Annotated in this window: 80 protein-coding genes (1 of these 80 cut by a window edge); 46 read left to right on the top strand and 34 right to left on the bottom strand. The window is 67.2% G+C overall.

What is annotated here, in order from left to right; all coding sequences use genetic code 11:
• The 5 genes from Q0044_RS16245 to Q0044_RS16225 form a co-directional block, all read right to left on the bottom strand.
• On the bottom strand, positions 1-356 hold a 356-nt coding region (locus Q0044_RS16245; RefSeq protein WP_298163531.1), incomplete at its 3' end, for an Hpt domain-containing protein.
• A gap of 3 nt (positions 357-359) precedes the next feature.
• Positions 360-725: a response regulator gene (locus tag Q0044_RS16240; RefSeq protein WP_298163530.1), complete on the bottom strand. Its 366-nt coding sequence runs from the start codon at positions 723-725 to the stop codon at positions 360-362.
• A complete protein-coding gene (locus Q0044_RS16235; protein WP_298163528.1) occupies positions 722-1,000 on the bottom strand; it encodes an STAS domain-containing protein in 279 nt (92 codons plus the stop codon). Before Q0044_RS16235 ends, Q0044_RS16240 begins: the two co-directional genes overlap by 4 nt.
• Positions 1,000-2,523 (bottom strand): methyl-accepting chemotaxis protein, encoded by a 1,524-nt coding sequence (locus tag Q0044_RS16230; RefSeq protein ID WP_298163527.1) that lies wholly within the window; start codon positions 2,521-2,523, stop codon positions 1,000-1,002. The genes Q0044_RS16235 and Q0044_RS16230 overlap by 1 nt, the downstream gene beginning before the upstream one ends.
• Before the next feature lie 228 nt (positions 2,524-2,751).
• Positions 2,752-4,599 (bottom strand): AMP-binding protein, encoded by a 1,848-nt coding sequence (locus Q0044_RS16225; RefSeq protein ID WP_298163526.1) that lies wholly within the window; start codon positions 4,597-4,599, stop codon positions 2,752-2,754.
• A gap of 130 nt (positions 4,600-4,729) precedes the next feature.
• On the opposite strand from Q0044_RS16225, the gene Q0044_RS16220 reads away from it, so the two are divergent.
• The gene (locus tag Q0044_RS16220; protein ID WP_298163525.1) at positions 4,730-5,686 is read left to right on the top strand and encodes a winged helix-turn-helix transcriptional regulator; all 957 of its coding nucleotides are present in this window, start codon (positions 4,730-4,732) and stop codon (positions 5,684-5,686) included.
• Between the two features lie 6 nt (positions 5,687-5,692).
• Here Q0044_RS16220 and Q0044_RS16215 read toward each other — a convergent pair whose 3' ends face one another.
• Positions 5,693-7,906 carry a TonB-dependent receptor gene (locus tag Q0044_RS16215; protein WP_298163524.1) on the bottom strand — a complete coding sequence of 738 codons (2,214 nt, stop codon included), beginning with the start codon at positions 7,904-7,906 and terminating at the stop codon, positions 5,693-5,695.
• Between the two features lie 117 nt (positions 7,907-8,023).
• Between Q0044_RS16215 and Q0044_RS16210 the strand changes: the two genes are divergently transcribed.
• From Q0044_RS16210 to Q0044_RS16170, 9 genes are read left to right on the top strand one after another with little or no spacing between them, the layout of a single operon-like run.
• Positions 8,024-8,935, top strand: a complete 912-nt coding sequence (locus Q0044_RS16210; protein WP_298163523.1) for an SDR family NAD(P)-dependent oxidoreductase — start codon at positions 8,024-8,026, stop codon at positions 8,933-8,935.
• A gap of 58 nt (positions 8,936-8,993) precedes the next feature.
• Entirely contained in the window at positions 8,994-10,460 is a 1,467-nt protein-coding gene (locus Q0044_RS16205; RefSeq protein ID WP_298163522.1) for a carotenoid oxygenase family protein, read from the top strand.
• A gap of 22 nt (positions 10,461-10,482) precedes the next feature.
• The gene (locus tag Q0044_RS16200) at positions 10,483-11,631 is read left to right on the top strand and encodes an acetyl-CoA C-acyltransferase (RefSeq protein WP_298163521.1); all 1,149 of its coding nucleotides are present in this window, start codon (positions 10,483-10,485) and stop codon (positions 11,629-11,631) included.
• Positions 11,632-11,633: 2 nt separating this feature from the next.
• Positions 11,634-13,322, top strand: coding sequence for an aldehyde dehydrogenase family protein (locus tag Q0044_RS16195; RefSeq protein ID WP_298163520.1), 1,689 nt, complete (start codon positions 11,634-11,636; stop codon positions 13,320-13,322).
• The gene (locus Q0044_RS16190) at positions 13,319-14,545 is read left to right on the top strand and encodes a thiolase family protein (RefSeq protein WP_298163519.1); all 1,227 of its coding nucleotides are present in this window, start codon (positions 13,319-13,321) and stop codon (positions 14,543-14,545) included. Before Q0044_RS16195 ends, Q0044_RS16190 begins: the two co-directional genes overlap by 4 nt.
• A complete protein-coding gene (locus tag Q0044_RS16185) occupies positions 14,542-16,029 on the top strand; it encodes a class I adenylate-forming enzyme family protein (RefSeq protein ID WP_298163518.1) in 1,488 nt (495 codons plus the stop codon). The genes Q0044_RS16190 and Q0044_RS16185 overlap by 4 nt, the downstream gene beginning before the upstream one ends.
• Positions 16,026-17,741, top strand: a complete 1,716-nt coding sequence (locus Q0044_RS16180; RefSeq protein ID WP_298163517.1) for a class I adenylate-forming enzyme family protein — start codon at positions 16,026-16,028, stop codon at positions 17,739-17,741. The genes Q0044_RS16185 and Q0044_RS16180 overlap by 4 nt, the downstream gene beginning before the upstream one ends.
• Positions 17,738-18,691 (top strand): NAD(P)H-dependent flavin oxidoreductase, encoded by a 954-nt coding sequence (locus Q0044_RS16175; RefSeq protein WP_298163516.1) that lies wholly within the window; start codon positions 17,738-17,740, stop codon positions 18,689-18,691. The genes Q0044_RS16180 and Q0044_RS16175 overlap by 4 nt, the downstream gene beginning before the upstream one ends.
• A complete protein-coding gene (locus Q0044_RS16170; protein WP_298163515.1) occupies positions 18,688-19,149 on the top strand; it encodes a PaaI family thioesterase in 462 nt (153 codons plus the stop codon). Before Q0044_RS16175 ends, Q0044_RS16170 begins: the two co-directional genes overlap by 4 nt.
• A 9-nt stretch (positions 19,150-19,158) precedes the next feature.
• On the opposite strand, the gene Q0044_RS16165 is transcribed toward Q0044_RS16170, so the two are convergent.
• The gene (locus Q0044_RS16165) at positions 19,159-20,376 is read right to left on the bottom strand and encodes an acetyl-CoA acetyltransferase (protein ID WP_298163514.1); all 1,218 of its coding nucleotides are present in this window, start codon (positions 20,374-20,376) and stop codon (positions 19,159-19,161) included.
• 12 nt (positions 20,377-20,388) lie between these two features.
• Positions 20,389-21,909, bottom strand: a complete 1,521-nt coding sequence (locus tag Q0044_RS16160; RefSeq protein WP_298163513.1) for a carotenoid oxygenase family protein — start codon at positions 21,907-21,909, stop codon at positions 20,389-20,391.
• 134 nt (positions 21,910-22,043) lie between these two features.
• Between Q0044_RS16160 and Q0044_RS16155 the strand changes: the two genes are divergently transcribed.
• Positions 22,044-23,231, top strand: coding sequence for an acyl-CoA dehydrogenase family protein (locus Q0044_RS16155; protein WP_298163512.1), 1,188 nt, complete (start codon positions 22,044-22,046; stop codon positions 23,229-23,231).
• A gap of 79 nt (positions 23,232-23,310) precedes the next feature.
• Here Q0044_RS16155 and Q0044_RS16150 read toward each other — a convergent pair whose 3' ends face one another.
• Positions 23,311-25,638, bottom strand: coding sequence for a TonB-dependent receptor (locus tag Q0044_RS16150; RefSeq protein ID WP_298163511.1), 2,328 nt, complete (start codon positions 25,636-25,638; stop codon positions 23,311-23,313).
• A 357-nt stretch (positions 25,639-25,995) separates the two neighbouring features.
• Between Q0044_RS16150 and Q0044_RS16145 the strand changes: the two genes are divergently transcribed.
• The 5 genes from Q0044_RS16145 to Q0044_RS16125 all read left to right on the top strand — a co-directional run bounded on the left by Q0044_RS16145 (position 25,996) and on the right by Q0044_RS16125 (position 30,813).
• Entirely contained in the window at positions 25,996-27,354 is a 1,359-nt protein-coding gene (locus tag Q0044_RS16145; RefSeq protein WP_298163510.1) for a spinster family MFS transporter, read from the top strand.
• A complete protein-coding gene (locus tag Q0044_RS16140; protein ID WP_298163509.1) occupies positions 27,351-28,982 on the top strand; it encodes an AMP-binding protein in 1,632 nt (543 codons plus the stop codon). The genes Q0044_RS16145 and Q0044_RS16140 overlap by 4 nt, the downstream gene beginning before the upstream one ends.
• Before the next feature lie 31 nt (positions 28,983-29,013).
• Entirely contained in the window at positions 29,014-29,952 is a 939-nt protein-coding gene (locus tag Q0044_RS16135; protein WP_298163508.1) for a winged helix-turn-helix transcriptional regulator, read from the top strand.
• Between the two features lie 94 nt (positions 29,953-30,046).
• Complete coding sequence (locus Q0044_RS16130; protein WP_298163506.1) at positions 30,047-30,448, top strand: nuclear transport factor 2 family protein; 402 nt, start codon at positions 30,047-30,049, stop codon at positions 30,446-30,448.
• On the top strand, positions 30,445-30,813 hold the full coding sequence (locus Q0044_RS16125) for a nuclear transport factor 2 family protein (RefSeq protein ID WP_298163505.1): 369 nt from the start codon (positions 30,445-30,447) through the stop codon (positions 30,811-30,813). The genes Q0044_RS16130 and Q0044_RS16125 overlap by 4 nt, the downstream gene beginning before the upstream one ends.
• Positions 30,814-30,928: 115 nt before the next feature.
• Here the strand turns inward: Q0044_RS16125 and Q0044_RS16120 are convergent, their stop codons facing one another.
• The 5 genes from Q0044_RS16120 to Q0044_RS16100 all read right to left on the bottom strand — a co-directional run bounded on the left by Q0044_RS16120 (position 30,929) and on the right by Q0044_RS16100 (position 35,703).
• Positions 30,929-32,434 (bottom strand): AMP-binding protein, encoded by a 1,506-nt coding sequence (locus Q0044_RS16120; protein WP_298163503.1) that lies wholly within the window; start codon positions 32,432-32,434, stop codon positions 30,929-30,931.
• The gene (locus Q0044_RS16115) at positions 32,431-33,267 is read right to left on the bottom strand and encodes a DUF1295 domain-containing protein (protein WP_298163501.1); all 837 of its coding nucleotides are present in this window, start codon (positions 33,265-33,267) and stop codon (positions 32,431-32,433) included. Before Q0044_RS16115 ends, Q0044_RS16120 begins: the two co-directional genes overlap by 4 nt.
• A 31-nt stretch (positions 33,268-33,298) precedes the next feature.
• Positions 33,299-34,057 (bottom strand): SDR family oxidoreductase, encoded by a 759-nt coding sequence (locus Q0044_RS16110; protein ID WP_298163499.1) that lies wholly within the window; start codon positions 34,055-34,057, stop codon positions 33,299-33,301.
• Between the two features lie 9 nt (positions 34,058-34,066).
• Complete coding sequence (locus tag Q0044_RS16105; RefSeq protein WP_298163497.1) at positions 34,067-34,597, bottom strand: nuclear transport factor 2 family protein; 531 nt, start codon at positions 34,595-34,597, stop codon at positions 34,067-34,069.
• An 83-nt stretch (positions 34,598-34,680) separates the two neighbouring features.
• On the bottom strand, positions 34,681-35,703 hold the full coding sequence (locus Q0044_RS16100) for an NAD(P)H-dependent amine dehydrogenase family protein (RefSeq protein WP_298163495.1): 1,023 nt from the start codon (positions 35,701-35,703) through the stop codon (positions 34,681-34,683).
• Between the two features lie 139 nt (positions 35,704-35,842).
• On the opposite strand from Q0044_RS16100, the gene Q0044_RS16095 reads away from it, so the two are divergent.
• The 3 genes from Q0044_RS16095 to Q0044_RS16085 all read left to right on the top strand — a co-directional run bounded on the left by Q0044_RS16095 (position 35,843) and on the right by Q0044_RS16085 (position 40,124).
• The gene (locus Q0044_RS16095; RefSeq protein ID WP_298163492.1) at positions 35,843-36,805 is read left to right on the top strand and encodes an SDR family NAD(P)-dependent oxidoreductase; all 963 of its coding nucleotides are present in this window, start codon (positions 35,843-35,845) and stop codon (positions 36,803-36,805) included.
• A 112-nt stretch (positions 36,806-36,917) separates the two neighbouring features.
• The gene (locus tag Q0044_RS16090) at positions 36,918-37,307 is read left to right on the top strand and encodes a nuclear transport factor 2 family protein (RefSeq protein ID WP_298163490.1); all 390 of its coding nucleotides are present in this window, start codon (positions 36,918-36,920) and stop codon (positions 37,305-37,307) included.
• A 660-nt stretch (positions 37,308-37,967) separates the two neighbouring features.
• Complete coding sequence (locus Q0044_RS16085; RefSeq protein WP_298163539.1) at positions 37,968-40,124, top strand: TonB-dependent receptor; 2,157 nt, start codon at positions 37,968-37,970, stop codon at positions 40,122-40,124.
• Positions 40,125-40,397: 273 nt separating this feature from the next.
• On the opposite strand, the gene Q0044_RS16080 is transcribed toward Q0044_RS16085, so the two are convergent.
• Entirely contained in the window at positions 40,398-41,750 is a 1,353-nt protein-coding gene (locus Q0044_RS16080; protein ID WP_298163488.1) for a spinster family MFS transporter, read from the bottom strand.
• A 167-nt stretch (positions 41,751-41,917) separates the two neighbouring features.
• Between Q0044_RS16080 and Q0044_RS16075 the strand changes: the two genes are divergently transcribed.
• The 7 genes from Q0044_RS16075 (at position 41,918) to Q0044_RS16045 (ending at position 49,014) form a co-directional block, all read left to right on the top strand.
• Positions 41,918-43,237 (top strand): serine hydrolase domain-containing protein, encoded by a 1,320-nt coding sequence (locus Q0044_RS16075; protein WP_298163484.1) that lies wholly within the window; start codon positions 41,918-41,920, stop codon positions 43,235-43,237.
• A 377-nt stretch (positions 43,238-43,614) separates the two neighbouring features.
• Positions 43,615-44,853 (top strand): SAM-dependent methyltransferase, encoded by a 1,239-nt coding sequence (locus Q0044_RS16070; protein ID WP_298163483.1) that lies wholly within the window; start codon positions 43,615-43,617, stop codon positions 44,851-44,853.
• Between the two features lie 35 nt (positions 44,854-44,888).
• Complete coding sequence (locus tag Q0044_RS16065; protein ID WP_298163481.1) at positions 44,889-46,247, top strand: NAD(P)/FAD-dependent oxidoreductase; 1,359 nt, start codon at positions 44,889-44,891, stop codon at positions 46,245-46,247.
• Positions 46,247-47,059 carry a DUF1365 domain-containing protein gene (locus Q0044_RS16060; RefSeq protein ID WP_298163479.1) on the top strand — a complete coding sequence of 271 codons (813 nt, stop codon included), beginning with the start codon at positions 46,247-46,249 and terminating at the stop codon, positions 47,057-47,059. The genes Q0044_RS16065 and Q0044_RS16060 overlap by 1 nt, the downstream gene beginning before the upstream one ends.
• Positions 47,052-47,567, top strand: coding sequence for a lipocalin family protein (locus tag Q0044_RS16055; protein ID WP_298163478.1), 516 nt, complete (start codon positions 47,052-47,054; stop codon positions 47,565-47,567). Before Q0044_RS16060 ends, Q0044_RS16055 begins: the two co-directional genes overlap by 8 nt.
• Before the next feature lie 18 nt (positions 47,568-47,585).
• Positions 47,586-48,608, top strand: coding sequence for an SAM-dependent methyltransferase (locus tag Q0044_RS16050; protein ID WP_298163477.1), 1,023 nt, complete (start codon positions 47,586-47,588; stop codon positions 48,606-48,608).
• Between the two features lie 4 nt (positions 48,609-48,612).
• Positions 48,613-49,014 (top strand): DUF2177 family protein, encoded by a 402-nt coding sequence (locus Q0044_RS16045; protein ID WP_298163476.1) that lies wholly within the window; start codon positions 48,613-48,615, stop codon positions 49,012-49,014.
• 70 nt (positions 49,015-49,084) lie between these two features.
• Here Q0044_RS16045 and Q0044_RS16040 read toward each other — a convergent pair whose 3' ends face one another.
• On the bottom strand, positions 49,085-50,848 hold the full coding sequence (locus tag Q0044_RS16040; protein ID WP_298163475.1) for a class I adenylate-forming enzyme family protein: 1,764 nt from the start codon (positions 50,846-50,848) through the stop codon (positions 49,085-49,087).
• Between the two features lie 276 nt (positions 50,849-51,124).
• Between Q0044_RS16040 and Q0044_RS16035 the strand changes: the two genes are divergently transcribed.
• The 4 genes from Q0044_RS16035 to Q0044_RS16020 are packed head-to-tail and all read left to right on the top strand — an operon-like array spanning position 51,125 to position 56,020.
• On the top strand, positions 51,125-52,699 hold the full coding sequence (locus Q0044_RS16035; protein ID WP_298163473.1) for an exopolysaccharide biosynthesis polyprenyl glycosylphosphotransferase: 1,575 nt from the start codon (positions 51,125-51,127) through the stop codon (positions 52,697-52,699).
• Complete coding sequence (locus Q0044_RS16030; RefSeq protein WP_298163472.1) at positions 52,699-54,147, top strand: oligosaccharide flippase family protein; 1,449 nt, start codon at positions 52,699-52,701, stop codon at positions 54,145-54,147. Before Q0044_RS16035 ends, Q0044_RS16030 begins: the two co-directional genes overlap by 1 nt.
• Complete coding sequence (locus Q0044_RS16025) at positions 54,144-55,079, top strand: glycosyltransferase family 2 protein (protein WP_298163471.1); 936 nt, start codon at positions 54,144-54,146, stop codon at positions 55,077-55,079. The genes Q0044_RS16030 and Q0044_RS16025 overlap by 4 nt, the downstream gene beginning before the upstream one ends.
• Positions 55,079-56,020 carry a glycosyltransferase family 2 protein gene (locus tag Q0044_RS16020; RefSeq protein ID WP_298163470.1) on the top strand — a complete coding sequence of 314 codons (942 nt, stop codon included), beginning with the start codon at positions 55,079-55,081 and terminating at the stop codon, positions 56,018-56,020. Before Q0044_RS16025 ends, Q0044_RS16020 begins: the two co-directional genes overlap by 1 nt.
• Here the strand turns inward: Q0044_RS16020 and Q0044_RS16015 are convergent.
• Complete coding sequence (locus tag Q0044_RS16015) at positions 56,001-56,681, bottom strand: P-loop NTPase family protein (protein ID WP_298163468.1); 681 nt, start codon at positions 56,679-56,681, stop codon at positions 56,001-56,003. The genes Q0044_RS16020 and Q0044_RS16015 overlap by 20 nt on opposite strands.
• 70 nt (positions 56,682-56,751) lie before the next feature.
• Positions 56,752-58,215 carry a GumC family protein gene (locus Q0044_RS16010; RefSeq protein ID WP_298163467.1) on the bottom strand — a complete coding sequence of 488 codons (1,464 nt, stop codon included), beginning with the start codon at positions 58,213-58,215 and terminating at the stop codon, positions 56,752-56,754.
• Positions 58,216-58,309: 94 nt separating this feature from the next.
• On the opposite strand from Q0044_RS16010, the gene Q0044_RS16005 reads away from it, so the two are divergent.
• On the top strand, positions 58,310-59,035 hold the full coding sequence (locus Q0044_RS16005; protein WP_298163466.1) for a polysaccharide biosynthesis/export family protein: 726 nt from the start codon (positions 58,310-58,312) through the stop codon (positions 59,033-59,035).
• A gap of 282 nt (positions 59,036-59,317) precedes the next feature.
• On the opposite strand, the gene Q0044_RS16000 is transcribed toward Q0044_RS16005, so the two are convergent.
• Positions 59,318-59,629, bottom strand: coding sequence for a sel1 repeat family protein (locus Q0044_RS16000; protein WP_298163465.1), 312 nt, complete (start codon positions 59,627-59,629; stop codon positions 59,318-59,320).
• Between the two features lie 199 nt (positions 59,630-59,828).
• A complete protein-coding gene (locus tag Q0044_RS15995) occupies positions 59,829-60,548 on the bottom strand; it encodes a glutathione S-transferase N-terminal domain-containing protein (RefSeq protein WP_298163464.1) in 720 nt (239 codons plus the stop codon).
• 173 nt (positions 60,549-60,721) lie between these two features.
• Between Q0044_RS15995 and Q0044_RS15990 the strand changes: the two genes are divergently transcribed.
• Complete coding sequence (locus Q0044_RS15990) at positions 60,722-61,933, top strand: RcnB family protein (protein WP_298163463.1); 1,212 nt, start codon at positions 60,722-60,724, stop codon at positions 61,931-61,933.
• A gap of 18 nt (positions 61,934-61,951) precedes the next feature.
• Here Q0044_RS15990 and Q0044_RS15985 read toward each other — a convergent pair whose 3' ends face one another.
• From Q0044_RS15985 to Q0044_RS15970, 4 genes are read right to left on the bottom strand one after another with little or no spacing between them, the layout of a single operon-like run.
• The gene (locus tag Q0044_RS15985) at positions 61,952-62,224 is read right to left on the bottom strand and encodes a hemolysin (protein ID WP_298163462.1); all 273 of its coding nucleotides are present in this window, start codon (positions 62,222-62,224) and stop codon (positions 61,952-61,954) included.
• Positions 62,215-62,526, bottom strand: a complete 312-nt coding sequence (locus tag Q0044_RS15980; RefSeq protein ID WP_298163461.1) for a hypothetical protein — start codon at positions 62,524-62,526, stop codon at positions 62,215-62,217. The genes Q0044_RS15985 and Q0044_RS15980 overlap by 10 nt, the downstream gene beginning before the upstream one ends.
• A gap of 8 nt (positions 62,527-62,534) precedes the next feature.
• The gene (locus tag Q0044_RS15975) at positions 62,535-62,996 is read right to left on the bottom strand and encodes a DNA polymerase III subunit chi (protein ID WP_298163459.1); all 462 of its coding nucleotides are present in this window, start codon (positions 62,994-62,996) and stop codon (positions 62,535-62,537) included.
• A gap of 2 nt (positions 62,997-62,998) precedes the next feature.
• Positions 62,999-64,471: a leucyl aminopeptidase gene (locus Q0044_RS15970; RefSeq protein ID WP_298163458.1), complete on the bottom strand. Its 1,473-nt coding sequence runs from the start codon at positions 64,469-64,471 to the stop codon at positions 62,999-63,001.
• Between Q0044_RS15970 and Q0044_RS15965 the strand changes: the two genes are divergently transcribed.
• From Q0044_RS15965 to Q0044_RS15930, 8 genes are all read left to right on the top strand, one after another.
• Entirely contained in the window at positions 64,470-65,747 is a 1,278-nt protein-coding gene (locus tag Q0044_RS15965) for an LptF/LptG family permease (RefSeq protein WP_298163457.1), read from the top strand. The genes Q0044_RS15970 and Q0044_RS15965 overlap by 2 nt on opposite strands.
• Positions 65,744-66,892, top strand: a complete 1,149-nt coding sequence (gene lptG / locus Q0044_RS15960; protein WP_298163456.1) for an LPS export ABC transporter permease LptG — start codon at positions 65,744-65,746, stop codon at positions 66,890-66,892. The genes Q0044_RS15965 and lptG overlap by 4 nt, the downstream gene beginning before the upstream one ends.
• Before the next feature lie 39 nt (positions 66,893-66,931).
• Positions 66,932-69,379 (top strand): LPS-assembly protein LptD, encoded by a 2,448-nt coding sequence (gene lptD / locus Q0044_RS15955; protein WP_298163455.1) that lies wholly within the window; start codon positions 66,932-66,934, stop codon positions 69,377-69,379.
• Between the two features lie 73 nt (positions 69,380-69,452).
• On the top strand, positions 69,453-70,787 hold the full coding sequence (locus tag Q0044_RS15950; protein ID WP_298163454.1) for a peptidylprolyl isomerase: 1,335 nt from the start codon (positions 69,453-69,455) through the stop codon (positions 70,785-70,787).
• Between the two features lie 16 nt (positions 70,788-70,803).
• On the top strand, positions 70,804-71,802 hold the full coding sequence (gene pdxA / locus Q0044_RS15945) for a 4-hydroxythreonine-4-phosphate dehydrogenase PdxA (RefSeq protein ID WP_298163537.1): 999 nt from the start codon (positions 70,804-70,806) through the stop codon (positions 71,800-71,802).
• A gap of 140 nt (positions 71,803-71,942) precedes the next feature.
• Entirely contained in the window at positions 71,943-72,761 is an 819-nt protein-coding gene (gene rsmA, locus Q0044_RS15940) for a 16S rRNA (adenine(1518)-N(6)/adenine(1519)-N(6))-dimethyltransferase RsmA (RefSeq protein ID WP_298163453.1), read from the top strand.
• A gap of 75 nt (positions 72,762-72,836) precedes the next feature.
• The gene (locus tag Q0044_RS15935; protein WP_298163452.1) at positions 72,837-73,760 is read left to right on the top strand and encodes a dienelactone hydrolase family protein; all 924 of its coding nucleotides are present in this window, start codon (positions 72,837-72,839) and stop codon (positions 73,758-73,760) included.
• A gap of 63 nt (positions 73,761-73,823) precedes the next feature.
• Positions 73,824-74,957, top strand: coding sequence for a pyridoxal phosphate-dependent aminotransferase (locus tag Q0044_RS15930; RefSeq protein ID WP_298163451.1), 1,134 nt, complete (start codon positions 73,824-73,826; stop codon positions 74,955-74,957).
• Between the two features lie 233 nt (positions 74,958-75,190).
• Here the strand turns inward: Q0044_RS15930 and gmk are convergent, their stop codons facing one another.
• The 8 genes from gmk to fabD form a co-directional block, all read right to left on the bottom strand.
• Positions 75,191-75,832 carry a guanylate kinase gene (gmk, locus tag Q0044_RS15925; protein WP_298163450.1) on the bottom strand — a complete coding sequence of 214 codons (642 nt, stop codon included), beginning with the start codon at positions 75,830-75,832 and terminating at the stop codon, positions 75,191-75,193.
• On the bottom strand, positions 75,822-76,688 hold the full coding sequence (locus tag Q0044_RS15920; RefSeq protein ID WP_298163536.1) for a YicC/YloC family endoribonuclease: 867 nt from the start codon (positions 76,686-76,688) through the stop codon (positions 75,822-75,824). The genes gmk and Q0044_RS15920 overlap by 11 nt, the downstream gene beginning before the upstream one ends.
• A 14-nt stretch (positions 76,689-76,702) precedes the next feature.
• Positions 76,703-77,914, bottom strand: a complete 1,212-nt coding sequence (mltG, locus tag Q0044_RS15915) for an endolytic transglycosylase MltG (RefSeq protein ID WP_298163449.1) — start codon at positions 77,912-77,914, stop codon at positions 76,703-76,705.
• Positions 77,915-77,916: 2 nt separating this feature from the next.
• The gene (fabF, locus tag Q0044_RS15910) at positions 77,917-79,197 is read right to left on the bottom strand and encodes a beta-ketoacyl-ACP synthase II (RefSeq protein ID WP_298163448.1); all 1,281 of its coding nucleotides are present in this window, start codon (positions 79,195-79,197) and stop codon (positions 77,917-77,919) included.
• Positions 79,198-79,302: 105 nt separating this feature from the next.
• Positions 79,303-79,542 (bottom strand): acyl carrier protein, encoded by a 240-nt coding sequence (locus Q0044_RS15905; RefSeq protein WP_013270001.1) that lies wholly within the window; start codon positions 79,540-79,542, stop codon positions 79,303-79,305.
• Between the two features lie 202 nt (positions 79,543-79,744).
• Positions 79,745-79,936, bottom strand: a complete 192-nt coding sequence (locus Q0044_RS15900) for a hypothetical protein (protein WP_298163446.1) — start codon at positions 79,934-79,936, stop codon at positions 79,745-79,747.
• A 19-nt stretch (positions 79,937-79,955) separates the two neighbouring features.
• Entirely contained in the window at positions 79,956-80,696 is a 741-nt protein-coding gene (gene fabG / locus Q0044_RS15895; RefSeq protein WP_298163445.1) for a 3-oxoacyl-[acyl-carrier-protein] reductase, read from the bottom strand.
• 142 nt (positions 80,697-80,838) lie between these two features.
• Positions 80,839-81,783: an ACP S-malonyltransferase gene (gene fabD, locus Q0044_RS15890; RefSeq protein ID WP_298163444.1), complete on the bottom strand. Its 945-nt coding sequence runs from the start codon at positions 81,781-81,783 to the stop codon at positions 80,839-80,841.
• 248 nt (positions 81,784-82,031) lie between these two features.
• Between fabD and rpsF the strand changes: the two genes are divergently transcribed.
• The 6 genes from rpsF (at position 82,032) to Q0044_RS15860 (ending at position 88,179) form a co-directional block, all read left to right on the top strand.
• Positions 82,032-82,415 carry a 30S ribosomal protein S6 gene (rpsF, locus tag Q0044_RS15885; protein WP_298163443.1) on the top strand — a complete coding sequence of 128 codons (384 nt, stop codon included), beginning with the start codon at positions 82,032-82,034 and terminating at the stop codon, positions 82,413-82,415.
• 14 nt (positions 82,416-82,429) lie between these two features.
• On the top strand, positions 82,430-82,714 hold the full coding sequence (gene rpsR, locus Q0044_RS15880; protein WP_298163442.1) for a 30S ribosomal protein S18: 285 nt from the start codon (positions 82,430-82,432) through the stop codon (positions 82,712-82,714).
• Between the two features lies 1 nt (position 82,715).
• Positions 82,716-83,300, top strand: coding sequence for a 50S ribosomal protein L9 (gene rplI / locus Q0044_RS15875; RefSeq protein WP_298163441.1), 585 nt, complete (start codon positions 82,716-82,718; stop codon positions 83,298-83,300).
• Between the two features lie 313 nt (positions 83,301-83,613).
• The gene (locus Q0044_RS15870) at positions 83,614-86,079 is read left to right on the top strand and encodes a TonB-dependent receptor plug domain-containing protein (protein ID WP_298163439.1); all 2,466 of its coding nucleotides are present in this window, start codon (positions 83,614-83,616) and stop codon (positions 86,077-86,079) included.
• A 120-nt stretch (positions 86,080-86,199) separates the two neighbouring features.
• On the top strand, positions 86,200-86,574 hold the full coding sequence (locus Q0044_RS15865; protein ID WP_298163438.1) for a hypothetical protein: 375 nt from the start codon (positions 86,200-86,202) through the stop codon (positions 86,572-86,574).
• 123 nt (positions 86,575-86,697) lie between these two features.
• On the top strand, positions 86,698-88,179 hold the full coding sequence (locus Q0044_RS15860; RefSeq protein WP_298163437.1) for a replicative DNA helicase: 1,482 nt from the start codon (positions 86,698-86,700) through the stop codon (positions 88,177-88,179).
• A 194-nt stretch (positions 88,180-88,373) separates the two neighbouring features.
• Here the strand turns inward: Q0044_RS15860 and dksA are convergent, their stop codons facing one another.
• Together dksA and Q0044_RS15850 are read right to left on the bottom strand one after the other, a co-directional pair.
• Positions 88,374-88,808 (bottom strand): RNA polymerase-binding protein DksA, encoded by a 435-nt coding sequence (dksA, locus tag Q0044_RS15855; protein WP_298163436.1) that lies wholly within the window; start codon positions 88,806-88,808, stop codon positions 88,374-88,376.
• Positions 88,809-88,988: 180 nt separating this feature from the next.
• Positions 88,989-89,182, bottom strand: partial view of a flagellar assembly protein FliX gene (locus Q0044_RS15850; RefSeq protein ID WP_298163435.1) — the 3' portion only. It continues 232 nt past the right edge of the window; 194 of the gene's 426 nt are visible here — the last part of the coding sequence; its start codon lies off the right edge, out of view; its stop codon occupies positions 88,989-88,991.

The raw sequence follows: 89,182 nt of genomic DNA, 5'->3' as shown, positions 1-89,182 counted from the left end.
CGGGCCTCGTCGACCGGCGCCCCCTGGCCGCGCGCGGCGGCGATGTGGTCGGCCAGGACGTCGGAGGCGCGCAGCAGGGTCTTGACCGTGACGTCGTCGCACGGCTTCCGCTCCGAACGGATCTCGTCCAGCAGGGTCTCGAACACGTGGGCGAACCGCACCAGATCTTCCAGGCCGAAGGCCCCTGCCCCGCCCTTGACCGAATGCACGGCGCGGAAGACCGCGTTCACCGTCTCGCTGTCGGCGTCACCCTGTTCGATCGCGAGCAGGCCCGTCTCCAGGTCGCCGAGCAGCTCGTCGCACTCCTGGAAGAAGACGACCTTGATCGCCTCGAAGGGATCGACCGCGTCACTCATGGGTCAGGCCGCCACGCGACGCACGGCCTCGACCAGCCGGGCCGGGTCGAACGGCTTGACGATCCAGCCCGTGGCCCCGGCGTCGCGGGCGCGCTGCTTCTTGGCCGCGTCGCTCTCCGTGGTCAGGACCAGGACCGGCGTCGCCCGGTGGAGCGGATCGGCCCGCACGCCCTCGATCACCCCGAACCCGTCCATGCGCGGCATGTTGATGTCGGTGATGATGACGTCGGCGCCCTCGGCCGCCAGGGTCTCCAGCCCGTCCACGCCGTCCACGGCCTGGATCACGCGGTAGCCCGCGTCCACCAGGGCCATCAGCAGCATGTCGCGCATGGTGCGGCTGTCGTCGATGGTCAGAACAGTCTTGATCACGAGCGGGCTCCCAGCGGGCGATCGGCAGAGGCCGCCCCGAATGCGTTCCATTGGTCGGCGAACTCTCGCGAGACATCGTCGATGTTCAGCACATGGCCGTCACGGGCCCAGGTCTGCTGGGCCGAGATCAGGACCTGAAGACACAGGCCGCCCAGCCGCTCGACGCGCGAGGCGTCGAGGGTGACCGACTGGCCCCGCATCGGCAGCAGGGCCGCCTTCAGGGGTTCGGCCTGGGCCAGGTCGAGAACGGCCGGCAAGGACAGGGCGGCGGTCATCAGAACTCCTCCCAGCCGTCTTCCGAGACGACCGGCTGCGGCTTGCGGGCCGCCCCGCCGGAGCCCGTGGCGCGCATCTGGGTCACCGGACGGTTGGCCGGGCGGACCGGAGCCGGGGCGGACCGGGCCGGGGCGCGGACCGCCCGGGCCGGCGCAGCGCCTTCGCCGATCTCGAAGCGGGACACGGAGTTCGCCAGGGCCTCGGCCTCCTGCGACAACGAATGGCTGGCGGCGGTCGACTGTTCGACCATGGCCGCATTCTGCTGGGTCACCTGGTCCATCTGGTTGACGGCGGTGTTGACCTGCTGGAGGCCGGTGGCCTGTTCCTGGGCCGAGGCGGCGATCTCCGACACCAGGCCGTCGATCTCGGCGACACGGCTGACGATGCGCTGCAGGGCCTCGCCGGTCTGGCCGACCAGGGCGACCCCGGCATTGACCTGGGAGGTCGAGGCCGAGATCAGGGTCTTGATCTCCTTGGCCGCTTCGGCCGAGCGCTGGGCCAGGGCCCGGACCTCGGAGGCGACGACCGCGAAGCCCCGTCCGGCGTCGCCGGCGCGGGCCGCCTCGACGCCGGCGTTCAGGGCCAGGAGGTTGGTCTGGAAGGCGATCTCGTCGATCACCCCGATGATCTGGCTGATCTCCTGGGCCGACTTCTCGATCGCCCCCATGGCCGAGACCGCGTCGCGCACGACATTGCCCGAGGTCTCGGCGTCGCCCTTGGCGGCCTGGACCGTCTCCGAGGCCTGACGCGCACCCGAGGCCGTGCGGTTCACCGTGGCCGTGATCTCGTCCAGGGCGGCGGCGGTCTCCTCCAGAGAGGCGGCCTGCTGCTCGGTCCGACGCGACAGGTCGTCCGCCGCCTGGCTGATCTCGCCCGAGCCCGAACGGATGGCCGAGACATTGTTCACCACGACCGACATGGCCTCCTGGAGCTGGGCCAGAGCCGTGTTGAAATCGGCCTTGATCTGCGCGTAGCTGCCCTTGAACTCCGCAGTGATCTGCGCGGTGAGGTCACCGTCGGCCATGCGTTTCAGACTGGCGGCAAGATTTCCGACGATCTCGTCCTGCTCGTCAGCCAGACGCTTCCGCTCCACCTCCCCCTGCGTTCGCTCGTTTTCGACAGCGGTGACATCGGTGGCGAACTTGATCACCTTGTAGGGCTTGCCCTCTTCATCCAGCACCGGGTTGTAGGAGGCCTGAATCCAGCAGTCCGAACCCTGTTTGGTCACCCGCAAAAACTTTCGGGCGACAAAGCGACCCGCGCGAAGTTCATCCCAGAATGCTGTGTAGTCAGCACTCGACGCCTCGCCCGGCGGCACGAACATACGGTGATGCTGCCCTACGATTTCTTCGGACCGATAGCCGAGGGTGTTCAGGAAGTTCGTATTGGCGCGCAGGATTGTGCCGTCGAGCTTGAACTCGATCACCGCCTGGGACCTGTCCATCGCCGCGACCTGGGCCTTCAGCTCTCTGAGTTCATCCGCCGCTGCCTTCCGGGCATGTGCGGCTTTGGAGAACAGCATGGCGAGCAACCTCATGGTCAACGATTGTGTGGCTAAGCCTTGCCTTCAAGGATTCTAAATTTTCGTGAACTGCATGTTCGAAGAACGGCATGCGTTCGTCGCCGACTGGACGAATTCGCTCCAGGTTTGAGCGCCCGGCCCATTCCATTGTCCAAGGTCATGCACTTGGGGAGACAGCGGCCATTGCGTGCCTATCCGCCTCATTCCGTCAGCCATGTCGCCGCGGCGTTACCTGACGATGGCCTCAGCCGGAGCGATACATCCCCGGCCGTCGGCAAAGAGAGAGGCGACGGCATCGGCGCGCCGCCGCAGGACCATGCGGCGATTGATCGAGCCCTTGTCGGAGACCTCATGGGCCTCCGGATCGGGAGCGCCTTCCAGGAACAACAGTCTGGCGATGCGACCGGACTGGCCGGGATTGTCGCGGTTGTGTGCGGCCAGGGCCTCGGCGACGGCGGCGCGGATGACGGGATCGTCGGTCCCGGTCCCGCCGGTCCGTCGACCCACCCCCTCAGGGTCGGCCCAGGCGAGGACGGCGATCTCGGCCTGACCGTCGCCGCAGACGACGACGTCGCGCACGATCCCGGCCAGACGGCCCAGAAGCGAATCCCGCAGGCGACCGGCGGCGACGAAGGTGCCGTTCAACAGTTTGAACTGTTCGGCGCGGCGGCCGGCGAAAAACATTCCGCCCTCGGGCCGGTCCCGATCGTGAAAGTCGGCAAGGTCCTCCATACGCAGGAATCCCTCCTCGTCGAAGGCGGCGACGGTCTGGTCCGGATCGGCGAAGTATCCCGGCGTGACCGAGGCGGCCTTGACCCTCACCTCATAGACCCCGTCGCAAGGGACCAGTTTGAACGAGGCCCCCGGAACCGGCAGGCCTATGCCGACCCGGGTGTCTTCCCACCAGGTGTAGCTGATGGCCGAGCCGGTCTCGGTCGAGCCATAGCCGGAGACGAAGACGAACCTCTGGCCCGTGGCGCGGACCGCGATCCTCTGCAACCGGTCGTGCAGGGCCTGGGGCAGGCCGGCGCCGCCGAACAGCATGGCGCGCAGTTCCGTAAAGAAGCGCCGGGCGAAGTCGTCGTCGGCCTCCAGCGCATCCGCCAGCATCGCATAGCCGTTCGGCATGGTGCCGTAGTAGCGCAGCGGGATCTCCTTGAGGTTCCGGATGGTTTCGTCGAACCTGCCGGGCATGGGCCGGCCGTCGTCGATGTAGAGGGCGCCGCCGAGGCAGGTGATATTGGTCATCAGCGACGACCCGGCGATGTGGCTCCACGGCAGCCAGTCCAGGACCTGGCGATCCCAGGCGAAGGCGTCGCCCATGGCCTGAAAGCCGGAATGGGTGTTGCCCGTCGCCATGGCCATGGTGTGGATCACCGCCTTGGGACGTCCGGTCGAGCCGGAGGTCAGAAGGTAGCGGGCCGGCCTGGTCGGATCGAGGGCGGCGACACGGGCGGAGAGATCGGGGGCGGGAAAGCCTGCGGCCTCGGACCAGTCGACGGCGCCGGGCACGCCGGGTCCGTCGGTAAGCAGGATCGCATCCGCGGGCGCGACGGCGGCGATGGCGTCCGCGAACGGTGCCCCCTGTTCGGCGAAGATCAGGCCCGGCCGGATCAGGTCGACGACGTGACGGAGTCGCTCGAAGTCCATCGACAACAGCGAATAGTTGACGCTGACCGAGGTCGCCGGGATGCCCGCCACCATGCCGGCGAAGATCAGGACGGCGTGGTTCAGGGAGTTTTCCGACAGGATCAGAATCGGCCGCTCCGCCGTCATACCGCGATCCATGAGCCAGGCGGCGACGGACGCGACACGGGCCCTGCCCTCGCCATAGGTCACGCGTGTCCAGTCGCGCGCCGGGCCCTCCCGCCGCGCGAGCCACAACTTCTCCGGCGTCCCGTCGGCATGACGCCAGAGGGCAGCGGCGAGGTTCGGGTCGTAGGGTTTGAGCGGCGCCTTGCCGGAGACGATGATCACCCCGTCCGGGCGCCGTTCGATCTCCACCCCCACCTCCCCGAACCGGACGGGACGACACGGCGCAGCGGTCAGGTCGATCGTGGAAAGGGCCTCGGTCATGGCGCGATCCTAGGACCGGCGAGGTGACTTGCAAATCGAGATTTATCCACGCGGGCGACGCGCGGCTTGAACTGGTGCTAGGATCGACTCGACCCGGCGCAGATCGGGCCGAAGACAAAGACGATTCCGCGTGACGCCTCCCTCCACCCGCGATCTGATCATGGGCAATCCCGTGGCCCGCGCCTTCGCCGTGACCGGTGACGCCTGGACCCAGCTGATCCTGCGCGAGGCCTTCTACGGCGCGCGGCGCTTCTCCCAGTGGCGCGACCGCCTGGGCATGCCGAGGAGCGTCCTCACCGACCGGCTCAATCGTCTGGTCGCCGCTGGGTTGCTGGAACAGCGGGAAGCCCGGGGCTCGGCGACGCGGATGGAGTACCGGCTGACCGAGATGGGGCTCGACATGTTCGGGGTCGCGGTCATGCAGGGGCAATGGGAGCGGAAATGGGCGCGCTCACCGCTGCAGGAACGCTACGCCATGGCCTTCTACGACCGGGAGTCCGGCGCCCGGGTCGAGCCGGCGATCTTCGATCACGAGGGCGGTCGCCCCATCGAGATGCACAATGTGCGCTGGGAGGCGCGCGAGGGACTGACGCCGATCGCGCCACCGACCTCGCGCCGCCGTCGGACCCAGCCGATCGAGACCGACCGGGCGATCATCGACCGTTCGACCGACATCATGGGCGACTACTGGAGCTGGGCTGTTCTGGCCGCCGCCTTCTTCCGCCTGCGCCGGTTCGACGAGATCCACGAGGCGCTCGGGGTGGCGACGAACATCCTGGCCGACCGGCTCAAGACCATGGTCTTGCAGGGGGTGCTGGAGAAGCGGCTCTACCAGAAGGCGCCGCCCCGGTTCGAATATCGTCTGACGGAAGCCGGCCGCGATCTCTATCCGATGATCATGGCCATGCACGGCTGGTCGGAGCGCTGGCTGTGCGCGGACGGGTCACCGCTGCGTCTGATCGAGACCGGGACGAACGCGCCGATCTCGGCGGTGGTCTGCGATCTGGCGACGGGAAGGAAGATCGATCCGCGCGCCATCCGCTGGGAGGTCGAGGCGGCGGCGCCGGTCGAGACCAGCGCCGCCTGAACCGAATCAGAAGCTCCGGCTGAACGTGACGCCGTAAGAGCGCGGCGGGCCGAAGACGCTGAAGCCGACGCCCACATTCTTGATGATGTGCTGCTGGTATTCGGTGTCGCCCAGGTTCTTGCCGTAGACGGCGATCTTCACCCCGTTCGCGGCTTCCCACGAGGCGTAGGCGCTGACCAGGCTGTGTGCCGGCGAGCGGACCTCGGGGTTGTTGGACGGGTCGAAGAAGAAGTCGTCCGTCCATTGATAGTCGACACGCGCCGCCAGTTCGCCGCCCCACAGGTCCCACTCGCCGTCGGCATAGAGGGTGTACTGGCTGTCCGGAGACCGCGGAAGGGTCAGGCCGTTGTACGGGAGGATGGAGGCGCCCGACACGGCGTTCGACGTGTACTGGGCGTCAAGCGCTGTGTAGGAGCCCCCGATCGTCACGTTGTTCGTGACCGCGAAGGCGCTCTCGATCTCGTAGCCATTGACCTCGGCCTGGGCGTTGGACGTGACCAGGTTCAGACCCAGCAACTCATAGACCTGCAGGTCGTCGTACTCGAGCTTGAAGGCGGCGGCGTTGAAGCGCAGCCGGCCGTCCATCACGGTCGATTTGAGACCGAGTTCATAGTTGTCGAGCAGTTCCGAGCGCAGCGGCCTGCCGGCCTGGACGCCCGTCTGGGCGGTCGACGGGAAAGACCCGGCCTTGTAGCCCCGGTCATAGGAGGCATAGAGGCGCACATTGTCGAACGGTTCGACGGCCAGGGCCAGCTTCCAGGTCGGTTCCTCAAAACTGGCCTCGGCCCGAATGTTGTAGGGCGACCCGGTCGGCCCCAGCGGAATTCCGACCGGCGGGTTCAGCCCGAGATCATTGTCCAGCGCGACCTGATGGATCTCGCGCTCGTCATGCGTCCAGCGCGCGCCGAGGGTCAGTTCCCAGATGCTGGCGAACGGAATGGTCGCCTGGCCGAAGGCGGCATAGCTCGAGTTCGAAGCCGTCTGGTTGAAGGTGGTGTCGCCGCCGAACGACGGCGGGGCGATCGGCAGGGCGGCCTGAACGATGAAGCGCTCCGAGCGGTCCACGTCCTCGCTGAAGTAGTAGACGCCGGCGACCCAGCTGATGGCCGAATCCGGCTTGGAAACCAGCCGCAATTCCTGGCTGAACTGGCTGGCGTCTTCCGTCGCCCGGTCGTCGACCATCAGCGGGAAGTTGGGGAACGGCAAACCGCCCAGATTATCGCGCCAGCTGTATTCGTTGTTGCGATAGGAGGTGAGGGAGACGACGTCGAACGCCTCGGCCGCATACTCGGCCCGTACCGTGGCCCCCCAGTTGTCTCGGTCCTGGTAATTGTCCGCCGAGGAGTAGCTCTGGCGAACATCAAGCCCGGTGCGGAGGCTGTTGACGAGGGTGACGAAGGCCGGCGCCGTTCCGGACGCAGTGACCGGGATACGAGCGTGGCCGTCCATGCGGTCACGAGAGACATCGACCGATCCCGTCAGCGTCCAGGGTCCTGACTCTGTCATGACCGACACACGCGCCCCGAATTGGCTGCCGCCCTCCAGTCCCCGCCCCGAGGGCACGTTCTCGGCATATCCGTCGTTGGAGTTGACGCGGACCGCCAGGCGGGCCGCCGAACTCTCGCCCATCATGCGGTTGATCACCGCCTCGCCGCCCCATTCGTTGAAGCTCCCGTAGCGAAGCAGCGCCATGGTCGTGTCTTCAAGCTGCGGCTTGCGGGTATAGACGTTCAGAGCGCCGCCCGAGGCATTCCGGCCGTAGAGGGTCCCCTGGGGCCCGCGCAGGACCTCGACCCGCTCGACGTCGAGGAAGGCCAGAGCACTGGCGCCCGCTCGCCCGATCGACACTTCGTCGATGGAAACGCCGATGGACGGGTCACTGGCGGCTGAGTCGCTCGTGGTTCCGACGCCGCGGATGTAGAGCTGGGGCTCGCCGATGTTGAACTGGGTCAGAGTGACGCCCGGTGCCTTGGACGCGACGTCCTGGATGCCCGTTGCTGCCGTACGCTCGAGGGTTTCGGCGCTAAAGGCCGTAATAGCGATCGGCACGTCCTGCAGCGACTGTTCGCGACGCTGGGCGGTGACGATGATGTCGTCGAGCGAGGCGGCGTCGTCCTGGGGTGCAGCCGTCCCAGTGCTCTGGGCGAAGGCCGGCGCGGCCAGGCCGGCGGCCAGGATCAGCACGGCGGCGGACGCAGTTTTCCCGATGGTGGTCTTCATGTTGGCGGTCCCGTTCCCATGATTGGCTTCCTGTTTGCCGGAAGCTCTGCCGAGAGGCTTGCGCCAACAGACCATATTTGCAAGTCCTTTTACGCAAGTGATGTGCGAGGAGAGTTCATGGTCGACCGATCACTCGAGAACCGTGTTGTCGTCGTCACGGGCGCGGGGCGCGGTCTGGGCCTGGCCTATGCACTGGATCTGGCGGCGCGTGGCGCGAGCGTGGTCGTGAACACCCGCCCGAGGGCGCAGGGCCAACCGGCCTCAGCCGATGCGGTGGCCGGGCGGATTCGCGACGCGGGCGGCAGGGCCGTGGCCTGCGCCCTGGCGGTGGAGCAGGAGGGGGCCGGAGACCGGCTGCTGGCGGCAGCGCTCGAGGCGTTCGGCCGCATCGACGGGTTGATCAACAACGCCGGCGTGCCCGAGGCGATGAGCCTGCACAAGCAGAGTGTCGAACAGGTGCGCGGCGTCTTCGACATCAACTTCTTTGGCACATTGACCGCCACCCTGCCGATCTACCGGCACATGCGCGAGCAAGGATCGGGACGAATCGTGATGACCACTTCGGCGGCCGGCCTGCACGGAGTCCATGGCATGGCGGCCTATTCAGCATCGAAGGCGGCGGTGATCGGCCTGATGCGGGTTATCGCCCTGGAGGGGGCGTCCAGAGGCGTCCACGCCAATGCCGTCGCCCCCTATGCCCTGACCGGCATGACCGAGAAATACGTCGACGACGCCACCGCTGCGGCCATGCCGCCCGAGCTGGTCGCGCCGGTGGCCAGCTGGCTCGTCAGCGAGGGCTGCCGGCTGAATGGAGAAACGGTTGTTGCGGGCGCCGGGCGGGTTCGGCCGGCGTATAGAATTGAAGGGCCAGGACTGGATTTCGGGCCCGACACCGACGTCCCGCTGGATCGGTTTGACGCCGTCAGCGAAACCCTGATGTCGGCAGAGACCTGGACCCGCCCCCATGACGGCTCCGCGGCCTTCGAGGAGTTCCTGGCGGCGCGCCCCCCACTCGCCGCCACTAGCTGACTTGCGTTAAGATACCGCCTTGCGTAGCTTGCCTTTCTGGATGAATGGAGCTTGAGCCATGGCCGACGATGCCGCCGCTGCCCGCAGAATTTCGACCGGCGAACTGACCGGCCTGAATACCCTGAACCCCTATCTTCAGGGACTTTACGAGCCGGTCGCCGCTGAGACGACTGAGCTGGAGCTGACGGTCATCGGCGAGATTCCAAAGGACCTTCACGGCAGCTTTGTCCGCAACGGCCCGAATCCGCACGCGGCCCCCGAGGGGATGCACCACTGGTTCGACGGCGACGGCATGATCCACGCCGTCTATTTCGAAAACGGCAAGGCGGAGTACCGCAACCGTTATGTCGGCACCGACGACTATCGCGCAGAAAAGGCCGGCAAGGTGATCGGCGCCGGCGGGGTCCTGATGCCATCCGCGAAGTCCCGGGCGGAGTCGACGCGGGGCGAGCTCGTCTACAAGGACACGGCCAACACGGACCTCGTCTTCCACAACGGCTCGCTCATGGCCCTGTGGTACATCTCGGGCAAGCCGGTGCGGGTCGATGCGCGGACTCTGGAGACCTTGGGCAACGAGACGTTCGGCGGTGCCCTTCCCCGTCACGTCTCGGCCCACGGCAAGGTCGATCCGCGCACGGGCGAGTTCTGTTTCTTCGACTACTCCCTGACCGAGCCGTGGATGACATACGGTGTGGTGTCGAAGGACAATGTCCTGACCAACTTCCAGCGCGTCGAGCTTCCGGGGCCCCGCCTGCCGCACGACATGGGGCTGACCGAGAACTACGTCATCCTCCACGACCTGCCGGTGGTCTTCACCGAGGGCGGTCTGCGCAATCACATGTGGCAGATCAAGGTCGCCGATCAGCCCGCCCGGTTCGGAGTCGCGCCCCGCAATGGTCGGGGCGACCAGATCAAATGGTTCGAGACCGAGACCTGCTACATCTATCACGTCGTCAATGCATGGGAGGACGGGGACGAGGTGGTCATGACCGCCTGCATGATGCAGCCGAACGGCTTCCCGCCGAACCCGGCCTATGGCCCCTACGCCTCTATGGTCAATGTGCTGGCGCTGAACGCCGTGCCGGTCGAGTGGCGCATGAACATGGTCACGGGCGAGGTGAAGAAGCGCCGGCTCGACGACCGCATCGGCGAGTTCCCCGTCATCAACCTCGACTACACCGGCGCAAAGTCGAAATGGTCCTACCATGTGTCGATGGCGCCTGAGGAGCTGCAGCGCTTCGACGGCCTGCTGAAATACGACCTCGGCACGGGCGCAGCCCAGGAATACCGGTTCGCCGACGGCGTCGGAGGCTCCGAGCCCGCCTTCGCCCCGCGCATCGGTTCGACGTCCGAAGACGACGGCTATGTCGTGGTCTTCGCCACTGCGCCGGACGGGACCTCGGAGGTTCAGGTCCTGAATGCCCAGGACTTCGACAAGGGGCCGATCGCCCGCATCCCCCTGCCCGTCCGCGTACCCGCGGGCTTCCACGGAACCTGGGCGCCCGGCGACCAGATCGCGGCCTGAAACTGACCTCCGGGAGTCGCTTGTGACCGCCTATATTCTCGACGCTGTTCGCACCCCGCGCGCCAAGGCCCGCCCCGACGGCGGCCTCGCTTCGATGAAACCTCACGAACTGGTCGGGGGCCTGATCGACGCCCTGGACGCCCGCAACGGCGGTCAGGCCAGGACAGTCGACGCCCTGATCCTCGGGGCCGTGGGTCAGGTCGGGGCGCAGGGGGCGAACGTCGCCCTGGTCACCAAGATGTACGCCGGGCTTCCGGACGACGCCTATGCCTACTCGATCAACAACTACTGTGTCTCGGGCCTGACCGCGATCGGCCAGGCGGCCCAGATGATCGAGGCGGGCGGGGCGAAGACGGCCCTGGCGGGAGGCGTCGAGATGATGTCGCGCGTGCCCTTCATGGGCGACAAGGCCGACTACTACGAGGACGCCAGCTTCCCGCCGCGCACCCGCTACATCCCCGTCGTTGTCGCCGCCGACCGGCTGGCGGAGGACATCGGCGTGACCCGCGAGGAGATGGACGCCGCGGCCCTGACCTCCCAGCAGAAGACGGCGGCTGCCGAAGGAACGCCACTGGTCAGGTCGCGCATCCCCCTGAACGGCCTCGACAAGGAGGAACCGGCCCGCGCCTCGACCACAGCCGAAAGCCTGGCCGCCATGCCCGCCGCCTTCGGCGTCCTGGGCGTGCAGTATGCCGAGGCTCTGGAAGGGCGGGTCATCGACCACCGCCACACGGTCGCCCACGCCCCGCCGATGTGCGACGGTGCCGGTCTGGCTATCGTCACTGGCGAAGCGGCCGGCGCCCGGGCGAAGATCATCGCCTATGCCGAGGCCGGGGGCGATCCGGCGGCCTCCCTGACGGCCGGCTTCACCGCCATGGACCGGGCGCTGGCCAAGGCCGGCCTGAGCCTCGACGACATGGACCGGATCGAGTTCATGGAGGCCTTCGCCGTCACCATCGTCAAGTTCATGCGCGAACGGAAGGTCGATCCGGACAAGGTCAATGTCGGCGGCGGTCACATGGCCAAGGGCCACCCGATGGGTGCGACCGGCGCGATCCTGCTGTCGTCGCTGCTGGATGCGCTCGACGCCTGCGAAGGCCGCTACGGCATCGTCGTGGCCCATGGGGCGCAGGGCGTGGGCTCCGCCATGATCGTCGAGCGGATGGCCTGAGTATGGACGGGTCAGCGACCACTCTCGACGAGCGCCGCCGCGCCCTGGTCGCGCGCCACGCACCGACGCTGGCAGCCGCAATCGACGCGGTCCAGACCCGAAAGAGCTGGAGCCCTTACAGCGACAGTCCCTCCACGAAGATCCACGGTCCCGACAAGCCGGGCGCCGGCAAGGCGGCGTTCGAGGCGCGGCTCGGAACGACCTTCGATCTGGGCCAGCCCGGCGTCTTCGGCACGGTCGGCGAGGAGGTCTCGCCCTTCACACAGCGACCGCTGAACATCCTCTATCCGAAGAGCGATCCGGAGGCCCTGGTCACCGCCGCCGTCGGCGCCATGGGCGACTGGCGCGAGGCTGATTTCGAGCTGCGCATAGCCCTCTGCCTGGAGATGGCGGCGCGGCTCTACGACCGCAATTTCGAGATGGCCCATGCGGTGATGCATGTGGCGGGTCAGAGCTACACCCAGGCGTTCAGCGGCTCCGGCCCCAATGCCCTGGATCGCGGGGTCGAGGCCCTCGCCTACGCCGCCAAGGCCATGCGGGATGTCGCGCCGTCGGCCACGTATCACCGCACCTTCGCCGGCGAAGCCGTCGTGCTGGAAAAGACCTACGTTCTGGTCCCGCGCGGCGTCGGGCTGGTGATCTGTTGCGCCTCCTTCCCGACCTGGAACGCCTATCCGGCGATGTTCGCCAGCCTCGCCACCGGCAATCCGGTCGTCGTCAAGCCGCACCCCATCGCCATCCTGCCCATGGCCATCGTGGTCGAGACGAGCCGGGCGGTGCTGACCGAGTTCGGGTTCGACCCCAACCTTGTGACCCTCGCCGTCGACACCCTGGCCGAGCCTGTCGCCCAGCATCTGGTCGATCACCCGCAGGTCCAGATCATCGATTTCACCGGCAGCCCCCGCTACGGCGGCCATCTGGAACGGACCGTCGTCGGCAAACAGCTGTTCACCGAGACGGCGGGCGTGAACACGATCGTCATCGAAAGCGTGGCCGACGTCGACGCCGTCGCCCGCGCCGTGGCCCGCTCATCCAGCCTGTTCTCGGCCCAGATGTGCACCAGCCCCCAGGTCGTCTACATCGCCCCCGACCTGTTCGAGCCGATGTCCGCCGCCATCGTCGACCAGATCGACGCCATCGCCTCGGACCCGGCCCAGTCGGCCGGGATCATGGGGGCGATCCAGGGCGATGTCTCGCTGAAGGTCGTGGCCGAGGCCCGCGCTGCGGTCGCGGACCAGCCCGGCGTGCGGATGCTGCGTGACGCCGCCCCCTATGCCCATCCGCAATTCCCCGGGGCCCGCACCCTGACGCCGCTGGTCATCGCGGTGGACGGCGGCCGGCATGTCGATCTGTACGCAGAGGAACGTTTCGGTCCGGTCCTGTTCCTGGTGAAGAAGGACGCTGGCGAGGCGGTCATGGAGGCGACTTGGCTGGCCCGAACCAAGGGGTCGATCTCCTCCTATCTCTATTCGATCGACGAGACCTTCATCGACAGCGCGACTCCCGCCTACGAAGCCGCCGGGGCCAATCTGTCGATCAACCTGACCGGCGCGATGTGGATCAATTTCGCCGCCGCCTACAGCGACTATCACGTCACCGGGCTGAACCCGGCGGGCAACGCCTGTCTGGCGGACCTCGCCTTCGTCGCCTCCCGCTTCCGCATCGTTCAGCGACGCCGGCCCGCCACGTGACGTCGGACGTCTTCATCGCCGGGATCAGCATGACCCGCTTCGGCAAGCGGCTGGACGACAGCGTCAAGTCCCTGACCGCCGAGGCCGTGACCGCAGCCCTTGCAGATGCGGGCGCCGAGGTCGGCGACATCGAGGCGGCCTGGTTCTCCAACACCCGCCAGCCCATGCTGGAAGGCCAGAACACCGTGCGCGGCCAGATCGCCCTGCGCCCGCTCGGCCTGACCGGCATCCCCATCGTCAATGTCGAGAACGCCTGTGCCTCCGGATCCACGGCCCTGCTGTCCGCGATCCACTGGATCAGGGCCGGTGCGGGCGACATCGCCCTGATCGTCGGGGTCGAGAAGATGGTCTGGCCCGACCGGCTGGAGCGGGTCGCGGCGGCCTTCGCCGGCGGCACAGACATCCATGATCGCGAGGGCGTGGTCGCCTACATTCGATCGATGGGCGGGGAAGACCCTGGTCCCGACCGCAGTCTGTTCATGGACCTCTACGCTGCCCAGGCCCGCGCCCACATGGTGCGCCACGGCACCACCCTGGAAGACTTCGCCCGCATCGCCGCCAAGAACCACACGGCCGGCACCCTGAACGACCGCGCCCAGTACCGCACGCCGATGACCATGGAACAGGTCATGGCCGACAAGGCCGTGGTCTTCCCCTTCACCCGCGCCATGTGCGCTCCCGTCAGCGACGGGGCGGCGGCCGCGGTGATCTGTTCAGCGGCCGGTCTGGCGCGGCTCGGTGGAGCGTCGCGGCCGGTCCGGGTGCGCGGCTGCGCCCTGGTCAGCGCCAGCAACCGACCGGCGAACGATTTCGATAATCACATCGGCAAACGCGCTGCGACCCGGGCCTATGAACAGGCGGGCATCGGGCCGGACGCCGTCGATGTCGTCGAGGTCCATGACGCCACCAGCTACGCCGAGGTGCAGCAGATCGAGAACCTCGGCCTCGCAGAGCCCGGCACGGTCGGCGCACGGCTGAAGGCGGGCGACTTCGCCCTCGGCGGCCGGACGCCGGTCAATCCTTCTGGCGGCCTGGTGTCCAAGGGCCATCCGGTCGGGGCCACGGGCATCGCCCAGCTGTTCGAACTGACCACACAACTGCGCAACGAGGCCGGCCCCCGTCAGGTCGAGGGCGCGCGCATCGCCGTGGCCGAGAACGGCGGCGGCTTCCTCGGCGTCGAGGAGGCGGCGACCGTCGTCACCGTGCTGGAGCGGGCGGCATGAGCCATCCGATCCGGGCTCTATACGACAACCTGCCGGCCAAGGCCGACCGCCCCGCCCTGTTCGACGGCGACGTGACGCTGACCCACGGCGAACTGATCGCGATGGTCGAGGCGGCAGCAGGCGATCTGGCGGCGCGTGGCGTCGGCGCCGGGGACCGGGTCGGACTGTGCGCCCGCAACAGCTGGCGCCATGTCGTCGCCTATCTGGCGATCCTGCGCGCCGGCGCGGTCTGGACCCCGCTCAATCCCCGCAACGGCGCCCGGCTGAACGGCGACTTCCAGGCGCGGGCGAACCTCTCCCTGACCTTGATCGACACCGCCTCGGTCGAGGCCGCGGGCGTCTCGGCGCGGCGCCTGGCCCTCGAGACTTGGCTGGATGGCGTGGGCGAGGCGACGCCGTCTCCGATCACGGACGATGCCGACGCCCCCTTTGCGCTGAAGTTTACCGGGGGCTCAACCGGCGTGCCCAAGGGGGTCGTGCAGAGCCAGGCCAGCGGGGCTGCAGCGCTGCGATCGCTGCAGACATTCTACGACTTCATGGCTGACGACGTGAACCTGGCCGTCGCCCCGCTGACCCACGGCTCTTCCCACTACGTCCTGCCGGTCCTTGCCGCCGGCGGGGCGCATGTCCTGCTGGCCGAGCCCGACCGCGCTGCGATCCTGAGCGAGCTCAGGACGCGGGTCACGACTGTCTTCATGCCCCCGACCCTGATCGCCCTGTTGATGGGCGAAGCCGGGTTCCAGCCCGACGACTTCCCGCGTCTGCGACACCTGACCTATTCCGCCGCGCCGATGTCGCCGGACCGGATCGCCCAGGCCATTCAGCGCTTCGGCCCCGTCGTCTCGACCCTCTACGGCCAGACAGAGGCCCCCATGACCATCGCCGGACTGTCCCCGGAGGACATGGCGGTCCCCGACAGGCGCGCCAGCGTCGGCCGGCTCTTCGCCGACACGCCCGTCCGCCTGCTGACCGGCGACGGCGATCTGGTCGAACGCGGCGAGGGCGAGATCGTGGTCGGGGGCGACCTGACCCGGACCATCTATCTCGATGCACCCGGGCTGACGGCGGCGTCGCGTCACGACGACTGGCTGAAGACCGGCGACATCGGGCGGATCGGCGAGGACGGCCTGCTGCATCTGATCGGCCGGTCGAAGGACCTGATCATCACCGGCGGCTATAACGTCTATCCGGGCGAGGTCGAGGCGGCGCTGAACCTGCACCCGATGGTGCGCGAGGCCTGCGCCTTTTCCGAGCCCGACGACGTCTGGGGCGAGCGGCTGGAGGCGGCGGTGGCGGCCGCACCCGACGCAGACCCCGCCCATATCATGGCCTTCGTGCGGGAGCAGATCGGGCCCGTGCGCACACCCAAGCGTCTGCACCTGGTAGACGCCCTGCCCCGTAACCCCGTCGGCAAGGTGGTGCGCGACGACGTCCGCGCCCTGTGCCGCCAAATGCAAACCCGACCGCTGGAGCTGGCCCGATGATCGTGATCCCCAGGGACCGCATCAAGGAGATGAAATCAAAAGGCTGGTGGGGCGACCAGACGCTGGACGACCTGTTCCTGAAACACGTCGCCGCCCATCCGGATGCCGAGGCCCTGGTCGATCCGCTGAATGCGGCGGACGTCGTCGGCGGTCAGCCCGACCGCCTGACCTGGCGCGAGACCGCCCACGCCGTCGATCGGCTCGCAGCGGTCCTCGTCGCGCACGGAATCAGCAAGGACCAGGTCGTCGTCATCCAGCTGCCCAATATCGCTGAACTCAGCATCGCCTATCTGGCCTGTCTGCGGCTCGGCGTGATCGCCAGTCCCGCGCCCGTCCAGTATCGCGAGAACGAGCTGGCCTACATCATCGAGCGCACCGATGCGGTCGCGGCGATCACGGCGGACCGGATCGGCAAGCAGCAGCACGGTGAGATGATCGTCGCCCTGAAGGCGCGCTGCCCGACGCTGAAGACCGTCTTCGTCCTCGGCGAAACCTGCCCGGCCGGGGCGCTGGATCTCGAGCCCCTTATGGACGGGGCCACCGGAAAACAGCATCGCGCGGCCCTGAAGGCGGCGAAGGACGCGCGCGTGACCGCCGACGACATCTTCACCATCTGCTGGACCTCCGGAACGGAGGCCCAGCCCAAGGGCGTGCCCCGCAGCCACAACGAATGGATCATCATGGGGGCGGGGGTCGTCGACGCCGCGGACCTGGAGCCCGGCGCCAGGCTGCTCAACCCGTTCCCCATGGTGAACATGGCCGGCATCTCGACAGCCTTCGTCGGCTGGCTACTGCTCGGGGGCGTGCTGATCCAGCACCAGCCGTTCGACCTGCCCGTCCTGCTGCGCCAGATGCGCGAGGAGAAGATCGACTACACCGTGGCCCCGCCCGCCGTGCTGAACCTGCTGCTCCAGAACGAGGCCCTGCTGGAGGGCATCGACTTCGGACGGCTCAAGTCGATCGGTTCGGGCTCCGCGCCCCTGTCCGAATGGATGGTCCGCACCTTCCACGAGAAGCACGGCGTCCAGATCGTGAACTATTTCGGCTCCAATGAAGGCGCCTCCTTCCCCAGTGCGCTCAAGGACATTCCCGACCCGGCCGAGCGCGCCATCCTGTTCCCGCGCCTCGGCGACGGGTTCACATGGAACTGCATTCTCCACGACCGGATTTTCACCCGACTTGTCGATCCGGAGACGGAGCAGGCCATCACCGGGTCGGGCCAGCCGGGCGAGCTGCGGGTCAAGGGCGCCACAATCTTTTCGGGCTACTGGCGCGCGCCGGAGATCAACGCCCGGGCCTTCGATGCCGACGGCTGGTTCCGCACCGGCGACCTGTTCGAACTGGCCGGCGAGCGGCTTCAGTATCTGAAGTTCGTCGGGCGACTGAAGGACATCGTCATCCGGGGCGGAATGAACATCTCGTCCGAGGAGATCGAGAACCACCTCGTCGCCCATCCGGCTGTGGCCGAGGCCGCCGTGGTCGGGGCGCCCGATCCGAACCTCGGCGAACGGCTGGCGGCATTCATCGTCTACCGGCCGGGCCAGACCGCGACCCTGGAAGAGATCAACCGCTTCCTGATCAACGAGCGTCAGGTCGCCGTCTACAAGCAGATCGAACGGCTGGAGACGCTGGACGCCCTGCCCCGCAATCCGGTGGGCAAGGTGCTGAAACGCGACCTGCGCGCCGCCTTCAGAGAAAACGAGACCGCATGACCGCCGCCTTCGACAGCCTCCGCCTGCCCGTCTTCGCCGCGCCCATGTTCCTGGTCTCGGGGCCGGAGATGGTGATCGCCGCTTGCAAGGCCGGAATCGGGGGGGCCTTTCCAACCACCAACTGCCGCACGGTCGAGGATCTCGACGGCTGGATGGCCCGGATCACGGAAGCCCTGACGCCCGGCGACGCGCCCTGGATCGCTAACCTGATCACTCATTCGACCAATGCCCGTCTGGCCGAGGACCTGCGCCTCGTGGCGCAGTACAGGCCGCCGGTCGTGATCACGGCCCTCGGGTCGCCGAAACCGGTGATGGAGACGGTCAAGGCCTATGGCGGCCTGGTCTTCGCCGACGTGATCTCCATGACCCTGGCGAAGAAGGCGGCTGCTGCCGGCGTCGATGGTCTGGCCTGTGTCAGCGCCGGTGCTGGAGGTCACACCGGCCACCTGTCGCCCTTCGCCTTCATCTCGGCGGTGCGGGAGTTCTTCGACGGCTATATCGCGGTCGGCGGCGGCGTCGGGGACGGCGCCGGGATCGCGGGCGCGGTCGCGGCCGGAGCGGACTTCGTCTACATGGGCACCCGCTTCCTGGCGACGACCGAGAGCATGGCCCAGCCGGCCTACAAACAGATGGTCATCGACTCTGGGCCGGACGATCTGGTGGTATCAGACTCGGTGACCGGCACTGCCGCCTCGTGGCTCAAGCCATCGCTGGCGGCTGCCGGCCACGACCCGGACAATCTGGGCGGCCCGGCCGAGCGCAACTATGCCTCCGGCGGCGACAACAAGCGCTGGCGCGACATCTGGGCGGCAGGGCAGGGTATCGAGTCGGTCAAGGCGGTGGAGCCGATCGCCGACGTCGTGGCGCAGCTGGAACGGGAATACCTCGCGGCGCTGGACCGGTTCGAACGCAAGACCGCCAAGCGCCCGGCCCTGCGCGGGGCGGCGTGAGCGAACCCGTCCGGTTCAAGCTGGATCCGACCGTCGACGGGCTGGAGCTCGTGCGGCGCTGGATGGTGGCGGGCGACGGCGTGGGCGGCTTCCTCAGGCGGCTGGGTTCGCATCCGGTCGAGGCGCGCGAGGGATTCGTGCGAGTAGCGCTGGACATCGACCCGGGTCACGCCAACTTCATCGGCCTGGTCCATGGCGGGGTGACGGCGGCCCTGATCGACATGGCCGGCGGGGCGGCGACGATGAGCATCCTGAAGCCCGGCCAGACGCTGGTGACCACGGATCTGACGATGCGCTTCCTCAACGCCGCGCCCAGCGACACGGCGCGGCTGGAGGCGACCGGGACGGTCACATACAGCGATGATCGCAAGGCCGTGGTGGCGGCCGAAGTGGTCACCGACGCAGGCGTGGTCGTCGCCCAGGGCACCGTCGGGGTGGCGATCCGGGCGGCTCGATAACGCCGGGCGCTAGACCCCCACCACGAAACTGACCGTCGTCGTCGTCGACCCGCCGATGTTCAGAGTCTGCACGTTCCGCGCACCCTCGACCTGATAGTCCCCCGCCGTGCCGGTCGTCTGTTTGAACGCGTCCAGCGCCATCCGCACGCCGGTCGCACCGACCGGGTGACCGCAACCGATCAGGCCGCCCGAGGCATTGATCGGCAGCCTGCCCCCCATCTCGATATCGCCGGCCTCAACCGCCTTCCAGCTCTCGCCCGGCGCGGTCAGGCCCAGGTGATCGATGGCCATGTATTCGGTCATGGAGAAGCAGTCGTGGGTCTCCACCGCGTCGATCCCCGACAGGTCGAGACCGGCCCGGGCACGGGCGTCGTCGATGGCGCGCTTCACCTGGGGGAAGACATAGGGCTGGCCCTCGCTGGCCTTGATCTTGCGGCCGTAGTCGATGGGGGCGCAGCGGTGGCCCCAGCCCTTGATGCGGGGAAGGCTCTCCAGCGGAATGCCACACTTGCGGGCATAGTCGGCGGCGCGCTCGGGCGAGGCCAGGATGATGGCGGCGGCGCCGTCGGTGACCTGGCCGCAGTCGGTCTTGCGAACCCGGCCCTCGATGACCGGATTGGCCTCGTCGTCGTCGGTGAAGCTGGCGTTGGAGAAGCTGTAGTTGCGGGTCTGGGCGTTCGGATTGCGCTTGGCGTTGTCGAAGTTGATCTGCGAAATCCGACGCAGGTGAACCTCGTCGATACCGTAGCGGCGGTCGTATTCCTCGGTCAGGTCCGAGAAGGCGCGTGGCCAGGCGTAGGTCGCGTCCAGATACTCGTGCCCGGCCCAGGCCGCGGCGCCCAGATGCTCGGCCGCAGTGACGCCCGGGACGTTACGCATCATCTCCAGGCCCAGCACCATGGCCGTGCCGTATCGGCCGGACTCGATATCGGCCGCGGCGGCCATGATGGCGAGGCTGCCCGAGGCGCAGGCGGCCTCATGGCGCGAGGCCGGCATTCCTGTGAACCGCTCATCGGTCATGGCGAAGAAGCCGCCAAGCATCCCCTGCCCGGTGAACAGGTCGCCGACGAAATTGCCGACATGGCCCACGTCGATGTCCTCGGGCTCAAGCCCCGTCTCGGCGAGGGCGCCGTGGACGGCCTCAGCGAAGCCGTCGCCGATCTCCAGCCCCTCGCGCGCATAGTTGCGCGCGAAGTCCGACTGCCAGCCGCCGAGGATATAGGTCATGTCCGCCTGTCCTTACGCTGCAAGCGCCGCCTTTGACGCCCGGATGGTCTCGCCCTGCTCCCAGGTCGCATGGGTGCCGCTGGAGATCCGGCCCGGCAGAATGATACGCGCCACGGGACCATCCGCCAGCTTGCGCGCATCATAGATCACGCATTCCGACCGGTCCTCGATCATGTCGGTGACATAGGTAATCAGATAGCCGTCGTCCTCCTCCGTCGCCCCGACGCGCGGCGCGAACCCGGGCTCCGAGCCATAGCGTTCGGGCCCGAAATCGACGGCCCAGCTGTCCAGCGTCTCCATGTCGTGCTTGACCAGGCCGGTGAACAGGAACCAGCCGGGCTTGGACACTGCGGAGTAGGCCCAGCGATATTTCACGCCCGCGAACTGGTTGTTGATGATCCCGAATTCCAGCACCCGGTCGTCGAGCCGCTGTTCCGTGGTCTCGCCCGTCTTCAGGTTGAAGCGCCAGCGGTGCAGCTTGGGTTGCAGCATGTTCTGGTCGAGGAAGGTCATGATCCGCTCGTACTGCGGCCAGGCGTCCGGGCTGGTCTTGGGCACCGGATTGTCCTGGAAATAGCCGTCCAGAACGACGGTGTCGCCGTCCTCCCAGGCGTTCAGGAAGTGCAGCACATAGGTGGCGTCGCCCTCGAACCAGCGCACGTCGGCCTCGCCGCCGAAGCGCGGGATCAGGCCGAAGCGCGACTTCATGTCGGGATGGAACCGGGCCACGTGGAAGCCCTTGGGCAACAGGTCTTGCTCCCAGAACAGGGGGAAGTCGTTGAGGATCGACCAGTTCGTCGTGAAGGCCATGTCGTGCGGCAGACGCGGTCCAGGCAGGGGCACAGGCGTCAGATGCTTCAGCTGGTTGTCGGCCCCGACAACGCCGTAGTGCATGTAGGGCGCGGCCTTGGAGTAGTTGAAGAACAACAGCTCGCCCGTCTTCGGATCGACCTTGGGGTGGGCCGAGATTCCCTCCGGCGGGCACCAGCCGTCCGTCCCCATCGGCTCCAGCGTATAGGGATCCAGCCGATAGGCCTCGCCGCACTGGTAGAAGGTCGAGAGTATGGCCCCGGCGTGGATGATGACGTCCGTCGACGACGAATCCTTCAACCCGCCGTGCGCGCCCCAGCCCGGCTTTTCGGACAGCGACGGATGCTCGGCCAGACCAGCCCACAGGGCGCGTCCCGCCTCCTGCTCGGCCTCGAAGCCGGCCGTGCGGACGAAGCGGTTGCGATAGCTGGCCTTGCCGTCCTTGAACGAGATCGCGTGCAGCATGCCGTCGCCGTCGAACGGGTGATAGCGGCCCAAAGGCTGGTGGACGGGGTTCTCGGTGTTGCGCACATAGACGCCGTCGATATCGGTCGGGATCGTTCCGATCACCACCATGTCGTCGGCGGTGTGTTCCTCATGCTGGGGCGTCCAGGCACCCTGCATATAGGGGTGCGACCGGTCCGTGAGCGTCATCTTCAGCGGAGCCTGGGCCACGCCGCCCTCGAAGGCCGTGCGGGCCCTGCCTGTCTGTTCCAGTCCCATCGATCTCTCCTGCAACCGCTCGACCTCGAGAAGGCGACTTGCGTTAGCATACCATGCTTGCAGCGGATGGCGAGAGGGCTTTAGTATGAAAATGAAAGCGACGCCGGATCCGCCGGCGCATGAGGGAAACGACCATGGCCGAACACACCCCGCCCGCGCTCGATTTCGACGGTCTGAGGCCGCCCAGCCCGTTCATGACGCCCGAGCACGAGGCCTGGCGGGCCAGGCTGCGCCGTTTCGTGAACGGATACATCGCGCCGCATCTCGACGCCTGGGACGCCGTCTCGGACTTCCCCGACAGTCTCTACCAGGACGCCGCGCGTGAAGGCATCAGCGGCATGGGCTTCCGCGAGGATCTGGGCGGAACCGGCGAGAACGTCGACCTGTGGCACCGGATCATCTTCGCCGAGGAGTTCTTCCGCATGGGGTCCGGCGTGGTCTTCGCCGATCTGGCCACGCCGTGGATCGCCCTGCCGCCGATCATCAATGGCGGTACAGCCGAAATGCTGGATCGGGTCGCCCGCCCGGTGCTGGCCGGCGAGAAAAAGATCGCCTTCGCGGTGACCGAGCCCGGCGGCGGCTCTGACGTCTCCGGCTTCACCACGACGGCCGAACGCCGCGGAGACATGTTCGTCGTCTACGGCGGCAAGACCCTGATCTCGGGCGCCATGAAGGCCGACTATCTGCTCACGGCGGTGCGGACCGGCGGACCCGGCATGGGCGGCCTGTCGATGCTGCTGATCGAGACGGACCGCCCGGGCGTGACCCGCGGCCCCCTGCCCGGCCTGCAATGGTACAACCGGAACAACGGCTGGCTGAACTTCGACAATGTCGAGGTCCCCGTGACCAATCTGGTCGGGGTCGAGAACCGGGGCTTCGCCGGCCTTGCCAGCCAGTTCAACATCGAGCGGTTCTCCGGCATCGCCGCGACCCTGTCCATGACCCGCACCTGCGTGGCCGAGGCCATCGCCTTCGCACGCGAACGTCAGACATTCGGCAAGCGACTGATCGACCACCAGGTGATGCGTCACAAGATCGTGGACATGGTCCAGCGCATCAAGGTCGCCTACGCCATGCTGGACATCCTGGTCTGGCGCTTCGGCCGGGGCGAGGTCCCGGTCGCGGACCTGGCCCTGCTGAAGGTGCAGGCGACGACGACGCTGGAACATTGCGCCCGGGAAAGCCTGCAGGTCCTGGGCGGCCGCGCCTATACCGGCGGAAACCGCGTCGAACGCATCTACCGCGAAGCCCGCATCTTCGTCATCGGCGGCGGGTCGGAGGAGATTCTGCGCGATCTTGCGGCGAAGCAGATGGGGTTCTGAGCCGCACACCGAAAAAGGCCCCGCTGCTTTCGCAGCGGGGCCGAGGCATCTCAGGTCAGGAAAACCCGGAAGTAGCGGCTCAGAAATTGCGCCGCAGGGTGACCCCGTAGGTGCGGGGGTCGCCGAGGAAGGCCGAGTAGGATCCCGCCTGGAAGGTCGCGGGGATCACGCGGCGATAGTAGTCCTGGTCGAAGACGTTCCTTGCGAAGACGTCCAGCTGCCAGGCCTCGTTCGCGTCCCGCAGGGAGAAGCGAACATTGGCGGTCGTGAAGCTCTCCTGGACGCGTTTCGGATCGAACCCGCCCGTGAAGAACTCCGAGGAATAGCGGGCGTCGGCGTAGGCCACACCGGTCAGGCCGTCACCGATGGGGAACTCCCAGGTCACCGACGAGACATTGACCCAGTCCGGCGACTGCTCCAGCTCCAGGCCGGAATACTGGCGGTTCAGCACGTTCACCGGATAGTAGGCGTCGGTATAGCTGAGGCCGTTGGTCAGGGTCAGGCCGGGGGTCGGCTCCCAGGTGACCTCGAGCTCGGCACCCTTGGTGATCACCTCGGCCAGCGAGCGGACCACGAAGCTGACGCCCGTGAACTCGATCAGCTGGAAGCCCTCGAAGGCCTGGTGGTAGGCCGCGAAGTTGGCGCGCAGGGTGCGGTCGAAGAACTCGCCCTTGATGCCGACCTCATAGGCGTCGACCGTCTCCTCGACGAAGGCCAGATCGCGCGCGTTCGGCGTGGCGGGGGTGGTGAAGCCGGCACGATCGAAGTTGTAGCCGCCCGACTTGTAGCCCCGCGAATAGGACGCATAGGTGTTGAGCGACTGGTTGACCCGGTAGGCGATGTTCACTGTGCCGGTCGTCGCCGTTTCGGTCCGGGCGTCGCTGTCGCCCGCCGGGTTGAGCCGGGTATCCCAGAACGGCGCGCAGAACCGGGTGATCCCCGGGGCGTCGCTGGTCCGCACGGCGCTGTCGCAGGCCGGGTTGAAGTTCTCGCCCCGGTAGGTGATCTCCTTGTCGTTCTGCGTATAGCGCAGGCCGGCGGTGATGCTGAGAGCGTCCGTGACGTGGAACACGTTGTGGGTGAAGAAGGACAGATCCTGTCCGCTCTGCTCGCCGATGCCGCGCGCGCCGTCGCCGGGCCGGAAGGCCGCCAGGGTCGAGGCCTGGAAAGTCGCCGCCCCGCCGTAGATCAGCGGATAGTCGGCGCCCATGCGATAGGCGCTGTCGTTCAGCACCGTCTCGTCCGAGTAGAACAGACCGACCAGCCAGTCGAGGCGACCGTTCTCACCCTGAAGACGCAGTTCCTGGGTCAGGACGTCGAAGCCCTGGTGCAGACCGTCGGGTGCGAAGAAGCCCAGGTCGGCGCCCGAGTGATCGAAGTCCTGGGACCGGAAGGCCTCCCAGCTGCGGAAGGCGCTGACCGAGTTCAGGGTCGCCCAGCCCAGATCCCACTCGGCCGAGGCGGACACGCCCATATCCTCGATGTCCTCCTGATTCTGCCGGATGTTGTTCTTGGAAGCGCGGCGATCGAACGGATTGGTCGACGAATAGCCGATCCCGCCACGCGCGGCGGCCAGCTGGTTGACCAGGTTGTAGGTGGGGCCGGCGATGGCCAGAACCGCGACGCAGCAGTTCTCATTGCGGTTCGTATAGTCGGCCGTAAAGGTCCAGCTCAGGGTCTCGGACGGACGCCACAGCAGCTTGCCGCGAACGAACTGCCGGTCGAGGTTGTCGAGGCTCTCGCCCGAGTTGGCGTCGGAATGGAAGCCGTCACGCAGCTCGTAGCTGCCCTCGATGCGCAGGGCCAGTTCGTCATCGACCAGCGGGAAGTTCGCGGCGCCCGAGATCCGGCGGTCGTTGAAGCTCCCGTATGATCCGGTGATGTTGCCGCTGATCCCGTTGAAATCAGGCTGTTTCGTCGTGACGTTGATAATGCCCGAAGAGGTGTTGCGGCCGAAGAGCGTGCCCTGGGGCCCGCGCAGGACTTCGATTCCCTGCAGGTCGCCGAGTTCCGAGAGCGCCACCCCCGTGCGGGCCCGGATAACGCCGTCGATGATCACGCCGACGGACGATTCGAGTCCGGGGTTGGTCGAGGTCGTGCCCACGCCGCGGATGCGGATCGAGGAGTCCGAGCCGCCGCCGGGCGTCTGAAACTGAACGCTCGGCGCCAGGCTGGTCAGTTCTCGGATGTCGCTGACGCCGGAGTTCTCCAGCTGTTCGCCGCTGACCGCGGTGACGGCGACCGGCGCCTCGATCAATCGCTGCGCGCGACGGGTCGCCGTGACGATGATCTCATCCACGACCGTCGCCTCCTGCCCGGAGGGCGCGGTCTGGGCCAAGGTCGGTGTCGCGGAAAGCGTCGCGGCGATGACCAATGCGGATACGCTGACTGTGCCTCTGATGTTCACGCCCATTCCTCCCATGAGCCCTCGTTCACCGAGGTGCTTCTGCCCTCAATGTGTCACTGGCGAATTGAGACTGTCAAATGGCTTTTGTAATCAGACCGACATGTGTACTTCTGTGTGAGTGTGGCGACACGCTCCTGCCATGCCTGAGCCTGCCCAGGCTGGCCGAGCGCAGCCCGGACGACGTTTCTGGATCCTACGTCATTTGAATATAAGGCCTTTCCTGTTGCGATACTGCCGGTCAAGCCATCTCGAAGTTCGCCGGATGCCCGCTTCCGTTGATGCAGGTGCGAAGGAAGCCAGCCGCCATCTCGCAACTGCGAGAGTCGCTTTCATCTTGAGATTGAACAAGGTTACGGTATGAGTGCGATCAAGGATGTGACGGGCGAAAGCCATCCGGCTGAGCCGAGGATCTGGCCCGACTCCGGCTGGGCCTGGTTCGCGGTCGCCGCCCTGATGGTGGCCTATACGTCCAGCTTCATCGATCGCCAGATTCTGACCCTGCTGGTTCAGCCGATCCGCGCAGACCTGACGATCACCGACACCCAGTTCAGCCTTCTGGCCGGGATCGCCTTCTCCCTGTTCTACACCGTCATGGGCGTGCCGCTGGCGCGACTGGCGGACCGGGGCAGCCGGCGCTGGATCATCTTCTGGGGGATCGTGGTCTGGAGCGTGATGACCGTGGCCTGCGGCCTGGCCAACAGCTTCTGGGCCCTGTTCGCCGCGCGCATCGGCGTGGGCATCGGCGAGGCCGCCCTTTCGCCCGCCGCCTATTCGATGATCTCTGACTACTTCCCGCCGCGCCAGCGGGCCCGCGCCCTGGCCGTCTATTCGATGGCCCCCTACCTCGGAGCCGGTCTGGCCCTGATGATCGGCGGTGTGGTGATCGACATCATCGCCCAGGCCGGGGCGATGAAACTGCCCCTCGTCGGCGAGCTGGCGCCCTGGCAGCAGACCTTCGTCCTCGTCGGCGCCCCGGGCCTGCTGATCGCCGCCCTTTTCGTGATCGTGCGCGAACCCCCACGCCAGGGGGTGGTGAAGTCGGGTGTCCAGGCGGGCGTCCTGAAATACATGTGGTCGCGCAAATCGACCTTCTACATGCTGATCTTCGCCTTCTCGATCTTCGGCATGGCCGGGATCTCCTATCTGGCCTGGGCGCCGGCGGTGCTGATCCGTCAGCACGGGATGACCCCGGCCGAGGTCGGCTTCGCCTATGGGCTGGTTCTGCTGGCCGCCGCCACGCCGGGCGTCCTCGTCGGCGGCTGGCTGACAGATGCGTTTGCCGGAAAGGGGCGGACAGACGCACCCGTTCGGGTCGCTATCCTCGCCCTCGTTGCCAGCATACCCTTCGCTATCGCCATGCCCCTGATGCCCGGCCGTGACCTGGCCATCGCCGCCCTCGCCGGTTTCAGCTTTTTCGCGGGCGTCATGAACAGCCTGCCGGCCACAGCGCTTCAGGCCGTCGCGCCGAACCAGCTTCGGGCCCAGATCACCGCCATCTACTTCCTGATCGGCAACCTGATCTCACTCGGCCTCGGCCCCACCGTCGTGGCGGCCATCAGCGACAACTGGCTGGGCGGCGACCAGAACATCGGACTGTCTCTCGCTATTGTCAGCGGCGCGACCATCGCCGTCGCCGCCCTGATGCTCACCCGCGCGCTGAAGCCTTTCCGGGACAGTGTCGAGGAAGCCCGGGCGTGGCAGGAGCCCGCCCGATGAGCGATGCACGCCTGACCATCCCCTGGTTCGATCCTGCGCCGCCGACGGCCGCGGACTGCGTCATCCCTTTGCTGATCGACCGCTGGGCGGCTGAGACGCCGGACACTGTCTTCATCCGGTTCGAGACCGGCGAGACCTGGACCTGGGCCGAGACCCGCAGGCGTGCCGTGTCCACCGCCGCCGCGCTTCAGGCGCGCGGCGTCAAGGGCGGGGACATTGTCGCGGCCTGGGCGCCGAACGGTCCAGCCCTGCTTCGGGCCTGGTTCGGCGCCAACTATGCGGGCGCGGCGCTCGCCCCCATCAACACAAGCTTCCGCGGCAAGCTGCTGGAACACGCCATCGGAAAGACCGGCGCCAGGGTGATGATCGTCCATCCCGACCTGGCGCCGCGCCTCGAAGGTTTGTCGCTCGGCGTCACCGGGCGACTGATCCTGACCGGGCCGTCCGCGCCCCCGGCACTGCAGGTCGAGATCGAGGACGCCTCTGCGCTGGACGGCGATCCGACGGCCTTCCAGCCTGTGGAACAGCACCCCTGGGACCCGCCGGTGATCATCTTCACCTCCGGCACGACAGGCCCGTCAAAGGCGGTGGTCACCTCCTATGTGCAGGAATGGACGACGGCCAGGGTGACCTACGGCTACATGGTCCAGTCCGACCGGATGCTCGTGAATCTGCCCATGTTCCATGTGGGCGGCATCGCGGCGATCACGGCGGCGGTGGCCTGTGGCGGCTCGGTCGCCCTGTTCGAGGCTTTCGACACCCGTCGCTTCTGGGACACCGTGCGCGAGACCGGCTCGACGGTCTGCTCCGGCCTGATCGGAGCCCTGACCTCCTTCCTGATGAAGGAGCCGCCGAAGCCCGACGACGCCGACAACCCTCTGAGGATGGTGACCCTGTCGCCGATCAACGAGGACACCATCGCGCTCGCGAAGCGGTTCGGCTTCGACTACCTCTCGGGGTTCAACATGACCGAGGTCTCCGGGCCGTTGATCAGTGCGGTCAACGATCCGGTGATGCGCTCCTGCGGCCGGGTCCGCGTCGGCATGGAGTGCCGCATCGTCGACGATCACGACAACGAGGTCCCGCACGGCGAACCTGGCGAACTGGTCATCCGTTCCGACGCCCCCTGGACCCTGTTCAGCGGTTACCTCGGCGATCCGGAGGCGACGGCGAAGGCCTGGCGCAACGGCTGGTTCCACACCGGCGACCTGATGTGGCGCGACGCCCAGGGCTGCTTCTTCTTCGTCGACCGCAAGAAAGACGCGATCCGCCGGCGCGGCGAGAACATGTCCTCCCTGGAGATCGAGCTCGAGGTCGTCGCCCACCCCTCCGTCCGCGAATGCGCCGCCTACGGCGTCGACCTGCCCGGTGGCGAACAGGAGGTCATGGTGGCTGTGGCGCCGGTCGACGGCGCCGAGATCGATCCGCGCGAACTGCTGGAATGGCTGATCCCGCGCATGACCCATTTCATGGTGCCGCGCTACGTCCGGGTCGAGACCGCCCTGCCCAAGACCCCGACCAACAAGATCCAGAAGACCGGACTGAGGGACGAGGGTGTCACAGCCGCGACCTTCGACCGGGAGGCGGCCGGGCTGGTGGTGCGACGCCAGAAATTGACGGTTGCTTGATAAGACCTAACGGCGTCGCCTAAGAGGGGGGATGCCCCGCGTCGCCCCGAAAATTCGTCTCGTTCCAAAGAGCTCGGTTAACCGCGCGCTCAACGCCCTGGGCGATCGATGGAGCCTGCTGGTCGTCCAGGAGGCCTTTCTCGGCGCAACGCGGTTCGAGGAATTTCACGCCCGCCTGGGCGGAGCCCGATCCACCCTGTCCAGCCGTCTCGCGGCGCTGGAACGGCACGGCATCCTGGTCAAGAAGCCCCACAAGGACGAGGGCGCGCGCATGGCCTACCATCTGACGCCGCGCGGACTGGGTCTGTTCGATTCCATGATGCTGATGTGGGGCTGGGGCGTGCGCTGGGGCGTGACCGGCGGCCGGGCGCCGACCGTCTTTACCCACACCGACTGCGGCAAGGCCATGCTGCCGGAGCTGCGCTGCGGCGGCTGCGGCGAACCCCTGACGCTTCATACCTGCTCCTTCACGCCCGGCCCCGGTCAAGGGATGGAGAAGTTGCCGGTCCAGCGCATGCACCGTCGTCGTCAGCCCAATGACGAGGCCCCGACCATCGAGCTTGTTGACCTGCTCGGCGATCGCTGGACCGCCCTGGTGGTCAGTGTGCAGTATTTCGGCCTGCACAAGTTCGACGAGATCCAGAGCATGCTCGGAATCGCCTCCAACATTCTGACCGATCGGCTTCGGACGCTGGAGATGTCGGGCATTTTCGAGCGGCGCCTCTATGAGATGACGCCGCCCCGCTATCAGTACCGGCTGACGACCAAGGGGCGCGACCTCTATCCCCACGCCCTGACCATGATGACCTGGGCCGACACCCACCTGAAGGACCGCGCCGGACCGCCGGTGAAGATCAAGCACGTCTGCGGCGAACCGCTGAGCGCCCAGGTCTGCTGCAGCGCCTGCAAGGGTCGGCTGACGCTGGAGAACGTTCTGATGAAGGCCGGAAGAATCAAGCCGACGGCGTAGCGAAAGTTCGCATTTGAAAGCGTCTCCAACGCGCTTGCATTAGCAGACTCTTGGTCCTAGCGTTTGACGAACCAGAACACTAGGGAGACAGGCCGTGGGTCAGAACATGCAGGTCGTGGAGGCCATGATGGCCGCCTGGAAGAGGCGCGATGTGGAGGGTTTCATTGCCACCCTCGCCGACGACATCGAGTACCATTGGCACCCCACCAAACGTCCGGCCGTAGGCAAGGACAAGATGCGCAAATTCCTGTCCAACTACGAGGCCGGCTTCGATCAGCAGGAGTGGCGGGTTACCCATTCGGCCGAGAACGGCGAGGTCCTGTTCGTCGAAGGGATGGAGGTTCTGGTCGATCGTGCTTCGGGCGTGAAGATCGATAACCCCTTCGTTCAGGTCTTCCAGGTTCGCGACGGCCTGATCTACAGGATGCGCGACTACTACGACACGTCGCAGGTCCATGCGCCGGCGAAGCCCGAGACTGCAAAGGCCTCGGCATGAGTACGCCGATCGAACGCCTGCGTGCGCTGATGGCGGTGTCGGAGGCCCGGGATAAACCCGCCTTCCTCGACTTCTTCGCCGACGACGTCGAATACCACTACCATGTCGGCACCCGCCCCCTGATCGGGAAGGAGTGGGTCGACCGGTTCATCACGAAATACTGGGCCAACCATTCGGCGACGAAATGGACGCTCGTGAACTGGGCCGAAAACGGCGACAAGGTGCTGACCGAAGGTCAGGAGGACTACGTCAACGCCGACGGCGTCAGCGTCTCCCATCCGTACATGGGCATCATCGAATTCCGGGACGGAAAGATCGTCGCCTGGCGCGACTATTTCCAGATGAAGGACCCGGCGGCGTCCTGACGCTTGGCCAGACCGGTTTAACTTATTAAACCAATAGCTTGCGTCATTCAGATGCAAGATTGGGTTCAGAATTGCACTCACTGGACTCGGTGTCCTGCGAGTGCAATTCGCGCCTCTAGACTGCCTGCATCCGCTCGGCCCGCAAGGCCGAACGACGCACCTTGCCCGCATCATCACGCAGCCGTTCGGTCGTAACTTCCAGCGAGCGCGGCCGCTTGTAGGGCGCGATCCGCTCGGCGAGGAAGGCGTTCAGCGCCGCCTGGTCCAGAGTCCCGTCCGCCGTCTCAACGATGGCATGAACGCGCTGGCCGAAATCAGCGTCGGGCAGCCCCACCACCACGCTGCACTGGACCCCGGGGAAGCTGTCGATCGCCGCCTCGACCTCGGCCGGATAGACGTTGGCCCCGCCCGAAACGATCATGTCCACGCGCCGGTCGGCCAGATAAAGCCAGCCGTCCTCGTCGACATAGCCCATGTCGCCCAGGGTCTCGAACGTCCCGTTCGCCCGCGGCTCGGCCCCGAGGTATCTGTAGGTCGTTCCCTGCCCCCGCAGCGGCATGAAATAGATCTCGCCGACCTCGCCGGGCGCGCAGGCTTCACCGGCCTCGTTCAGCACCTTCATCTCATAGCCGGGGAGGACCTTCCCGACCGAGCCGGGATGGTCCAGCCATTCGACGCCGCGAATACCCGTACCGCCGAGGGCCTCGGTGCCGGTATAGATCTCCCAGACCGTCTCCGGGCCCACCCACTCGATCCACTTCTGCTTCAACCAGGGGGGACAGGCGGCGGCGATGTGCATGACGGCGTCCAGAGACGAGACATCGTATTTCGCTTTCACATCCTCTGGAAGGGACCAGATTCGATGCATCATCGTCGGCACCTGGAACAGCCAGCTGACCTTGTGCTGGTCGATCAGCCGCAGTGTTTCCTCCGCATCGAAACGCGGCATCAGGACGATGTGCAGCCCCCAGCCCATCGCGAAACAGGTCATGCCGAAGGGAGCCGCATGGTACAGCGGCCCGGGGTTCAGCAGCACATCCTCGGGGATCATGCCGAGCAGCAGGACGTCGGGGTCGACCATCGCCGGCGCCATGTCGACGATGACCTTGGGTCGGCCGGTCGAGCCGCCGCTGGCGATGGCCTTCAGATGTTTCGACACGATCTCCGGCAAGGGCGAAGGATCCGCCGACACGTCATACGTCTCCGCCTCGGAGAGGCGAGGCGTATCGCCCGCCCGGTCCCCATCCTCGATCACGATCAGGCGCGGCTTGAGCAGATCGAGGATGCCGGCCAGCTCGATCGCCGGCAGCTTGTGCGACAGGGGCGCCGGTGTCGCGCCGAGCGCCCAAACGGCGAAGGCCAACTCCAGAAACGCAGGGCAGTTCGGCAGGGCGATGGCGACGAAGTCGCCCTCGACCACCCCCGCTTTCGCCAGGGTCCGAGCCCGGCGATTGACCCGCTCCGCCAGCTCGCGCCGGGTCAGGGTCACGCCTTCAAAGGTCAGGGCCGGACGATCCGGATCCCTCTCGGCATGGACATTCAAAAGGGTCCCCACCGCCCGGGGCGCCGGCATGGCGACCCCCGGCGTGGACATCGTGCGCGGCCTGGCGGGACGGATCATGCGGCGGACTTCGTCTCCGAGGCGGTCGCCTTCTTGGGCGGCCAGGGAACCATCAGGCTGGTACGGGCCATATAGTCTTCATAGCCCGGACGCGTGTGCTTCAGCCGCTTTTCGTACGACACGCCGCCGCTGTACTTCAAGAACATCACGATCAGCAGAAGCGGCCCGACGATAGACACGGCGCCGAGCAGGCCGGTCTCCGCCGCGATCAGCCACAGGCCGAACCAGACGCACAGGTCGCCGAAATAGTTGGGATGCTGGGTATAGCGCCACAGGCCCTTGTCCATGACGGTTCCGGCCGTGCCGGGCGTCTTCTTGAACCGCACCATCTGCCAGTCGCCGAGGCTTTCGAAGATGATGCCGAAGACCGTCAGGCCGGCGCCGATCCAGCCGATCAGGCCCACGGCGACCGGCGTTCCGGACAACTGGCCCAGTTGTACCGGCAGGCTGACGACGAACAGGATGGGTGACTGCAGCTGGAACACCATGACCCAGGCGGCCTTCGGATAGCTCATGCCCTTGGCCTGGGCCCGCTCCAGCATCTTCACATAGCGTCTGTCCGGCCCGTGATCGCGCCAGCGCCACAGCATGTAGCCGCCCAGACGCAGGCCCCAGACACAGACCAGGACGAGGATCAGCTGCATCCGCTGGTCCGAGCCGTCGGCCATGAAGAAGGTAGTCACCCCCATGAAGGCCAGGCCCAGCGCCCACCAGGCGTCGACGAAGGTCACGTCCCGGATGGCGACGCCGATCCCCCACAGGATGACGAAGGACGCGACGCAGATCGCGAAGTTGATCCCGAGTATGGTCAGGATTTCGGTGATGGGCGGCATGATTCAGGTCTCCCCCTCGTTCGTCCGGCGCCTAGCGGCCCGTCGACAGTTCCTTGGCGTGCAGCATCTTGGCCATGCCCCGTTCCATCCCCTTGGGATCGCGGGCCAGGGCGGCGCGGCTCTCGATGGCGAACCGGTCGGTGTCGATCTCGTCGATACCGCGCGTGATGCCCTTCATGGCGGCGCGCGCGATGTCCTCAGGCTGCTCCTTGGCGCCCTTCACATGCGAGGCCATCCGGGTGTCCACCGATCCCACGATCAAGGAGGTGACGCTGGTCCCCTGCCCGGCCAGCTCGGCGCGCATACAGGTCCCGGCGGCACGCATGGCGAACTTCGACGGGCTGTAGCCGCCCATGTTCGGCACTGCGACAATGCCTCCCACCGAGAGCACGTTCAGGATCGCGCCACCCCCGTTCGCCTTCAGCACCGGCGCGAAGGCACGCGCCATCTGCAACGGTCCGAAATAGTTGACCTCCATCTCGTCGCGCGCGGCGGAGATGTCGTCGGCTCCGATCAGAAGCTTGTTGTGGAAGGCGCCGGCATTGTTCACCACGACCGACACGTCGGGACAGGCCGCGGCCGCGGCCTCGATCTCGTCCGGCCTGGACACGTCCAGCCGCACCGCCACGACCTTGCCGGGATACCGGTCCTCAAGATGTCTGGCGGAAGCCGGGTCGCGGGCGCCCGCATAGACCTTGGCGGCTCCCTCCTCGATAAGCACATGCACGAAGCCTTCGCCGATACCCCGATTAGCCCCGGTGACGATGGCCACTGAGCCCTGAATGTCCATGCGCTCGCCTCAGGCTGCAGTGTAGATAATGTCGTCGGGCCGCTTGGCCCCGCGCCGCAGCACCGAGGGGTCCCGGGTGATCGCCCCGCGCGCCCAGGTCTCGGAGAGCTCGCGCTCCTCGTTCCATTCCCAGCACAGGGTGCGGCGGAAGATGCGCCATTCGTCGCCGCGCTTCTCCATCTGGTCGACGCAGCGGGCCAGGGTGCGAGCATCGAATTCCCGCCCCTCAACGGTAGGGCGCGAGGCCGTGAGGATGTAGCATTCAGCGGTCGCTGTGGTCGCCGACTTCAGGTCGATGACCATGTTCATGGCCATGTGGTTCATCAGCCCGGCCTTGGGCAGCCGCTCCTTGACCACAGCCACCCATTCGGACGCCGGCCCGTCGAAGGTGCCGCCGTGATCCTCCCAACCGTCCGGCCAGTAGGCGCGTTCGACCAGGTCAGCATCGTTGCGATCGCAGCCGCGAAGGAATTTCAACAACACCTCCTCAATGGCCTTCTTGTCGAGCAGCGCCTGGACCTCGGGGTCGCGGTCGGCCATCCTGTCGTCCTCCGGTCGTCTATTTTAGTCTTTAAACGAAAGTGACATGGCTTGCGTTAACGGGCAAGTCAGTCAGCCGAAGTTCAGAGCCTCAGCAAGCCCGGCGGCGCGACGATCACGCGGGGAATGGCCTGCAGGACCATGGCCGCGACAGCGAACTGTTCCGGCTTGGTCCGCATGCCGTCCGGGGCGGTGTCGACAAGATCCATGGCGATCCTGACTCCGGGCAGGCCGTCGATCTCGATCTCCCAGTGAGGCTTGCCGGCGAACGGCGCCTGGGCCGGATCCATGATCCAGTTGACCTCGTGGGTGATGCGCCGCACCCCGTCGATCAGACCATGCACGCGCCAGGTCGTGGCCGACACCGTGCCCTCGCGAATGACGCCTGCGGCTATGGTCAGGTCACGCTCCGCCAGGCGGACCGCATGGTCCGGTTCGAACCGATCGAGCGACAGACCCAGCCGCACGGCCAGCCCCTCCACGCTCTGCGAGAACATGGCCGTGAAGGTGTCCGCCAGAGGACCGTTCGTCAGGTCGATCTGGCCCGGCCCTGAGCCGAAACCCAGGGCGCCGAAGACGTAGTCCGGATTTGGAACCGTTGCGCAGTCGATGATCTCGCGCGTCGAAATGTTCCGGTGCGACAGACACAGGGACGCGGCATTGGCCGCCATTCGCTCCGCCACCCAGCCCGGGTTGACTCCTGTCCCCGCCAGGGTCGCGCCGCCCTTCAGAGCGCTGTCAGCCAGGCCCTCGGCATAGGTGCGGCCGAGGGCGGCAGGCTCGAAATAATGGTTGATGCTGATGACATTCTTGCCGGATTCCAGCAGCCGCTTCACATCCGCATCGTGCCCGACGTAAGGGGCCGACAACATCGGCGCGTGGATCACCACATCCGCGTCCAACGACAGGATTTCGTCGATGGAGCGTGTCGCAAACACCCCCGTATCCGGCCGACGCGCGATCTCTCCGGCATCGCGCCCTGCCTTGGCCTCGCCGTAAACGAATAGGCCGACCAGCTGGAACCGGTCATCGTCCAGCACCGCTCGCAGGCAGGCCTTGCCCATGGAGCCGGTCGCCCACTGGATCACCCGGATGGGTCTTGTCATCACGCCTCCCGACGCTCTCGCCGCGCCTTCGAGGGTCAAGGCTGACCATATAAGTCCAGAAACGCAAGTTGCTTGCCAAGTGTCGCTGAACGTTTAGTGTGTTTACGCAAGCGACGGTGGGTCGCGTGGAGAGTCGCCCATGGCCGAGCCCCCCTTCTGGCAGGCTCTGATGAAGTCGGTCAATTTCTACGCCCGCTTCGCCCCGTCCTTCACCCGCGTCGGCTATGTCGCGCGCGGCCTGCCGTTCAAGCCGGTCAAGGCCGACTATTCAGATCAGACCTGGCTCGTCACCGGGGCGACCGGCGGACTGGGCAAGGCCACGGCCCTGCGGGCCGCCGCCAAGGGTGCCACCGTCTACGCCGTCGGCCGCAATGTGAAGGCGCTGGCCGACCTTGTCCGCGAGGCCGGGGGACCGGGATCGATCATGCCCGTCACCTGCGACCTGTCATCGATGGCCGCCGTCGCCGCCCTGTCGAAACGTCCCGGGATCGCGGCGCTGCAGTTCGACGTCCTCGTCAACAACGTCGGCCTGTTGATGCGCCACTTCGAGGCGACGCCCGAAGGGCTGGAGACCTCCTACGCCACCAACTTGCTGGGCCACTGGATCCTCACCGAGGATCTTCACGCAGCCGGCGCGCTGAAGCCGGGGGCGGCCGTCATCAACGTCGTATCCGGCGGCCTGTACAACCTTGGCCTCAACAAAAAGCTGCTGAACATTCCCGAGGCGCATTTCAACGGCTTCGCCGCCTACGCCGCCCACAAACGGGCGCAGCTGGCCCTGGCTGAGCACTGGCGGGCCGCCTGGGCCTCCGACAGGATCAGGACCTACGCTGTTCACCCCGGCTGGGCGGACACCGCCGGGGTCAAGACCAGCCTTCCCAAGTTCCGCAAGATCCTGGCCCCCATCCTCCGCAACGACCACGAGGGCGCCGATACGATCGACTGGCTGGCGGCGACCCGCCCGCCCGAGGTCGTCGATGAGATCTGGTTCGACCGCAAACCGCGAACCGCCCACGCCTATCCGCACACGCGAAACCCGCGCACATCGGTCGCCGAGGTGGTCGCCTTCCTCGAAGCAGATCGAAAGCGCCTGGCCGTTTGACGGCGGAGCCCGGAGCTTCACGGACAGGGACGGGTCACCCGATGCCCGGATGTCGCAACCGACGCCTGGCTTGATGCCAGTACCGGGCCCTCATTGCACCTCGGAGTCAAACATGAGTGACGACAAGGACATTCACGAATTCTCGGACCGCTTCTCGGCGGCTCTTGAGCGCGGCGACAGTGAGGCTGCGCGCGCCTTCTATGCCCCGGACGCGAGGATCTGGCACAATTTCGACGACTACGAACAGTCGGTCGACGAGAACCTCAGGACGCTGGCCTGGATGCATCGCAAGCTACCGGTCCGGACGTACAACATCCTCCGCCGTGAGATCCTCCACGATGGCTGGATTCAGCAGCATGTTCTGGAGGCCACCCTGCCTGACGGCCGCCCGTTCCGCATGGCCGCCTGCTGCGTCGTCCAGATGAAAGACGGTCTGATCACACGGCTGGACGAGTATCTTGATCCGGCCCAGGCCGCCGTGCTGAAGGACATCAAGGGCTAGGTTGCGATCGCGGCACCCGCCTTCAAAATGGATGGTGCCGCAAACCCCATCTCGGTCGGCCGGCTGACGGACAGTCACGCGACTCGCGAGCCCCTTCTCCGGCCCTGTCCTGCGGAAAAATGAGACTGTCGGGAAGCAGCGCCGAGGGCCCCGGCCAAGGGGCCTGGCCGGTGGCCGGCTCCGTCGATGATCGCACGACAAGGTCGCGAATTTCTCCCTCATCAACGACGACCAGGCCGGTCAGGTCCATGCGGATCCGGAGACCGGATTCGCGAGAGCGCGAGCGGCCGATCGGCCGCCTCCCAACACCCAGATCAGTCATTTTGCAGCGCACAACAGTCACAAGACATTGAGGAAACTTGGGAAAAGTCTGCTGACGCAAGTTGGGCCCGACCGCTCAATTCACAGACTTGCAATTATGGATTTATTGCCGGACTGTCGGCACCGTGAAGCTTGGTGGGATCTTCAAGGTCCCTCCTTTCTGCACCATCCGACGGACGTGCCACGTCGCGCCGGAATGGCCGATGACCGACGATCTCGTCGGTTTGGGGATCAACAAAAAGGGCGAAGCCCTGGGAGGGAAATCGAATGCGCAAACTTACCTTGGCTTGCCTTGCGTCCACTTCACTGACGGCCCTGTGTGCAGTCCCCTTGTCCGCGATGGCTCAGACGGGACCGCAGACCGGTCCGGCCGAAACCGCGACCGCAATCGAGGACGTCATCGTCACGGCGGACCGTCGCGAACGCCGGCTGCAGGACGTGCCCAGCGCGATTACGGCCGTGACCAGTGAAACCCTCGACCGGCAACGGATTGTCGACCTCAGCAGCCTGTCAGGCAGTGTGCCGTCCTTCAGCATGACCGAGGGAACCCCGCTCGGAAAGGAACTGAATATTCGCGGCATCACCAGCGTCCGGATCATCGACGCCAGCGCCGAGCCATCGGTCGGGGTGTTCGTGGACGAAGTCTACATCTCGCGCATGGGGTCGGCCTTTACCGACTTTTACGACCTCGAACGCATCGAGGTTATCCGCGGCCCCCAGGGGGTGCTTCTGGGCAAGAACGTGGTCGGGGGCGCCATCAGCGTCGTCACCAACAAGCCAAGCTTCGACCCGTCCGGGCGGATAACGGCTGGGCTCGGCAACTACAACGCCTTCAACGCTGACGGCTATATGACCGGCCCGCTGACCAGCGAACTGGCCGGCCGTTTCGCTTTCCAGGTCCGCAACCGTGACGGCTATGGTCGCAATGCCCTGCTCAACTACGACATGGACGATCTGACGGCGCATCAGGCCCGGGCCGAGTTTCTGTACCGGCCGGATGACAGTCCGCTCCGGGCCCTGCTGACCGTGGACTACGGCTCGTCCAAGGCGACCCCCGGCGCCCGGACCATGACAGACGATCCCTTCACCGCAGGCATCGGCGCGGTGACCGCCTTCCGAAACGCGCGAGGCCTGGGTCCACGCGAAAGCCTGAGCCCCCAGCGCGACTATTCCAACCGCACGACCTTCGGCGCCAGCTTTAGGATCGACTACGACTTCGACTGGGCGCGCCTGACCGCGATCACGGGCTACCGCAACTCGTCCGGCGAAATGGGCTTCAACCAGCTGGGAGTGGGTTCACCCCCGGGCCTGGCTGACACCTTCTACTTCGCCGAGGATGAGCCCGAGACGCTGGCCCAGGAAGTTCGTCTGGTGTCAAACAATCCTGACAGCCGCTTCAGCTGGATTCTCGGCGCCTTCATCCAGCACGACAATGTCGAGCGCTTCGATGCCAACAAGGCCACCACCAACACGACCATTGCAGCGCTGAGCGGCGAGTATCTCTACACCAACGCGGCTGAACTCGACACGATGGCTGTCTTCGGCCAGGTCAGTTACGAGCTGACCGATCAGTTGACCGCCACGATCGGGGCGCGGTTCACACGGGACGAAAAGGGCGGACACCGGGTTGCCCGCTGCCTCAGTGATGGCGGCGACGGCCTGTGCGTCGCAGCGCTGATCCTCGCCGCAGGGCAGAGCTTTACCGTCGACTACAGCGACGAATGGGACGCCTTCACACCGCAGGGCATCATCGAGTACCGGCCCAACGACGACATCATGATCTATGCCAGCGCCGGCAAGGGCTTCAAGGGAGGCGGCTGGGACCACATCCCCGGCACAAGGGCCGGGGCCCTCATCGGTTACGATCCCGAAGAGGTGATCAACTACGAAATCGGCGCCAAGACCGACCTGTTCGACAACCGCGTCCGTCTGAACGTCGCGGCCTTCCAGATGGACTACACCAACCTCCAGTCCCAGCAGTTGATCCTCGAATGCCTGTGCACCGTCACCAGCAACGCCGGCGCGGCTGATATCAGGGGGTTTGAGGCCGAGCTGACCTGGGCCGTAACCGATGACCTGCTGATCAACGCCTCCGGCTCGCTGATCGACTCTGAATATGTTGACTTCGTCAGCTCCGCCGGCGTGGTCTTCAGCGGAAATCGCATCCAGCGCTCGCCCGAGAACAAGTTCAACGTCGGCTTCTCCTACGATTTTGGACAGGGCGCTTTGACGCGGGCCTTCAGCCTGAAGGCGAACTACACCCAGACGGGCGAGAGCTTCTGGACGCCCAACAATACCATCCGCCAGGAGCCGTTCGGCCTGCTTGACGCGTCGCTGCGGTTCCAGCCGCCCAATGCCGACTGGAACGTAACGGTCTGGGGCAAGAACCTGACGGACGAGCTCTATGCCGTCGCTGCCCAGACCTTCTTCGGCGACCTGATGAACTACTACGGCGCCCCCCGAACCTATGGCGTCGATCTGAGCTACGCCTTCTGATCAGAAGTCCTTCCGTCCCGACCGACTTCGCCCGCGATCCTCCGACAGGAGCATCGCGGGCGTTTTTCTTTGGTCGCAGGAACGTCTGCGCGACTGTCGACAAGGTCGCTTCCCTGCCGCCGCCCGGAACCGTCGGAGCCGCCGGTCAGGCCGGCGCGCAGAGCCCCTGCAGCGGCCCATGCAGGGCATCCGGCGGACGTTACAGTGACTGACCGGCGGCCTGACAGGCGCCGGGGACGGACCGTCCCGAGGTGGTCCGCCGGGACGAAGGCGTCAGCCCTCGCCGGACTCGAACGCCGATGCCTCGATGAAACTCTTGCGGGCCGCGAGCAGGGACAGCAATCCAAGTGGCACCACCACGGCGGACATGATCGCCACGGCGACGCCGATCCGTGCGGAGTCCTTCAGCCAATAGTCGCTGATCAGCGCCACGCCGGTCGGACCGACCGTGAAGGCGACGATGTTGCCAATGAGCAGGTAGAGGGCCATGACCCTCGCCCGCAGGCGGTTCGGTGCAATGGCCTGGAGGCTCGGCGCCGGCAGCCCCTGGGTCAGGCCGAATGCAAACGACATGGCCGCGATCATCGACATCGCCAGCGTCCCGTTCGGGGCAAATGGTGCGCCCAGTGCGAAAGGCAGGGCGAGAGCGGCGCCCGCCATGGCGGCTCTCAGAACGGCATCCGGGGCCCCTCGCGCCGCCATCCGGTCAGACCACCATCCGCCGACGAGTATCCCGCCGGTTCCGAAGATCAGAAGAACGGTTCCGTAGGCTGCGCCGACCTGACTCATCTCCCAGCCGAAGCGCCGGGCCATGAAGGCGGGGGTCCAGGTCAGATAGGCGGCCACCGAGACGCCGATCAGGGAATAGCCAAGAGACAGCAGGGTGAAGGGTTGCCAGCGACGACGCAGGAAGGCGACGAACGACGGCCGCGTCTCGCCGTCCGCCAGCGCCTTCTCCTGTCGCTTCGGCTCGTGCAGAGGCAGCATGGCCAGCATCAGGATCGGCCCCGGGACACTGACGATCAGGAACGCCAGCTGCCAGCTCTTCAACTCACCCAGCAGGGGCAGGCTGACCGGCGGCGCGGTCATGGCCCACTGAATGACGGCCCCGCCGATGATCAGGGCGAGCCCTACCCCGCAGATCGAGCCGATGGCATAGACTCCGAGCGGCCGCGCGCGGCGGGCGGGCGGAAAATTGTCCGCGATCATGGAATAGGCCGCCGGTGAAAGCCCGGCTTCGCCCACGCCGACCCCGATACGCGCCAGGAACAGCGTCAGAAAGCTGCTGGCCATGCCACACGCCGCGGTCATGAGAGACCAGAATCCGATGCTGGCGATGATCAGGTTGCGGCGCGAACTCCGATCCGCCAGCCATGCGAACGGCAACCCCATGACGGTATAGAACAGCGTGAAGGCGAGACCGCTCAGGAGGCTGAACTGGGTGTCGTTGATGTTGAGGTCCCGGCGTACCGGCTCGACCAGCAACGTCAGGATCTGACGGTCAACGAAGGCCAGCGCATAGGCGGCCATCAGGACGAAAACCGTGGCCCACGCCCGCGAGGGGTTCGGCCAGCCGGCCTCACCCGGATTCGCCCCTGGCCGGTACGTTCGAGCAGCCTGATCCATGACGTTTCCAGATTTGTTTTGCAGAATGATTTTGCTTTTGGTCCAAGATTGCAAGTCATTTCGCCGACGGCGCGCGAGGGACATGACATAGTCTGATGTCATGCAAGTCTGTTTACGCAAGCAGACCGTTCCGATAGCCTTCGACCAGCAACAATCGGGAAGCCGCGATGAAGCACTGGCCGATCATGATGGCAGCGGCCCTCCTGACCCCCACGCTCGCCAGCGCCCAGTCTATGTCGGGAATTCCGGACGCCGCGGCCACGGATCCGGTCACCCTCGGCTGGATGGTCGGCTCGCCCCCGTCACCCGACCGGTTGATCCGGTTCGAGGATCAGAGCCTCCTGCGCTTTCCCCAGATCCGCTGGAGCTTCTCGCACTGGCGCGAACTGATGCCGACAGCCGAGATCTCGCGCGGCGACGGTCCGGTCAGCGTCCTGCCCGTGGCGCTGCGCGCTGACCTCGACGCCGTCACCTTCACCCCGATGGGGGCCGCGACGCCCATGACCTGGGAACAGTCCCTGGCCGCCAACTACACCGACGGCATCCTGGTCATGCACAGGGGCGAGATCGTCTATGAGCGCTATTTCGGGGCCCTGACGGCGCAGGGACAGCACCTCGCCCACTCGGTGACCAAGTCGTTTGTTGGAACCCTGGCGGCGATGCTGATCGCTGAGGACCGGCTCGATCGCGACGCCCTGGTCACGCAGTACCTGCCCGAACTGGCTGACAGCGCCTTTGCCGACGCCACGGTGGGTCAGGTGCTCGATATGACCACCGGCCTCGCCTACACCGAGGTCTATACCGATCCGGACTCCGACGCCTTCCACTTTGTCCGTGCGGTCGGGATGCTGCCCCGACCTCCGGGATACTCGGGACCAACCACCGGCTATGACTACCTGAAGACCCTGAAAAAGGCCGGCGAGCACGGACGGGAGTTCCACTACAAGTCCGTCAACACAGAGGTCGCAGGCTGGCTGGTCTCACGCGTCAGCCGCATGACCCTCGCCGAGGTCATGAGCGAACGCTTCTGGCGACCGATGGGAATGGAGCGCGACGCCTATATCCAGGTCGGTTCGAACGGAGCCGGCTACGCAGCCGGGGGGCTCAACCTGCAGCTTCGGGACTTCGGCCGGTTCTGCGAAATGATGAGAAATCGCGGCCGCTTCAACGGTCGCCAGATTGTACCCGAGACCGTCGTTGCCGACATTCAGTCGGGGGGCGATCCCGCCGCCTTCGTCTTTGGCGGTTACGAGACCCTGCCCGGTTGGAGCTATCACGACCAGTGGTGGGTCTCGCACAATCCGAACGGCGCCTTCATGGCGCGCGGCGTCTTCGGCCAAGCCTGCTACGTAGATCCGAAAGCCGAAATGACCATTGTGCGCTTCGCGTCCGGCCCCAATGCCGGGAACGCCCTTATCGATCCGACCTCTCTACCGGCCTACCAGGCGATCAGCGACCACCTTATAGCGACGGCCGCGGCCCGCTGACCGACCGGCCGTGAACGCCTGCCATCAGGGAATACGGCCCGACCACGGAACCGTCGCTGTGGCTGGATGAGAAACGGGGGGCCCGTCTAGACGCTCCTGGTCGCCGGCTGGGCAAGCGCAGCTCCCGACCGTCAACCCGGGCCCGCAGGTTCGGGCGACGTCGGGTCGGATTCGCCTCTGCTTCAGTCCGTCCCGGCCGCAGGGGTTGAGGCGGGCCCCGGATCAAACCGGCGAGGGCGCTTGTCCGGCCGCATCCGATCGTTTCGCACCCGCGTATATCACCAAGCTCAACCAAAGACGGCGCGACAGGCTCCACCGCATGCTCCTGCATGATATGGGGTCGTCGCCGGCGCTTCGGCGATCGAACAGGATGAATGATGACCGACACTCCGGGCGTGATCGAGACCGCTTCATATGGCGAGGCCAGGCCGCCCTGGGCCGGTCCGCTCATGCGGGCCCTCTCGTCGCTATGGCGGGTCGGCCGGCTGATGATTGTCGATCCGGCGGGACGCACGATGGAGGTCGGCCCAGCGTCCCCGCAGACGATTGTCTGGCGCATCCGGCACTGGCGGGCTTTCTCGCGGATGGTCCGGCGCGGGGATATCGGGTTTGCCGAAGGCTATGTCGCCGGAGACTGGGACACGCCCGACCTGCCCGCCCTCCTTCTCGCCTTCGCCGACAATTACGACCATCTCGGCCGGCTTGTAGGTGGCAATCCCGTTGCGCGTGCGATCGATGCGGTCCGCCATGCCTTCTCGTCGAACACCCGCAAGGGGTCGCGGCGGAACATCGTCGCCCACTATGACCTCGGCAACGACTTCTACGCCCAGTGGCTGGACCGGGGGATGACCTACTCCTCCGCCCTCTTCGACGCGCCGGACCAGACCCTCGAAGCCGCCCAGCACGCCAAATACGCCGCCCTGGCGGACGCCGCCGACATCCAGCCGGGCCAGTCGGTGCTGGAGATCGGCTGCGGCTGGGGCGGATTCGCAGAGTATCTGGCGAGAGAACGCGGAGTGCGCGTCACCGCCATCACCCTGTCGCCCTCCCAGAAGGCCTTCGCCGAGCAGCGCATCGCCGGGACCGGGCTCGACGATCGGGTCTCGATCCAGCTGATCGACTACCGCGACGTCCAGGGGACCTTCGATCGCGTCGTCTCCGTCGAAATGTTCGAGGCGGTGGGCGAGGCCTACTGGCCGACCTTCTTCGAAACCGTCCGCGCCCGGCTTGCGCCCGGCGGCCGGGCGGGTCTGCAGATCATCACGATCCGGGACGACCTGCTCGCGACCTACCGGCGGCGTCCCGACTTCATCCAGATGTATGTCTTCCCGGGCGGGATGCTGCCGTCCGAACCGCGGCTGGCGCGTGCGATCGGTGCCGCCGGACTGGAGGGTGAGGTGGTACGCCGCTTCGGGGCGGACTATGCGGAAACCCTGCGCCGCTGGCGGATCGCCTTCGACACCGGCGCCGCCGCCACAAAGGACGAACGGTTCCGCCACCTCTGGCGCTACTACCTCGCCTACTGCGAGGCCGGCTTCCGCTCGGGCCGCACGGACGTCGTCCACATGACCTTGTCCCGCGACGGATCGGCATCCAGTGCGACCGTTCAAGCGTAGCTGTTGATATCCCGGGCTTGATGACAGGCAGTTCCATGTTCGACCGTACACTCGACCCGACCACCGGCCCCGGGCGGCGCATTGCAGTGGTCGGCGCGGGGATCTCGGGACTTTCGGCGGCCTGGCTGTTGTCACGCGGTCACGACGTGGTTCTGTTCGAGGCGGAGGATCGTCTCGGCGGTCACTCCTGCACGGTCGACGCCCCGTCGCTGGACGGCCCCGTCGCTGTAGACACCGGCTTCATCGTCTACAACGAACCGAACTATCCGAACTTCACCGCCCTGCTCGACAACCTCGGCGTCGAGAGCAAGGCGGCCCACATGTCCTTCGCCGTCTCGATGAGCTCGGGCGGCTTCGAATACTCCAGCCACGGCGCGCGCGGCCTGTTCGCCCAGAAGCGCAACCTGGCCAGCCCCCGGTTCCTGGGCATGCTCCTGGATCTGATGCGGTTCCACCGCACCGCCGCAGGCGACCTGGCCGAACTGGACCGGTCCCTGTGCTCCCTGGGCAGCTACCTTGACGACCGCAAATACAGCCAGGCCTTCCGCGACCTGCACCTTTTGCCCCAGGCTGCGGCGATCTGGTCGTCCACGCCGCAGCAGATGGCCGACTACCCGGCCGCCGCCTTCATCCGCTTCTATCGCAACCACCGCCTGCTCGAGGTCGACATGAAGCCGACCTGGCGCACGGTGGCCGGAGGAAGCCGTCGGTATGTCGAGGCGCTCGCCGCGGACTTCCGGGGACAGGTGCGCCTGAACACGCCGGTCACGCGCATCGAACGCGACCAGGACGGGGCGACCCTTCATACCCGCGACGGGGCGGAGCGATTCGACGCGGTCGTCCTGGCCGTCCATTCGGATCAGGCCCTGGCCCTGCTGGCGAACCCGGGCGCGGACGAGCGTCGCCTGCTCCAGCCCATGGCCTACGGTCGCAACCGCGTCGTCCTGCACCGCGACCGCAGCTTCATGCCGCGGCGGCCCGGTGCCTGGGCCGCCTGGAACTATGTCGGCGCCGGCCATGCCGGTTCGGACGGCGCCGCCAGCGTCACCTACTGGATGAACCTGTTGCAGGAGCTGCCGGGGCCGGATCTGTTCGTGACCCTGAACCCGGAGCGTGACCCCGATCCCGCTCTGGTCCTGGCCGACCGCGAATTCGACCATCCGATCTTCAACGCCGCGGCGATGGAGGCCCAGCGGTCCCTGGGCGCGCTTCAGGGACGGAACAACACCTGGTTCTGCGGGGCCTGGTTCGGCTCCGGCTTCCACGAGGATGGACTCCAGGCCGGACTGGCCGTCGCCGAAGACATCGGCGGCGTCCGCAGACCCTGGACCGTCGAGAACGAGAGCGGCCGCATCCCCCTGCCCGTCCCCGGCGTCCAGACCCTGGCCGCCTGATGTCGGCGGGCCTGCGATCCGGGATCTACACGGGGCCGGTGTTCCATCGCCGCCTGCGCCCGAAAGTCCACGCCCTGCGCTACCGCCTCTTCATGCTGCTGGTCGATCTGGATGAATGGGACGATCTCATCGGCCGATTGCGCTGGCTCGGCGCCGGCCGTTTCGGACTGATGACCCTGCGCCAGGCCGACCATGGCGACGGCTCCGAAACCCCTCTCAAGGTGCAGATCGAACAGAGACTGCGTGACGCCGGCATCCCCGCCGGCGGCCGGGTCCAGCTTCTGACCCTGCCCCGTATCCTGGGCTACGGCTTCAACCCGATCAGCGTCTATTTCTGCCACGCCGAAGACGACCGGCTGACCGCCATCCTCTACGAGGTGTCCAACACCTTCGGCGGCCGTCATTCCTACCTGATGCCGGTCGGTGCCGCCTCAGGGCCGGTGCGTCAGGCGGTCGACAAGGCCTTCCACGTCTCGCCCTTCATGGACATGGACCTGACCTACCGGTTCGAGGTCGATCCCCCCGAAGGCGTGGCAGATGAAATCACCCGCGTCTCCATCACCGTGGACGACGCCGAGGGCCCGATGCTTCTGACCGGGTTTTCGGGCGTACGGACCCCACTGACCGACGCCAATCTGCGTCGCGCCTGGCTGAGCCATCCCCTGCTGACGCTGAAGGTCATCGCCGGCATCCACTGGGAGGCGATCCGCCTTGCGCTCAAGGGTCTGCGTCTGCGGGGCGGGATCACGCCCGCCTATCCCGTCACGGTCGGGGGACCGTCTGAACCCTCCGCCGGAGCCCGACATGCCTAGATTCACCCTGCCGCTCGCGGCCGCCCTCATGCTGATGATCGCGACGACCGCATCCGCCCAGGCGCCGGAACCCCGACGCACGATTGACCTCGACCGCTTCATGGGCCGTTGGCACGAGATCCTGCGCACCCCGAATGATCACCAGCGCGACTGCTGGGCCGCGAGCCAGGTCTGGAGCCGCCGCGCGCCGAACGACTTCTCGATCAGCCAGACCTGTCGACAAGGAACCCGAGACGGTCGCGTCACCACCATCAACACCCGCGCCCGCGTCACCGACACCACGACCAACGCCAAGTTCGAGGCCAGCTTCTTCGCGGGCCTGATCCGCCAGCGCTACTGGGTGATCGATGTCGCTCCCGACTACAGCTGGATGATCGCCACCACGGCCGACGGCCGGTTCCCGGCCCTGCTGTCGCGCAGCCCGACGATCAGTGCGGCCGAACAGACCCGACTGCGCAACCGGATGGCCGAGCTCGGCCTGCCGACCCGCCAACTGATCCAGCGCTGACTCTGAAGGACCACAGCCATGAGCCTCCTCGCCCAACGCGTGAACAAGCTTCAGGACGCGCCCTTCCCCGACTTCATCACCCGCCCGGCCATCGCGCTGCTGGTCGCGACAGCGCGCAAGACCTACGCCTCCGCCCCCGAAGATGAGGCCGGGTTCGCCCGCGAGATGGCCGAACGGCCCGTCGCCGAGCACACGGACGCCGCCAACCAGCAGCATTACGAACTGCCGGCCCGCTTCTTCCAGCTCTGCCTCGGCGCGCACCGGAAATACTCGAGCTGCTTCTACGAGACCCCGAACGCCTCGCTCGACGACGCGGAGGCGTCAGCCCTGCGCCTGACCTGCGAACATGCGGACCTGAAGGACGGTCAGGCGATCCTCGAGCTCGGGTGCGGCTGGGGCTCGCTGTCGCTGTGGATGGCGGAGCGCTATCCGAACGCGACCATCACGGCTGTGTCGAACTCCCGCAGCCAGAAGGCTTTCATCGACGGCGAGGCTGCGGCGCGCGGCCTGACCAACCTGACCATCGTCACCGCCGACATGAATGTCTTCGACATTGATCGGACCTTCGACCGGATCGTCTCGGTCGAGATGTTCGAGCATATGGCCAACTGGCGCGCCCTCCTGACCCGTGCCCGGACCTGGCTGAAGGCCGACGGGCGGATGTTCCTTCACGTCTTCAGCCACATCGACGCCCCCTACCGGTTCGAGGTCTCCGACGACGCCGACTTCATCGCCCAGCATTTCTTCACCGGCGGCGTCATGCCCAGCCACAACCTGATCCGCCAGTATGCCGATCTGTTCGAGGTCGAGCAGGACTGGCGCTGGAGCGGGACCCACTACCGGCGCACCGCCGATGACTGGCTGGAGAATTTCGACGACAACGTCGAGGAGATCCGGGGCCTGATGAAGGAGGTCTACGGTGCCGACCACGCCCTGTGGATGCGACGCTGGCGCCGGTTCTTCATGGCCACGGCCGGCCTGTTCGGCGACAGCGATGGAACGGTGTGGGGCGTCAGCCATTACCGCCTGAAGGGGATCTGAAGACATGCGCTATCTCGCTGCTTTCGGCATATCGGCCGTCGTCATGCTGGCGCTCGACGCCGTCTGGCTGACGGTCATGGGCGACCGCCTCTATCGCCCCGTGCTGGGCGACTGGATGAGGGAATCCTTCCTCCTGCCGCCGGCGATCGCCTTTTACGTCCTGTTCCTGTCCGGCGTGACCTTCCTGGCGACCGTTCCGGCGCTCCAGCAAGGCTCATGGCAACGCGCGGCGATCAACGGCGCCGTCTTCGGCCTCGTCGCCTATGCCACCTATGACCTGACCAACCAGGCGACCCTGACCCGCTGGTCTATGACGATCACCCTGGTCGACATGACCTGGGGCACCTTCCTGGCGGCCACAGCGGCCCTGGCGGGGTATTTCGGGTCGCGCCTGATGGTGCGCTGAGCCGGGCGATCCAGCCCGGGCGGAGCCGCCCGGGCGCAGACGTCCGGCTCCTGTGCCGAGACGCCGGGACTCAGGCCCCGGCCTTCTCGGTCAGCATCGCCTTGAGGTCGGTCTTCAGCACCTTGCCGGCGGCGTTTCTCGGCATGGGCTGGTCGAGCAGATAGATGTCCACCGGCCTCTTGAAGGCCGCGAGGCGCCCCACCGTCATACCCCGCAGCGCCTCGACGTCAACCGTCTGACCGGGCGCAACCGACACGAAGGCCACGGGCTCCTCGCCCAGAACCGGATGGGGCCGCGCGACCAGGGCGACCTCGGCCACGCCCGGATATTCGAACAGGATCGCCTCGACCTCCTGGCAGTAGATGTTCTCCCCGCCCCGGATGATGATGTCCTTCTTCCGATCGACGATGAAACAGAAACCCTCGTCATCGACGCGCGCCAGATCTCCCGTCCTCACCCATCCGTCGACGAAGGTCTGGGCCGTCTCTTCCGGCCGGTTCCAGTAGCCACGCACGATGTTGGGTCCATAGGCCAGCAGTTCTCCGACCTCGCCCGTCGGAACTTCCCGCCCATCCGCGTCGACGACCCTGATCTCTCCGACCGGAATGGCCGGTCCGCAGCTGTCGGGGCGGTTCAGATAGTCCTCGCCCAGATGATGGGTATGGGTCGCCGAGGTCTCGGTCATGCCCCAGCCGGATCCGGGACGGCCGGTGGTCTTCTTCGCGATCTCCCCGACCAGGGCGCTCGGCGCGGCCGCGCCGCCATAGGCGACCAGCTCCAGCGACGACAGGTCGTACTTGTCCCGGTCCGGATGCTGCAGCAACTGAATCGCCACCGTGGGCACGCCGCCGATCGAACTGATCCGCTCGCGCTCGATCAGCATCAAAGCCTCGCCTGCATCGAACCGGCGCTGGCAGACCAGCCTCTGGCCGATGACCAGGCCGGGCAGGAGGACGGCGTTGCAGCCCGTCGTGTGGAAGAAGGGAATCGAGACCAGGCCCACCTTCTGCGGCGCATCGGGATCGATCTGCGGCGGGGCCTCACCCCTTCGCACATAGCTTCGGCTCAGGGAGAACAGGCCGGCGACCAGACTGCAGGCCGCATTGCGATGCGTGCCCAGTGCGCCCTTGGGAAGCCCGGTGGTGCCCGAGGTGTAGAAGATGGTCGCCGCATCCTCCGGCCCGATCGCGACGCCCGGCATTGCGCCCTCGGGCAGGTCCGCCCAGGTGCCGGAACCGCCGATCACGGATTCCAGCGCGGTCACGCGCGCGTCGCCCGGCGATGCCGGCATCCGGCAGGCGAAAACCCGGGTAATGTCGGGCAGGTCATCGAGCGCGGGACGGATCAGCGCCAGCCGTTCGGCATCGACCACCGCGACCTTGCTGCCCGAGTCCTTCAACCCGAACGCCAGCTCCTCGGCGCTCCACCAGGCGTTCAGCGGCGTCACGACGGCACCCAGCAGGGCCGCGCCGAAGAAGGCGACCGGCCATTCCGGCAGGTTCCTCATGATCACAGCCACCCGATCTCCGGCGACCACGCCCGAGGCGCTCAGCTCGGCGGCGAAGGCCAGGGTCGCCCGGGCGAAGGCTTCGAAGGTGACCCGCTCCTCCCCATAGACAATGAAGGTCTTCGCCCCGTGCGCACGGCCGGCGAGGAAGGTGTGCATCAGCGTCGGCGGCGCGTTCTTCCAGACCTTAACCGGACGTCCTTCGATCTCGACCGTCTCGATCTCGAACAGCGTTCCCGGCTGGGTCAGCAGGGCCGTCGCCTCTGCGAGACCCATGGCGGGCCAGCCGGCGAAGATGGGCGGGGCCGGATCGACCGCGTCATTCATGGGTGTTTCCTCGTATGGCCGCTTGTGCGGCTCTCAACTGTGACGCTGGATCAAAGACCACGGCCAAGGCGAAGATGCGGCGATCGGGGTTGATACACAACGCATCTGACCAACGTTCACCGGGTCCATACAGGATCCTTGAGCAAGCACGCCCGCCGCTTCAACGGGTGCCAGACGGCGGTCTGCCGATGAAGGCCACGAGGCGCCGGGACCACGTGGGGCAGTGACGCGCGTCGCGTTAACGTGACATCCACGGGGCCTGTGCAGACTGGCGTTATGACAAGCGCCATCGATATCGGCCGCGCGACGGCGTTTTCCGACGCGGGTGAGACCGCAGCGCGGCTCGACGCGCCGGGTTTGCAGGCGCTCGCCGCCCGGACCGTAGCCCCATCGAAGGCCGACGGCGCCGCGCGTCGCGGCCCCTTCCGTCCCGAGGTCTGGCTGAATGCGCGCCAGCGTCACGCCTCGCGCCTCGCCGTCCACTGGTTCCGCAGCGCCGACGTCGCCGCGGTGTCGATCATCACCGTCGCCATGGTCTGGGCCATGACGCCCGGCGGCCTGTTTGCAGCGCCTCTGTCGGCCGCCCTGCCGCTGGTCGTCGGCGCCGTGGTCGTGCTCGGCCTGATGCGGTCACTTGGCCTCTACCGGTTCACGCGGGATCAGAAGGTGCCCCTGCATCTGGCCGCCGTCGCCGCACTGTCCCTGAGCGGCGGCGCTACGGCTGTCCTGCTGGATGCCGTCCTCGCCGGTGGAGCGACCCTGTCCGCCTACATTATCTGGACCGCCCTGGTGACCGTCAGCCTCTATGCCCTGCACATGGGCTGGAGCGACCTCGTCGCCGGCTGGCGCGGCAAGGGCGCACTGACGCCGAACATCGTCCTGGTCGGCGCCACCCGTCACGCCGAAACCCTGATCAGGGATGCGCTCCAGCGGCGCGACATCAATGTGCTCGGCGTCTTCGACGACCGTCTGGCCCGCTCGCCGGACAGCCTGGTCGGCGTCCCGGTCCTGGGCGATGCCGAAGCCCTGATGACCCACCGGATGACGCCCTATGTCGACCGCATCGTCCTCGCCATCGACCCGAAGGCCGAAAAGCGCGTCCGCGAACTGACTGCCCGCCTGTCCGCCCTTCCGAACGAAGTCACCCTGCTGGTCGATCCGGTGGACGAGCGTGAACGGAGCGCCGCCCTGGACCGTCTGGCGAGCGCGCCCCTGGCCTCGCTCGACGGCCGCGTCGACGACGACCGCCGCGCCTTCAACAAGCGGATCCAGGACCTCGTCATCGGTACAGTCGCCCTGATCCTGCTGGCGCCGATCATGGCCCTGACCGCGCTCGCCATCCGCCTCGACAGTCCCGGTCCCGTCTTCTTCCGCCAGCGTCGCCACGGCTTCATCCACGAGGAGATCGTGGTCTGGAAATTCCGGTCGATGCGCCAGGAGGCCGCCGACGCCACCGCCAGCCGTCAGGTCACGACCGACGACGACCGCGTCACCCGCGTGGGACGTTTCATTCGTTCCACCAGCCTCGACGAACTGCCCCAGATCTTCAACGTCCTGAAGGGCGAGATGTCCCTGGTCGGCCCCCGCCCCCACGCCATCGGCATGAAGACCGGCGCGGTCGAGAGCGCCCGTCTCGTGGCCGAATACGCCCACCGTCACCGCATGAAGCCCGGCATGACCGGCTGGGCCGCCATCAAGGGCTCGCGCGGTCCGCTCCACTCGGCCCAGGACGTGCGCCGTCGGGTCCAGCTCGACATCGACTACATCGAGCGTCAGTCCCTGTGGCTCGACCTCTGGATCATGCTCGTCACCATCCCCGTCCTGCTCGGCGACCGCGCGGCGGTTCGCTGATGTTCTGGCGCGGCGTCTGGGGCTACCTGCCCGCCAACATCATCCAGGGTCTGGTCGGGTTCGGGGCTATCGTCGTCTTCACCCGCCTGTTGTCGGCCGAGGATTTCGGCCGGTACGCCATCGCCTTCTCGATCATGACCCTCGTCCATGTCGGCACCTTCAGCTGGCTGGAAGCCGCCATGGCGCGCTTCTGGGCCGCCGAGCAGGGCCAGGCCCTGGCCGACCATTTCCTGACCCTGTACCGCACGGCTGCGGTGATGAGCGTCGCCGTCCTGCCGTTCGCCGCCTTGCTGCTCTGGGTCTCGCCCATCGGCGACGGGCTGAAGCTGGCGATCGCCGCGGGTCTGGTCGGCATCCCGATCCGCTGTCTCGCCAAACTGGCCCAGGAGCGGTTCCGGGCCTCGGGCGAGGTCACGAAATCGGCCGGCATGGACATCGCCGTCACCCTCGGAGGCTTCGCCATCGGCGCCTTCTGCGCCTTCCACGGCGTCGGCGCGGCCTCGCCCCTGATTGGCCTGGCCGTCGGCCCCCTGCTGGTCCTGCCCTTCGTCCTGCCCAACGAGCTGAAACAGGCGCGCGGCGGGGTCCTTTATCGCGACCGCCTCGGGTCCTATGCCCGCTACGGCTACCCGATCGCGGCCGGTCTCGGCCTGTCGCTGATCATGGCCTCAACCGACCGGTTCCTGCTCGAGATCTACATGGGTCCGGCAGCGGTCGGCGCCTATCACGCGGGCTACAGTCTCGCGAACCGCACCCTCGACGTCCTGTTCATCTGGCTGGGCGCCGCCGGAACGCCCGCCCTCATCATGGCCTGGGAGCGCGGCAGCCGCGAGGCCTTTATGAAGGCCGCACGCGAACAGGCCTCGACCTTCATCCTGATCGGCCTGCCCGCGGCCGTCGGCGTGGCCCTCGTCGCCCGTCCGCTCGCCGACTTCATGATCGGCGAGGACCTGCGCTCCGTCGCCGCCTCGGTCACGCCGTGGATCGCCCTGTCGGCCCTGCTCTCGGGCTCGACGGCCTACTACCTCAGCCAGTCCTTCGTGCTGGGCCGCCGCACCGATCGCCTGCTCCTGACCCTCTGCATCCCGGCGGGAGCGAACGTGATCCTGAACCTGATCCTCGTCCCGAGCATGGGCGTGCACGGCGCGGCCATCGCTACGGCGACCAGCTTCGGCATCGGCGTCCTGGCCTCGATCGGCATGGGCCGCTCGATCGTCGCCATGCCCATCCCCTGGGACACCCTGATCCGCTGCGGCGTCGCCTCCGCCGCCATGGCCGCCGCCGTCCTGCCCCTGCCCGCCATCGGGGGCGTGGCCGAACTGATCCTCAAGGCCGGGGTCGGTGCGATCGTCTACGGCGGCGTCGTCATGATCCTGAACGCCGCCGGGGTCCGCGACCTCGCCACACGCCTGATCGGCGCCCGCCTGAACCGGAGCGCGACCGCATGAGCCGTCCCGTCATCACCGACAATGCGAAGCGACGCGGCGCTAATCCGGCCGTCTCCGTCCTGATCCCCTTCCTGCGCGACGACCCGTCCGACCTGCTCCAGCTGCTCGACGAGGAGGCCGGCGCGGTCGACCGCGCGGTCGAGATCATCGTCATGGACGACGGCACCAACGACCCCGAACTGACCGCCCGTCTGCAGGCGCAGATCAAGGCCATGGCCCTCCCCGCCCGCCTGATCACCCTCAAGGCCAACGAAGGCCGTTCCAAGGGCCGCAACCGCCTCGCCGACGCCGCGCGCGGCGGATCGCTGCTGTTCCTCGACAGCGACATGCGTCCCGACCATCGCCGCTTCCTGTGGACCTGGGCCGACCTCGTCGCCCGCGAGGATCCGGCCGTGGCCTTCGGCGGCTTCTCCCTGCTCCAGGCTCCGACCGACGCCCGCTTCCAGGTCCACCGCTCCATGGCCGCGAAGAGCGACTGCGTCCCGTATCAGGAGCGCGCCCGCACGCCGGAGAAATACGTCTTCACCTCCAACCTGCTGGTCCGCCGCGACGTCTTCGAGGCCGAGACCTTCGACGCCGAATTCTCCGGCTGGGGCTGGGAGGACGTCGAATGGGCCATGCGGGTCTCGCGTCGCTTCACCGTCGTCCACGTCGACAACCCGGCCACCCACATGGGTCTGGACACGGTCGAGGCCCTCGCCGGGAAATACGAACAGTCCGCCGGCAACTTCGCCCGGGTCGTCGCCCGCCACCCCGACATCGTCGGGACCTACCCCAGCTACAAGGCCGCCCGCCTGCTGAAGAAGGTCCCCGCCATCGGCGTCATCCGCCCCTGGATCAAACGGGTCGCCACCACGACCTGGATGCCGACCCGGGCCCGCGCCTTCTCTCTGCGCCTCTACCGCGCCGCCCTCTACGCCGGAGCCGTGTGATGCAGCCGGTGTCGGTCCTCGTGCCGACCATGCGCCGTCCGGAGAGTCTGGAGCGGGCGCTGCGGTCCCTGTTCGCCCAGACCGCGCCGATGGCCTCCATCGTCGTCGTCGACAACGACCCGGCCGCCACGGCGCGGGAGACGGTCGCCCGCCTGACGCCCGAGTGCCCGTGCCCCCTGATCTATGGCCACGAGCCGCGTCCCGGCGTCGCCACGGCCCGGAACGCCGGCCTGTCGCTGACCGACGCGCCCCTGATCGCCTTCCTTGACGACGACGAGGCCGCCTCGCCCGGCTGGCTGGCCGCTCTCCTCACCGCCCTCGACCAGACCCGGACCGATGTCATCTTCGGCCCCATCGCCGGCCGCGTCCCCGCCGACACAGGCTGGGCCACCCCCTACCTCGAGGCCTTCTTCGGCCGCGCGGGTCCGACCACCACACAGCGGATCGACAAGCCCTGGGGCTGCGGCAACTCCCTGATGATCCGCGCCACGGCCCTGCCCGGCACCGCCCCGTTCGACGCCTCGGCCGACCAGTCGGGCGGCGAGGACGACGCCCTGTTCGCGGCACTCGAGGCGCGCGGCGGGACCTTCGGCTGGGCCGCCGACGCCTGGGTCGACGAGTTCGCCCCGTCCCACCGGGCCACGATGCGCTACGCCCTGTCCCGCGCCTTCGCCTATGGTCAGGGGCCCAGCCAGACCGCAGCAAAGGCCGGCGACTGGCCCGGTGTCGCCCGCTGGATGATCGTGGGCGCCGTTCAGGCCCTCGTCTGGGGCCTCGCCGCCATCATGGTGACCATCATGGCCCATCCCTCCCGCGCCCACCTGATGGACAGGGCCGCGCGCGGTCTCGGAAAGATCTTCTGGATGAAGGGTTTCGAACCCCGGTTCTACGGCGCGCGCGAACTCGCCCGCCTCGACAGGGTCAGCCCGTCAGCCGCCTGAGGAAGGCCGGGGGCGAGTAGGTCGAGCGATTGACCACCACCCCCGCGATCCGGCCGCCGACCGCCTCGATCTCGTCCCTCAGGATGACCGGCTCGTTCGCCGCCGTGCTCTCGGCCGCCACGATCAGAACCGTCGCATCCACAAAGGGGGCCAGGGTGATCGCCAGATCGCTGCGGTCCGCCGCCGGGGCGTCGATCACCACCGTATCGGCATGTTTCCGCATCGCGTCCCAGTAGCGCGGGTCCGACAGGGGTTCGGCCCTCTGCCCCGACCGCAGCACCTCCGCCCGGAACCGCGTGATCCACAGCCGTCCGCCGAGGCAGGGCCGCGCCGTCATCAGCCGCGCCGGCGCGATCGGCTTGCGATCCCGGCCCATGACCGGCGGCGTCACGGCGAAGAAGCTCGATCCGTTCGGCGATGAGGCTGCAGCCGCTCCCAGTCGTCCGAACCGCTCCGGCTCTGCGGCCACGGCCTCCTGCTGCGAGGGCTGGGCCATGTCGGCGTCGATCAACCAGACGGGTTTCCTCGCCCGCACCGCCGCCAGCCTGGCGAACTCACGCGCCACCGTCGAGGCGCCCTCGCCTGTATTGGCGCATGCGAACTGGATGACCCGTCCACGATGGGCGGGGGCCGATCCCAGCGCGGCCCAGAGGCCCGCCATTTCTGATGTCAGATCGACCATGCGAATCGACTACGCGTTGCAACTTGGCCCGAAGGCTAACACGACGATCTCAGTGGGCCTTCATCGGGGCCACAGCCAGGACCGGCATCTCCAGGGTCCGCCCGGCGATGGCCGGGGTCGCATAGCCCCGCCGCGTGAACACCCGCAGCAGGCCGACACACAGGGCCGTAAAGCCGGCGAACAGGATGACCAGCGCCAGCAAGGGCAGCTTCATGCTGGTCCCCCGCGTCGGCGCTGCCGCCCGCTCGATGACCCGCACATTGTCGGCCCCGGCGGCCACCAGCCCGTTGTCGGCCCGGCTCTGGGTTTCGCGCTGCTGGAACTCGCGGATCGAAGCATTCAGCACGTCGCGGTTGGAGACGAAGGTCGAGTTCTGGGACTCTTCGCGCGTCATGGTCGCCTGGCGATCCAGAATGTCCGCAAGTTGCCGGTTCACCGACGACAGCCGGGCCGCAAGGGAATCCCGCTCCGCCTGGGTCGTGATCCGCGTCGTCTCCAGCTCGGTCCAGACCGGGTTCGGTCCCAGACGGACCTCCTTGGCGCCGACGGTCGTGCCGGTGTTGACGTATTCCTGCAGCCCCGCGATCCGCGCCTCGATGTCGAGGATCGGCTGGCTGTCGGGTTGATAGCGCGCCAGCAACTGCTCGCGCTCGGTCCGCAGTTGCAGGATCTGGTCGGAGGCCGACACATTGAGGTCTTGCTGCAGGGTCACCTCGGCGGGCGTCCGCTCCTGCTGGGCCTCCAGCGTCTGTAGCCGCCGCGCGGCCTGGTTCAGCTGGTTCTCGACCGAGAATTTCTCGGTCAGCGTCGTCTGATAGAGGGTCGCCAGCGCCGTCTTGGTCGCAGCGAAGTCGCCGATGTCATTGGTCGCCAGGAACTGCTCATAGGCGCGGTCCACCTCGGCCAGTTCGTCCTCGAACACCCGGCGTTGCGTCTGGATGGCCGGGGTGGAGCGGTCCTGGAACACCTCGCGACGATAGATCAGATACTGGTCGATGATGGCGTTGAGCACCCGGGCCGATTTTTCGGCGCTGTCGCTCTCGAAGCCCAGTCCGATGGTCGCGCCCTGCGGCGTCGTGCCGATGCTCAGCCCGTCATTGATGAACTTGATCGCATCGCCTTCCTGCTTGGCGACGGGATCGGTCGAGACCTTGCCCGGCTTCTGGAAGAACGGCAGTCCCAGCGCCCGCACGGCCCGCAGCTTCACTTCCCGCGTGCCGATGATGCCGGCCTCCGCCTGGGCTACCTCGCCCACGGCCGGCGGTTGCGACTGGCGATCCGCCAGTCCGCCGACGCGCGGCTGATAGACATATTCCTGACCGGCGTTGACCAGAAGGCTCGCTCCGGCCGTGTAGGTCTTCTTCAGGGTCATCACCGCCGCGGCGCCGATGGCCGCCACCAGCACGAACACCAGGACCATCACCAGCAGTTCGCGGAACAGCAGGCCGATCACATCGAACAGCCCGTAGCGCGGTCGCGCCGGGACATAGGCTGTCGTTGAGGCCGAACGCATGGGAACTGGCGAATCCGTGGGAGAGTGAACCGTCTTCGATCCTTCGCCTGTCCGCGTTAACCGTCCATTACCCATAACTGGCGAGGGTCACCCAATGTTCGATCGGCGTCAGATTCTTTGGACCATGGGGGCCGCCCTGCTGGCCTCGTCAGCGGCCGGTTGCGCCACGGGTCAGTCTGCGCCCCGAAGCCAGAGGGTCGAACGCGGCGATTTCAACGACATCGCTTTCGCCGACTGGACCGAGGCGGAACCGGAATATCTCCTCTATCCCGGCGACGAGATCGAGGTGGCGACGCCGACGGCGACCGAGCTGACGCGGACCCTGAGGGTCGGACCGGACGGGCGGATCGCCCTGCCCCTGATCGGTCAGGCCATGGCTGCGGACCGGACACTGGCGGAACTCGAATACGAACTGTCTTTGGCCTATGCCTCGCAGCTGGTGCGGCCTGTGGTCGAGGTGACCCTGAAGACGGCAGGTCCAATGAAGGTCTGGGTCGCGGGCGAGGTTCGTACCCCCGGCGTCTATGACCTGATCGGCGACAGCGACGCCTACCAGGCGGTCGTCCAGGCGGGCGACTTCCTGCCCAGCGCACGGTCTCAGCAGGTGGCCCTGATCCGCCGCGGCCCGGGTGGCGTGCGCATGATGCGGGTGGTGGATCTGCGGCCTCGCCGCGGAGAGGTCGTGGCCCTGCGGCGCGGCGACATACTGTTCGTGCCGCGCTCGACGCTCGGCGAACTGGCCAACTTCTTCACCCAGGTGAAGGCGGCCTTGCCCGTCGGCTTCAACTACACGATCAACGGCCAGTACCAGCAGTTCTAGGCGGCCGGGAACGCCTCCGGATGTCGACGATAAAAATCCATTCGACGCTCTAAAACACGACAGCGCCTGGGTTTGACGCCCGTTTCGGCCCTTGAATGCGCCCTGGTATCCGGCGGGTGTAGACTGCTGGTCACGGTTCGCGGAGAGAGCGGGCACCGGCGGTTTCGTCCGTTTCGTCCGTTTCGTCCGTTTCGTCAGGGTGTTTTTCGTCCGGACAGACAGACGAAACCCACACCCCACGCTCGGTCTCCGGATCAAATCCGGAGATGACGAACTTCGGGACTAGGCTGCCAGCTTGACCACGCCGGCGTCGATGTAGCGACGGGCGGCGCGCTGGGCTTCGGCGATCTCGTCGCGTTCCATCTCTTCGGACATCTCGCGGCGATAGACCCGGGCTTCGATCGAGCCCTTCATGGCCGCCAGGTTGAAGATCATGTGGGCCGAGACCCGGTCCATCGGGCAGCCGCCCGATCCCGACGAGTACATCATGCCCAGCCGGAACAGGGCGTCGCCGTCCATGTCGGCGGTGGGCAGGGGCAACGGGGCCGCTTCGACCTCGTTGTGCAGTTCCGGCGCGGTTTCTTGCGCGTTCATCACGGTCGTCCTTTGCGATGGCGGACGTCCGTTCTGGACCCGCCCTTCGACCGTGATCAAATACCCCCGGCTTGAAGTTAAAGTTAACAGCGCCGGGAACCGCAAAGTCTTTTCAGTAAAGGGAAAATGAATACTCCACAGTCGATTCAGACCTGCGAAATATACCGTCAAGACGGCGTTTACCGACCTTCTTGAAAGCCTAACGGGCGCGCTGTCCGAACAGGACCTTGCGGGCCTCTTCCGCCGCCTTGCCGGAGGCGGCCAGGTTCCTCCTCAGCGCCTCTCCGAGCGCCCGACCCGCCTTCACCGCGGGCCGCGATCCAACCCGCTCCATCCACGCCGCCAGGTGCGGGAAATGCGCGAGGTCCTGCCCCTGATGTTCGGGCAGCACCCAGGGCCAGGCCGCCATGTCGGCGATCGAATAGTCGCCCGCGAGGTAGTCCCGGTCCGACAGCCGCTTGTCCATAACGCCGTACAGCCGGTGGGTCTCGTCGGTGTAGCGGCGGACCCCATAGGCGATCTGCCTCTGATCCTTGATGATGGCCGGCGCATACTGGCGGAAATGGTGGGTCTGGCCCGCCATCGGCCCCAGGCCCCCGACCTGCCAGAACAGCCACTGGTCGATCTCGACCCGGGCCCGGACGTCGGTCGGATAGAACTGGCCGGACTTGTTTCCGAGATACTGCAGGATCGCCCCGCTCTCGAAGATCGACAGCGGCGCCCCGCCCGGCCCCTCGGGATCGACGATCGCCGGCATCCGGCCGTTCGGGCTGATCGCCTGGAACTCCGGGGTGAACTGCTCGCCGATGCCGATGTTCACCGGCTTCAGCTCATAGGGCAGGCCCATCTCCTCGAGAGCGATGGAGATCTTCCAGCCATTGGGCGTCGGCCAGTACCAGAGCTCGATCGGGGCGGTCATGGCGGCGTCTCCGGCGGTGGGATCAGGCCTCTGATCTGGGCCGACCGAACCCTGGCCGCAAGCCCGTCACGAACCGTCAGACGCGCCTGAACCGTCGTTCAGCCACCGTTCATGGACAAGAGACGACCGTGATCGCGAGCCGCCGGGGAACCGGCGTGCGGGGAAGAAACGAAATGAAATCGATGCTGACGGCCTTCGCCGCACTGGCCGCCCTGGCCATCCCGGCGGGCCTGCCCACACTGGCCCTGGCCCAGGAAGACGTGGCCACGGTGAACGAGGAGTCCTCTCCGCCTCCGCCTCCGCCGTTCAACGATGCCGGCGGCCGCTTCCAGCCGGACGAGAACACGCCCCCTCCGACACCGGCGCCGCGCTTCGACCAGCCGCGCCCGCAGGTCCAGGACGTCCAGGACCGTCGCGGCGGCGGGGGCGGAGATCGCGGCGGGCGTGGCGGTGGCGACCGCGGCGGTGATCGTGGCGGAAACAACGGCGGCGGTGATCGTGGCGGTCAGGGCGGCGGCAATGGCGGCTGGAACGGCGGCGGCGACCGCGGCGGTGATCGCGGGGGTCAGGGCGGCGGCAATGGCGGCTGGAACGGCGGCGGCGACCGTGGCGGTGATCGCGGCGGCGGCAACGGCGGCGGCTGGAACCGCGGCGGCGACACCGAGACCGGCAACGGCCCCGGCCGCTGGAACCGGGAGAATCCGCCGGTCGTGACGCCTCCCGTCCCCACGCCGGGCCAGGATCGCGGCGGACGCGGACGCGGCAACGACGGCCAGGACTGGAACCGCGGCAACGACGGACGCGGCCGGGACAACAACGGCGGCTGGAACCGCGACAACCAGGGTCGCGACGGACGCGGCCAGGACTGGAACCGCGGCAATGACCGCCGGGATCGCGGCAACGATGGGCGGGGCAACGGCGGCTGGAACGACAACAACGGCCGGAACAACGGCGGCTGGGATCGCGACCGCAACAACGGCGGCCGCAACTGGCAGAGCGACCGCAACGGTCGCCGCGACTACAACGGCTGGGGCAACCGCTGGAACCAGAACGACTGGCGCCGCGACTGGAACCGCGGCCGCTCGAACGACTGGTGGCGCAACGATCGCGGCTTCCGGGGCTACACCGGCTACCGGTTCGGCTTCTATTTCGCGCCGAACTACGGCTACTACTCGGTGCCGCGGAACTACTGGGGCCAGCGCTGGTACCAGGGCGACTACCTGCCCTCGATTTTCTGGCGCTACACCCTCAATGATTACCGTACCTACGGCCTCGGCTACCCGCCTCCGGGGACCCGGTGGGTGGCGGTCGACACGACGATCTATCTGATCGACGAGTACGACGGCTACATCCTCGAGGTCATCCACGACGCCTGGCGCTGGTAGGCTCCAGGCGGGCCGGGGTCAGCCGCAGTCAACGCTGCGGATGATCCCGGTGGCCTCCTCGAAGCGGATGTTCAGCCGGTTGGGGCGATAGTCCTCGGTCGCCGAGCAGGTCGTGCAGACGAAGCGCACATCGGCCCCGGCGGCGAAATCAACCGCGCCGCGATGGCTCCCGATCAGGGACCGAGCCGCCGCCGCGTCGCAACGCTGTGGCCCGGGGGGTTCGGGCACCGGGGTAGGCGCACAGCCCGCCAGCAGCGCTCCGCCCAGCAGCAGTCCGGCGACTACCCGCATCGGACCTGCTCCACCAGACCGGTTTGGGCATTGTAGAAGATGTTCAGCCGATGGGGCGAGAAGTCCATCGTCACGGGGCAGGTCGTGCAGACCACCCGGCGGTTGACCACCTCGACCGGCACCGGGATCTCGTTCCGGTGCTTGCCGACCAGATACTGGAAGTCGGCCGCCTTGCAGAGGTCGGCCTCTCCGTCCGGCATATGCGATCCGACCGGCTGGTTCGCCTCGGCCTCGGCGACCACCGACGCCGCAGGGACCTCGGCGACCGGCGCCGGCGTCGACGAACAGGCCGCCAGGAACAAGGCCCCGATCAGGCCGCCTTTTCCCAGCGCCCCTCGTCCGACTGTTTCCAGTAGGCGAGGTTGGCCCCCTGCCCCTTCAGAGCCTTCCAGCGTTCCCGTGCCCGATGCAGCGCGGTCTCGTCGCGACCGTCGAAGATGATGAAGCACCGCTCGAACTCCTCTGTGAGGCTCATGTCAGAGCCGTCGACGATGAAGAGCGCCTGAGACCCGTTCGGGTTCTCGTCGCCCGCCGTCAGCAGGATCGGCTGGCGCTCCGGATGGGGTTGGTCGGAAAGGCCGTGGGCCAGGAAGCTGTCGTCCCGCCAGGTCCAGAGCCGTTCGTCGATGGCCTCGCGCGCATCGGGGTCCGCGACCCTGACGCGCGCCTTCCACCCCCGCTGAAGGGTGCGGTCCAGCAGTTCGGGCAGGACCTGATCCAGGGTGGATCGCTCCAGGTGATAGAACCAGATCTCGCCCGAACCTTCGGCCACGGTCAGCCTTCGTAGGTGTCGGCCACCATGCGATCCAGCAGACGGACGCCCCAGCCCACCGGGCCGTCGGGCACCGTCGTCCGCGTCGACTTCGAGACCCAGGCGACGGGCGCGATGTCGATGTGGGCCCACGGCACGCCGTTGGTGAAGCGCTGCAGGAACAGGCCGGCGGTGATCGACCCGCCGTCGCGACCGGCCGAGTTCTTCACATCGGCGTTCACGCTGTCCATGATCTTGTCGTACTGCGGCGGCAGCGGCATGCGCCAGACGTTCTCGTTGACCTTGGGGCCGGCGGCCAGGATGGCGTCGGCCAGTTCGTCGGAGTTCGAGAACACCCCGGCGTAATCCAGGCCCAGAGCGATGATCATGGCGCCGGTGAGCGTCGCCAGGTCGACCATGAACTTCGGCTTGAACCGGTCCTGCGTGTACCAGAGGGCGTCGGCGAGGACGAGGCGACCCTCGGCGTCGGTGTTGATCACCTCGACTGTCTGACCCGACATCGACGTGACGATGTCGCCCGGACGCTGGGCGTTGCCGTCCGGCATGTTCTCGACCAGACCGAGAACGCCGACCGCGTTGACCTTCGCCTTGCGGCCGGCCAGCGCGTGCATCAATCCGGCCACGGCGGCCGCGCCGCCCATGTCCCAGATCATGTCTTCCATGCCGGCGGCCGGCTTGATCGAGATGCCGCCGGTGTCGAAGCAGACGCCCTTGCCGACGAAGGCGATCGGCGCGTCTCCGGCCGTGCCGCCGTTCCACTGGATGACGGCCAGCTGGCTCTCGCGAACTGACCCCTGCCCCACGCCCAGCAGGACATGCATGCCCAGGGCCTCCATCTCCTTTTCGCCGAGGATCTCGACCTTCAGGCCCAGACGCTCCAGCTCCTTGACCCGACGGGCGAACTCGGCCGGGTAGAGGATGTTGGCGGGCTCGGCGACCAGATCGCGCGAGAAATAGACCGCGTCGGCGACGGCGTTCAGAGGCTCCAGCGCGGCCTGGGCGCCGGCGACGTCCCCGGTGAGGATCTGGACGGTCTGGATCGACGGAATCTTGTCCGGCTTTTCCCTGGTCCGGTATTTGTCGAACCGGTAGGCGGCCAGACGCACGGCGAAGGCGGCGCGCGCGGCCTCGGCGGCGGACAGGTGGCCGAGATCGATCGTCAGGGTCTCTGCGCCCGACAGCTTCACGGCGTTATAGGCGGCGCCGGCGGCGGTCTCGAGCGCCAGTTCGTCAAACTTGCCGGCCTCGCCCGCACCGACCAGCACGATGCTGTCGGCCTTCACACCCGAGGGCGCGGCGACGATCAGGCTGGAATTGGCTCCGCCGGTGAAGCGGCTCGTGGACATCGCCCGCGTCAGCGCGCCACCGGCCGCGGCGTCGTGATCGCCGCCCGCACCGGCCAGGCTGCGACCGTCATGGACGAGGATGGCGAGAACGCCTGCTGCGCCGGCTTCGGCGACAAAATCGATCTTCATGGACAAAGCATACTCCAGCCGGGATGGACTCCCGGTCGTTGAACTGTGGGTGGTCACACCTGCCATTGTCGGCGGTGCGCCCGGATGTGTATTAGATGCGCCGCAACGTCCGCGCCCGCAACCGGGTGATTTCATCGCCCGCATGACCCTGATCCAACGCTACCTTTTCCGACAGATCAGTTTGCCCGTCCTGGCGGCGTGCGGATCGCTGGTCGGAATCGGGCTGCTGAGCCAGAGTCTGGACCAGCTCGAGGTCATCGTTGAACGCGGCCAGAGCGTCTGGGTCATGCTGAAGCTGACCCTGCTGGCCGTGCCTCAGTTGTTCAGCGTCATCCTCCCGATCGGCCTTTTCGTCGGTGCCCTGATCGCCCTGACCCGGCTGCAGCGCGAACAGGAACTGACCGCCGCCTATGCCAGCGGCATGTCGCGCTGGCAGATGATCGCCCCCTCGGCCCGACTGGCCCTTGCGGTGGCTCTCACGGCCTTGGCGACCAACGTCCTGATCCAGCCCTGGGCCCAGCGCACCGCCCGGGAACAGGCGTTCGAGATCCGCACCGACCTTGCCGCCCTGCTGGTCGAGGAGGGGCGCTTCGTTCAGGGTCCCAACGGCCTGACCGTCTATGTCCAGCAGATCGAACAGAACGGCCTGCTCAAGAACCTCTTCATCTACGTCCAGGACGGCGACAAGGTCACGACCTTGGATGCCACCGAGGCGCGTTTCGGCCGCGTCGATGGCCAGCCGGTCCTGACCATGAAACAGGGTTCCTGGCAGGAGTACGATTCCAAAGGCGTGCTGAACCAGCTGTCGTTCGATGGCTGGGTCTTCCAGCTCGCGCCCTATGTCAGCAACGACGAGCATATCCGCTACAAGCCTGCCGATCTCTGGATCACCCAGTTGTTCAACCCTACGCCGGCGCTGATTCGTGACACCGCGCCCCGCGGCGAACTCCTGGCCGAGGCGCACAGCCGCCTGTCCTCGCCCCTCTATGCCCTGACCGCCATGGCCATGGCCCTGGCCGCCATCATGGGCGGCGCTTTCAACCGCACCGGCTACGGTTCGCGGATCGCCAAGGCGTCCGCCGCCTTCCTTCTGGTTCGCATCTTCGGCTACGTCGTCGTCGCCGCCAGCGCCTGGAACAGCTGGCTGAACGTCTTCCAGTATCTGCTGCCCGTCGTGGCCACCGCCCTCGCCCTGCGTCTCCTGTTCCGGGCGCTGAAGCCCCGCCGGTCGAAAGTCTGGTCGCCTCTGGCCCGATTGAAGGCGCGGTTCGCATGAGCGGCTTCGGATCCATCGCCGACGCCCCCCGGCACGTGCTGAGCGCCCTGCGTCTCGGACGGATCGAGCGCTATGTCCTGATCCAGCTGACCCGCTCGCTTGGGGTCGCGCTCGCGGTCATTGCCGCCCTCGTGATGCTGATCGACTTCGTGGAGATCTCGCGGGGCCTGGGCTCCGACACCGACCTCTCGGGCCTTCGGATCTTCGGCCTGATGCTGCTGAAGTCGCCGGCGGTGATCGTACAGTTGCTGCCCTTCGTCTTCCTGTTCGGCACCCTGGCGGCCTTCGTCGGATTGAACCGCCGGTCCGAGCTTGTCGCCATGCGGGCGGCCGGCGTCTCCGCCTGGCGGTTCGTTCTGCCGGCGGCGGGGGCGGCGCTCGTGCTCGGCGTGCTCACAGTGACGGTGATCGGCCCGGTCGCTGCTTCGGGCGATGGCCTGTTCCAGCGTGAGCGCGCCCGCATCTCCGGCTCGGTCCTGGGCGCCGAGGAACAGCAGGCGATCTGGCTGCGCGAGGGCGAGGGCCCACGTCAGATGGTCATCCGCGCAGGCCGTCAGGACCGCGCCAACGCCCGCCTGCTGGACGTGACCTTCTTCATCTACGCCACCGACCCGCAGGGCCGTCGCCAGTTCACCGAACGGATCGATGCTCCCTCTGCCAGCCTCAGCGCCGGGCGCTGGCGGCTGTTCGACGCCGTCGGGGCCCAGACCGGTCAACGCGCGGTCCGCTACGCCACCCTCGACCTGCCGTCCGCCCTGGCCGACGAAGAAGCGTTCGAGCGTTTCGCACGGCCCCAGTCGACGCCCTTCTGGTCGCTGCCCGGCCAGATCCGGCGGATCGAGGCCGCAGGCTTCTCCTCGACCGCCTATCGGCTCCGGCTTCAGTCGCTACTGTCCACGCCCCTGGCCTTCGCCGCCATGACGATCCTGGCCGCGGCCTTCTCGTTGCGACTGATGCGGCTGGGCGATCTGGCCCGCATGGCCGTGGCCGCCGTGGTGCTGGGCTTCGCCTTTTTCTTCCTGAACCAGTTCTCGGCCGCCATGGGCTCGGCCGAGGTGGTGCCGCCGTTCGTCGCGGCCTGGTTGCCGGCGATCCTCACGGCGCTCGCCGCCTTCACCTTGCTGTTCTATACCGAAGACGGCTAAGCGGACCCTGGCGGGGGCCTAAAGGAACAGTTGGAATTCATGCGGGCTGAAGGCGCCGTTTCTCGCAAGACCCTGCTGCGGAACCGGCTTCTGGCCGGTGCGGCCGCGCTCGCCTGCGCGCCCCTGCCCGCCCTCGCTCAGACAGCGCCCGCTCCCGCTCAAACCACGGCCCCTGCCGTTCAGACCGACGGCCTGCCGCCGGACGCCATCTATATCGAGGCCGACACTGCGGGACGTCAGGGCGACGTGATCAGCGCGACGGGCGAACAGGACCGCGTCTACGCCCGTTTCCAGGGCCACAGCCTGCGTGGCCGCGCCGTCACCTTCGACATCGCCCAAGGGATCGGCACGGCGGACGGCGAGGTCGAACTGGTCGATCCCGACCGCAACACCGTCTTCGCCAGCCACCTGGAGCTCGATTCGGATCTGCGGGCCGGGGTCGCCGTCGACTTCGCCACCCGCACGACCAGCGGGGCCAGCCTGATGGCTGCCACCGCCGTGCGGCGGTCCGAGAACGTCAACGAGCTGAACTACGCCCTCTTCACCCCCTGCCCGATCTGCGACGCCGAAGGCAATCCGAAGACGCCCAGCATCTCGATCCAGGCCGAGAAGGTGGTGCAGGACGAGGAGCTGCGAGCGATCCTGTACCGCAACGCCGTGTTCAAGGTCGGCGGCGTTCCGGTTCTGTGGACGCCATTCTTCGCCCATCCCGATCCCACGGTGGACCGGGCGTCGGGCTTTCTGATCCCGATCTTCAATTACGACGACGGGCGCGGGGTGTCGGTGGAGACGCCCTATCTGAATATCATCTCCGCGTCCGAGGACTGGCTGATCAGCCCCCAGTTCAACACCCGGGTCCTGCCCTTCCTGAACCTGCAATGGCGTCGCCGCTTCGCCGAGGGGACCATCGTGGCCCGGGGTGGCTATACCTATGCCCAGAATTTCGGCGACTTCGATATGAACGGCGACGGACGCGCCGAGTCGAACGTCGACTTCGGCGACCGCACCAGCCGCAGCTATTTCCTCGGTTACGGCCGGTTCGATCCGGCCGGTCCGTGGCGCTGGGGCTTCACGGCCGAGCGAACGTCGGACAAGACCCTGTTCGACCGATACGACGTCATCGACCCCTATCAGGACAACGGCCTCTACTACGGCGACCAGCGCCGCCTCATCAGCCAGGTCTATGCAGAACGGCAGACGGCCCGCTCCTACCTGTCGATCGCCGCCTTCTCGATCCAGAGCCTGCGCGTCGCCGTCTTCAACGATGTGACACCGGCTCTGAACATCTTCGAGTCCGACGGCACGCTTCCGGTCGTCGCCCCCCTGATCGACGCCCGGTGGGAGCCGTCGGGCCCGGTTCTGGGCGGTCGCCTGCGTCTTCGCGGCTCGGCCGTCTCCCTCTATCGCGACGAGTATTTCGGCAGCCCGGTGCTGCGACCCGAGATCATTCCGACGTCGGCGACGACCTTCGGCCTGCCCGGCGTCGACAGCCGACGCGTGACCGGCCAGCTGGACTGGCGTCGCAGCTTCACCTCCCCGGCCGGTATCCGCTACGAGCCGTTCGTCGACGGGCGGGTCGACATGTATTCCGTCGCCGACCTGCCGCCGGTCCTGGGCCTGGCCGACGAGACGATCACACGCGGTCGCGCCACCCTCGGCCTCGACGTCAGCTATCCTCTGATCCGACGCCTCAGTGACGGGGCGGACGTCATCGTCGAGCCGCTCGGCCAGATTTCGATCTCGACGGATCCCGATCTGGATTTCCGCATCCCGGTCGAGGACGCCCAGACGCTGGAGCTCGACGAATCGTCCCTGTTCCGGATCGACCGTTTCCCCGGATATGACCTGCTCGAAGGCGGCATTCGCCTGACTGCCGGCGTACGGACCACCCTGCGCTGGAGCGAGGGACGCACCGCCAGCCTGTTTGTCGGCCGGAGTATGCGAGACGCCGAGCAGGACGCCTTCCGCATCCCCATCCCGGACGCGCCGAACAACCTCTACGACCCGTCCGGCCTGGCGGCCCAGACCTCCGACTGGGTGGTCCAGGGCAGCTTCCAGCCGTCCGATCGCATCCGCGGCTGGGGCCATGCGACAGTCGACGGTTCCGGCGATATCCGCCGTGCCGAGATGGCCGTGGATGGGCGCTGGGGTCGCCGCAACCTCGCCACCGCCAGCTATATCGTCGACCGGTCCAATCCGCTGGATGGACCGCTCAACCGAAACTATGAATTCGTTCAGCTGGCGGCCCAGCAGTTCGTCGCCGGAAACTGGGGCGTGGCCGTCGCCGGCATCGCCGATCTGGAGCGCGACCTGATCACGCGCTCCGAAGTCGGCGTCGTGTTCGACGACGACTGTTTCCGCATTGAGGTGGGCTATCGGCGCGACAACACACGGGTCAGCCCCACCGGCCCGTCCGATGGCGTCTACTTCCGTCTAAACCTCGCCACTTTTGGAGGGTCAGGCTATGGATCAAACGGCTTGCGTTAGGCATGACGCGTAGAGGCGTGCGCCATCCCGGTGGAGAATCGGGGCAGCAGGCTCGAAGGAATCAGGACTGACCATGCGTTTGATGCGTTTTACGGCCGGGGTCGCGATGGCCGCGCTGGTCGCGGGTTCGGCGATTGCCCAGACCGCCCCTGCGGGTCAGGCGGCCGGCACTCTCGATCCGGCCGCCGAACAGGCGCCCGCCGTCGCTGCGGCCGCGGAGCCGGAGTTCACCCTCGCCGACGGCATCGTCGCCACGGTGAATGATCAGGTCATCACCGGCTTCGACCTGCGCCAGCGCATGCTGTCGGTCATCGCCATGAGCCAGGTGCAGCCGACCGAGGAGAATATCCCCGCGATCCAGCAGCAGGCCCTTCAGGCCCTGATCGAGGAACGCCTGCAGGCCCAGGAGATCGCCAACTACGAGACCCTGAAGATCTCCGACGAGGAAGTGGATCGGGAAATCGCGGCCATGGCGCAGGAAGCCGGCACGACGCCCGAGAACTATATGGCCTTCCTGGCCCAGGGCGGCATCCGCCCCAACGCCATGCGCGAACAGCTGCGCACCGAGATTGGCTGGCGGGAACTGGTCGGCGGCCGCTTTAACAGCCGCGCCCGCGTCAGCCGCGCCCAGGTCGAACAGGCCCTGCGTCAGATGACGGAGGCTGCGTCCAAGCCCCAGTATCTGATCGGCGAGATCTACCTCGAAGCCAACCGCGTCGGCGGCCAGCAGGCGGCTGTCAGCGGCGCCGAGCAACTTGTCGCCCAGATGGTCCAGGGCGCGCCCTTCCAGGCCGTTGCCCGTCAGTTCTCGGCCGCCCCGTCGGCCGCGCGCGGCGGCGATGCCGGCTGGGTCGTCCAGGGCACCGTTCAGCCCGCCCTGCAGACGGCGCTCGACGCCCTGCAGGTCGGTCAGCTGTCGCGACCCATCCCGGTGGAGGGCGGCGTCTACATTATCTACATGCGCGACAAGCGTTCGGGCGCGGCCACCAGTCTGGTCACCCTGAAACAGGCCATGATCGAATTGCCGGAGACGGCCAGCGACGCGGATGTCGCCGCCGCCACGCAGCGTCTGGAGGCCCTGCGCCCCAGCCTGACCTGCGACAACATCCTGCAGCGCACGACCTCGGAAGCGGGTCTGCTCGGCTCCGACCTCGGCGAGAGCGATGTGGCCAACCTCGCGCCCCAGTTCCAGCAGGTCGCCCGCTCGGCAGAGTTGAACACGGTGTCGAACCCGGTTCGCACGCCCCTGGGCGTCCACCTGCTGGCCGTCTGCGGTCGTCGAGTCGGCGGCGTCGACGTTCCGGCCTATCGTGAGGTTGAAGGCCGGCTGCAGAACCAGAACCTGGCCATGCTGGCGCGCCGCTACATCCGCGACCTGCGTGCGGACGCCCTCATCGAAATGAAGTGACCGGGTGATCCCCGGTCTGACCAGGACGGGGCCCCTGATCCTGACGCTCGGCGAGCCCGCCGGCGTCGGCGCGGAGATCATCGCCAAGGCCTGGACGGCCCTGTCTGACCAGGCGCCGTTCGCCGTCATCGGCGACATGGGACTGCTCGAAGCCCAGGGCGTCCCGGTCCGCGAGATCGGCAATCTGTCAGACGCCGGAACTGTCTTCGCGCGCGCCCTCCCCGTTCTCGATCACCCGGCCCCGGCCCCGATCTCGGCCGGCACGCCGGATCCGCGGAACGCCGGCGTCGTCGCCGACTGGATCGAACGCGCCGTCGCCCTGGCCCTGTCGGGAGAGGCTTCCGGGGTCGTCACGGCCCCGATCGCCAAGGCACCCCTCTATGCCGCCGGCTTCCGCTTCCCCGGCCACACCGAGTTCATCGCCGAGCTGACGGCCGACGCCCCCTATGCCGGGACGCGGGGCCCGGTGATGATGCTGACCGCGAAGGACCTGCGCGCCTGTCTGGTCACCATCCACGTCGCCTTGGATCAGGTGCCCGAACTGGTCACCGGGGAGCGGGTCGCCCGCACCGCCCGGGTCGTCCACGAGGTCCTGCGTCGCGATTTCGGCATTGACCGCCCCCGTCTGGCCCTGGCTGCGCTCAACCCCCATGCCGGAGAAGGCGGGGCCCTGGGCCTGCAGGAAATCACCGTCCTGAGACCGACGGCGGAGGCGCTGCGCGCCGAGGGCATCGCCATCACCGACCCCCTGCCCGCCGACACGATGTTCCACGACGACGCGCGCGCCACCTATGACGCGGCCATCTGCCTGTATCACGACCAGGCCCTGATCCCGGTCAAGACCCTGGACTTCTGGGGCGGGGTCAACGCGACCCTGGGCCTGCCGGTCATCCGCACCTCGCCCGACCATGGCACCGGGTTCGACATCGCCGGCAAGGGCATCGCCCGCCCCGACAGCCTGATCGCCGCCATCCGTCTGGCCTCCGAGATGGCGGCCCGGCGCAGTTCCCACTGATTTCCGCTCATCCCCGCGAAAGCGGGGACCCAGACCTTTGGGCGCAACGCCGGTCAGTGCTAGGTCTGGCCTTCGATCCCGGCCATTGAGCCTCACAAAAGAACTGGGTCCCCGCTTTCGCGGGGATGAGCGGAATCTCTTTGAATCCCACCGACCTGCCCCCCCTCCGCGAATCCCTCGAAGCCCATGGCCTGCTGGCCAAGAAGAGCTTCGGTCAGCATTTCCTGCTGGACCTCAACATCACCCGCAAGATCGTCCGCCTCGCCGGTCCGTTCGAGGGCCGGGCGGTCATCGAGGTTGGACCGGGCCCCGGCGGCCTGACGCGCGCGATCCTCGAAAGCGACGCCGGCAAGGTGGTCCTGATCGAGAAGGACCCGCGTTTCCTGCCCCTGCTGGCCGAGCTGGACACGGGCGACGGCCGGCTGACCGTCGTCGAGGCCGACGCTCTCAAGGTCAATCAGGGGACGCTGGTCGAGGGGCCCGCACACGTCGTCTCCAACCTGCCCTACAATGTCGGCACGCCCCTGCTGGTCGACTGGCTGACCGGGTCCTGGACGCCCGTGTCCATGACACTGATGTTCCAGAAGGAGGTCGCCGAGCGGATCGTGGCCGCGCCGGGCGACGACGCCTATGGCCGCCTCGCGGTCATCTCCCAGGCCGTGGCCGAGGTGAAGATCGTGATGCACCTGCCGGCTGCAGCCTTCACCCCGCCGCCCAAGGTGGCCTCGGCCGTGGTCCATGTCGTCCCCCGCCCCGACCGTCCCGACGCCGCGACCCTGAAGCGGCTGGAACGGGTCACAGCCGCCGCCTTCGGCCAGCGCCGCAAGATGCTGCGGTCCAGCCTGAAACAGCTCGGCGGCAGGGACCTGTGCGAGGCCGCCGGCATCGACCCGGATGCGCGGGCGGAAACCATCGACATCGCCGGTTTCCTGCGGCTGGCCTCTGCCTGCGGCTCCTGAGCCGGTAGCGTCGGCGCGCGCCTTGATCCAGACTGCGGGCCTCTCCGGTCCGGAGAGAAGAAACGGGAGGCCGACGTGGGCGACGACCAAAGGAAGATTCCGGCCGGGGCTGTGGAACTCTACACCCGCTTCATCCACGGAGAGATCGACCGGCGCGCCTTCGTCCGAGGCGTCAGCCGCTATGCCGTCGCGGGCCTGACCGCCTCGGTGATCGTCGAGGCCCTGATGCCCAACTATGCGCTGGGCCAGCAGATCGCCAAGGACGATGAACGCATCCGCGCCGACTATGTGACCGTGCCATCCCCGGAAGGGCACGGGTCCATCCGGGGCTATCTGGTCCGCCCGTTCAGCGCGGATTCGCGCAGCGCCGAGCCGGCACTCCTGCCCGGCGTGATCGTGATCCACGAGAACCGGGGCCTGAACCCGCACACCGAGGACGTGGCGCGCCGTTTCGCCCTTGCGAACTTCATGGCCTTCGCGCCCGACACCCTGACCAGCGTCGGCGGCTACCCGGGCGATGATTACAGGGGCGGCCAGCTGTTCGCCTCTCTGGACCGGGAGAAGATGACGCGGGATCTCGTCGCCGCGGCCCGCTGGCTCAAGACCCGGCCGGACTGCAACGGGCGGATCGCGGCGACCGGCTTCTGCTTCGGCGGGGGCCAGTCGAATCTGCTGGCCGGGCTGATGGGTCCCGATCTCGCTGCCGCCGCCCCCTTCTACGGCGGGGCCACGCCAGCAGAGCTCGTGCCCGCGATCGAGGCGGCCATCCTGATCCACCACGGGGCGCTGGATACTCGGCTGGCCGAGGCCTATCCGGCCCAGATCGCCGAACTGGAGCGTCACGGCGTTCGCCATGAAGGCCATCTCTGGCCGGACTCGGTCCACGGCTTCTTCAACGACGCGACGCCGGAACGCTACAACCGCACCACGGCCGCCCAGGCCTGGGACCGGACGCTGGAGTGGTTCAATGAACACACGCGAACGCCCGTCGCGGGTTGATGCGGGCGACGGCGCAGAACATCGCCCTGTCGATAGGCAAGCGAAGGCCCTAGACAACCCACCATGACCGCCGACATCGAACCCTTCCGCGCCATCACCATCAGCCGCCTGGCCCATGCCCTGAAGGCGGAGGGGCGGTCGGTGATCCATATGGAGTTCGGCCAGCCCTCGACCGGGGCACCGCCCGCCGCCATCGCCGAGGCCCATCGGGTGCTCGACGCCGACAGTATGGGCTATTGGGAGAGCGCCCCGCTCAAGGCCCGGATCGCCCGGCTGTACGACGAGCGCTACGGCGTCACGGTCTCGCCGGATCAGCTGCTGCTGACCAACGGGGCGTCACCCGCCCTGGTGCTGGGCCTGTCGTCGCGGTTCGCGCCGGGCGACCGGATCGCCATGGCGCGGCCGGGCTACGTCGCCTACCGCAACACGGTGAAGGCGCTGCGGATGATCCCGGTGGAGATCGCCTGCGGCCCCGACGAACACTACCAGCTGACCGCCGCCGCTCTCGAGGCGCTGGATCCGGTCCCGGCCGGGGTCATCATCGCCAGCCCGGCCAACCCGACGGGGTCGATCATCGCGGCCGATGAACTGGCCGCCATCGCCGGGGTCTGCGCCAGGAAGGGGATCCAGATCCTGTCGGACGAGATCTACCACGGCCTCTCCTACGTCGGGCCCCAGCCGTCTCTGCTGCAGTTCGCGCCGGATGCCATGGTGATCAACAGCTTCTCCAAATACTGGAGCATGGCCGGCTGGCGGCTGGGCTGGCTGCTGGTCCCGCCCGACCAGATCGAGACGGCCCGGGCCTATATCGGCAACCTGTTCCTGACCCCGCCGTCGCTGAGCCAGCACGCGGGTCTTGTGGCCATGGACCAGCACGAGGTGCTGGAAGGCCATATCGAGACCTATGCCCGCAACCGCGCCCTGATGCTGGAGGCCCTGCCGTCCCTGGGCCTGAAGTCGATCGCCCCGCCCGACGGCGCCTTCTACATCTGGGCCGACATCGGCCACCTGACCGACGACAGCGTCGCCTTCTGCGAGCGGCTTCTGAGAGACACGGGTGTCGCCACGGCGCCCGGTGTGGACTTCGATCCCGTCGACGGCCACCGCTTCATGCGCTTCAGCTTCGCCGTCTCGACGCCGGAGATCGAGGAGGCCCTGCGGCGGATCACGCCCTGGTTCGGGGCCCGATCCACCTGACCCGGAATTGCACTCCGAAAAAACACAGTGCAATAGTGCAAATCGTTACATTACAGTTAGTTGTTGGCAACACCTTCCATATAAAGTGCAAAAACTCTGGACTCAGCAGCCGCTGGGGGCGCTCCGAACCTGTCATAAACCAAGGCCTGAGGTAGGGACGTCTGGACAGGAGGCAAGTCCACGATCCGACTATTTTCCTAGATCGCCGTTTGGCCCGTAAAACGGGAGAGGCCCTAGACGTCCTCGGCCAGCAGGGCCGACTGGTAGTCGCGGACCCAGATGTTGCGGAACCGGCGGCTGCGTTCGGCGTGGTAGATATGGGCCAGCTCCGCATAGGAGCGGTCGAAGTCGTCATTGACGAAGACGTAGTCGAACTCCGTGCAGTGCTCGATCTCGCCCTTGGCGTTGGCGATGCGGCGCTCGATGACGTCGTCTGCGTCCTGGGACCGGGTCACCAGACGGCGCTTCAGCTCTTCAAGGCTGGGGGGCAGGATGAAGACCCGCACGGCGTCTTCCGGGCATTTCGCTGCGATATCGCGCGCGCCCTGCCAGTCGATGTCGAACAGGACGTCGCGGCCCTCGGCCAGGGCCCTGTCGACCGGGGCGCGGGGCGAGCCATAGCGGTTGCCGTGGACGTCGGCCCATTCAAGGAAGGCGTCCGCGTCGATTCCCTTCTGGAACTCTTCCGGCGAGACGAAATGATAGTCGCGGTCCGCCACCTCGCCCGGCCGGATGCCGCGCGTGGTCATGGAGACCGACAGCTCCAGCCCGCCATGGTCGGCCATCAGGCGACGGCACAGCGACGTCTTGCCGGCCCCCGAGGGGCTGGCGACGATCAGGAGGACGCCCCGGCGGGGCGTGCGTTCATTCGACATTCTGGACCTGTTCTCGAAGCTGCTCGATGACCGCCTTCAGGTCTAGGCCCGTGGCGGTCAGCGCGGTCGTAGCCGATTTCGAGCAGAGGGTGTTCGCCTCGCGCATGAACTCCTGCATCAGGAAGTCCAGCTTGCGGCCGGCGGGCGGCTGATCCAGCAGGGCGCGGGCGGAGGCGACATGGGCCGTCAGCCGGTCCAGTTCCTCGCGCACATCGGCCCTGGTGGCGAGCGCCGCCGCTTCCAGCACGATCCGGTCCTGAAGTCCCGGTGCGTCGGGCGCCAGTTCGGCCATGCGGCGGGCGAAGCGGTCGCGCACGGCCTCGGTCTGGGCGGCGGCCTCGGTTTCGGCCGCGGCGACGAGGCCTTCGATGCGGGAGACGAAGTCCTCGATCACGGGGCGCAGCTGGGCACCCTCGCGCTCGCGGGAGATTTTCAGGGCGTCCAGCGCCTGTTCCACCGTGGCGGCCATGGCGGCCTCGATCGGCGCACGGGCTTCAGGGTCCTCGGCCTCTTCATCCGCGTCCAGCACGCCGCGCAGGGCCAGAAGACCGTCGGCGGACGGCGGCGTCGCCCCCTCCTCCGCCAGCTGGTTGGCGAGGTGGAGATAGCGGGCGAGAACGGCCTCGTTGACCTTCAGGGCCGAGGCGTCGCCCGGGGCTCTGCGTGCCTGGATGCCGATCGTGACCTGACCCCGGCTGAGGCGGGCCTGGCCGGCGGACTTGGCCAGCCGTTCCAGATTGTCGAACCCGTTCGGTCCCCGGAAGCGGACTTCCAGATTGCGGCCGTTGACCGACCGCGCCTCGACCGACCAGGTCCAGCCGTCGAGCGCGCCATCGGCCCGGCCGAAGCCGGTCATGCCGGAGAGTATGGTCACTGACCCGCCGCCGGGGTCGCGGGCGTCGCGGGACGCAGGGTGCGCGACGGGGTCACCGTTCCCGGTGCCTGCATGGTGATCACGGCCTCACCGGTCACGGTCGGCGGGACCACGACCGCGCCTTCCGGCGTGCCCTGTCCGGGCGGCGGCGCGCCGGGGACCGTACCGGGCGGCAGGGTCTCGGCCGGCGGGGCCTTGCCCGCCTCGATCGCGCGCCAGCGCGACACGTTCATCAGATGCTCTTCATAGGTCCGGGCGAAGGCGTGGCCGCCCGTGCCGTCCGCAACGAAGAACAGGTCCTGGGTCGCCGGCGGATTGAGCACCGCCTCCAGCGCCTGACGGCCCGGATTGGCGATCGGCGTCGGCGGCAGGCCGTCGATCAGATAGGTGTTCCAGCCGGTGTCGCGTTGCAGCTCCGACAGGCGGATGCCACGGCCGAGCGGTCGCCCCTTGGTGATGCCGTAGATGATGGTCGGATCGCTCTCCAGCCGCATGCCGATCCGCAACCGGTTGGTGAAGACGGCCGCCACGCGGGGCCGTTCGCGGGCCAGGCCGGTCTCCTTCTCGACGATGGAGGCCAGGATCACGGCCTCCTCGGGCGTGCGGACCACGGTGTTGGGGCTGCGTTTGGCCCAGAGCTCGGCGAGGTTGTCGGCCGCGTCGCGCTGCATGCGGGCGATCACCGAGGCCCGCGTCTCTCCCCGTGAAATCTCATAGGTGTCGGCCCACAGGGAGCCTTCCTCGGGGACTTCGTCGATGGTCCCGGTCAGGATCGCCTCGGCGTTGAGGATGTCCACCGCCTGGGCCGAAGACCAGCCCTCGGGGATAGTCACGAAATGGCGCACCACCCGTCCGTCGGTCAGCAGGCCAATGACCGCCTTCAGCGAGGCGCGTGTCGGCACCTCGTATTCTCCGGCCCGCAGACGACGGTCGGCGCCGGTCAGGGTGGCGGCGGCCTTGAACATGTCGACCGACCGGATCACGCCCGCGTTCTTCAGGGTCGCAGCGATGGCCGAAACGCCCGAACCGGACGGCAGGGTGACCACCGTCGCGTCGCCTTCGCGCGCCGACGGACCCGGCGAATAGTAGACGCTCCAGCCCCAGGCCAGGGCGGCAATCAGGAACAGGCTGAAGGTCGCCGACGCCGCCAGCAGCGCCACGACCAGACCCGGCCGCTTCCGTTTCAGCGGCCCCCCGGCGCTCGCCACGATCAGCCGACCTTGCGGAAGATGATGGAGGCGTTGGTGCCGCCGAACCCGAAGCTGTTGGACATGGCCACATCGATCTCCATCGGCTTGCCCCTGTGTGGCACGAGATCGATGGCGGTTTCGTGTTCAGGATCGTCCAGGTTGATCGTCGGCGGGGCGATCTGGTCGCGGATGGCCAGGACGCTGAACACCGCCTCGATGGCCCCGGCAGCGCCCAGCAGGTGGCCGGTCATCGACTTGGTCGAGGACATGGCCATGTTCTTCGCGTGGTCGCCGACCAGCCGCTCGACCGCGCGCAGCTCGATCCAGTCGGCCATGGTCGAGGTGCCGTGAGCATTGACGTAGTCGATGTCCTCGATCGCGATCCCGGCCCGTTTCACCGCCGCCTTCATGGCGCGATAGGCTCCGTCGCCGTCCTCGGACGGGGCGGTGATGTGATAGGCGTCGCCGCTCATGCCGTAGCCGATGACCTCGGCGTAGATCTTCGCTCCACGCGCCTTGGCGTGCTCGTACTCTTCGAGGATCACGACGCCCGCGCCCTCGCCCATGACGAAGCCGGCGTGGCCGCGGTCATAGGGACGCGAGGCCTTCTCCGGCGTGTCGTTGTAGGCGGTGCACAGGGCCTTGCAGGCCAGGAAGCCGGCGATGCCGATGGGAACGATGGAGCTTTCCGCACCGCCCGCGACCATGACGTCGGCGTCGTCGAAGGCGATCATCCGGGCCGCATCGCCGATGGCATGGACGCCGGAGGCGCAGGCCGTGACCACGGCGTGGTTCGGCCCCTTGAGGCCGTGACGAATCGAAATCTGACCCGAGGCCAGGTTGATCAGGGCCGAGGGGATGAAGAAGGGGCTGATGCGGCGCGGGCCGCTGGTGGCCAGGATCTGGGCGCTTTCGGCGATGGGACCCAGGCCGCCGATGCCGGCGCCCATCATCACCCCGGTGCGTTCCTTGTCCTCGTCGGTCTCGGGATGCCAGTTCGCGTCGTTCAGGGCCTCGTCGGCCGCGGCGATGCCGAACAGGATGAAGTCGTCGACGCGCTTCCGGTCCTTGGCGGACATGATGGCGTCGGGATCGAAACTGCCAGGGACGTCAGGACCGCCGCCGCCGCGCCCGTCCACGCTCGGAACCTCGCCCGCGATCGTGCAGCCGTAGCCCTCGGTATCGAAGGCGGTGATCGGCCGAATGCCCGAACGGCCCTCGACGATGCCCTTCCAGCTGTGCTCGACCCCGTTGCCGAGGGGCGTGACGAGACCGAGACCAGTGACGACGACGCGACGCATGATTTCGAACTCCGCTCCGGAACACCTGAATCAGAAACAATAATGGCCGCCGGGCCTCTCCGCTAGGAGGGCCGGGCGGCCACTGAATGCCGTTGGGACCTTGGCTTAGGCCGCGGTCTTCTCGTCGATGAACTTCACGGCGTCGCCGACGGTCTGGATGTGCTCGGCGGCGTCGTCGGGGATTTCGATGTCGAACTCTTCCTCGAAGGCCATGACCAGTTCGACGTTGTCGAGCGAGTCAGCGCCCAGGTCGTCGATGAAGCTGGCCTTTTCGGTGACCTTGTCCGGATCGGCGTCCAGGTGGTCGATGACGATCTTGCGGACGCGTTCCAGGGTATCGGACATGGGTGTCTCTGCCTTCTAGAGCCGCCGGGGCGGCGTATGGTGGTCTTGCCGTCTCACGACGGCTCCGCTTGCGCAAGAGGCAACGCCTCATTGACCCAACCGGTTGCCGGGCCTTTAGCACACCCCTCGGTGAGGGAAATAGGGCGTAACTCTCCTTGATCGGCAATCGCGCGGCCGGGCGACGTGGGTCCGGAGCCCCTGATCAACGCCGGCGGTTGACCCACCAGGCCATCGCGCCGCCCGCCAGAGCCATGGGCGCGCCGTAGACGGCCCAGATGATCTGGCCCGTCATGAAGCTGCCCGGCAGGATGTTCAGGCCCTGCAGAACCCAGATGACGCCGACCAGCAGCAGGGGACCGGCGAGGACGGTGGCGAGGTAGCGCAGGACGATCATCGAAGGACTCCTTCGGCGATCAGATCATCGCCATGCCGCCGTTCACGTGGAGCGTCTGGCCCGTCAGGTAAGCCGCTTCATCGGAGGAAAGATAGACGGCGGCGGCGGCGATCTCCTCGCCGGTTCCCAGACGGCCGGCCGGAATGTTCCGCAGGATGCCCTCGCGCTGCTGCTCGTTGAGCACGTCGGTCATGGGCGAGGTGATGAAGCCCGGGGCGATGCAGTTCACGGTGATTCCCCGTGAGCCGACTTCCTGGGCCAGGGACTTGGAGAAACCGATCATGCCCGCCTTGGAGGCCGCATAGTTGGTCTGGCCGGCGTTGCCGGTGACGCCGACCACCGAGGTCACGCCGATGATCCGGCCGGAACGACGCTTCATCATCCCCTTCATCGCCGCGCGCGACAGACGGAAATAGCTCTCCAGATTGACGGTCAGGACGGACTGGAAGTCCTCGTCCTTCATCCGCATCAGCAGGCCGTCCTTGGTGATGCCGGCGTTGGCCACGAGGATGTCGAGCCCCGCGCCCGCGACTTCTTCAGCGACGCCGACGAGGGCGTCGACCGAGGCCGGGTCGGACAGGTTGGCGGTGGCGAAATGGGCCCGCTCGCCCAGTTCCTTCGCCAGTTCGGCCAGCACGGCCTCGCGGGTGCCGGACAGGACGACGGTGGCGCCTTGCGCATGCAGGGCGCGGGCGACGGCCCCGCCGATACCACCCGTGGCGCCGGTGACGAGGGCGGTCTTGCCGGTCAGGTTGAACATTCTTTTCTCCGCTCATCCCCGCGAAAGCGGGGAGCCAGTTCTTGTGTGAGGCACGATGGCCTGGATCGCCATCACCACCAATGTCTCAGCCCGCTCACCCAAAGCCCTGGGTCCCCGCTTTCGCGGGGATGAGCGGAAACGCTCAAAGCGACTTCGCGAACGCCTCGATGTCTTCCGGCGTGTTCAGCGCCAGGCTCTCGGCGTCGGGCGCGATGCGTTTGGCCATGCCGGTCAGGACCTTGCCCGAGCCGATCTCGACGAAGCGGGTGACGCGGCCTGCGGTGGCCATCCAGTCCATCGACTCGCGCCAACGCACGCGGCCCGTCACCTGTTCGACCAGCAGGCGGCGGATCGTGTCGGCGTCGCGCTCGGGACGGGCGGTCACGTTGGCGACCACAGGCACGGCCGGAGCCAACAGCGCGGCCGAGGCGAGCGCGGCGGCCATCTCGTCGGCGGCGGGCTGCATCAGGGGGCAGTGGAAGGGGGCCGAGACGTTCAGCGGGATGGCCCGCGCGCCCAGTTCCTTGGCCTTCTCGATGGCGCGGTCGACGGCGGCCTTCTCGCCGGAAATGACGACATTGCCGTTGTTGTTGTCGTTGGCGACCACGCAGACGCCGACCTCGGCACCCGCCGCCGCGGCGGCCTCGGCCAGGGCCAGATCCGTCTTCGGCCCGATCAGGGAGGCCATCGCCCCCTGCCCGACCGGCACGGCGCGCTGCATGGCCTGACCGCGGAGCTTGAGCAGCTGGGCGGTGTCGGCGATCGACAGGGCGCCCGCCGCCGCCAGGGCGGAATATTCACCCAGCGAATGGCCGGCGACGAAGGCGGCCTTGTCCACCGCGACGCCGAACTCCTTGTCCAGCACCCGCATAACCGCCAGCGACACAGCCATCAGGGCCGGCTGGGCGTTCTCGGTCAGGGTCAGCTGATCCTCAGGTCCGTTCCGCATCAGGCCGGACAGATCCTGTCCCAGGGCCTGGTCGATCTCGGCGAACACATCGCGCGCCGATCCGAAGGCGTCGGCCAGCGCCGCCCCCATGCCGACCGCCTGGCTGCCTTGTCCGGGGAACAGGAGGGCGAGGGTCATGAGGAGGGTCCGTGGTTGCCTGAGAAGCGCGGAGGGGTAATCCTGTTGCCTCACGCGGGCAAGCCGGGCGCTTTGGCAGTTGCCCACAGCCCCCTTTTCCCCTATACGCGCCCGCTTTCCAGGGCTTCGGTCCTGATGCGGAACACCAAAGGGTTCGGGAAGTCATCCCGGCCGCCGCTTCAGGATCCATCGTGGTTCGGACTCTACCCGGTCCGTCTGCGCCGACGCCCTACAAGGGAGACTACCGAATGGCTCTTTACGAGCACACGGTCATGTCGCGCCAGGATATCAGCGCGCAACAGGCCGAAGCCCTCAACGACACCATCAAGGACCTCATCGTGGCCGGCGGCGGTTCCGTCGCCAAGATCGAGTACTGGGGCCTGCGCAACCTGACCTACCGGGTCAAGAAGAACCGCAAGGCTCACTATTCCCTGCTGGCGATCGATTGCCCGCCCCCGGCCATGGCCGAAGTCGAGCGTCAGCTCGGCATCAACGAAGACGTCCTGCGCTGGCTGACCGTCAAGGTCGAGGAACTGGACCTGGAGCTGTCGCCGCTGCTGGCCCGTCGTGAGCGCGAGCGTGAACGCGACCGCGAACGTGGTCCGCGTGAAGACGCCGATGTGGTCGCGTAAGGAGATCTGGAACCATGACTGACACCACCTCCTCCGCCAACGTCCCCGGCACCCCCGCCGGTTCGGGCTCGGCCGGCCGCCGTCCCTTCTATCGTCGCCGCAAGGTCTGCCCGTTCTCGGGCGAAGGCGCGCCGAAGATCGACTACAAGGACGTCAAGCTGCTGCAGCGCTACATTTCCGAACGCGGCAAGATCGTGCCCTCGCGCATCACCGCCGTGTCCCAGATCAAGCAACGCGAACTGGCCAAGGCCATCAAGCGCGCCCGCTATCTGGCCCTCCTGCCCTATGTGGTGAAGTAAGATGAAGGTCGTTCTGCTCGAACGCGTCGAGAACCTCGGCGCCATCGGCGACGTCGTCACCGTCAAGGATGGCTTCGCCCGTAACTTCCTGCTGCCCCGTGAAAAGGCGCTGCGGGCCACCTCCAAGAACCTCGAGAAGTTCGAACTCGACCGCGCCGCCATCGAGGCTCGCAACGAGAAGAACAAGTCCGAGTCGCAGAAGATCGCCGACAAGATCGACGGTCAGTCCTACGTCATGATCCGCCAGGCCGGCGAAACCGGTCAGCTGTACGGATCGGTCGCCGGACGCGACATCGCCGAAGCCATCCAGGCTGAAGGCGGCAAGGTCGAGCGTTCGCAAATCGCCCTCAACACGGCGATCAAGACCTTGGGCGTCCATGACGTTGTCGTGCGCCTGCACGCCGAGGTCACGGCCACGGTCAAGATCAACATCGCCCGCTCGGCCGACGAAGCCGAACGCCAGGCGAAGGGCGAGGACGTGATCAAGTCGGCCTACGACGAAGACCGTAACGCGGCCGCCGAACAGGCCCGCGACATGGTCGAAGGCGGCGCAGGCCAACAGGACGGTCTCGGCTCCGAGGCCTGATCCTGCAGATCGGTTCGACGAACCGGTAGAGAACCTAAAGGGCGTGTCCTCCGGACACGCCCTTTTTGCTGCGCCGCGCGATCGGCTCGCAGAAACTATGTCAAAATTGCAACGAGCCTGGTCGCTTGCGTTAACCCTGGCTTGACCGGGCCATCGGACGCACCCAGCTTGCAGGACAGGGAGCGTCCGCGCCGGTCCGCGCAATAATCTTGCGCGGCCGCTCGGCCGATAACCACGCGGCGGACAACGCCGGACTTTCGGACCTTCTCTCGCGCCGCGCGTCCCGCGCAGGCCACATCTCGTCAGGCTCGTCATGAACTTCAGACTTTCCCGCTCCGTCCTTCTCGGCTTCTCCTCTGCGGCGACCCTGCTCGCCTGCCCGATCGCGGCCCTGGCCCAGACCGCGCCGCAGGAAGAGGCGACCGCCGTCGATGAAGTGATCGTCACCGGCACGCGCACCGTCGGCCGCACCCGTCTCGACTCGGTCGCCCCGGTCGACGTGATCTCGGGCGAGGTCCTGACCCGCCAGGGCGCAGGCACCGAACTGGCCGCCGCCCTGGCCGCCAACGCCCCCGCCATCAACTTCCCCCGCCCGGCCATCTCGGACGGTTCCGACCACGTCCGCCCGGCGACCCTGCGCGGCCTCGCCCCCGACCAGACCCTGGTCCTGATCAACGGCCAGCGCGGTCACGTCGCCGCCCTGGTGAACGTCAACGGCAACCTCGGTCGCGGCTCGACCGCGTTCGACCTGAACACCATCCCTGCGGTCACCCTCGGCAACGTCGAGGTCCTGCGCGACGGCGCCTCGGCCCAGTACGGCGCCGACGCCATCGCGGGCGTGATCAACCTGCGCCTTCGCGAAGCCAGCTCCGGCGGCGGCCTGACCGCAACCTACGGCGTCTATGACACCGAGTTCGACACCGCCCGCGGCTCGCACGAGCGCAAGGACGGCGAGCAGGTCTCCCTCGCCGGCTGGATCGGCCTGCCCCTGTTCGGCGACGGCTTCCTGACCGTTTCGGGCGAGGTGCAGGACCGCGATCCGACCAACCGTTCCGACTATGCCGCGCCGGGCAGCGTCCTGGGTGGATCGTCCACCACCGTCCTCGGTCGCTTCGGAGATCCGAAAACCAGCGCCCAGTCGGTCTGGTTCAATGCCGGCAAGCCCCTGCAGGACGGCTGGGAAGCCTACGCCTTCGGCGGGTATCAACACCGCGACTCGGAATCCGCCGCCACGGCGCGCGCCTTCAATAACGCCAACAACGTCACGGCCATCTATCCGGGCGGCTTCCTGCCCGTGATCACCGCCGCGATCGACGACTACAACCTGTTCGGCGGCCTCAAGGGCGAAGCCGCCGGCATCGACTGGGACGTCTCGGTCGGGTACGGCCGCAACGAACTCGACTACGGCGTCATCAACAGCCTCAACGCCTCCTACGGCGCGGCGTCGAAGACGTCGTTCGACGCCGGCGGCCTCGCCTACGACCAGCTCACTGTCGCGATCGACGGCGTCAAACAGATCGACGCCAATCTGTTCGAGCCGCTGAACCTCGCCTTCGGCCTTGAGTATCGGCGCGAGGCGTTCGAGGTCACCGCCGGCGAGCCCACCTCCTACAACAAGGGGCCGCTCAACGCCGGCGCCGGCGCCCAGGGCTTCCCGGGCTTCCAGCCGTCCAACGTGGTCGATGAGGATCGCAGCAACGTCAGCGCCTATATCGATCTGGAAGGCCGCTTCTCCGAGTCGGTCACCATCGGTCTGGCCGCACGGTACGAAGACTATTCCGACTTCGGCGACACCCTGACCGGCAAGCTGTCGGGACGCTGGGACGCCAACGAGCATTTCGCCCTGCGCGGCGCGATCTCGACCGGCTTCAAGGCCCCGGCCCTGCAGCAGCAGTACTTCAGCTATGTCGCGACCAACCTGGTGACGACCGTGGTCGGCGGCGTGCCGGTGACCTCGCTGGTCCAGGCCGGGTCGTTCCGTGTCAACGACCCGGTCGCCATCGCCCTGGGATCGCGCCCGCTGGAGCCGGAGCACTCGACCAACTTCTCGGGCGGCTTCATCCTGCGCAACGGCGGGTTCGAGCTGACGGTCGACGCCTACCGCATCGATATCGAGGACCGGATCATCTACTCCGAGACCCTCGGCCTGACGCGGCCCAGCCAGACGGCCGCCACCACCAATGCGACCCTGGCCCTTCTGGCGCCGTTCGGCGTGACCGGCGCCCGTTTCTTCCTGAACGGTGTCGGCACCTCGACCAACGGCGTGGACGTCGTGGCGCGCTACCGCACCCAGCAGGACTTCGGCCAGTTCACCTTCACGGGCGCCGCGAACTTCAACGCGACCGAGATCACGGAACTGCCGGAGGTGCCTTCCACCGTCGCCATCCCGACCTCGCCGGGCTATCTGTTCGACCGCGCCAACCAGCTCTCGTTCTCGGACGGCACGCCCAAGCGCAAGGTCGTCGGCAGCGTCGACTGGACCCTCGGCGACTTCTCCGCCACGGCCCGCGCGACCTATTACGGAAGCGTCCTGATCGCCAACAACAACTCGACCTTGGACTACCAGTCCGGCGATGCGACCCTGATCGATCTGGAGGGCCGTTACACCTTCCCGATCGGCGTCACGGCCGCGGTCGGCGTCAACAACCTCACGGACGAGTATCCGAACTTCACGCCGTCCACGATCAACGGCGGCACGGGTTCGGTCGGCTTCCCCAGCTTCTCACCCTACGGCTTCAACGGACGCTTCCTGTTCGCCCGGGTCAGCTACAACTTCTAGGCTCCTCTCAACCTTGAGGGCTGGAACGGCGCGGAGAGAAATCTCCGCGCCGTTTTGCGATCATCGCCTTGGTTCCGTCACGGACTATGGCTCATCTGGACGTCTGTCAGGGAGGTCGGGATGAACAGGAAAACACTGGGAACCGCAGTGGCGCTCGTCGTCATGCTGGCTGCGACGGCGGTTGAGGCCATGACCGTTCGCGAGTTTCTGGCGACAGCGGCGGGGATTCCACGCAATCCCACGGCCCTGCTGCGCTCGGATACGCGTCGATTGATGGCCGAAGTCCGGGGCGCAGGTGCGACACTGCGATCAGAACATGAAGCGGCTCTCGCAGCCGGTCGGCGCCCGGTCTACTGTTCGCCGGAGGGGCGGATCAGCGTCAGCGCCGACGCCCTGCTCGCCCGCTTCAACGCCATTCCGGAAAGCCGCCGGAACATCAGCGTCACCCAGGCCATGCGCGAATGGATGGCCGAACGCTATCCCTGCCCGGCCTGACCCGTCGCTCGAACTGATCCGTCTAGGGATTTTGGAGGAGTCCACAGACGGGCCGATTCGATCCCCCGCCAAGGCCACGTCCAAACGTGTCGCAGGGGCGTGCGAGGGGTAAGCGTTAACCCGATGAACGCTTTCTCTCCCTTCAACGACGCCGTCGCCGTGCCGTCGCTTCCGCATAACCTCGAGGCCGAACAGGCGCTGCTGGGCGCCCTGATGTTCGACAACGCCATCTTCGAGCGCCTGTCAGATCGGCTGCGCGGATCCCACTTCTACGAGCCCTTCCACCAGCGGCTCTACGACGCCATCGAGGATCACATCCGCCAGGGCATGCTGGCCGAGCCGACCATCCTGATGGAGCGGTTCAAACAGGATCCGGCCTTCGCCGAGTTCGGCGGCCTGCGCTACCTCGCCGACCTGATGGACCGCGCGCCCCCTGGGGCCAACGCCCCCGACTATGCGCGGGTCGTGTACGACCTGGCCCTGCGCCGCGACCTGATCCGCATCGGCGGCGACATCATCAAGGAGGCCCCCGATCCCGAGCGCGCCGCGCTGGAACAGATCGAACAGGCCGAACTGACCCTCTATTCCCTGGCCGAGACCGGCGCGCCCTCGTCCGGCTTCGTCAGCTTCTCGACGGCCCTGGCCGGCGCCGTGCAGATGGCCGGAGAGGCCTATCAGCGGGACGGCAAGCTGGCCGGTCTGGCCACCCACCTGGACGACCTCGACTCCAAGCTCGGCGGCATGCACCCGTCCGACCTTCTGATCCTTGCGGGCCGTCCGTCGATGGGCAAGACGGCCCTGGCGACCAACATCGCCTTCAACGTCGCCCGCAACTACCGCTGGGAGCCGAGCCCGGACGGCCGCAAGACCGTCTCGGGCGGGGTGGTCGCCTTCTTCTCTCTGGAAATGAGCGCCGAACAGCTGGCCATGCGGATCCTGGCCGATGCCTCGGGCGTCTCGTCCGACCGCCTGCGCAAGGGCGAGATCGACGCCTCCGACTTCGGCAAGGTCCGCGACGCGGCCATCGAGATCGGCGAGAGCCCCCTCTACATCGACGCCACCGGCGGCCTGGCCATCTCCAAGCTCGCAGCCCGCGCCCGCCGCCTGAAGCGTATGGAACAGGGGCTCGACCTGATCATCGTCGACTACCTCCAGCTGATCACCGTGGGCGAAGGCAATGCCCAGAAGAACCGGGTGCAGGAGGTGTCCGAGATCACCGGCGGCCTCAAGGCCCTGGCCAAGGAGCTGAACGTCCCGATCATCGCCCTGTCGCAGCTGTCGCGTCAGGTCGAGACCCGCGAGGACAAGCGGCCCCAGCTCTCCGACCTGCGGGAATCCGGCTCGATCGAGCAGGACGCCGACTGCGTGATGTTCGTCTATCGCGAAAGCTACTACCTGGGTCGCACCGAGCCCCGCGAAGGCACGGAAGAACACCTGAAGTGGCAGGAGGATATGGACCTGCTGGAACACCAGGCCGAGGTCGTGATCGGCAAACAGCGCCACGGCCCCATCGGTATCGTGAAACTGAGCTTCGACGCGGATACGACGCGCTTCGGCAACCTGGCGCGCTCGGGCTACGGCAACTTCAGCGATATCCCGGAATGAGTTGCGCCCCTCTCCCCTTGCGGGAGAGGGAGATCGCGCACGGCGGCGAAGCCGTCGTTCTGGCGCGATCGGGTGAGGGGTGACACCGGCGGCCGGGTGTGTCGGCAGAGACGACCGTTGAGGCCAGCGCGACCCCTCATCCGACTTCGCTTCGCTCAGCCACCTTCTCCCGCAAGGGGAGAAGGAAGACGGTTTCAGTCGTCCCTGTGAACACGTTCGCGGCGCTCGTGGCGTTCCTGGGCTTCCACCGACATGGTCGCGGTCGGACGGGCTTCCAGCCGGCCGAGGCCGATCGGTTCACCGGTGTCCTCGCAATAGCCGTAGGAACCGTCCTCGATCCGGCGCAGGGCGTCCTCGATCTTGGAGATAAGCTTGCGCTGGCGGTCGCGTGTGCGGAGTTCCAGCGCGCGATCCGATTCCGACGAGGCCCGGTCGACCAGGTCCGGATGGTTCTCCGTCTCCGCCTTCAGATTGACGACGGTGCCCTTGGATTCGCGCAGGATGTCATCCCGCCACGCCATCAGCTTGTGTTTGAAATAGGCGAGCTGACGTTCATTCATGAACGGCTCGTCGTCAGAGGGTCGATAGGCGACCGGTTCGTCAGACACGATCGAGGCCAATGCGGTCATCGCACTCACACTCTACAACAGCGCCCCCCATGGCGCACGTCGGCGTATAGGCAGGCCTGAGAGTCGCGGCAACCGGGTTCGCGCGTCCGTGATCGCGATAGAGCTTCGTTGCAACCGGAACCGTGACATTTCGTCCTCACTTCAGTCCCCGAACGGGGAATGAAGCCGGTTTTCCGGGACTTATGCTGCGTTGCGGCGAACTTCGGCCTTGGCGAGCTCGACGGCCGCGCGCAGGTCGATCTGTTCCAGCAATCCGGTCAGGCCCGTGTCTTCGTCCTCGGGGCGTTCCTCGCGCAGGGTTCTGCCCAGACGTTCCAGCGCGCCCTCACCGGCCTCGCCCGACAGCATGGCGATCTTCAGTTCGTCCAGACGGT

Source organism: Brevundimonas sp., assembly GCF_027484365.1.
Taxonomy (GTDB): Bacteria; Pseudomonadota; Alphaproteobacteria; order Caulobacterales; family Caulobacteraceae; genus Brevundimonas.
This window is presented reverse-complemented; position numbering and strand designations above follow the sequence as displayed.

Excerpts from the sequence above, each read along its gene's own strand:
- Q0044_RS16235 (WP_298163528.1), bottom strand. The coding sequence starts at position 1,000 with ATGACCGCCGCCCTGTCCTTGCCGGCCGTTCTCGACCTGGCCCAGGCC.
- Q0044_RS16230 (WP_298163527.1), bottom strand. The coding sequence starts at position 2,523 with ATGCTGTTCTCCAAAGCCGCACATGCCCGGAAGGCAGCGGCGGATGAA.
- Q0044_RS16225 (WP_298163526.1), bottom strand. The coding sequence starts at position 4,599 with ATGACCGAGGCCCTTTCCACGATCGACCTGACCGCTGCGCCGTGTCGT.
- Q0044_RS16215 (WP_298163524.1), bottom strand. The coding sequence starts at position 7,906 with ATGAAGACCACCATCGGGAAAACTGCGTCCGCCGCCGTGCTGATCCTG.
- Q0044_RS16210 (WP_298163523.1), top strand. The coding sequence starts at position 8,024 with ATGGTCGACCGATCACTCGAGAACCGTGTTGTCGTCGTCACGGGCGCG.
- Q0044_RS16205 (WP_298163522.1), top strand. The coding sequence starts at position 8,994 with ATGGCCGACGATGCCGCCGCTGCCCGCAGAATTTCGACCGGCGAACTG.
- Q0044_RS16195 (WP_298163520.1), top strand. The coding sequence starts at position 11,634 with ATGGACGGGTCAGCGACCACTCTCGACGAGCGCCGCCGCGCCCTGGTC.
- Q0044_RS16185 (WP_298163518.1), top strand. The coding sequence starts at position 14,542 with ATGAGCCATCCGATCCGGGCTCTATACGACAACCTGCCGGCCAAGGCC.
- Q0044_RS16180 (WP_298163517.1), top strand. The coding sequence starts at position 16,026 with ATGATCGTGATCCCCAGGGACCGCATCAAGGAGATGAAATCAAAAGGC.
- Q0044_RS16175 (WP_298163516.1), top strand. The coding sequence starts at position 17,738 with ATGACCGCCGCCTTCGACAGCCTCCGCCTGCCCGTCTTCGCCGCGCCC.
- Q0044_RS16165 (WP_298163514.1), bottom strand. The coding sequence starts at position 20,376 with ATGACCTATATCCTCGGCGGCTGGCAGTCGGACTTCGCGCGCAACTAT.
- Q0044_RS16160 (WP_298163513.1), bottom strand. The coding sequence starts at position 21,909 with ATGGGACTGGAACAGACAGGCAGGGCCCGCACGGCCTTCGAGGGCGGC.
- Q0044_RS16155 (WP_298163512.1), top strand. The coding sequence starts at position 22,044 with ATGGCCGAACACACCCCGCCCGCGCTCGATTTCGACGGTCTGAGGCCG.
- Q0044_RS16145 (WP_298163510.1), top strand. The coding sequence starts at position 25,996 with ATGAGTGCGATCAAGGATGTGACGGGCGAAAGCCATCCGGCTGAGCCG.
- Q0044_RS16140 (WP_298163509.1), top strand. The coding sequence starts at position 27,351 with ATGAGCGATGCACGCCTGACCATCCCCTGGTTCGATCCTGCGCCGCCG.
- Q0044_RS16135 (WP_298163508.1), top strand. The coding sequence starts at position 29,014 with ATGCCCCGCGTCGCCCCGAAAATTCGTCTCGTTCCAAAGAGCTCGGTT.
- Q0044_RS16125 (WP_298163505.1), top strand. The coding sequence starts at position 30,445 with ATGAGTACGCCGATCGAACGCCTGCGTGCGCTGATGGCGGTGTCGGAG.
- Q0044_RS16120 (WP_298163503.1), bottom strand. The coding sequence starts at position 32,434 with ATGATCCGTCCCGCCAGGCCGCGCACGATGTCCACGCCGGGGGTCGCC.
- Q0044_RS16115 (WP_298163501.1), bottom strand. The coding sequence starts at position 33,267 with ATGCCGCCCATCACCGAAATCCTGACCATACTCGGGATCAACTTCGCG.
- Q0044_RS16110 (WP_298163499.1), bottom strand. The coding sequence starts at position 34,057 with ATGGACATTCAGGGCTCAGTGGCCATCGTCACCGGGGCTAATCGGGGT.
- Q0044_RS16105 (WP_298163497.1), bottom strand. The coding sequence starts at position 34,597 with ATGGCCGACCGCGACCCCGAGGTCCAGGCGCTGCTCGACAAGAAGGCC.
- Q0044_RS16100 (WP_298163495.1), bottom strand. The coding sequence starts at position 35,703 with ATGACAAGACCCATCCGGGTGATCCAGTGGGCGACCGGCTCCATGGGC.
- Q0044_RS16095 (WP_298163492.1), top strand. The coding sequence starts at position 35,843 with ATGGCCGAGCCCCCCTTCTGGCAGGCTCTGATGAAGTCGGTCAATTTC.
- Q0044_RS16090 (WP_298163490.1), top strand. The coding sequence starts at position 36,918 with ATGAGTGACGACAAGGACATTCACGAATTCTCGGACCGCTTCTCGGCG.
- Q0044_RS16085 (WP_298163539.1), top strand. The coding sequence starts at position 37,968 with ATGGCTCAGACGGGACCGCAGACCGGTCCGGCCGAAACCGCGACCGCA.
- Q0044_RS16080 (WP_298163488.1), bottom strand. The coding sequence starts at position 41,750 with ATGGATCAGGCTGCTCGAACGTACCGGCCAGGGGCGAATCCGGGTGAG.
- Q0044_RS16075 (WP_298163484.1), top strand. The coding sequence starts at position 41,918 with ATGAAGCACTGGCCGATCATGATGGCAGCGGCCCTCCTGACCCCCACG.
- Q0044_RS16070 (WP_298163483.1), top strand. The coding sequence starts at position 43,615 with ATGACCGACACTCCGGGCGTGATCGAGACCGCTTCATATGGCGAGGCC.
- Q0044_RS16065 (WP_298163481.1), top strand. The coding sequence starts at position 44,889 with ATGTTCGACCGTACACTCGACCCGACCACCGGCCCCGGGCGGCGCATT.
- Q0044_RS16060 (WP_298163479.1), top strand. The coding sequence starts at position 46,247 with ATGTCGGCGGGCCTGCGATCCGGGATCTACACGGGGCCGGTGTTCCAT.
- Q0044_RS16055 (WP_298163478.1), top strand. The coding sequence starts at position 47,052 with ATGCCTAGATTCACCCTGCCGCTCGCGGCCGCCCTCATGCTGATGATC.
- Q0044_RS16050 (WP_298163477.1), top strand. The coding sequence starts at position 47,586 with ATGAGCCTCCTCGCCCAACGCGTGAACAAGCTTCAGGACGCGCCCTTC.
- Q0044_RS16045 (WP_298163476.1), top strand. The coding sequence starts at position 48,613 with ATGCGCTATCTCGCTGCTTTCGGCATATCGGCCGTCGTCATGCTGGCG.
- Q0044_RS16040 (WP_298163475.1), bottom strand. The coding sequence starts at position 50,848 with ATGAATGACGCGGTCGATCCGGCCCCGCCCATCTTCGCCGGCTGGCCC.
- Q0044_RS16035 (WP_298163473.1), top strand. The coding sequence starts at position 51,125 with ATGACAAGCGCCATCGATATCGGCCGCGCGACGGCGTTTTCCGACGCG.
- Q0044_RS16030 (WP_298163472.1), top strand. The coding sequence starts at position 52,699 with ATGTTCTGGCGCGGCGTCTGGGGCTACCTGCCCGCCAACATCATCCAG.
- Q0044_RS16025 (WP_298163471.1), top strand. The coding sequence starts at position 54,144 with ATGAGCCGTCCCGTCATCACCGACAATGCGAAGCGACGCGGCGCTAAT.
- Q0044_RS16020 (WP_298163470.1), top strand. The coding sequence starts at position 55,079 with ATGCAGCCGGTGTCGGTCCTCGTGCCGACCATGCGCCGTCCGGAGAGT.
- Q0044_RS16015 (WP_298163468.1), bottom strand. The coding sequence starts at position 56,681 with ATGGCGGGCCTCTGGGCCGCGCTGGGATCGGCCCCCGCCCATCGTGGA.
- Q0044_RS16010 (WP_298163467.1), bottom strand. The coding sequence starts at position 58,215 with ATGCGTTCGGCCTCAACGACAGCCTATGTCCCGGCGCGACCGCGCTAC.
- Q0044_RS16005 (WP_298163466.1), top strand. The coding sequence starts at position 58,310 with ATGTTCGATCGGCGTCAGATTCTTTGGACCATGGGGGCCGCCCTGCTG.
- Q0044_RS16000 (WP_298163465.1), bottom strand. The coding sequence starts at position 59,629 with ATGAACGCGCAAGAAACCGCGCCGGAACTGCACAACGAGGTCGAAGCG.
- Q0044_RS15995 (WP_298163464.1), bottom strand. The coding sequence starts at position 60,548 with ATGACCGCCCCGATCGAGCTCTGGTACTGGCCGACGCCCAATGGCTGG.
- Q0044_RS15990 (WP_298163463.1), top strand. The coding sequence starts at position 60,722 with ATGAAATCGATGCTGACGGCCTTCGCCGCACTGGCCGCCCTGGCCATC.
- Q0044_RS15985 (WP_298163462.1), bottom strand. The coding sequence starts at position 62,224 with ATGCGGGTAGTCGCCGGACTGCTGCTGGGCGGAGCGCTGCTGGCGGGC.
- Q0044_RS15965 (WP_298163457.1), top strand. The coding sequence starts at position 64,470 with ATGGACAAAGCATACTCCAGCCGGGATGGACTCCCGGTCGTTGAACTG.
- Q0044_RS15970 (WP_298163458.1), bottom strand. The coding sequence starts at position 64,471 with ATGAAGATCGATTTTGTCGCCGAAGCCGGCGCAGCAGGCGTTCTCGCC.
- lptG (WP_298163456.1), top strand. The coding sequence starts at position 65,744 with ATGAGCGGCTTCGGATCCATCGCCGACGCCCCCCGGCACGTGCTGAGC.
- lptD (WP_298163455.1), top strand. The coding sequence starts at position 66,932 with ATGCGGGCTGAAGGCGCCGTTTCTCGCAAGACCCTGCTGCGGAACCGG.
- Q0044_RS15950 (WP_298163454.1), top strand. The coding sequence starts at position 69,453 with ATGCGTTTGATGCGTTTTACGGCCGGGGTCGCGATGGCCGCGCTGGTC.
- Q0044_RS15930 (WP_298163451.1), top strand. The coding sequence starts at position 73,824 with ATGACCGCCGACATCGAACCCTTCCGCGCCATCACCATCAGCCGCCTG.
- gmk (WP_298163450.1), bottom strand. The coding sequence starts at position 75,832 with ATGTCGAATGAACGCACGCCCCGCCGGGGCGTCCTCCTGATCGTCGCC.
- Q0044_RS15920 (WP_298163536.1), bottom strand. The coding sequence starts at position 76,688 with ATGACCGGCTTCGGCCGGGCCGATGGCGCGCTCGACGGCTGGACCTGG.
- fabF (WP_298163448.1), bottom strand. The coding sequence starts at position 79,197 with ATGCGTCGCGTCGTCGTCACTGGTCTCGGTCTCGTCACGCCCCTCGGC.
- Q0044_RS15905 (WP_013270001.1), bottom strand. The coding sequence starts at position 79,542 with ATGTCCGATACCCTGGAACGCGTCCGCAAGATCGTCATCGACCACCTG.
- Q0044_RS15900 (WP_298163446.1), bottom strand. The coding sequence starts at position 79,936 with ATGATCGTCCTGCGCTACCTCGCCACCGTCCTCGCCGGTCCCCTGCTG.
- fabG (WP_298163445.1), bottom strand. The coding sequence starts at position 80,696 with ATGTTCAACCTGACCGGCAAGACCGCCCTCGTCACCGGCGCCACGGGT.
- fabD (WP_298163444.1), bottom strand. The coding sequence starts at position 81,783 with ATGACCCTCGCCCTCCTGTTCCCCGGACAAGGCAGCCAGGCGGTCGGC.
- rpsF (WP_298163443.1), top strand. The coding sequence starts at position 82,032 with ATGGCTCTTTACGAGCACACGGTCATGTCGCGCCAGGATATCAGCGCG.
- rpsR (WP_298163442.1), top strand. The coding sequence starts at position 82,430 with ATGACTGACACCACCTCCTCCGCCAACGTCCCCGGCACCCCCGCCGGT.
- rplI (WP_298163441.1), top strand. The coding sequence starts at position 82,716 with ATGAAGGTCGTTCTGCTCGAACGCGTCGAGAACCTCGGCGCCATCGGC.
- Q0044_RS15870 (WP_298163439.1), top strand. The coding sequence starts at position 83,614 with ATGAACTTCAGACTTTCCCGCTCCGTCCTTCTCGGCTTCTCCTCTGCG.
- Q0044_RS15865 (WP_298163438.1), top strand. The coding sequence starts at position 86,200 with ATGAACAGGAAAACACTGGGAACCGCAGTGGCGCTCGTCGTCATGCTG.
- Q0044_RS15860 (WP_298163437.1), top strand. The coding sequence starts at position 86,698 with ATGAACGCTTTCTCTCCCTTCAACGACGCCGTCGCCGTGCCGTCGCTT.
- dksA (WP_298163436.1), bottom strand. The coding sequence starts at position 88,808 with ATGACCGCATTGGCCTCGATCGTGTCTGACGAACCGGTCGCCTATCGA.